Source organism: Pseudomonas sp. GW821-FHT09C10 (assembly GCF_059418085.1).
In genome coordinates, this window is record NZ_JBWKPE010000010.1 from 114,938 (window position 1) to 230,280 (window position 115,343).

100 protein-coding genes, 1 pseudogene and 2 riboswitches (2 of these 103 running past the window's edge) are annotated in these 115,343 nt (G+C 61.8%); of the genes and pseudogenes, 56 read left to right on the plus strand and 45 right to left on the minus strand.

The features are described from left to right. The 8 genes from AC07OT_RS19500 to AC07OT_RS19535 form a co-directional block, all read left to right on the plus strand. A protein-coding gene (locus tag AC07OT_RS19500) for an ABC transporter substrate-binding protein (protein WP_495108817.1) crosses the window boundary here: on the plus strand, positions 1–760 show its 3' portion. The gene continues 551 nt to the left of window position 1, outside the view; only the last 760 of its 1,311 coding nucleotides appear in the window; the start codon falls outside the window, past its left edge; the stop codon is at positions 758–760. 134 nt (positions 761–894) lie between these two features. Beyond that, positions 895–1,785, plus strand: a complete 891-nt coding sequence (locus AC07OT_RS19505; protein WP_051429369.1) for a carbohydrate ABC transporter permease — start codon at positions 895–897, stop codon at positions 1,783–1,785. 10 nt (positions 1,786–1,795) lie between these two features. Next, positions 1,796–2,626 (plus strand): carbohydrate ABC transporter permease, encoded by an 831-nt coding sequence (locus AC07OT_RS19510; protein ID WP_027606403.1) that lies wholly within the window; start codon positions 1,796–1,798, stop codon positions 2,624–2,626. A 23-nt stretch (positions 2,627–2,649) separates the two neighbouring features. After that, positions 2,650–3,753 carry an ABC transporter ATP-binding protein gene (locus AC07OT_RS19515; protein WP_495108818.1) on the plus strand — a complete coding sequence of 368 codons (1,104 nt, stop codon included), beginning with the start codon at positions 2,650–2,652 and terminating at the stop codon, positions 3,751–3,753. Positions 3,754–3,768: 15 nt separating this feature from the next. Beyond that, the gene (locus tag AC07OT_RS19520; RefSeq protein WP_495108819.1) at positions 3,769–5,250 is read left to right on the plus strand and encodes a mannitol dehydrogenase family protein; all 1,482 of its coding nucleotides are present in this window, start codon (positions 3,769–3,771) and stop codon (positions 5,248–5,250) included. A gap of 187 nt (positions 5,251–5,437) precedes the next feature. Beyond that, on the plus strand, positions 5,438–6,919 hold the full coding sequence (gene xylB, locus AC07OT_RS19525; protein WP_495108820.1) for a xylulokinase: 1,482 nt from the start codon (positions 5,438–5,440) through the stop codon (positions 6,917–6,919). A 12-nt stretch (positions 6,920–6,931) separates the two neighbouring features. Continuing rightward, positions 6,932–7,870 (plus strand): carbohydrate kinase family protein, encoded by a 939-nt coding sequence (locus tag AC07OT_RS19530; RefSeq protein ID WP_495108821.1) that lies wholly within the window; start codon positions 6,932–6,934, stop codon positions 7,868–7,870. Positions 7,871–7,954: 84 nt separating this feature from the next. Next, the gene (locus tag AC07OT_RS19535; protein ID WP_495108822.1) at positions 7,955–8,224 is read left to right on the plus strand and encodes a DUF2790 domain-containing protein; all 270 of its coding nucleotides are present in this window, start codon (positions 7,955–7,957) and stop codon (positions 8,222–8,224) included. Between the two features lie 61 nt (positions 8,225–8,285). Here the strand turns inward: AC07OT_RS19535 and AC07OT_RS19540 are convergent, their stop codons facing one another. Together AC07OT_RS19540 and ilvA are read right to left on the minus strand one after the other, a co-directional pair. Then, positions 8,286–8,555 (minus strand): DUF1652 domain-containing protein, encoded by a 270-nt coding sequence (locus AC07OT_RS19540; protein ID WP_027606409.1) that lies wholly within the window; start codon positions 8,553–8,555, stop codon positions 8,286–8,288. A gap of 233 nt (positions 8,556–8,788) precedes the next feature. Next, positions 8,789–9,811 carry a threonine ammonia-lyase, biosynthetic gene (gene ilvA / locus AC07OT_RS19545; protein ID WP_495108823.1) on the minus strand — a complete coding sequence of 341 codons (1,023 nt, stop codon included), beginning with the start codon at positions 9,809–9,811 and terminating at the stop codon, positions 8,789–8,791. 248 nt (positions 9,812–10,059) lie between these two features. On the opposite strand from ilvA, the gene AC07OT_RS19550 reads away from it, so the two are divergent. Then, positions 10,060–10,260: a ParD-like family protein gene (locus AC07OT_RS19550; protein WP_495108824.1), complete on the plus strand. Its 201-nt coding sequence runs from the start codon at positions 10,060–10,062 to the stop codon at positions 10,258–10,260. Then, on the plus strand, positions 10,260–11,015 hold the full coding sequence (map, locus tag AC07OT_RS19555) for a type I methionyl aminopeptidase (RefSeq protein ID WP_495108825.1): 756 nt from the start codon (positions 10,260–10,262) through the stop codon (positions 11,013–11,015). The genes AC07OT_RS19550 and map overlap by 1 nt, the downstream gene beginning before the upstream one ends. Positions 11,016–11,047: 32 nt before the next feature. Here the strand turns inward: map and AC07OT_RS19560 are convergent, their stop codons facing one another. Further along, positions 11,048–12,634: a RimK family ATP-grasp domain-containing protein gene (locus tag AC07OT_RS19560; protein ID WP_495108826.1), complete on the minus strand. Its 1,587-nt coding sequence runs from the start codon at positions 12,632–12,634 to the stop codon at positions 11,048–11,050. Between the two features lie 94 nt (positions 12,635–12,728). Between AC07OT_RS19560 and AC07OT_RS19565 the strand changes: the two are divergent. Then, positions 12,729–13,178, plus strand: a pseudogene (locus AC07OT_RS19565) (GNAT family N-acetyltransferase); the annotation flags it as partial. Here AC07OT_RS19565 and sfnG read toward each other — a convergent pair. After that, positions 13,174–14,259 carry a dimethylsulfone monooxygenase SfnG gene (gene sfnG, locus AC07OT_RS19570; protein ID WP_495108827.1) on the minus strand — a complete coding sequence of 362 codons (1,086 nt, stop codon included), beginning with the start codon at positions 14,257–14,259 and terminating at the stop codon, positions 13,174–13,176. The pseudogene AC07OT_RS19565 and the gene sfnG sit on opposite strands and share 5 nt — an antisense overlap. A 266-nt stretch (positions 14,260–14,525) precedes the next feature. Between sfnG and AC07OT_RS19575 the strand changes: the two genes are divergently transcribed. Beyond that, entirely contained in the window at positions 14,526–15,764 is a 1,239-nt protein-coding gene (locus AC07OT_RS19575) for an acyl-CoA dehydrogenase family protein (protein WP_065941259.1), read from the plus strand. Positions 15,765–16,072: 308 nt separating this feature from the next. Here AC07OT_RS19575 and AC07OT_RS19580 read toward each other — a convergent pair whose 3' ends face one another. The 4 genes from AC07OT_RS19580 to AC07OT_RS19595 form a co-directional block, all read right to left on the minus strand. Next, positions 16,073–16,858, minus strand: coding sequence for a sulfite exporter TauE/SafE family protein (locus AC07OT_RS19580; RefSeq protein ID WP_027606416.1), 786 nt, complete (start codon positions 16,856–16,858; stop codon positions 16,073–16,075). A gap of 91 nt (positions 16,859–16,949) precedes the next feature. Next, the gene (locus AC07OT_RS19585) at positions 16,950–17,720 is read right to left on the minus strand and encodes a class I SAM-dependent methyltransferase (protein WP_495108828.1); all 771 of its coding nucleotides are present in this window, start codon (positions 17,718–17,720) and stop codon (positions 16,950–16,952) included. A gap of 58 nt (positions 17,721–17,778) precedes the next feature. Then, on the minus strand, positions 17,779–19,083 hold the full coding sequence (locus AC07OT_RS19590; RefSeq protein WP_495108829.1) for an ATP-binding protein: 1,305 nt from the start codon (positions 19,081–19,083) through the stop codon (positions 17,779–17,781). A gap of 3 nt (positions 19,084–19,086) precedes the next feature. Beyond that, positions 19,087–19,788 carry a response regulator gene (locus AC07OT_RS19595; protein WP_065906561.1) on the minus strand — a complete coding sequence of 234 codons (702 nt, stop codon included), beginning with the start codon at positions 19,786–19,788 and terminating at the stop codon, positions 19,087–19,089. Positions 19,789–19,959: 171 nt separating this feature from the next. Between AC07OT_RS19595 and AC07OT_RS19600 the strand changes: the two genes are divergently transcribed. The 5 genes from AC07OT_RS19600 to AC07OT_RS19620 all read left to right on the plus strand — a co-directional run bounded on the left by AC07OT_RS19600 (position 19,960) and on the right by AC07OT_RS19620 (position 26,517). Next, the gene (locus AC07OT_RS19600) at positions 19,960–21,117 is read left to right on the plus strand and encodes an efflux RND transporter periplasmic adaptor subunit (protein WP_115486208.1); all 1,158 of its coding nucleotides are present in this window, start codon (positions 19,960–19,962) and stop codon (positions 21,115–21,117) included. Positions 21,118–21,129: 12 nt separating this feature from the next. Continuing rightward, positions 21,130–24,219 (plus strand): multidrug efflux RND transporter permease subunit, encoded by a 3,090-nt coding sequence (locus AC07OT_RS19605; protein WP_495108830.1) that lies wholly within the window; start codon positions 21,130–21,132, stop codon positions 24,217–24,219. A gap of 91 nt (positions 24,220–24,310) precedes the next feature. Beyond that, positions 24,311–24,952, plus strand: a complete 642-nt coding sequence (locus AC07OT_RS19610) for a DUF1345 domain-containing protein (RefSeq protein WP_092488619.1) — start codon at positions 24,311–24,313, stop codon at positions 24,950–24,952. Positions 24,953–25,023: 71 nt separating this feature from the next. Continuing rightward, complete coding sequence (locus AC07OT_RS19615; RefSeq protein WP_495108831.1) at positions 25,024–25,878, plus strand: AraC family transcriptional regulator; 855 nt, start codon at positions 25,024–25,026, stop codon at positions 25,876–25,878. A gap of 39 nt (positions 25,879–25,917) precedes the next feature. Next, positions 25,918–26,517, plus strand: a complete 600-nt coding sequence (locus AC07OT_RS19620) for a LysE family translocator (protein WP_495108832.1) — start codon at positions 25,918–25,920, stop codon at positions 26,515–26,517. A gap of 52 nt (positions 26,518–26,569) precedes the next feature. Here the strand turns inward: AC07OT_RS19620 and AC07OT_RS19625 are convergent, their stop codons facing one another. From AC07OT_RS19625 to AC07OT_RS19635, 3 genes are all read right to left on the minus strand, one after another. Further along, on the minus strand, positions 26,570–28,843 hold the full coding sequence (locus AC07OT_RS19625; RefSeq protein ID WP_495108833.1) for an autotransporter outer membrane beta-barrel domain-containing protein: 2,274 nt from the start codon (positions 28,841–28,843) through the stop codon (positions 26,570–26,572). A gap of 214 nt (positions 28,844–29,057) precedes the next feature. Beyond that, a complete protein-coding gene (locus AC07OT_RS19630) occupies positions 29,058–31,061 on the minus strand; it encodes a carbohydrate-binding protein (RefSeq protein WP_495108834.1) in 2,004 nt (667 codons plus the stop codon). Positions 31,062–31,270: 209 nt separating this feature from the next. Then, on the minus strand, positions 31,271–33,250 hold the full coding sequence (locus AC07OT_RS19635; protein ID WP_495108835.1) for a hypothetical protein: 1,980 nt from the start codon (positions 33,248–33,250) through the stop codon (positions 31,271–31,273). A 235-nt stretch (positions 33,251–33,485) separates the two neighbouring features. On the opposite strand from AC07OT_RS19635, the gene AC07OT_RS19640 reads away from it, so the two are divergent. The 5 genes from AC07OT_RS19640 to AC07OT_RS19660 are packed head-to-tail and all read left to right on the plus strand — an operon-like array spanning position 33,486 to position 38,600. Then, the gene (locus AC07OT_RS19640) at positions 33,486–34,505 is read left to right on the plus strand and encodes a LacI family DNA-binding transcriptional regulator (protein WP_495108836.1); all 1,020 of its coding nucleotides are present in this window, start codon (positions 33,486–33,488) and stop codon (positions 34,503–34,505) included. Positions 34,506–34,565: 60 nt separating this feature from the next. Beyond that, complete coding sequence (locus AC07OT_RS19645) at positions 34,566–35,348, plus strand: sugar phosphate isomerase/epimerase family protein (protein ID WP_065941251.1); 783 nt, start codon at positions 34,566–34,568, stop codon at positions 35,346–35,348. Next, on the plus strand, positions 35,341–36,282 hold the full coding sequence (locus AC07OT_RS19650) for a sugar kinase (protein WP_098479691.1): 942 nt from the start codon (positions 35,341–35,343) through the stop codon (positions 36,280–36,282). The genes AC07OT_RS19645 and AC07OT_RS19650 overlap by 8 nt, the downstream gene beginning before the upstream one ends. Before the next feature lie 45 nt (positions 36,283–36,327). Then, positions 36,328–37,626: an MFS transporter gene (locus AC07OT_RS19655; protein ID WP_495108837.1), complete on the plus strand. Its 1,299-nt coding sequence runs from the start codon at positions 36,328–36,330 to the stop codon at positions 37,624–37,626. Next, positions 37,623–38,600 carry an NAD(P)-dependent oxidoreductase gene (locus AC07OT_RS19660; RefSeq protein WP_495108838.1) on the plus strand — a complete coding sequence of 326 codons (978 nt, stop codon included), beginning with the start codon at positions 37,623–37,625 and terminating at the stop codon, positions 38,598–38,600. The genes AC07OT_RS19655 and AC07OT_RS19660 overlap by 4 nt, the downstream gene beginning before the upstream one ends. Positions 38,601–38,737: 137 nt before the next feature. On the opposite strand, the gene AC07OT_RS19665 is transcribed toward AC07OT_RS19660, so the two are convergent. Then, positions 38,738–40,363 (minus strand): methyl-accepting chemotaxis protein, encoded by a 1,626-nt coding sequence (locus AC07OT_RS19665; protein ID WP_141157544.1) that lies wholly within the window; start codon positions 40,361–40,363, stop codon positions 38,738–38,740. A gap of 233 nt (positions 40,364–40,596) precedes the next feature. On the opposite strand from AC07OT_RS19665, the gene AC07OT_RS19670 reads away from it, so the two are divergent. From AC07OT_RS19670 to AC07OT_RS19680, 3 genes are read left to right on the plus strand one after another with little or no spacing between them, the layout of a single operon-like run. Beyond that, positions 40,597–42,024 (plus strand): nucleobase:cation symporter-2 family protein, encoded by a 1,428-nt coding sequence (locus AC07OT_RS19670; RefSeq protein ID WP_495108839.1) that lies wholly within the window; start codon positions 40,597–40,599, stop codon positions 42,022–42,024. Positions 42,025–42,037: 13 nt separating this feature from the next. Then, positions 42,038–42,499: an LEA/WHy family protein gene (locus AC07OT_RS19675; protein WP_065927877.1), complete on the plus strand. Its 462-nt coding sequence runs from the start codon at positions 42,038–42,040 to the stop codon at positions 42,497–42,499. 7 nt (positions 42,500–42,506) lie between these two features. Then, complete coding sequence (locus AC07OT_RS19680; protein WP_495108840.1) at positions 42,507–43,058, plus strand: GNAT family N-acetyltransferase; 552 nt, start codon at positions 42,507–42,509, stop codon at positions 43,056–43,058. A gap of 27 nt (positions 43,059–43,085) precedes the next feature. Here AC07OT_RS19680 and AC07OT_RS19685 read toward each other — a convergent pair whose 3' ends face one another. Then, entirely contained in the window at positions 43,086–44,012 is a 927-nt protein-coding gene (locus tag AC07OT_RS19685; protein WP_495108841.1) for a carbon-nitrogen hydrolase family protein, read from the minus strand. A 91-nt stretch (positions 44,013–44,103) separates the two neighbouring features. Between AC07OT_RS19685 and AC07OT_RS19690 the strand changes: the two genes are divergently transcribed. Beyond that, positions 44,104–45,024 carry a LysR family transcriptional regulator gene (locus AC07OT_RS19690; RefSeq protein ID WP_495108898.1) on the plus strand — a complete coding sequence of 307 codons (921 nt, stop codon included), beginning with the start codon at positions 44,104–44,106 and terminating at the stop codon, positions 45,022–45,024. Here AC07OT_RS19690 and AC07OT_RS19695 read toward each other — a convergent pair. Next, positions 44,996–45,250, minus strand: coding sequence for a hypothetical protein (locus AC07OT_RS19695; RefSeq protein ID WP_003190904.1), 255 nt, complete (start codon positions 45,248–45,250; stop codon positions 44,996–44,998). The two genes, AC07OT_RS19690 and AC07OT_RS19695, sit on opposite strands and share 29 nt — an antisense overlap. Positions 45,251–45,415: 165 nt before the next feature. Here AC07OT_RS19695 and AC07OT_RS19700 point away from each other — a divergent pair, with 165 nt between their 5' ends. Beyond that, positions 45,416–45,736, plus strand: a complete 321-nt coding sequence (locus AC07OT_RS19700) for an ElaB/YgaM/YqjD family protein (protein WP_032887039.1) — start codon at positions 45,416–45,418, stop codon at positions 45,734–45,736. Positions 45,737–45,776: 40 nt separating this feature from the next. On the opposite strand, the gene AC07OT_RS19705 is transcribed toward AC07OT_RS19700, so the two are convergent. Next, complete coding sequence (locus AC07OT_RS19705; protein WP_253489636.1) at positions 45,777–46,811, minus strand: Ldh family oxidoreductase; 1,035 nt, start codon at positions 46,809–46,811, stop codon at positions 45,777–45,779. Positions 46,812–46,991: 180 nt separating this feature from the next. Here AC07OT_RS19705 and AC07OT_RS19710 point away from each other — a divergent pair, with 180 nt between their 5' ends. Further along, positions 46,992–52,151 (plus strand): dermonecrotic toxin domain-containing protein, encoded by a 5,160-nt coding sequence (locus AC07OT_RS19710; protein WP_495108842.1) that lies wholly within the window; start codon positions 46,992–46,994, stop codon positions 52,149–52,151. A gap of 20 nt (positions 52,152–52,171) precedes the next feature. Here AC07OT_RS19710 and AC07OT_RS19715 read toward each other — a convergent pair whose 3' ends face one another. Continuing rightward, complete coding sequence (locus AC07OT_RS19715; protein ID WP_027606443.1) at positions 52,172–52,441, minus strand: PepSY domain-containing protein; 270 nt, start codon at positions 52,439–52,441, stop codon at positions 52,172–52,174. 142 nt (positions 52,442–52,583) lie between these two features. Here AC07OT_RS19715 and AC07OT_RS19720 point away from each other — a divergent pair, with 142 nt between their 5' ends. The 7 genes from AC07OT_RS19720 to fapF all read left to right on the plus strand — a co-directional run bounded on the left by AC07OT_RS19720 (position 52,584) and on the right by fapF (position 58,599). Beyond that, on the plus strand, positions 52,584–53,579 hold the full coding sequence (locus AC07OT_RS19720) for a FecR family protein (RefSeq protein WP_495108843.1): 996 nt from the start codon (positions 52,584–52,586) through the stop codon (positions 53,577–53,579). 330 nt (positions 53,580–53,909) lie between these two features. After that, a complete protein-coding gene (gene fapA, locus AC07OT_RS19725; protein WP_065927885.1) occupies positions 53,910–54,359 on the plus strand; it encodes a fibril amyloid chaperone protein FapA in 450 nt (149 codons plus the stop codon). Continuing rightward, complete coding sequence (fapB, locus tag AC07OT_RS19730; protein ID WP_495101605.1) at positions 54,359–54,910, plus strand: fibril amyloid subunit FapB; 552 nt, start codon at positions 54,359–54,361, stop codon at positions 54,908–54,910. Before fapA ends, fapB begins: the two co-directional genes overlap by 1 nt. A gap of 67 nt (positions 54,911–54,977) precedes the next feature. Beyond that, positions 54,978–55,721, plus strand: a complete 744-nt coding sequence (fapC, locus tag AC07OT_RS19735; protein WP_495108844.1) for an amyloid-like fimbrin subunit FapC — start codon at positions 54,978–54,980, stop codon at positions 55,719–55,721. Positions 55,722–55,782: 61 nt separating this feature from the next. After that, positions 55,783–56,463, plus strand: a complete 681-nt coding sequence (gene fapD, locus AC07OT_RS19740; protein WP_495108845.1) for a fibril amyloid maturation endopeptidase FapD — start codon at positions 55,783–55,785, stop codon at positions 56,461–56,463. Between the two features lie 38 nt (positions 56,464–56,501). After that, entirely contained in the window at positions 56,502–57,245 is a 744-nt protein-coding gene (gene fapE / locus AC07OT_RS19745; protein WP_065941236.1) for a fibril amyloid subunit FapE, read from the plus strand. Positions 57,246–57,294: 49 nt separating this feature from the next. After that, positions 57,295–58,599 carry a fibril amyloid transporter FapF gene (gene fapF / locus AC07OT_RS19750; protein WP_065941235.1) on the plus strand — a complete coding sequence of 435 codons (1,305 nt, stop codon included), beginning with the start codon at positions 57,295–57,297 and terminating at the stop codon, positions 58,597–58,599. Between the two features lie 81 nt (positions 58,600–58,680). On the opposite strand, the gene AC07OT_RS19755 is transcribed toward fapF, so the two are convergent. After that, complete coding sequence (locus tag AC07OT_RS19755; RefSeq protein WP_065941234.1) at positions 58,681–60,006, minus strand: sigma-54 dependent transcriptional regulator; 1,326 nt, start codon at positions 60,004–60,006, stop codon at positions 58,681–58,683. Between the two features lie 343 nt (positions 60,007–60,349). Between AC07OT_RS19755 and AC07OT_RS19760 the strand changes: the two genes are divergently transcribed. Beyond that, positions 60,350–60,610 (plus strand): hypothetical protein, encoded by a 261-nt coding sequence (locus AC07OT_RS19760; RefSeq protein WP_032887053.1) that lies wholly within the window; start codon positions 60,350–60,352, stop codon positions 60,608–60,610. Positions 60,611–60,675: 65 nt separating this feature from the next. Here AC07OT_RS19760 and AC07OT_RS19765 read toward each other — a convergent pair whose 3' ends face one another. The 3 genes from AC07OT_RS19765 to gnd are packed head-to-tail and all read right to left on the minus strand — an operon-like array spanning position 60,676 to position 64,045. After that, the gene (locus AC07OT_RS19765; protein ID WP_092488641.1) at positions 60,676–61,500 is read right to left on the minus strand and encodes an HAD family hydrolase; all 825 of its coding nucleotides are present in this window, start codon (positions 61,498–61,500) and stop codon (positions 60,676–60,678) included. After that, entirely contained in the window at positions 61,497–63,020 is a 1,524-nt protein-coding gene (gene zwf, locus AC07OT_RS19770; protein ID WP_141157536.1) for a glucose-6-phosphate dehydrogenase, read from the minus strand. Before zwf ends, AC07OT_RS19765 begins: the two co-directional genes overlap by 4 nt. After that, positions 63,017–64,045: a phosphogluconate dehydrogenase (NAD(+)-dependent, decarboxylating) gene (gene gnd / locus AC07OT_RS19775; protein WP_223841635.1), complete on the minus strand. Its 1,029-nt coding sequence runs from the start codon at positions 64,043–64,045 to the stop codon at positions 63,017–63,019. The genes zwf and gnd overlap by 4 nt, the downstream gene beginning before the upstream one ends. 226 nt (positions 64,046–64,271) lie before the next feature. Here gnd and AC07OT_RS19780 point away from each other — a divergent pair, with 226 nt between their 5' ends. The 4 genes from AC07OT_RS19780 to AC07OT_RS19795 all read left to right on the plus strand — a co-directional run bounded on the left by AC07OT_RS19780 (position 64,272) and on the right by AC07OT_RS19795 (position 69,062). Next, positions 64,272–64,451: a DUF6026 family protein gene (locus AC07OT_RS19780; RefSeq protein WP_256097793.1), complete on the plus strand. Its 180-nt coding sequence runs from the start codon at positions 64,272–64,274 to the stop codon at positions 64,449–64,451. A gap of 160 nt (positions 64,452–64,611) precedes the next feature. Beyond that, complete coding sequence (locus AC07OT_RS19785) at positions 64,612–66,369, plus strand: phosphoethanolamine transferase CptA (RefSeq protein WP_115486229.1); 1,758 nt, start codon at positions 64,612–64,614, stop codon at positions 66,367–66,369. A 114-nt stretch (positions 66,370–66,483) separates the two neighbouring features. Then, complete coding sequence (locus AC07OT_RS19790; protein ID WP_495108846.1) at positions 66,484–68,709, plus strand: TonB-dependent siderophore receptor; 2,226 nt, start codon at positions 66,484–66,486, stop codon at positions 68,707–68,709. Between the two features lie 143 nt (positions 68,710–68,852). Next, positions 68,853–69,062 carry a hypothetical protein gene (locus AC07OT_RS19795; protein ID WP_092488644.1) on the plus strand — a complete coding sequence of 70 codons (210 nt, stop codon included), beginning with the start codon at positions 68,853–68,855 and terminating at the stop codon, positions 69,060–69,062. Positions 69,063–69,166: 104 nt separating this feature from the next. Here the strand turns inward: AC07OT_RS19795 and AC07OT_RS19800 are convergent, their stop codons facing one another. The 10 genes from AC07OT_RS19800 to AC07OT_RS19845 all read right to left on the minus strand — a co-directional run bounded on the left by AC07OT_RS19800 (position 69,167) and on the right by AC07OT_RS19845 (position 79,106). Next, on the minus strand, positions 69,167–69,658 hold the full coding sequence (locus AC07OT_RS19800; protein WP_027606459.1) for a GNAT family N-acetyltransferase: 492 nt from the start codon (positions 69,656–69,658) through the stop codon (positions 69,167–69,169). Between the two features lie 173 nt (positions 69,659–69,831). Next, positions 69,832–70,935, minus strand: a complete 1,104-nt coding sequence (zapE, locus tag AC07OT_RS19805) for a cell division protein ZapE (RefSeq protein WP_495108847.1) — start codon at positions 70,933–70,935, stop codon at positions 69,832–69,834. 15 nt (positions 70,936–70,950) lie between these two features. Next, entirely contained in the window at positions 70,951–71,286 is a 336-nt protein-coding gene (locus tag AC07OT_RS19810) for a nuclear transport factor 2 family protein (protein ID WP_065927894.1), read from the minus strand. A gap of 51 nt (positions 71,287–71,337) precedes the next feature. Then, positions 71,338–72,054 (minus strand): helix-turn-helix transcriptional regulator, encoded by a 717-nt coding sequence (locus tag AC07OT_RS19815; protein ID WP_065927895.1) that lies wholly within the window; start codon positions 72,052–72,054, stop codon positions 71,338–71,340. A 551-nt stretch (positions 72,055–72,605) separates the two neighbouring features. Beyond that, positions 72,606–75,263, minus strand: a complete 2,658-nt coding sequence (gene pepN / locus AC07OT_RS19820; protein WP_495108848.1) for an aminopeptidase N — start codon at positions 75,261–75,263, stop codon at positions 72,606–72,608. Between the two features lie 13 nt (positions 75,264–75,276). Then, the gene (locus AC07OT_RS19825) at positions 75,277–76,107 is read right to left on the minus strand and encodes a DUF2797 domain-containing protein (protein WP_065941225.1); all 831 of its coding nucleotides are present in this window, start codon (positions 76,105–76,107) and stop codon (positions 75,277–75,279) included. Beyond that, positions 76,104–76,364, minus strand: coding sequence for a YeaC family protein (locus tag AC07OT_RS19830; protein WP_027606465.1), 261 nt, complete (start codon positions 76,362–76,364; stop codon positions 76,104–76,106). Before AC07OT_RS19830 ends, AC07OT_RS19825 begins: the two co-directional genes overlap by 4 nt. Before the next feature lie 14 nt (positions 76,365–76,378). Further along, positions 76,379–77,248: a rhomboid family intramembrane serine protease gene (locus tag AC07OT_RS19835; protein ID WP_253489596.1), complete on the minus strand. Its 870-nt coding sequence runs from the start codon at positions 77,246–77,248 to the stop codon at positions 76,379–76,381. Beyond that, the gene (locus AC07OT_RS19840) at positions 77,245–78,219 is read right to left on the minus strand and encodes a metallophosphoesterase (RefSeq protein WP_495108899.1); all 975 of its coding nucleotides are present in this window, start codon (positions 78,217–78,219) and stop codon (positions 77,245–77,247) included. The genes AC07OT_RS19835 and AC07OT_RS19840 overlap by 4 nt, the downstream gene beginning before the upstream one ends. Continuing rightward, entirely contained in the window at positions 78,216–79,106 is an 891-nt protein-coding gene (locus AC07OT_RS19845; RefSeq protein ID WP_003217892.1) for an NAD(+) kinase, read from the minus strand. Before AC07OT_RS19845 ends, AC07OT_RS19840 begins: the two co-directional genes overlap by 4 nt. A gap of 146 nt (positions 79,107–79,252) precedes the next feature. On the opposite strand from AC07OT_RS19845, the gene AC07OT_RS19850 reads away from it, so the two are divergent. Next, positions 79,253–80,200: a DUF1853 family protein gene (locus AC07OT_RS19850; protein ID WP_495108849.1), complete on the plus strand. Its 948-nt coding sequence runs from the start codon at positions 79,253–79,255 to the stop codon at positions 80,198–80,200. A 127-nt stretch (positions 80,201–80,327) separates the two neighbouring features. Here AC07OT_RS19850 and AC07OT_RS19855 read toward each other — a convergent pair whose 3' ends face one another. Genes AC07OT_RS19855 through cobW form a run of 4 tightly spaced genes read right to left on the minus strand, consistent with a single transcriptional unit; the run spans position 80,328 to position 86,808 of the window. Further along, positions 80,328–80,930, minus strand: coding sequence for a vWA domain-containing protein (locus AC07OT_RS19855; protein WP_495108900.1), 603 nt, complete (start codon positions 80,928–80,930; stop codon positions 80,328–80,330). 53 nt (positions 80,931–80,983) lie between these two features. After that, positions 80,984–81,982, minus strand: a complete 999-nt coding sequence (locus tag AC07OT_RS19860; RefSeq protein ID WP_495108850.1) for a magnesium chelatase ATPase subunit I — start codon at positions 81,980–81,982, stop codon at positions 80,984–80,986. Beyond that, on the minus strand, positions 81,982–85,743 hold the full coding sequence (gene cobN / locus AC07OT_RS19865; RefSeq protein WP_495108851.1) for a cobaltochelatase subunit CobN: 3,762 nt from the start codon (positions 85,741–85,743) through the stop codon (positions 81,982–81,984). Before cobN ends, AC07OT_RS19860 begins: the two co-directional genes overlap by 1 nt. Positions 85,744–85,746: 3 nt before the next feature. After that, a complete protein-coding gene (gene cobW, locus AC07OT_RS19870; protein WP_065941219.1) occupies positions 85,747–86,808 on the minus strand; it encodes a cobalamin biosynthesis protein CobW in 1,062 nt (353 codons plus the stop codon). Positions 86,809–86,898: 90 nt separating this feature from the next. Then, positions 86,899–87,098: riboswitch (cobalamin riboswitch) on the minus strand. A gap of 331 nt (positions 87,099–87,429) precedes the next feature. Between cobW and AC07OT_RS19875 the strand changes: the two genes are divergently transcribed. From AC07OT_RS19875 to cobM, 5 genes are all read left to right on the plus strand, one after another. Beyond that, on the plus strand, positions 87,430–88,164 hold the full coding sequence (locus tag AC07OT_RS19875; RefSeq protein ID WP_495108852.1) for a hypothetical protein: 735 nt from the start codon (positions 87,430–87,432) through the stop codon (positions 88,162–88,164). 78 nt (positions 88,165–88,242) lie between these two features. Beyond that, positions 88,243–88,447, plus strand: a riboswitch (cobalamin riboswitch). Between the two features lie 97 nt (positions 88,448–88,544). Beyond that, positions 88,545–88,733, plus strand: coding sequence for a CbtB domain-containing protein (locus AC07OT_RS19880; RefSeq protein ID WP_065941218.1), 189 nt, complete (start codon positions 88,545–88,547; stop codon positions 88,731–88,733). Positions 88,734–88,744: 11 nt separating this feature from the next. Next, positions 88,745–89,449, plus strand: a complete 705-nt coding sequence (locus tag AC07OT_RS19885) for a CbtA family protein (protein ID WP_495108853.1) — start codon at positions 88,745–88,747, stop codon at positions 89,447–89,449. Further along, a complete protein-coding gene (locus tag AC07OT_RS19890) occupies positions 89,446–89,838 on the plus strand; it encodes a cobalamin biosynthesis protein (RefSeq protein WP_495108854.1) in 393 nt (130 codons plus the stop codon). Before AC07OT_RS19885 ends, AC07OT_RS19890 begins: the two co-directional genes overlap by 4 nt. Positions 89,839–89,908: 70 nt before the next feature. Then, a complete protein-coding gene (cobM, locus tag AC07OT_RS19895; RefSeq protein WP_495108855.1) occupies positions 89,909–90,655 on the plus strand; it encodes a precorrin-4 C(11)-methyltransferase in 747 nt (248 codons plus the stop codon). 379 nt (positions 90,656–91,034) lie between these two features. Here cobM and nfuA read toward each other — a convergent pair whose 3' ends face one another. Together nfuA and AC07OT_RS19905 are read right to left on the minus strand one after the other, a co-directional pair. Continuing rightward, positions 91,035–91,619: a Fe-S biogenesis protein NfuA gene (gene nfuA / locus AC07OT_RS19900; RefSeq protein WP_027606479.1), complete on the minus strand. Its 585-nt coding sequence runs from the start codon at positions 91,617–91,619 to the stop codon at positions 91,035–91,037. A 93-nt stretch (positions 91,620–91,712) separates the two neighbouring features. Beyond that, positions 91,713–94,004, minus strand: coding sequence for a fatty acid cis/trans isomerase (locus AC07OT_RS19905; protein WP_281114120.1), 2,292 nt, complete (start codon positions 94,002–94,004; stop codon positions 91,713–91,715). A gap of 165 nt (positions 94,005–94,169) precedes the next feature. On the opposite strand from AC07OT_RS19905, the gene metH reads away from it, so the two are divergent. Continuing rightward, on the plus strand, positions 94,170–97,880 hold the full coding sequence (gene metH / locus AC07OT_RS19910; protein WP_495108856.1) for a methionine synthase: 3,711 nt from the start codon (positions 94,170–94,172) through the stop codon (positions 97,878–97,880). 52 nt (positions 97,881–97,932) lie between these two features. Next, positions 97,933–98,151: a DUF2970 domain-containing protein gene (locus AC07OT_RS19915; RefSeq protein WP_027606482.1), complete on the plus strand. Its 219-nt coding sequence runs from the start codon at positions 97,933–97,935 to the stop codon at positions 98,149–98,151. Here AC07OT_RS19915 and AC07OT_RS19920 read toward each other — a convergent pair. Continuing rightward, positions 98,148–99,215 (minus strand): ABC transporter substrate-binding protein, encoded by a 1,068-nt coding sequence (locus tag AC07OT_RS19920; protein WP_495108857.1) that lies wholly within the window; start codon positions 99,213–99,215, stop codon positions 98,148–98,150. The genes AC07OT_RS19915 and AC07OT_RS19920 overlap by 4 nt on opposite strands. Positions 99,216–99,637: 422 nt before the next feature. Between AC07OT_RS19920 and AC07OT_RS19925 the strand changes: the two genes are divergently transcribed. Next, entirely contained in the window at positions 99,638–101,296 is a 1,659-nt protein-coding gene (locus tag AC07OT_RS19925) for a nitrite/sulfite reductase (protein WP_495108858.1), read from the plus strand. After that, the gene (locus tag AC07OT_RS19930) at positions 101,280–101,774 is read left to right on the plus strand and encodes a DUF934 domain-containing protein (RefSeq protein WP_003235539.1); all 495 of its coding nucleotides are present in this window, start codon (positions 101,280–101,282) and stop codon (positions 101,772–101,774) included. The genes AC07OT_RS19925 and AC07OT_RS19930 overlap by 17 nt, the downstream gene beginning before the upstream one ends. Before the next feature lie 40 nt (positions 101,775–101,814). Here AC07OT_RS19930 and AC07OT_RS19935 read toward each other — a convergent pair whose 3' ends face one another. Continuing rightward, on the minus strand, positions 101,815–102,219 hold the full coding sequence (locus tag AC07OT_RS19935) for a MerR family transcriptional regulator (RefSeq protein WP_092488660.1): 405 nt from the start codon (positions 102,217–102,219) through the stop codon (positions 101,815–101,817). Positions 102,220–102,290: 71 nt separating this feature from the next. On the opposite strand from AC07OT_RS19935, the gene AC07OT_RS19940 reads away from it, so the two are divergent. Beyond that, positions 102,291–103,523, plus strand: a complete 1,233-nt coding sequence (locus AC07OT_RS19940) for an NADH:flavin oxidoreductase/NADH oxidase family protein (RefSeq protein ID WP_495108859.1) — start codon at positions 102,291–102,293, stop codon at positions 103,521–103,523. A gap of 77 nt (positions 103,524–103,600) precedes the next feature. Then, positions 103,601–105,325: a ubiquinone-dependent pyruvate dehydrogenase gene (poxB, locus tag AC07OT_RS19945; RefSeq protein WP_495108860.1), complete on the plus strand. Its 1,725-nt coding sequence runs from the start codon at positions 103,601–103,603 to the stop codon at positions 105,323–105,325. Between the two features lie 293 nt (positions 105,326–105,618). On the opposite strand, the gene AC07OT_RS19950 is transcribed toward poxB, so the two are convergent. Continuing rightward, positions 105,619–106,176 (minus strand): NADPH-dependent FMN reductase, encoded by a 558-nt coding sequence (locus AC07OT_RS19950; protein ID WP_495108861.1) that lies wholly within the window; start codon positions 106,174–106,176, stop codon positions 105,619–105,621. A gap of 226 nt (positions 106,177–106,402) precedes the next feature. On the opposite strand from AC07OT_RS19950, the gene AC07OT_RS19955 reads away from it, so the two are divergent. After that, complete coding sequence (locus AC07OT_RS19955; protein ID WP_065927911.1) at positions 106,403–106,639, plus strand: hypothetical protein; 237 nt, start codon at positions 106,403–106,405, stop codon at positions 106,637–106,639. 63 nt (positions 106,640–106,702) lie between these two features. Here the strand turns inward: AC07OT_RS19955 and AC07OT_RS19960 are convergent, their stop codons facing one another. Continuing rightward, positions 106,703–107,047 (minus strand): hypothetical protein, encoded by a 345-nt coding sequence (locus AC07OT_RS19960; RefSeq protein WP_495108862.1) that lies wholly within the window; start codon positions 107,045–107,047, stop codon positions 106,703–106,705. Between the two features lie 181 nt (positions 107,048–107,228). Here AC07OT_RS19960 and AC07OT_RS19965 point away from each other — a divergent pair, with 181 nt between their 5' ends. Continuing rightward, positions 107,229–108,122, plus strand: a complete 894-nt coding sequence (locus tag AC07OT_RS19965) for a LysR substrate-binding domain-containing protein (RefSeq protein ID WP_495108863.1) — start codon at positions 107,229–107,231, stop codon at positions 108,120–108,122. Here the strand turns inward: AC07OT_RS19965 and AC07OT_RS19970 are convergent. From AC07OT_RS19970 to AC07OT_RS19990, 5 genes are all read right to left on the minus strand, one after another. After that, a complete protein-coding gene (locus AC07OT_RS19970) occupies positions 108,119–108,688 on the minus strand; it encodes a GNAT family N-acetyltransferase (protein WP_027606492.1) in 570 nt (189 codons plus the stop codon). The genes AC07OT_RS19965 and AC07OT_RS19970 overlap by 4 nt on opposite strands. Before the next feature lie 20 nt (positions 108,689–108,708). After that, positions 108,709–110,964: an Orn/Lys/Arg family decarboxylase gene (locus tag AC07OT_RS19975; RefSeq protein ID WP_495108864.1), complete on the minus strand. Its 2,256-nt coding sequence runs from the start codon at positions 110,962–110,964 to the stop codon at positions 108,709–108,711. Between the two features lie 201 nt (positions 110,965–111,165). Then, entirely contained in the window at positions 111,166–111,906 is a 741-nt protein-coding gene (dnaQ, locus tag AC07OT_RS19980) for a DNA polymerase III subunit epsilon (protein ID WP_177327732.1), read from the minus strand. Between the two features lie 82 nt (positions 111,907–111,988). Then, a complete protein-coding gene (gene rnhA / locus AC07OT_RS19985; protein WP_003173571.1) occupies positions 111,989–112,441 on the minus strand; it encodes a ribonuclease HI in 453 nt (150 codons plus the stop codon). A gap of 44 nt (positions 112,442–112,485) precedes the next feature. Further along, positions 112,486–113,244 (minus strand): class I SAM-dependent methyltransferase, encoded by a 759-nt coding sequence (locus tag AC07OT_RS19990; RefSeq protein WP_053134936.1) that lies wholly within the window; start codon positions 113,242–113,244, stop codon positions 112,486–112,488. A 65-nt stretch (positions 113,245–113,309) separates the two neighbouring features. On the opposite strand from AC07OT_RS19990, the gene gloB reads away from it, so the two are divergent. Together gloB and AC07OT_RS20000 are read left to right on the plus strand one after the other, a co-directional pair. Continuing rightward, the gene (gene gloB, locus AC07OT_RS19995) at positions 113,310–114,077 is read left to right on the plus strand and encodes a hydroxyacylglutathione hydrolase (protein WP_495108865.1); all 768 of its coding nucleotides are present in this window, start codon (positions 113,310–113,312) and stop codon (positions 114,075–114,077) included. Positions 114,078–114,175: 98 nt separating this feature from the next. Next, positions 114,176–115,343: the 5' portion of a transglycosylase SLT domain-containing protein gene (locus AC07OT_RS20000; RefSeq protein ID WP_495108866.1), read on the plus strand. Its footprint extends 248 nt past the window's final position; 1,168 of the gene's 1,416 nt are visible here — the first part of the coding sequence; the start codon lies at positions 114,176–114,178; the stop codon falls past the right edge of the window.

The following is a 115,343-nucleotide window of genomic DNA, read 5'->3' on the forward strand; positions in this document are numbered from 1 at the left end:
CAAAGCCGGTTGGGGCGAGAACATGGCGCTGATCACCACCCTGGCCAACGGCTACGGTGCGCGCTGGTTCGATGAAAAGTGGCAGCCTGAATTCAACGGCCCCGAGTGGAAGGACGCGCTGAACTTCTACGTCGACAACATGAAGAAATCCGGCCCGCCGGGTGCTTCCAGCAACGGTTTCAACGAAAACCTGGCGCTGTTCAACAGCGGCAAGTGCGCGATCTGGGTCGATGCCAGCGTCGCCGGCTCGTTCGTCACCGACAAGACCCAAAGCAAAGTGGCCGACCATGTGGGCTTCACCTTTGCCCCCCACGAAAAAACCGACAAAGGCACGTCGTGGCTGTACTCCTGGAGCCTGGCGATCCCGACCAGTTCCAAGGCCAAGGACGCCGCCAAGGTGTTCACCAGCTGGGCCACTTCCAAGGAATATGGTGCCTTGGTCGCCAAGACCGACGGTGTTGCCAACGTGCCGCCAGGTACGCGCAAGTCGACCTACAGCGACGAGTACATGAACGCCGCGCCGTTCGCCAAGGTGACCCTGGAATCGCTGAAAGTCGCCGACCCGACCAAACCGACCCTCAAGCCGGTGCCGTATATCGGTATCCAGTTGGTGACCATTCCCGAGTTCCAGGCGATTGGCACCCAGGTCGGCAAGTTCTTCTCGGGTGCGCTGACCGGTCAGCAGACGGTCGATGCGGCATTGACTGCGGCGCAGACCACCACCGAGCGGGAAATGAAGCGGGCCGGTTACCCCAAGTAACCCCCGATCCTGTAGGAGCGAGCTTGCTCGCGAAAAAGGTACATCCGACGCCGCAATGCGCCTGAAATACCTTCGCGAGCAAGCTCGCTCCTACAGGGGTTTTGCGCACCTGTACCTGACTGGCCTTGATTATCATGAATACATCCGCCAAAAACCGCCTGGCCAACCCCGGCTGGTTCCTCGTCACGCCCTCGGTCGCCCTGCTGCTGCTGTGGATGATCGTGCCGCTGGGCATGACCCTGTACTTTTCACTGATCCGCTACAACCTGCTCTACCCCGGCGAGAACCAATTCGTGGGGTTGGAGAACTTCACCTACTTCATCACCGACTCGGGCTTCCTGCCCGGCGCCACCAATACATTGTTGCTGGTGGGCAGCGTGCTGCTGATCAGCGTGGTGTTCGGCGTGTTGATCAGTGCGCTGCTGGAGGCCAGTGAGTTTCTGGGGCGTGGCATCGTCCGGGTGCTGTTGATTTCGCCGTTCTTCATCATGCCCACCGTCGGTGCGCTGATCTGGAAGAACCTGATTTTCCACCCGGTGTCGGGGATTCTCGCCGCCGTGTGGAAGTTCTTCGGCGCCGAGCCGGTGGACTGGCTGGCGCACTATCCGCTGCTGTCGATCATCATCATTGTGTCGTGGCAATGGCTGCCGTTCGCCATCCTGCTGCTGATGACCGCCATGCAGTCCCTCGACCAGGAACAGAAAGAAGCCGCACGCCTGGACGGTGCCGGCGCCATCGCGATTTTCTGGCACTTGACCCTGCCCCACCTGGCCCGCCCGATTGCCGTGGTGGTGATGATCGAAACGATCTTCCTGCTCTCGGTGTTCGCCGAAATCTTCACCACCACCAACGGTGGCCCCGGCTACGCCTCGACCAACCTCGCCTACCTGATCTACAACCAGGCATTGGTGCAGTTCGACGTGGGCATGGCCTCGGCCGGCGGCTTGATCGCCGTGGTCATCGCCAATATCGCGGCGATCATCCTGGTGCGGATGATCGGCAAAAACCTGACTGACAAGCCTTGAGGGCCGCGCCATGACGCTTCAACAATCCCGCCGCCTGCAAAGCCTGTTGCTCGGCACCCTGGCCTGGGCCATCGCGATCCTGATCTTCTTCCCGATCTTCTGGATGGTGCTGACCAGCTTCAAGACCGAAATCGACGCGTTCGCCACGCCGCCGCAGTTCATCTTCACGCCGACCCTGGAGAACTACCTGCACATCAACGAGCGCAGCAACTACTTCAGCTATGCCTGGAACTCGGTGCTGATTTCATTCAGCGCCACCGCCCTGTGCCTGCTGATTTCGGTGCCGGCCGCCTACTCCATGGCGTTCTACGAAACCAAACGCACCAAGAGCACGCTGCTGTGGATGCTCTCCACCAAGATGCTGCCGCCCGTGGGCGTGCTGATGCCGATCTACCTGCTGGCCAAGAGCTTTGGCCTGCTGGACACGCGCATCGCGCTGATCATCATCTACACCCTGATCAACCTGCCGATCGTGGTCTGGATGGTTTACACCTACTTCAAGGACATCCCCAAGGACATCCTCGAAGCCGCGCGCCTGGACGGCGCCACGCTGTGGCAGGAAATGGTCCGGGTGTTGCTGCCGATCGCCAAGGGCGGCCTGGCCTCCACGGTGCTGCTGTCGCTGATCCTGTGCTGGAACGAGGCCTTCTGGTCGTTGAACCTGACCTCGTCCAACGCAGCGCCCCTGACCGCGCTGATCGCCTCCTACTCCAGCCCCGAAGGCTTGTTCTGGGCCAAATTGTCTGCCGTCTCGACCCTGGCCTGCGCGCCGATCCTGATCTTTGGCTGGATCAGCCAGAAACAGCTGGTGCGCGGTTTGTCCTTCGGCGCAGTTAAATAATAATTTCTAGCGGAGGGCCCATCATGGCCAACCTCAAAATCAAGAATCTGCAAAAAGGCTTCGAAGGTTTCTCGATCATCAAAGGCATCGACCTGGAAGTGAACGACAAGGAATTCGTGGTCTTCGTCGGCCCGTCGGGCTGCGGTAAGTCCACCCTGCTGCGCCTGATCGCCGGCCTGGAAGAAGTCACCGAAGGCACCATCGAACTGGATGGCCGCGACATCACCGAAGTGACCCCGGCCAAGCGCGACCTGGCCATGGTGTTCCAGACCTACGCCCTGTACCCGCATATGAGCGTGCGCAAAAACATGTCGTTTGCCCTGGACCTGGCCGGCGTCGACAAGCAGCGGGTGGAGAGCAAGGTCAACGAAGCGGCGCGCATCCTCGAACTGGGCCCGCTGCTGGAGCGCAAGCCCAAGCAACTCTCCGGTGGTCAGCGCCAGCGTGTGGCGATTGGCCGGGCGATTGTGCGCAACCCGAAGATCTTCCTGTTCGACGAACCGCTGTCCAACCTCGACGCCGCCCTGCGCGTGCAGATGCGCCTGGAACTGGCACGCCTGCACAAAGAGCTGCAAGCGACCATGATCTACGTGACCCACGACCAGGTCGAAGCCATGACCCTGGCCGACAAGGTGGTCGTGTTGAACAGCGGGCGTATCGAGCAGGTCGGCTCGCCGCTGGAGCTGTACCACCAGCCGGCCAACCTGTTTGTGGCGGGTTTTCTCGGCACGCCGAAAATGGGCTTCCTCAAGGGCAAGGTCACCCGCGTCGACGGCCAGGGCTGTGAGGTGCAGCTGGACGCCGGCACACTGATCAGCCTGCCGTTGAGCGGCGCCAGCCTGAGCGTGGGCAGTGCGGTGACCCTGGGCATTCGTCCGGAGCACCTGGAAATCGCGTCACCTGGGCAAACCACCCTGACCGTCACCGCCGACGTCGGCGAGCGCCTGGGCAGCGACACCTTCTGCCACGTCATCACCTCGAACGGCGAGCCGCTGACCATGCGGATTCGCGGCGACATGGCCAGCCAGTATGGCGAGACGCTGCACCTGCACCTGGACCCGGCGCACTGCCATCTGTTCGACACCGACGGCGTGGCTGTGGCCCGTCCACTGCGCGCTGCCGCCTGATTTGCGAGATTTGTGATGAAACTGAATAAACAGAACCTCACCCAACTGGCGCCGGAAATCAAACTGCCGGCCTACGCCATTGCGAGTACCTCCCAGGGCATCGCCCATATCGGCGTCGGCGGCTTCCACCGCGCGCACCAAGCGTATTACACCGATGCACTGATGAACACCGGCGAGGGCCTGGACTGGAGCATCTGCGGCGTCGGCCTGCGCAGCGAGGACCGCAAGGCCCGCGATGACCTGGCCGGCCAGGACTACCTGTTCACCCTGTACGAACTGGGCGACACCGACGACACCGAAGTGCGCGTGATCGGCGCGATCAGCGACATGCTGCTGGCCGAAGACGGCGCCCAGGCATTGATCGACAAACTGGCCAGCCCCGCCATTCGCATCGTCTCGCTGACCATCACCGAAGGCGGCTACTGCATCGACGACAGCAACGGCGAATTCATGGCCCACCTGCCGCAGATCCAGCACGACCTGGCTCATCCGTCGTCGCCAAAAACCGTGTTCGGTTTTATCTGCGCGGCATTGACCCAGCGCCGCGCGGCCGGCATCCCGGCGTTTACCGTGATGTCCTGCGATAACCTGCCGCACAACGGCGCCGTCACGCGCAAGGCGCTGCTGGCGTTCGCCGCCCTGCACGATGCCGAGCTGCATGACTGGATCAAGGCCCATGTGAGCTTCCCGAACGCCATGGTCGACCGCATCACGCCGATGACCAGCACCGCCCACCGCCTGCAACTGCACGATGAACACGGCATCGACGATGCCTGGCCGGTGGTCTGCGAGCCCTTTGTGCAATGGGTACTGGAAGACAAATTCGTCAACGGCCGCCCGGCGTGGGAAAAGGTCGGCGTGCAGTTCACCGACGATGTGACGCCCTATGAAGAGATGAAGATCGGCCTGCTCAACGGCAGCCACCTGGCCCTGACCTACCTGGGGTTTCTCAAGGGCTATCGGTTTGTGCACGAGACCATGAACGACCCGCTGTTCGTGGCCTACATGCGCGCCTACATGGACCTCGACGTCACGCCAAATCTGGCGCCGGTACCGGGCATCGACCTGACCGACTACAAGCAGACCCTGGTGGACCGCTTCTCCAACCAGGCGATTGCCGACCAGCTGGAACGGGTGTGTTCGGACGGCTCGTCGAAGTTTCCCAAGTTCACCGTGCCGACCATCAACCGCCTGATTGCCGACGGCCGTGAGACCGAGCGTGCGGCGCTGGTCGTTGCGGCCTGGGCCTTGTATTTGAAGGGCGTGGATGAGAATGGCGTGAGCTATAAAATCCCCGACCCACGTGCGGAATTCTGCCAGGGGCTGGTGAGTGACGAGGCGTCGATCAGCCAGCGACTGCTGGGAGTGGAAGAGATTTTTGGCACGGCTATTCCCAACTCGCCTGAGTTTGTGGCAGCGTTCGAGCGGTGCTATGGGAGCCTGCGTGATAACGGCGTCACCGAAACCCTACAAAACCTCCTGAAGAAACTGGCTTAAATGTGGAGGGGGCTTGCTGTGGTGTGGGCTTGCTGTGGTGAGCGGGCTTGCCCCGCGCCAGGCTGCGAAGCAGCCCACAAATCAGTGGTGAACCCGTCGGGGGACAAGCCCCACTCACCACAGCAAGCCCCCTCCCACACTGGACCGGTTGCCAATCCAAAAAAATAACACTGCTGAGCACACCCTCATGACCCAGCAAAACCTGTTCCTCGGCATCGACTGCGGCACCCAAGGCACCAAGGCCATCGTCCTCGACGCGTCCAGCGGCAAGGTGCTGGGCCTGGGCGCCGCCGCGCACACCCTGATCAGCGGCGCCAATGGCCGTCGCGAGCAGCACACCCAGGAATGGCTGGACGCCTTTACCGAAGCCACCCACCGCGCCTTGCAACAGGCCGGCGTGGACGGCCAGGACATCCTCGGCATCGGCGTATCCGGCCAGCAGCACGGCCTGGTGTTGCTCGATGACAGCGGCCAGGTGCTGCGCCCGGCCAAGCTGTGGTGCGACACCGAAACCGCGCCGGAGAACGAGCGCCTGCTGGCCTACCTGGGCGGCGAAAGCGGCTCGCTGGAACGCCTGGGCGTGGCGATTGCGCCGGGCTACACCGTGTCGAAACTGCTGTGGACCCGCGAGCAGCACCCGGATGTGTTCGCGCGCATCGCCCATGTGCTGCTGCCCCACGACTACCTCAACTACTGGCTCACCGGCCGCGCGGTCGCGGAATACGGCGATGCGTCGGGCACCGGTTACTTCAACGTGTGCACCCGCACCTGGGATATGGCGCTGCTCAAGCACATCGACCCCAGCGGCCGTCTCGAAGCTGCGCTGCCGACATTGATCGAAGCCGATCAAAGCGTAGGCACGATCCTGCCGGCCATCGCCGAACGCCTGGGCATCAACCCCAATGCCAGGGTGTCCAGCGGCGGCGGCGACAACATGATGGGCGCCATCGGCACGGGCAATATCGCCCCCGGCGTGATCACCATGAGCCTGGGCTCATCCGGCACCGTGTATGCCTTCGCCGACCAGCCCAATGTCAGCCCCCAGGCGTCGGTCGCTACCTTCTGCTCGTCCAGCGGCGGTTGGCTGCCGTTGATCTGCACCATGAACCTGACCAACGCTACCGGGGTGATTCGCGAGTTGTTCGAGCTGGACCTCAACGCCTTCAACACACTGGTCGAGCAAGCCCCGATTGGCGCCGATGGCGTCAGCATGCTGCCGTTCCTCAACGGCGAACGCGTACCCGCCCTGCCCCACGCCACCGGCAGCCTGCATGGGCTGACCATGACCAACCTGACCCGTGCCAACCTGTGCCGCGCCGTAGTCGAAGGCACCACCTTCGGCCTGCGCTACGGTCTCGACCTGCTACGCCACACCGGCCTGCAAAGCCAGAGCATCCGCCTGATCGGCGGTGGTTCGAAAAGCCCGGTGTGGCGGCAGATGGTCGCCGATATCATGAATACCGAAGTGATCTGTACCGAACAAAGCGAAGCCGCCGCCCTGGGCGCGGCGATCCAGGCGGCGTGGAGCCAGTCCGGCGAGTCCCTGGCCAGCCTGTGCGACAAATGCGTGAGCGTCGACCTCGCCAGCCGTACCCTACCGGTGGCGGCCAATGTCAGCGCCTACCAACTGGCTTACGAACGCTATCAACAGCACGTGGCAACCCTTTAAGAGCGAACGACTATGTATCTGGTGTGTGGTGAAGCGCTGTTTGATTTTTTCAGCGAGGAAGATGCCAGCGGGCAGGCCTCCAAGGTCACTTACAAGGCAATTGCCGGTGGTTCACCGTTCAACGTCGCGGTGGGTTTACGCCGCCTGGGCGTCGAGGCCGGGCTGTTCGGCGGCCTGTCCAGCGACTTCCTCGGGCGCCGGCTGTTGCAGGTGCTCAGGGATGAAGGCGTCAGCGAGCAGTTCCTGGTGGAGTTCGCCGCGCCGACCACCTTGTCGATGGTCGCCGTGGGCGCCGATGGTTCACCGCAGTACAACTTCCGGGGTGAAGGCTGCGCCGACCGACTGCTGGAAGTCGCCCACCTGCCGGAGCTGGGGCCTGATATTCGCGGCCTGCATATCGGCTCGTTCTCGCTGGTGGTGCAACCGATCGGCGACACTCTGCTGAACCTGGTCCAGCGCGAAAGCGGCAAGCGCCTGATCAGCCTCGACCCCAACGTGCGCCTTAATCCGCAGCCGGATATCCAACTGTGGCGCGACCGTGTCGCCGAGTTGGCCAAGCATGCCGACCTGATCAAGGTCAGCGACGAAGACCTGCACCTGCTCTACCCCGGCCAGTCGCCGGAAAGCGTGCTGCAGGGCTGGCTGCAACACCGTTGCCAGCTGGTGTTCCTCACCCGTGGCGGCGATGGCGCCAGTGTGTTCAGCCGTCAGCATGGCACCTGGTCGCAACCGGCACAGCGCGTGGTGATGGCGGATACCGTGGGTGCCGGGGATACCTTCCAGGCCGCATTGATTGCCTGGCTGACCGAGCACCAATTGGACTCGGTGGAAGGCCTGCAACAACTGACCCGCGCGCAGATCGACGCCATGCTCGGCTTCGCCATCCGCGCGGCGGCACTGACGTGCGGCAAGACCGGGCCGGACTTGCCGTATCGCCAGCAGCTTGGATGAAGGTTTTGTCAGCCAGGGCAAAATTAATCGATGGTTAATCCCGCAAGTCGAGAGTGAAATTCCACTCACTTGCGGAGCACCACCATGAAACTGCACACCTTAATGCTCGGCGGCGCCCTGGCGCTGGCGGCAGTGTCGGGCCTGGCCCAGGCTGACGATCAAACCCAGGCGGTCAAACCCGTGCCTTACCATTACGGCATGCCGATGAACATTGCCAAGGTCCTGGCCATGAACGAAACCCCGACCAACGACTGCAAAGTCATCAAGGCGGATATCAAGTTCCTGGACAAGGCGGGCAAAGTGGAAGACGTGAGCTACCGGAAAATGTCCGAAGCCTGCGACTTCCAGAATTGATGGGCAAATATAAACAGCATTGGGCCTGGCATTTACCAGGCCCACCGTTCATGACCAACGATCAGTAGTAACCGCGCCCTCCAGCCCGCTGCTGGACAGGTGCATGGCTGTGCTTGAGGTCTTCACGCAACCCGGTAATGAGGTTGCAAATAGCTCGACTGCTGTCGAGTTTGTCAGCGTTTATACCTTTGACTTCCAAATCCACCCGGTCACGGTCGCGGTCGTCGTAGACCTTGATCGTCAGCGAAGCATCTTCGGCTTTGGTGCATTCGCACCGTTTAGGCAGGAAACTTCCTTCAATAATGCTGCGAAGTTCTAATTCCGAAAGCATGGCCAACCTCTCCTTTTTTGAGACTTGCCAATCGATTGTTATAAGTCTGCAGGCGCGTGCCTGCCACGTCTCGCCAGCCCTGGAAGACGCTTACCTTTACCAGCCTACTCGGCAAATTCCGTTTTTGTTGTAACTTTTCTTCATAAGCAATGTAGGAATTTATATAGCTTAGATTGTGCCGATTAAATTATCGTCGAACCGCTTCGATTAATCGTTTAACCCCACGCTTCGAATTAAACCGCAGCCTGTGCCGCTACTCTTTCAGCAACATATCGCAAACTATCAAAGTTGATATTTGCGCCTGAATTAACCGCGACCAAGGTCTGCCCGCTCACCCCACGACTGGCCACGTACTTGCGAACCCCCGCCACCGCCAGCGCACCGGAGGGCTCGGTGATGGAACGCGTATCGTCATAGATCAACTTCATTGCGCTGCACAGTTCGTCATTGCTGACGGTGATCACTTCGTCGACCCAGTCGCGACAGATCTCAAAGCCATAGGCGCCGATCTGCGCGACCGCGGCGCCATCGGCGAACCCGTCGACACTCGGCAACACCACCCGCTCCCCGGCCCGCAGTGCGGCGAGCAGGCAACTGGAGCCTTCGGGTTCGACCCCGATGATGCGCACCTCGGGCCGCAGGTATTTGACGTAGGCCGCAATGCCGGCGATCAGGCCACCGCCGCCCACGGGCACGAAGATCGCGTCCAACGGACCTTGTTGCTGGCGCAGGATTTCCATGGCCACCGTGCCCTGGCCGGCGATCACCTCCGGGTCATCGAAGGGCGAAACGAAGGTGCAGCCGGACATCTCGGCCAGCTGCAACGCATGGGCCAGGGCAAACGGAAAGCTTTCGCCGTGCAGCACCGCTTCGGCGCCCCGGGAGCGCACGCCCAGCACCTTCAATTCCGGCGTACTGCACGGCATCACGATCCGCGCCTGGAGCCCCAGCGTCTTCGCCGCCAGCGCCACGCCTTGCGCATGGTTACCCGCCGACGCCGTCACCACACCGCGCGCTTTCTGCGCGCCGGTAAGCTGCACCAGCTTGTTGTAAGCGCCGCGAATCTTGAAGGAAAAGGTCGGTTGCAGGTCTTCACGCTTGAGCAGCACCTGGTTGCCGAGCATTGCCGAGAGTGCCGGTGCGGCTTGCAGGGGCGTACGCACCGCGAGGTCATAGACCGGCGCGGCAAGGATCTTTTTCACATAGTGTTCAAGCAATGCCGTATCAGCGGTCGGCGGGGCGGGGCACGTGCTCATGGGGTGTCTCCTGGTTTTAAAGGCCCTGGAGACGGAACAAACAAAACCCGCCTCTAAGGCGGGTTGGGGTGCAGCCGTGTGCTATCCCGCCAAATGAGGAATGGCGGTAATAATGCTTGGCTGGCTGCAGAAGGCTGGGTAGGTCATGCCTGGAAATTAACCGGCCATCCGGATCAAGTCAACATCATGTTTACTGACGACATACGAAACATATACGATTCGTATATCCAGCCACTACAGTGAACCTCATGGGCATCGTCAAGATCAGCGACCAACTGCACGAACAACTGCGCCTGGCCAGTGCGGCCATGGACCGTTCCATCAACGCCCAGGCCGAGTTCTGGATCAAGGTCGGCCTGCTCGCCGAACTCAACCCCAGCCTGCCCTACCACGACTTGATCAACAAACTGCTGCTGGACAAGCCCGACCTGATCCGGGGGCGTAGCTGATGATCAAGACCGCCGCCCAACTGGCTGTAATGCGCGAGTCCGGACGCCTGCTGGCCCAAGTGTTCGACATGCTCGACGGGTTTGTCGCCGCCGGCCGTTCCACCCTGGAACTGGACAGCGCCGTCGAAGCCTTTATCCGCAACGAATTGAAAGCCCGCCCCGCCAGCCTCGGGCAATACGACTACCCCTTCTCCATCAACACCTCGATCAACGAGGTGGTGTGCCATGGCATGCCCAGCGCCAAGGAAATCCTCAAGGACGGCGACATCGTCAACATCGACATCACCCTGGAGAAAGGCGGTTTTATCGCCGACTCCAGCAAGATGTACATGATCGGCACCGTCGCGCCCAAGGCGCGGTGCCTGGTGAACATGACCTTCGAGGCGATGTGGGCCGGGATCCGCCAGGTCAAGCCCGGCGCGCGCCTGGGTGATATCGGCCATGCGATCCAGAGCCATGCACAGGCCAATGGCTACAGCGTGGTGCGTGAATACTGCGGCCACGGCATCGGCAAGCAGATGCATGAAGAACCGCAGGTCCTCCACTTCGGCCGCCCTGGCACCGGGCTGGAACTGCGTGAAGGGATGGTGTTCACCATCGAACCGATGCTCAACCAGGGCGGCGCCAAGGTGCGCAGCCTGAAAGATGGCTGGACGGTGGTGACCAAGGACAACAGCCTGTCGGCGCAGTGGGAACATACCGTGGCGGTGACGGCGGATGGCTTTGAAGTGCTGACCTTGCAAACCCGCCCTTGATTCACCCACCGCCGTAGATACTGCCTTGAACCTCACCAGACCTGGCCCTGGCGTTTCAACTCCAGGCGTCGCACGAACTCTTCCAGCACCAGGCTGTACAGGTCGTCCTGCAAGTAGGCATCTTCGATGCCGGCATCGAGGTTGGGGTTGTCGTTGACCTCGATCACCACCACCTTGTCGCCGGACTGCTTGAGGTCCACACCGTAGAGGCCGTCGCCGATCAGGTTGGCGGTCTTCACCGCCAGTTCCACCACCGCCCTGGGCGCTTCATGGACGGCCAGGGTGCGGCATTCGCCGTTGATGGCCTGGCCGATGGCCTTGTGGTTATAGATCTGCCAATGGCCCTTGGACATGAAGTACTGGCAGGCAAAGATCGGTTTGCGGTTGAGTACGCCGATGCGCCAGTCGTACTCGGTGTAGAAGAATTCCTGGGCCAGCAGCAGCACCGAATGCTCGAACAACTCGGCGGTGGCCTTGAGCAAGGCTGCCTGGCTCTCGACCTTGATCACGCCACGGGAGAAGCATCCATCGGGAATCTTCAACACCAGCGGAAACCCGAGGCGCTCGCCGACCCGTTCGAAGTCCTGCGGTCGTTCCTTGTAGAGAATCTCGGTGGCAGGCATACCTAACTGATGGCTGTTGAGCAGGTCGGTAAGGTAGACCTTGTTGGTACAACGCAGGATCGACGCCGGGTCGTCCATCACCACCAGGCCTTCGCTTTCGGCTTTCTTCGCGAAGCGGTAGGTATGGTTGTCGACACTGGTGGTCTCGCGGATCAGCAAGGCGTCGTATTCGGCCAGGCGCGCGTAGTCCTTGCGCTCGATCAGTTCCACATCGATGCCCAGGCCCTTGCCGACGCGGATGAAGTTATCCAAAGCCTTGGCATTGGACGGCGGCAATTGCTCCTGGGGATCATGGAGGATCGCCAGGTCATAACGGGCCAGGCGCCGTGAACGGGGTTGGCGCCAGATCCTGCGGCTGAAGTTATCGAGGGCGTGGGCGAATTGATCTTCCTGGTCGTCGCGTAACTTGTGCAATACGCCGGACTTGACCCCTACGATATGCCAACCGTTATGTTTTCTGAACTCAACTAACAAGATCGGACATGGGAATGTTTCAAACAACTGGCGGGCCAATTCCTGCAACGGTTCTATAGTGGTCCTGCCGAAGTAGAGTGTCAGGGTAAACCCTTCGGTATTACTGTAGAGGTGATGATTCAAGGCTTTATCAAGGGTTTTATCCAAGTCATCCAGCGCCAGGCCGTACAGCGACTTTTTAGTCAGCTCACTGATGGTGCGCACCGAAGGAATCACCTTGTGTCCGCGCGCTTCGGCCAGCAACGAGCAGTAGTAGCCGTGCCCCAGGTACTTGTAGCTGCGGCACAGGTTGATCACCTGCACCCGCTTGCCTGACTCGTTCTGCCGGGTTTGCTCCAGGTACTCCTGGGCGGTGACGATGTCTTCGCTGGGAAAGTAGGAGGCCCAATCTTCCTTGCGTTCAACAATGATCACCACTTGACTGTTACTTCGAGGCGGCGCCGAAAAAAAGCCCTTCGATGTTATTGTCGCCGCGACGATTTGCTCGGATACTTCACGCCAATGACCTTGTACCGCCGACATAATATTTGATCCGCTTTAGAGAACTCGACCTTTTCTATTAAGCACGATCTTTTAGAGAAGTCCCGTTTCGTTACGCAACTTTTACGGCGGTTATATGGCTCTTTTCTCTCGCGTTGCATTACCCGGTGATATACCGGCATTAGTCGCATTGGAACACCAGTGTTTCAGCAGCGACCGACTCTCATCGCGCAGTTTTCACTGGATGATCAGCCGCGCCCACGGCCAGTTGCGGGTGGCGGAACAGGATGGGCAGTTGCTCGGTTATGCGCTGGTACTGTTTCGTCGTGGCAGCGCGTTCGCGCGCCTGTATTCCATCGCCATTGCCGAGCACGCACGCGGCCTCGGGCTGGGCAAGCAGTTGCTCAGCCATGTCGAGGCCTGCGCGGTGACGCACGGGTGCGCGCACCTGCGCCTGGAGGTGCGCACCGACAACCCCGGTGCCTTGGCGCTGTATGAGCGCAATGGCTACCGGCGCTTCGCCGTGGTCAACGACTACTACGCAGACCACACCTCTGCCCTGCGCCTGGAAAAAACCTTGATCAGGCCACCTGCTTGATCCCGGCCTTGGCTTCCAGCTCGCGCACCAGCGGCAATACACGTTTGCCGAAGTACTCCACTTCTTCCTGGAAGTGCAGGAAGCCCGCCAGCACCAGGTCCACCCCCACTGCCTTGAGCGCGACGATGCGCTCGGCAATCTGCTGCGGGGTGCCGATCAGGTTGGTCTTGAAGCCATCGTTGTACTGCACCAGGTCTTCAAAGCTGGACTTGGCCCAGTTGCCCTCGCCTTCGGGTGATGCCTTGCCGGCCTGCTTGGCCGCATCGCCAAAGGCATTCACGGCTTCCGGGTCGGCCTTGTCGATGATCTCCGCGAGCACGGCGCGGGCTTCTTCCTCGGTGTCGCGGGCGATGATGAACGCATTCACACCGACCTTGACCGAATGGTTGTTCGCGGCGGCCTTGGCGCGAATGTCATCGACCTGGGCCTTGATGCCTTCCGGGGTGTTGCCGTTGGTGAAATACCAGTCCGACACACGCGCCGCCATGTCCCGCGCGGCCCGCGAGCTGCCGCCCTGGAACACTTCCGGCTGGCCCAGGGGCTTGGGTTTGAGGGTGTAGTTGTTGAAGCGGTAGAAGTCACCCTTGAAGGTAAAGTCGTCCTGGGTCCAGATGCCTTTGAGGGCGCGGATGAATTCTTCGGAACGGCGATAGCGCTCGTCGTGCTCCAGCCAGTGTTCGCCGATGGCCTGGAACTCGCCCTTGAACCAGCCACTGACGATGTTCACCGCAATGCGGCCATTGGTCAGCTGGTCGATGGTCGCCAGTTGCTTGGCCGCCAGCGCCGGTTGCCACGGGCCGGGCAGGATCGCGGCGATAACCTTGAGCTTGGTGGTCGCGGCCAGCAAGGCATGGCTGAACGCCACGGACTCATGCTGGTTCTCGGCGCCGTAGCCGGCGGTGAAGCGGATCTGGGTCAGGCCGTATTCGAAGCCGGCGTCCTCGGCCAATTGCGCCAGTTTGCGGTTGTAGTCGATGCCCCAGTGGGTGCGTTGTTCGATCTTGCTGACCACCAGCCCACCGCTGACGTTGGGCACCCAATAGGCAAATTTCACGGCTTGCTGACTCATCGAACGGTACCTCGCATAAAGGAATGTACCGAGGTATGGAGCAGCAAGCGTGCCAGGCGCGGGCAAACGCCCATGCCACAAGGGTTGCGACACGAATTCGGGGCTGGGAAGCTTGGAATGCCAATGTCAGGGATTGCAACGCTTTGTCGATTTGCTGTTGCCAGGGCAACAGTAAACCGCATGCATCCCCCGTAAACATTGGCCCTGGGACCCGGCACGGACTGTGCAATCACTCCCGGCACCGATCACTGCCCGGAGCCTTGCTCATGACCGAACACCACGTTATCAACCCGCTGTCTGTCGGCGTCGACTACCCCACGCTGGCGGCACGCTTTCGTCCGATTTTCCAGCGCATCGCCGCTGGCGCGGTGGAACGCGAACAAACCCGCGCCCTGCCCCACGAGCCGATCCAGTGGCTCAAGGAGGCCGGCTTCGGCGCGGTGCGGGTGCCGGTGGAATATGGCGGTGGCGGTGCGTCGCTGCCGCAGTTGTTCGAACTGCTGATCGAACTGGCCGAGGCCGACTCCAACGTGCCCCAGGCCCTGCGCGGGCATTTCGCCTTTGCCGAAGACCGCCTGAATGCGCCGCCCAGTGCCGGCCGCGACCTGTGGTTCAAACGCTTTGTCGACGGCGACATCGTCGGCTGCGCCTGGACCGAAATCGGCACCGTGGCCATCGGCGACGTTGTCACCAAGGTCAGCCCGGACGGCGATCGGTGGAAACTCAACGGTGAAAAGTTCTACAGCACCGGCAGTATTTTCTCCGACTGGATCGACGTGTACGCCCAGCGCAGCGACACCGGCGGCGATGTGATCGCCGCCACCCGCGCACGCCAGCCCGGCGTGGAACACAGCGATGACTGGGATGGCTTTGGCCAGCGCACCACCGGCAGCGGCACCTCGCGCTTTACCGATGCGGTGGTGGAGGCGGAAAACGTCATCGACTTTGCGACCCGCTTCAAATACCAGACCGCGTTCTACCAACTTGTCCTGCTGGCCAGCCTCGCCGGTATCGGCCGTGCCGCGTTGCGCGATGTGGCCCACCAGGTGCGCAGCCGCAAGCGCATCTACAGCCATGGCAATGCCCAGCACGTCAGCCAGGATGCCCAGATCCAGCAGGTGGTGGGCGAAGTCGCCGCGTTGGTCTACGCCGCCGAAGCCAGCGCGTTGAAGGCTGCGGTGCCAGCACAACGGGCGTACCTGGCGCGGTTCGGTGGGGATGAAGTCGCCGAGCGCGAAGCCAACGTCGCGGCCGAAATCGAGTCAGCCACCGCGCAAGTGGTGGTGTCGGAGCTGATCCAGCGCGCCACCAGTGAGTTGTTCAACGCCCTGGGGGCGTCGGATGTGCGCCAGGGCAAGTCCCTCGATCGCCATTGGCGCAATGCGCGGACGGTGTCGTCGCACAACCCGGTGATCTACAAGGCGAGGATCGTGGGGGACTGGGTGATCAATGGCACCGAGCCGCCGTTTGTGTGGCAGATCGGCAATGGCCCGGCGAAAGCCTGAGGCTGGGCGGGGTCAAAACTGTGGGAGGGGGGCTATGCCGATCAGTTAAGAGATAGAACGGGCAAACAGTAACCAGTGGTGAGCGGGCTTGCCGAATCGTCGCACCGCCCGCGTTGGGCTGCGCAGCAGCCCCAAAACTCAGCCCCTGACCTGCCTGGCACACAGCAGCGCTCTTATTGGGGCTGCTGCGCAGCCCAACGCGGGGCAAGCCCGCTCACCACAGTTACAGTGTTCCTCCTTAACTGACTGGCATTAGGGCTTGCCCCCTCCCACATTTGGCCCCTGTGTATTTGAATCCTGTGTACGCCTCAAAAGGCCAATTTGTAGCCGATGGTCATCAACATGATCGCCAGGCACGGGCGCAGTACGCCGTCCGGGACCTTGCCGGTCATGTGGCTGCCGAAGTAAATGCCCGGCAGCGACCCCATCAACAGAAAGCCCAGCAGGTGCCAGTCCATATTGCCCATGCCGGCATGGCCCAGGCCCGCCACCAGGGTCAGGGGCACGGCGTGGGCGATCTCGGTGCCGACCAGGCGGCGCGTGGCCAGGAACGGATAGAGGATAAACAACGCGACCGTGCCAAGGGCGCCGGCGCCGATGGAGGTGAGCGCTACCATGGTCCCCAGCACCGCCCCGGTCACCACGGTCAGGGCATTCAGGTTGCGCGGGTTCATATGGTAGTGATCGCCCGCATGGCGCTGGGCGAACGCCAGCAGGCGTTGCTTGAACAGGATCGCCAGGGCGGTGAGCAGCAGCACCACGCCGAGGGCCTGCTTGATCACTGCGTTCATGGCGCTGGGGTCGGTGTGCAGGCTGGCGAGGAACCACAGGGTCAGCAACACCGCAGGCACGCTGCCCAGGGTGAGCCAGCCGGTGATGGTCCAGTCGATGTTCTTGTTCTTACTGTGGACCAGCACGCCACCGGATTTGGTGATGGCCGCGTACAGCAGGTCAGTGCCTACGGCCGTGGCCGGGTTGATGCCGAACCACAACAGGATTGGGGTCATCAGCGAGCCCCCGCCTACACCGGTCATGCCGACGATAAAACCAACGATCAGGCCCGCAATTACAAAACCAAAGTTACCCACTTCCATCAACGCTACCCGCGGCCTTATAAATTTCTGGCCGCAGGATAGCGATTTTTCTTATAACGACTTATATCAATATGATCTGACTTTATGCCTTTTATGGCAGTCGACGGCAGACATACGCCTGGGTCTGATAAGGAAACGCCACCGTGTCGCGGCCCTTCAGGGCCGGATGGCTGGCGATCAAGCCACGCAACTGCTCGCTCACAAGGGCTTTTTCAGCCTCGGGCAACGCAGCAATAAAGCTCACGGAGAGGAAACGATCCATGATCACTTCCTGGGGGCTGCCGACGTGGCTATAGGGGAAACAGGTCATTTCGGGGTCGGAAAAGTACTTGCCGTCGAAGGCTTCACGCCAGCGTCCGGAGTGAAAACGCGGGGTGTCACCCTCATAGGGCGTAATGATCGCAGTGATCGCCGCCACCCAGTCCACCGACTCATCGCGCACATTCCACACCAGCCCGAGGCGCCCTTCGGGCTTGAGCACGCGGTGGATTTCCGCCAGCGCGGCCTGGGTGGAGAACCAGTGAAAGGCTTGCGCGCAGACCACCGCGTCGGCGCTGGCGGTTTCCAGGGGGATGGCTTCGGCGGTGCCGTTGACCAGGCGCACGTCCGGCAACAGCCGGGTCAACTGCGCACCCATGGCCTGCACCGGTTCGACGGCGATCAACGCGGGTGCCAGGGTGCTGAGCAGGCGCGTGAACTTGCCGGTGCCGGCGCCCAGGTCGATCACCCGTGAGTGCCCATCGACGCCGAGAACATCCGTGAGCCAGCCCGTGAGTTGCCTGGGATAATTCGGCCGGCCCTGGGCGTAGGTGGCGGCCTGGGTAGAGAAACCTTGTTGAGCAGACGCGTGAACACCAGTCATTGCCAATCTCTCCTCGGGTAAAGCGGGGGCACAGTGTGCGCCTTCCCCGGGAGATTTTCTAATCGGCAGCCGTGGGCAACCACACCCGGAACCGTGCGCCGCCCAATGGCGAGGCCAGTGCGGTCAGGGTGCCACCTTGGGCCTCGAGGGCTCGCCGGCTGATAGCCAACCCCAGGCCAAAGCCACCGGTGGCGCGGTCGCGGCTGCGGTCGAGGCGGTAAAAAGGCTCGAAGATACGCTCGCGCTGGTCCAGCGGAATGCCGATGCCATCGTCATCCACCCAGATTTCACAGCCTTTGGCGCAGACCTTGACGCCCACCTGAATGCTCTTGTCGCAGTAACGCGTGGCATTGCGCAGCAGGTTCTGCAGGGCACGAGCGGTGAGGCGCGGGTCGAGGCTGAAGCGTTCCACAGCGCAGTCGAGTGCTACATCGATGACGATCTCGGGGTTTTCCAGTTCGTCATCGACACTGCCCAGCACGCTGTCGATAAACTCATCGAGCACCACCTCCACACGCTCCGGCAATTGCGCCGGGTTTTGCAGACGGCTGTAGGACAACAACTCCAGCACCAATTCATCCAGCTCGCGAATATGCGCAACCAGGCCATGCAAGCGCTCGCGACTGGCCTCCGGCAAGTCTTCCGACAGCGCCAGGGCCAGGCCGAAATCCAGGCGCGTAAGGGGCGTACGCAGTTCGTGGGAGACCGCGTTGAGCAGGTCGCGCTGTTGGTTGAGCAGGTGTTCGATGTCGTCGGCCATGGTGTCGAACACCGCCGCCAGGCTGCCGATATTGGAGCTGGGCGGAATGTGCGTGCGCTCGGCCAGGTTGCCCCTGCCCAGTTGCGTGGCGGTGCTTTTCAGGCGTTCGAGATCGCGCCAGTGCGGGCGCAGCCAGAACAGCAGACAGGCCAGCAACGCCGCACCGATCAGCACATTCATCGACCAGTACAACAGGTTCATGTCCAGCGGGTCCGGGGGAACGGTGAGCTTGACCACGAACTGCTCGTTGAGCGGCGAGCTGATGTCCTCCATCCAGCCCCACTCCCCCAGGTGAATCACGGGTTTACCCTGCTCCAGCAGTTTGGCTTCCTGTGCACTGTAGCTGGCGTCCTGGCGCAACAGCAATTGCACTTTGAGGGGGGCGAAGTCACGTCCCAGTTGCTCGGTCACCTGGGACCAGCGCTCCACCGGCGCACGCAGGTACTGCTTGACGATCAGCTTCTGCATGCCCCGGGACTGCTCGACGTTGTAGTCCAGGTAGCGGTGTTCGAACAGTTGGATCACCAGCTTGGGAATCAGGAAGATCGCCGCGCTGTAGGTGATGATGGTGATCAGGTAAAGGCGTAGCAGTACACGAAACATCGGTCAGCATTCCCACTCGGAACGGCTGAACAGGTAGCCTTTGCCCCATACGGTCTTGATCTTGCGCGCTTCACCGGCGTGGTCGTCGAACTTGCGCCGCAGCTTGGAAATGGCCACGTCCACCGAGCGGTCGGTACCGTTGAACTCGATACCGCGCAGGCGTTGCAGGATCTGGTCGCGGCTGAGCACCTCGCCGGCATGCCGGGCCAGTACCACCAGCAGGTTGTATTCGCCGCTGGACAACTCCACCGCCTGCTCGCGCCAGGTCACGGTGCGTTCCGACAGGTCGATGCACAGGTTGCCCATCAGGATCTGGTCATTGGCCACCTGGGGCTCGGACAGACTGCTGCGCCGCAGCAAGGTGCGCACCCGCGCCAGCAGTACACGGGGCTCGCAGGGTTTGGTCACGTAATCGTCGGCGCCCATTTCCAGGCCCAGCACCTGGTCGTGGCTGTCGTCGCGGGCGGTGAGCATCAGGATCGGCAGGCCCGCCGAATCGGCGCGCAGCAGGCGGCACACTTGCAGGCCGTCAAGGCCGGGCAGCATCAGGTCGAGGATCACCAGGTCCGGGGGGTTGAGGCGCGCGCGCTCGCGGACGTGGTCGCCACGGCTGAGCACACTGACGTGGTAGCCGTTGCGTTCCAGGTAGCTGGCAATCAGCTCGGAGAGTGCGGCGTCGTCTTCCACCAGGAGGATGTTGGGCATGGTGTTTCCAAATAATGCGGTTTGTTGGTGTGTTGCAGGATTGTGCAAGGATATACGCCCTCGGCGCCCCGCGCGCCGCACCTTACATTTCTTCACAGACGACCTACACAGCTTCACAGCACCACGGCGCAGGTGCCCTTAGGATGCGCCAGTCAATATTGGGATAAGAGCATGTCGAAGAATCTGTTTGCGCCATTTTGCCTGTTGGCCCTGACGCTGGCCCTGAGTGCCTGTGACCAATCGGCCGACGAAGCGCCGCAAATGCCCCTGGCCAAAGTGCGTATCGAAACCCTTGAGGCCAAGCCCCTCTCCATCACCAGCGAATTGAGCGGACGCATCGCCGCGCCACGCATCGCCGAAGTGCGCGCACGGGTGGCCGGGGTGGTGATGCAACGGGTGTTCAAGGAAGGCCATGACGTCAAACAGGGCGACGTGTTGTTTCGCATCGATCCGGCACCGTTCAAGGCTGACCTGGACAGCGCCCAGGCCAACCTGAGCAAGGCCGAGGCCAATGCGTTCCAGGCGCGCCTGCAGGAGCAGCGCTACAGCCAACTGGTGGAAGGCAATGCCATCAGCGGCCAGGACTACGACAACGCCCGCGCCAACCTGCGCCAGACCAACGCCGAAGTCGCCGCCAACAAGGCCGCCGTTGAGCGCGCCAGGTTGAACCTGGGCTATGCCACCGTGACCGCGCCGATTTCCGGGCGCATCGGCCGCGCCCTGGTGACCGAAGGGGCACTGGTGGGCCAGAACGAGGCCACGCCCCTGGCGATCATCCAGCAACTGGACCCGATCCACGCCGACCTCACCCAGTCCACCCGCGAGCTCAACGACCTGCGCCGCGCCTTCCGCGCCGGCAGCTTGAAGCAGGTCGGCCAGGACCAGGCCAAGGCCACGTTGATCCAGGACGATGGCAGCCTCTACCCGTTGCCGGGCAAGTTGCTGTTCGCCGAGATCAGCGTCGACCCGGGCACCGGGCAGATCATCCTGCGCAGCGAGTTCCCCAACCCGGACCTCGACCTGTTGCCTGGCAGCTTCGTGCGGGTCCGCCTGGAGCAGGCCGTCGACAAACAGGGCATCAGCGTGCCGCAACGCGCCATCACCCGCGACAGCGCCGGCATCCCCATGGTGCTGCTGCTCGACGCCGAGCAGACCGTCAGCCAGCAGCCGGTGGAACTGGGTGCGGTGATCGCTGACCGCTGGGTGGTCAGCCATGGCCTCAAGCCCGGCGACCGTATCGTCGTCGAAGGCCTGCAACACGCGCGCCCCGGTGAAAAAGTCGAGGTCGATGACAGCCCCACACCCGTTGCCCAGGCTTCCGGCCAATAAGGATCTTTGACAATGCCGCAGTTCTTTATTGACCGCCCGATCTTCGCCTGGGTGGTCGCCCTGTTTATCCTGCTGGCCGGCTTGCTGGCCATCCCGCAGTTGCCGGTGGCCCAGTACCCCAACGTCGCGCCGCCGAAGGTGGAAATCTACGCGGTGTACCCGGGCGCCTCGGCCCAGACCCTGGATGAAAGCGTGGTCAGCCTGATCGAGCAGGAGCTCAACGGCGCCGATCACCTGCTGTATTTCGAATCCCAGAGCAGCCTGGGCTCGGCAACGATTACCGCCACGTTCCAGCCCGGCACCAACCCGGAAATGGCCCAGGTCGATGTGCAAAACCGCCTCAAGGCGGTGGAGCCGCGCCTGCCCCAGGCCGTGACCCAGCAGGGTTTGCAGGTGGAGAAAGTCTCCGCCGGGTTCCTGCTGCTGGTGACCCTCACCTCCAACGACGGCAAGCTCGACGACGTGGCGCTCAGCGATTACCTGGCGCGCAACGTGATGAACGAGCTCAAGCGCCTGGACGGGGTCGGCAAGGCCCAGCTGTATGGTGCCGAACGCGCCATGCGCATCTGGATCGACCCGCAGAAACTGATCGGCTTCAACCTCACGCCGGCCGACGTGAATGTCGCGATCAGCGCACAGAACGCCCAGGTCTCGGCCGGTAGCATCGGCGATCTGCCGGGTACCAGGACCCAGGAAATCACCGCCGCGATCCTGGTCAAGGGCCAGCTGTCCACGCCGGCGGAATTCGCCGATATCGTGCTCAAGGCCAACCCGGACGGCTCCACCGTGCGCATCGGCGATGTGGCGCGGGTAGAAGTGGGCAGTCAGGAATACCAGTTTTCCACGCGCCTGAACGGCAAGCCGTCCACCGCCGTCAGCGTGCAACTGGCGCCGGGGGCCAATGCGCTGAACACCGCGACCCTGGTGCGGGCGAAGATGGACGAGCTGTCGCGCTATTTCCCGGCCAACGTGGAATACAAGATCCCGTACGACACCTCGCCGTTCGTCAAGGTCTCGATCACCAAGGTGGTCTATACCCTGCTCGAAGCCATGGCCCTGGTGTTCGCGGTGATGTTCCTGTTCCTGCAGAACGTGCGCTACACCCTGATCCCGACGCTGGTGGTGCCGATCGCGCTGATGGGCACCTTCGCCACCATGCTGTTGCTGGGCTTCTCGATCAACGTGCTGACCATGTTCGGCATGGTGCTGGCCATCGGCATCCTGGTGGATGACGCCATCGTGGTGGTGGAGAACGTCGAGCGGATCATGGCCACCGAGGGCCTGTCGCCCAAGGACGCGACGAAGAAAGCCATGGGCCAGATCACGGGCGCCATCGTCGGCATTACCCTGGTGCTGGTGGCGGTGTTCCTGCCGATGGCGTTCATGGCCGGCTCGGTGGGGGTGATCTACCAGCAGTTCTCGCTGTCGATGGCCACCTCGATCCTGTTCTCGGCCTTCCTCGCCCTGACCCTGACCCCAGCCCTGTGCGCCACGCTGCTCAAACCGATTGCCAAGGGCGAGCACCATGCCAAGGGCGGGTTCTTCGGCTGGTTCAACAAGCGCTTCGAGCAGCTCACCGACCGTTACGAAGGCTGGGTCGCCTATGCCCTCAAGCGCAGCGGCCGTTACCTGCTGATCTACCTGGTGCTGCTGGTGGGCCTGGGGTTGATGTTCAGCCGCCTGCCCTCCTCGTTCCTGCCGGTGGAAGACCAGGGCTATACCATCACCGATATCCAGCTGCCGCCGGGTGCGAGCAAGAACCGCACGGTGCAGGTGGCCGAACAGATCGAGGCGCACAACGCCGGCGAGCCTGGGGTGGGCGATACCACCATGATCATGGGTTTCAGCTTCTCCGGCTCCGGGCAAAACGCCGCGCTGGCGTTTACTACGCTCAAGGATTGGTCGGAACGCGGCAGCGATGACTCCGCCGCCTCGATTGCCGACCGCGCCAACATGGCCTTCAGCGAACTCAAGGACGCGATTGCCTATGCGATCCTGCCGCCCCCGGTGGACGGCCTGGGCACCTCCAGCGGTTTCGAGTTCCGCTTGCAGGACCGCGGCGGTGTAGGCCATGCAGCCTTGATGGCGGCGCGTACCGAATTGCTCGACGCCGCCGGAAAAAGCCCGATCCTGGCCAACGTGCGCGAAAGCGCCCTGGCCGAGGCGCCGCAAGTGCAGCTGGAAGTCGACCGCAAGCAGGCCAACGCGCTGGGCGTCTCGTTTGCGGATGTGGGCAATGTGCTGTCTTCGGCCATCGGTTCGGCCTATGTCAACGACTTCCCCAACCAGGGCCGCATGCAGCGCGTGGTGGTGCAGGCCGAAGGCGACCAGCGCAGCCAGGTGGCGGATTTGATGAAGATCCACGTGCGCAACAAGGCGGGCGCGATGGTGCCGCTGTCGGCGTTTGTCGTCGCCAAATGGACCCAGGGCCCGGCGCAACTGACGCGCTATAACGGCTACCCTGCCATCGCCATTTCCGGCGAGGCCGCACCCGGCCACAGCACCGGCGAGGCGATGGAGGAAATCCAGCGCCTGGTCAGCCAATTGCCGGCAGGCCTGGGCCAGGAGTGGACCGGGTTGTCGCTGCAGGAACGTTTGTCCGGCTCACAGGCGCCCATACTGTTGGGGCTGTCGCTGCTGATCGTGTTCCTGTGCCTGGCGGCGCTGTATGAAAGCTGGTCGATCCCGACGTCGGTGCTGCTGGTGGTGCCGCTGGGCGTGCTCGGCGCAGTGCTGGCGGTGACCTTGCGGGGCATGCCCAACGATGTGTTTTTCAAGGTCGGCCTCATCACCATCATCGGTTTGTCGGCGAAGAACGCGATCCTGATCATCGAGTTCGCCAAGGACCTGTATGACCAGGGCGAAGACCTGATCGACGCCACCCTGAAAGCCGCACGACTCCGGTTGCGCCCGATCATCATGACCTCGCTGGCGTTTATCCTCGGCGTGGTGCCGCTGGCGATTGCCACCGGTGCCAGTTCGGCGAGCCAGCAGGCGATTGGTACCGGGGTAATCGGCGGGATGATCACCGCGACCCTGGCGGTGGTGTTTGTGCCGGTGTTCTTTGTGGTGGTCATGAAGCTGGTGCGCAAAAAGCGCTAAGGCTTTTGGGGGGACACTGTAACGGTGGCGAGCCCGCTTGCCACAACAAAAATGCGCTAAGGTGCTCACAGGTAACCATCTGTGAGCTGCCATGCCTTTTCTAGCCCGTACCCACCCTCGCCTCTCCGCCGCCGCCGTGCTCGGCCTTGCCGTCGGCATCCTGGCGCCGGCCGACACCCTCGCCAGCAAAATCCTCATCGGCTGGAACGCCGGGGTCTGGACCTACCTGGTGCTGATGCTGTGGCTGACCAGCCGTGCCAAGGCCGACGACGTAAAGCGCATCGCCGAAATCGAGGACGAAAACGCCGGGCTGGTGCTGTTCACCGTGTGCATCGCCGCGATCGCGAGCCTGGCCACCATCACCTTCGAACTGGTGGGCAGTAAAGACCTGGCCACTTCCGAGCGCCTGTTGCACTACGGGTTTACCGGGCTGACGGTCATCGGTTCATGGCTGTTGATCGGGGTGATTTTCAGCGTGCATTACGCCCGCCTGTATTACACCTGGAATGGCAAGGAGCCGGCGTTGCGGTTTGCCGAAGGGCTGTTGACGCCGAACTACTGGGACTTCCTGTATTTCTCCTTCACCATCGGCGTGGCGGTGCAAACCTCTGACGTCGGCGTCGCCACGCGCGGCATGCGCAAGGTGGTGCTGGGGCAGTCGCTGATCGGCTTTTTGTTCAATACGGCGATCCTGGGGTTCTCGATCAACATCGCCGCCGGGCTGTTCGGCTAGGCTGCACAAACCTTCTAGACGCCCTGGTGCCGGTGGGCGCTAATACCCTTACACATGCATGCTGGTGTTTTATGGCCGCGCACAATTGGATCGACTTGTCCCAGGACGCCGACACCGGCATCGAGACCCTGCGCGCGCATTTCGAGGGTCACGCCTACGACCCCCACTGGCATGACAGCTACCTGGTCGGCGTCACCGAACAAGGGGTGCAGCAATTCAACTGCCGCCGCACCCGGCACAATAGCGTGCCCGGCCAGGTGTTCCTGGTGGAGCCCGGTGAATTGCATGACGGCGACGCCCCCACCGCTGACGGCTTTACCTACCATATGCTGTACCTCGACCCGCAGTGGCTGGCGCGGGAAGTGAGTGCAGTGTTCGAAGAGGCGCCCCTCAACAGTCAACTGGGGTTTACCAGCACCTTGACCAGCGACCCGCGCCTGGCCCTGGCCACCAGCCGTGCGTTCCAGACCCTGCACAGCGGCGAACTGCGCATCGTGCGCCAGCGCGCCATGGACCAATTGCTGGAGTGCCTTACCGCCCAACTCCAATGGCGCACCCGCTACCGTGAAGACCCGCGCTTGCCGCGGGTGGCCTATAGGGCGCGGGACTATCTGCATGCCCACCTGCAGCAAGACGTGGGCATGGACGAACTGGCCTTGACGTGCGGCGTCGACCGCTTTCGCCTGACCCGCGCCTTCAAGAGCGCCTTCGGCCTGCCGCCCCACGCCTACCTGGTGCAACTGCGCCTGGCCCGCGCCCGGTATTTGCTGGCCAAGGGCGAACAACCGGCAGACGTGGCGATTGCCCTGGGCTTCGCCGACCAGAGCCACCTGGGCCGCTGGTTCATCCGCGCCTACGGCCTCACGCCCGCCGCGTACCGCAAGCGCTGCTCAAACCTTCCAGACACGCAAGGCGCCGGCTTGTAAAGATCGACTCCATCGATTGATTTACCGGAGTCCCCCGCCATGCTGTCCAACTTGCTGCCATTCATGCTGTTCGCCTTCGTCGCCTCCATCACACCCGGCCCGACTAACATCCTGGTGCTGAGCAACAGCGCCCGCTACGGTCTCAAGGCCGCCATGCCGATCATTCTAGGCGCCTGCTCCGGGGCGGCGGGACTCGTGCTGCTGGTGGGGTCAGGCGTTGGACAATCCCTGGTGCAATGGCCCGGCGTGCAAACGGCGATGCGGTGGGTTGGGGTCGCCTGGTTGAGCTGCCTGGCGTGGCAGATTTTCAGCGCACCGGCACAGGTGGTCGATGCGCAATCGACGCAAAAACGCCTGGGCTTGACCGGTGCCGCCAGCCTGCAACTGATCAACCCGAAAACCTGGATGATGGCCGTGGCGGTGGTCAGCGTGTTTGCCGGCAATGGCACCGAACGCCAGAGCCAGGTCCTCACGCTGTCCCTGGTATTTTTTCTGATATCGCTGCCTTGTCTCGGCGCCTGGGCTGTGCTGGGCGCGGGATCCAGCCGGGTCTTGCGCTCGGCGCAGGCCATGCAACGCGTCAACCGGTGCATGGCCTTGCTCTTGCTGGGGTCGACCTGGCTGGGCGCACTGATCTGAAGGCGAAAAAAAGGGGAAGCCGAAGCTTCCCCTGTTCAAGTGAGTGCGTGCCTTAGAAGTCGTAACGCAGGCCGAAGTTGACACCCCACGGCTGATCGATCTTCTTGCCTTTGCTGGTTTCAACGTCGGCATGCAGCTTGACGTTTTTCGATACAGACATCGCCACGCCAGCCGCCAGCTCGATCCGCGAGCCCGACAGATCATTGTTGAAGCTCTGATCGTTGACGAACACCTTGTTGCTTTGGTCGAACTCATGGGCGAGCGCGGTGCGCAGGTACGGCTGCAACACACTGCCGCTTTCCAGCTGAATGTTCTTGCCAGCCGTCACGCCCACCTTACCGACCACGGAGCTGGAGCGATCACCTTTGGCCTGCAGGCCGTTGGACAACTCGTAGCTCTGTGCCTGGGTGATGGTTGCCGACAACTGGCCGTAAGGCTCGACGAAGAAATCCTCATCCAGCTGGATATGGCGACCGAATTCCGCCGACACGCCCACCGCGTTTTGCGTGTAGTTGCCCTTGGCTTTCTTGCCGTCGCTCATGGTCACATTGACGTCGTTGTGCAAACGGTTGAGCTTGGCGACACCATCGAAATACAGACCGCTTTCATCATCCAGCCACGTGGCATAGGCGCCCAGGTAGTAGCTCTTGACCTCGCCTTTACTGCCGCGGTTCAGACTCAGGTCCGAGGTGCTGTGGCCGGCCATCACACCCGCCAGCCACTGGCCATCGCCGCTGGACAACGGCGCATCGGCGCCAATAGTGAAGCCCTTCTGGGTTTGCGCATACCCGGCACCGTTCTTGTTGGCGGCGACCTCATATTTGTTGCCGTAGCTGCGCATCCACAGGCCATTGTCCTTGCCATCGCTGAAACGCAATTCCCCCATCCGCGTACGCAGGAGGGACGACTCACCGTACAGAACGGTCGGCGCACTGTTGAACAAGGCCAGTACCGAATGGGCGCTGGTACTGGTGCCGCGACGCGTCGGGTCGAGCAGCCAGTCGGTGCCATCCTTCTGCAGGCCATAGGCGTAGGCGCCGATGTCCACGGTGTCGCCCACCAGGGAGAAGTGGGCATCGCCGCCTTCGGTGTGCACCACCTTGATCGGCTGGCCGCTGGCCAGTTCCGAACCGGTGGCGTCCAGCAACAGGCTATGGTTACCCTCAGCCTTGCCCTCCACGTTCAGGAAGTCGGTCTGGTGGGTGGAGAAGTCGGTGTGCATGACAAAGGTGCCATTGCCTTCCAGGCTCTTCACGTCCAACTGGTAGAACTCATCCGGCCCACCAAAGTGTACGGTGCCGCCGCCCATCTTCAAGGCGTCGACATTGCTGTCGCCCACCAGCATCCAGTTGGACGCGGTGTTCACGCTCAACTCGGCCACGTTCTTCAACTGGCCGGTCAGCCAGGAGCCATTGTTGAGCTGCACCTTCGCGCTGCTGCCGTCTTCGACCACGATGTCACCCACCAGGAGGCTGCGGTCAACGTTCATGTTGGCGGAGGAACCGCCGGTGACTTCCAGGATATTGCCGTTGCCACCGCTCAAGGTCGAACCGTTGAGGACATGGATGTCCGCGTCGGTCGCACCGTATGCATCGCCCTCCACCAACAGTGCCGCGCCATTGCGGCCCTCAACATGAGAGCCGTTCAATACCAGGCTGCTGTTGTTCAAGTCCGCACTTTCATAACTCAGGCGTACACCATTCTCGCCACCGGTAATGAAGCTGCCGACAGCGTTCGCAGCCCCGCCCAGCAATAACACGCCGATGCCATTTTCATCAGTAGCAATGACATCCGAGTCAAAGAAGTTGAGTTGGCTGAACGCAGTGGCCCGCGCACCTTCAGTGGAGCCGATGATCGTGCTGTCGAAAACAGTGGCTGTCGACCCCTCATCCGTGAGGAAGTTACGTGCAGCCACAAGGCCGACACCATTGTTATTGATGACCTGGCTGCCCCTGATGTGGGCGCTGCTGCCTTGCAGGTTGATGGCAAAGGCGGCAGAGCTGCGGGCCTCTACCGTGGCACCATCGAGGTTGATTTGCGCACCCTGGGTCGCGTAAATGTCCTGCGCCTTGGTACCGGCATTGAGGGTCAGCGTACCGGCAGACACTCGGGATTGACGCAGTTCGGCACCGTTGGATGTCAGGTGCGCATTCTCGCTGATGACCCAGTCATCAACACGCGCACCCGCCTCAATGGTGCGGTCCATGCCCGGATGTAATGTCGTGGTGGCATGGGTGAATGTGGCACCCAGCAACAGGAAGCCGACAGCAGGCGCCTGGAGCGCCAGCGCCAAAGGATGTTTTTTGAACTGTGCATCGATAGTCATTGCATGTATACCCGTGAAGAACCTTCCCGAAAGGGAACGAATTGACCGGCACCAAGCGAGATAGGCCCAGGTCATGACGGGGCGCAGATTAGTGAGGAGGAGGGAACGGGTATGTAGGATTTTTCTTTGATTGCCAGGTGAGTTGCCCGACGTTTCGGCAGGCAATAAAAAAGAGGAGCCAGGCTCCTCTTTTCCAGTACCACCACGCCAGCGCTCAGCTGGAACCTGGCCAAGGTGAACCATCACAGTAGACCGGACCTGGCCGCACGCCTCTCACCAACAGGATGGCTTCGGCGGAAACGACGGGGGACGGGACACCGATGACGGGTACGCTGTAGGTGATATGGACCGACCCCATATCCAACGCCGCCGCATTGATGGATTTCACGTAGGTCGCATAGGGCCTGACGGGGACCGTGAAGCCCACTCGAGTCTGCTCGAAGTTCAGCGGACCGAACGGAAACGGCCCGGTCGCACCCGGAATGGGAACCGCGCCATCATTGTCACTGCAGCCCGTCCAATTCACCGTGACAATCATCCCCTCCGCCAACTGTGAATGAGGGGGCACAAATACATGCACCTCACGGTTCGGCCCTTGCAATGTATTGCACACGATTTCTGCCGGCGCAACACCTGGAATCTCGGGCAAAGCCCCTGTGACCCTGGGTGCAGGGAACGCAATCACGTTGGCATTGGCGTTGATGTCCTGGTGCGGTGATGAAACCCGGTTGTGGGTAGCCGCGATCGCGATTTCATAGCGCAATGGGATTAGGTTATTGGAATGCTTAAGGATATATGGCCACGGTACGACCATATGGATCTCATCACCTGGCATGGCCGTCGACGGGTCCACCGGCCTGCGATCGACCTGTTCGTTCTGGTAGTACAGCACGATATCGAACGCTTGTGCCGAAGGCAGCGGAGCAGCACTCCACAGGCGAACCACGACGTCGGCATCCATCTGTGAGTCGCGCTCATCCAATTCGTTGGTCAGTCCGGAACCGCGCCCCGTCAGGATCGGCAGTGGCAGGTTGGGGTTGATCAACTCCGGCTCCCAAGGGTTGATCGGGCCGCCCACCTCCAGTTCGAGCTCGATATTGGTCGGCGTGGGTACCATATAAGTCACCCCCCCTCGCACCACCGCATATTCCACTCTCAAGTTGATGCTACCGGTACTCGTACCGTACAAGGCGACCAGCGTCGGAAAGTCCACGTGGAAGTTGTAAGGCAGTGGGGATCCACCCAGCGCGTAGGGCCCCACGTCCCGAGTGCCATGGGTGGTGGTGAGACGCACCAGAAGCTGGTCCAGCGTACGGTCAGCGTCGTAACTCGGAATAATCACAAACATACCGGCGGAGGTTGCGGTATCGCGACGATCAATCAGGCGGTCACCCACGCCCGTCAAGGAGACGGCATCCCTCACACCTGCCGGCTCGAGTACTGGCGCAGGCCGCAACGCCACAGTGATAGGCAGCTCGAACGAAGGATCGCTGATATTGCCGGCGACATCGAGCAAGCGGTACACCAACTTACGCGGGCCATCCGCCGCATCGGCCAGAGCCTGGGTGAAGCGCACCACCCTGTCAGGGAACACCGGCCCCTCAGCAATCACCGCCATTGAGTCGCCGTAGTACAGGCGCCATCTGTCACCTGGATCAGCCCCCTCTGCGGCATACGCCGGAATGCCGAAGGGCACGCCCGTGGGGTTTGCATCCAGAAGCGCCTGTGTGACGCTGCCTGTCCAGCCAGGCGGCAGGGTCAAACGGCGAGGCCCGTCGGGAATGCTGTCGTAGGGAGCGGTTCGATCAATGTGCAGTGGCGCTTCAAAGGAGCCTGAGTCATTCAGGGAGGCCTGGATTACCCTGTAGCTGAGAGTGTGGACGCCTTCAGTGAGGAATCGCCGCGGAATATTGACTGTATAAGTCAGCGGAATGGGCGCCGTGAAAAATATCGGTTCACTGCTGATGCGCCCAGTCTGGAAATCACCGATATCGTCCAAATGAACATCCAGGGTATCGGGCCTGACGGGGTTGGTCGAAGCGGGAGACCACACTGGAATATCCACTTCAAGAAAGTTTCTATCGGCGGCTTCTCTGGACACCAGACCCGGGTACTCGTCCGGGTCAACAAGCCCGTCAATCATCGGTGCAGGGAGCACAATGGGAACCGCTGCCGGCCCCACACCTGTTTCTTTCGACTTGGGAACTATTTTTTTCATGCGAGCTACTCTCTTTTGTATAAAAGATTACTCTGCGGAGCGTCCGACGACGCTCATAGAGCCACACAACACGTGCAACTTTTTATTCTTTACTCCACCCCTCACTTACTAAAAAAAGTTCAAGTAATGCCACAACCGAAGAGTGCCGACGGCTGGGTAATGGATACAGGTTCACTCAAATAATCCCGTTGATTTCACCTTCCCGGCAATCATCCATGACTGTCCGGATACTCGTCGTCCAGTGAATCACAAAAGCCGACGTCGCCCGGCTGGCAAATCCTTCCACTGCCGGAGATCCCGCGATCAATACGCACGAGCCCCGGGGCAGACTGGCCGATCAGCGCCCCGCGTCGAATCACAAAGAACTCGGCGGTTGCCGATGCATAGATACGCATCGGTTCAATCTTCGTGTCCCACGGCCACACCCTGACCGCTTGACCGTTCGCGACATAATTGACAGTCACGCTGAAGTCAGTGTCGGGAATGGGGTTTTCCCAGTTATTACTTGAATAGCCCTGCCAAAAAAACCGGATTTCATCCCCCGGTTGAAATCGGCTGTCATCGCGTATAAACCAATACACGCCGTGACAAATAGCAGGTCGAGACTCACAAGTAAGATAGTTACCACCGCCATGCAGGGTATGTTGTATCAATGGCGCATCGAACTTAATTAACGGTGCGGCATGAACATTGATGGGTGTAGCGTCTGACTGTTGTTTGTTCACTCCGTTACTGGTGGTGTAATACACCGGCAAGTCCGGGAAGTTACCACCTTCGACAATCACCCTGCCGGGCACATCCGTGAACTGCACCGGCTGATCGAACACATCCCCTGGCTGCACATCATAGTGAGCCACTGGCCCCGTACCGTTCCAATACAGCTCCAGCCGCTCTCCAGCCACCGGGTTCTGATAGAGACGAACCCACACCTCAGCGCCTGCAGTCGCATCACGAAAATCGAGTTCATTGTGCAATCCGGAGCCTTTGCCGAACACATCCACCAGCGCCAGCGTGGTATTGAGCAGCGCCGGCGCGTTAGGGTGGTCCTGTCCGGCAATAGTCAGGTCTACCCAGAAAAAACTCGGCGGCGACGGCATTGGCGGGCGCCCCGCACGATGAATCTCATACCTGACTTGCACCTCGGTGCGTGCCAGAGGGTCGGGGCCGCGCAGGATAGTCCAGGGTATCTCGACCGCAAATGGGAACCCGGTGATGGGTATTGCCGGCAGAACAGGGCGACCGTCCCAGACCATCACGACACTGTCGCCCGCTGCAAAATCATCGTATTCACGGGGAATCCGCACTGCGACAATCGCACGTGCATCATCACGCTTGATCAGAAAATCAAGATAGGCCGGCGGACGAATATCAGGCGCAGGCAAGTTGCTCGGATCAGCAATGAGGTTGACCGTAAAATCCAACGGCGCACTGAACGTCAACGTAAAGTTTCCGGCGCGATCATATAAGCGGTAGTGCAAATAGCCGATCCCGTTACGGAGGACGCGAAAGTGTTCGGCGGGAATCCTGAGAATCAGTGGGTCGGTGATCAGGGGGAATTCCGGCCTGCCGTTCTGGATAGGCGGAAACGGTGGGGTGGTGTTGCTCAGGTAATACCCGATGCTGTCACGACCTGCACGGCCGATGTAGGGCGGCACCTCGACTTCGATGAATGGATTGGCGGCCAGCACAGCTTCAGTGATTCCGGATGCTTCTATGGCTGGGTCAACAAAACGTGCCTTGTCGTCCGGATCCTGAAACCTCGGCGGGTTGTTATCCACCGTCAACGTCAACGGGAACGATGGCGTCGCGGTACCGCCCTCATCTGTCACCGTGTAAAAAGCTTCCACCACCGCATCGATTTCCCGCATGAAATCGACAGGGACATACAACGAGTACGGGAAAAGCGCCGGATCCAGCGGCCCGGTGAACGGCTGCGAGTCAGCTTCGACTTCCACACCGCGCACACGCCACCATAGCGTGAGGGTATGGGTCCTACCGACTGAAGGACCTGGCACCCACTGGGGAATACGGCACTCCAGGGGTTGCAATGAAACCGGCAGAGGAATCAGCCCTTCCGGGTCGGCGGGATCGACCCCCACCACCTCGTCGAAAGGCGGTAATACCCTGGCCTGCCCCCCCGGAGTAGAGAGTACTCTGGGTTGGGCGACTGCTTTGAGTGAGCTGGGCATTTTCTCTTCCCTCCTAAGAATCCTGGAGAGAATTAAGCGCTCAAACACCCGCAACGGATACTGTCAAAAGTAACAGGTACCCCTTGCCACTCGTCGGATTCGATCACGACGAAGGGCAAGACAATTGCCACGTGCTCTTGACGGGACAGCCTTGGATGGTGTCTGCTGAAACCGGTTTCAGGACCTGTCTCACGGTCGCTGGATCCCTTGACTCCAATAAAAAGGTCCAACCGTCGTGACTCCATTTTCCGCCGCCCAGCGCAGCCGCGTCACCATGCTCGACGTCGCCCAACACGCCGGCGTCTCCAAGGCCAGCGTGTCGCGCTTTATCGGCGAAGACCGCGCCCTGCTCTCCGATGCCATCGCCCTGCGCATCGAACAGGCCATCGAACAGCTCGGCTACCGCCCCAACCAGATGGCCCGCGGGTTGAAACGTGGCCGCACGCGCCTGATCGGCATGCTGGTGGCCGATATCCGCAACCCCTACTCCATTGCCGTGATGCACGGCGTCGAAACCGCCTGCCGCCGGCACGGCTACAGCCTGGTGGTGTGCAACACCGACCGCGATGACGAGCAGGAACGCCAGCATTTGGCGGCGCTGCGCTCGTACAACATCGAAGGGCTGATCGTGAACACCCTCGGCCATCACCTCGACCAATTGCTGGAACTGCAACGGGAAATGCCCCTGGTGCTGGTGGACCGCAAGGTCGAGCCGCTGCACAGCGACCTGGTGGGGCTGGATAACCCGGCGGCGGTGCGCATGGCAGTGGAACACCTGGAACAGCAGGGTTACCGCGATGTATTGCTGGTGAGCGAAGCCTGCGATGGCACCAGTTCACGGCAGGAACGCCTGGACAGCTTCAAGCACGAAATTGCCCGGCACCCGGCGCTGACCGGCGCGGTGCTGGCGCTCGATGACGGGCTGGAACAACGCCTGCAAACCTTTCTCGCCAAACCCGGCCCCAAGGCGGTGTTCTGTGCCAACGGCGTCGCCACACTGGCCTGCACCCGTGCGCTCAAGGCGCTGGACTGCAAGCTGTTCGACGACGTGGGGCTGATCGCCCTGGATGACCTGGACTGGTACCCGCTGGTGGGCAACGGCATCACCGCCCTCGCCCAACCCACCGAAGCGATTGGCGCCAGTGCGTTCGACTGCCTGCTCAAGCGCTTGCGCGGTGACACCGAACCGACCCGCACCCTGGACTTTTTGCCCCAGTTGATCATTCGAGGTTCGACCCAGCGTCCTTACACGTAGCAGAGTCGATTCAACCTTTATAACGTGAAAAAATGAAACCGGTTTCAGAGGTAAACAACAATGCACAAATACCCCGTTTCCATCAGCCTTTCCAGCTACGGCGCCGACCTGGTCCGCCAGCAAGGCCAATTGAGTTTTGTCGAATTGCTGGCCGCCGCCGGTGCCCGGCGCATCGAGTGGCGCGAAGAACTGCTGACCAGCGAGCAACCTGCACAACTGGCCCAGGCTGCCGCCGAGCAAGGCCTGGAGTGTGTGTTCTCATCGCCCCTGGAATTGTGGGTGGCCGGCCGCGCCCAGCCGAATGCCGACCTCAACGCAACCCTGGACCGTGCCCAGGCCTTTGGTGCGCGCTGGCTGAAAGTCTCCCTCGGTTATTTCACCGATACCAACGACCTGGAAAGCCTGCACGCCCTGCTCGCCCGCCATCCGGTCAAGCTCCTGGTGGAAAACGACCAGACCCTGCACGGCGGGCGCATCGAGCCGATGCAGCGCTTCTTCACCGAGGTTGAACGCCTGGGGCTGCCGGTAAAGATGACCTTCGATATCGGCAACTGGCAATGGCAGGACCAATCCGCCCTGACCGCCGCGCGCCTGCTCGGCCGGCACGTCGACTACCTGCACTGCAAGGCCGTGGCCCGTCGCGCGGACGGCAAGCTGGTGGCGCTGCCGCCCGGCGCCACCGACCTGCATCTGTGGGAACAACTGCTCACGCACATGACTCAAGGCATTACACGGGCGGTGGAATTCCCGTTGCAGGGCGATGACCTGGTCGACGTCACCGCGCAACAGGTGGCTGCCCTCGCTCTCCTTGGCCAACCCCGTGGGGAGAATGCCCATGTCTGAGATCGATATCCTCTCGTTTGGCGAAACCATGGCGATGTTTGTCGCCGAGCAGACCGGCGACCTGGCCCAGGTGGCACAGTTTCACAAACGCATTGCCGGCGCCGACAGCAATGTCGCCATCGGCCTGTCGCGCCTGGGCTTCAACGTCGCCTGGCTGAGCCGGGTAGGCAATGATTCCCTCGGGCGTTTTGTGGTCGACACGCTGAAAAAAGAAGGCCTGGATTGCCGGCACGTGGCGGTCGACCCGTTGCACCCCACCGGCTTTCAGCTCAAGTCCCGCGAAGAAGCCGGCGATGACCCGCAGGTGGAGTACTTCCGCAAGGGCTCGGCCGCCAGCCATCTGTCCATCGACGCCATCAGCCCGGCGCTGCTGCAAGCCCGCCATCTGCACGCCACGGGTATTCCGCCGGCGTTGTCCGAGGCCACCCGCGAGCTGTCCGTAGAGCTGATGACGCAGATGCGCAAAGCCGGTGGCAGCGTGTCGTTCGACCCAAACCTGCGTCCGTCGCTGTGGACCAGCCAGGAGCAGATGATCCGCGAAATCAACGCCCTCGCCGGCCTCGCCGACTGGGTCCTGCCGGGCCTGGGCGAAGGCCGTTTGCTCACCGGTTTCGACGACCCGGCGGATATTGCCGCCTTCTACCTCGACCAGGGCGCCGAAGCCGTGGCGATCAAGCTCGGCCCGGACGGCGCCTACTTCCGCACCCAGCTGGACCAGGGCTTTGTCGCCGCCGTGCGCGTGGACAAAGTGGTGGACACCGTGGGCGCCGGCGATGGCTTTGCCGTGGGCATGATCAGCGCCCTGCTGGAAAACCTCAGCTTCCCCGAGGCGGTACAACGCGGCAACTGGATCGGCAGCCGCGCCGTGCAAAGCCGCGGCGATATGGAAGGCTTGCCCACCCGCTCTGAATTACCCACCCGATCCGTCGCTTGACCCACACCCTGTTGCCACAACTACAACAAGCTCAGGAGCAACCTTATGGACACCGTGAAACTCGCCACCCGCCGTTGGTGGTACATCATGCCCATCGTCTTTATCACCTACAGCCTGGCGTACCTGGACCGCGCCAACTATGGCTTTGCCGCCGCCTCCGGGATGGCCGAGGACCTGATGATCACCCCCGGCATGTCGTCATTGCTGGGTGCACTGTTTTTCCTTGGCTACTTCTTCTTCCAGGTGCCGGGTGCGATCTACGCGCAAAAGCGCAGCGTCAAGAAGCTGATTTTCGTCAGCCTGATCCTCTGGGGCGGCCTGGCCACCCTGACCGGCGTGGTGTCCAACGCCTACATGCTGATCGTCATTCGCTTCATGCTCGGCGTGGTCGAGGCTGCCGTGATGCCGGCCATGCTGGTGTACCTGTGCCACTGGTTCACCCGTGCCGAGCGCTCGCGGGCCAATACCTTCCTGATCCTCGGCAACCCGGTGACCATGCTGTGGATGTCGGTGGTGTCCGGCTACCTGGTGCAGCATTTCAGCTGGCGCTGGATGTTTATCATCGAAGGCCTGCCGGCGGTGCTGTGGGCATTTATCTGGTGGAAGCTGGCGGATGAAAAACCCGCAGACGCCAAGTGGCTGAGCGAGCAGCACAAAAAAGACCTCGAAAGCGCGCTGGCCGCCGAACAGGTCGGCATCAAGGCGGTGAAAAATTACGCCGAAGCGTTCCGCTCGCCCAAGGTGATCATCCTGGCGCTGCAGTTTTTCTGCTGGAGCATCGGCGTGTACGGCTTCGTATTGTGGCTGCCGTCGATCCTCAAGAAAGGCCTGCAGATGGACATGGTCGAAGCCGGCTGGCTCTCGGCCCTGCCCTATCTCGCCGCCGTGATCGCCATGCTGGTGGTGTCCTGGGGCTCGGACAAACTGCAAAAGCGCAAGCGCTTCGTGTGGCCGCCGCTGCTGATTGCCTCCATCGCCTTCTACGCGTCCTACGCGTTGGGCGCCGAACACTTCTGGTGGTCCTACACCCTGTTGGTGATTGCCGGGGCCTGCATGTACGCGCCTTACGGGCCATTTTTTGCCATCGTCCCGGAGATCCTGCCTGCCAACGTGGCCGGTGGCGCCATGGCGCTGATCAACAGCATGGGCGCCCTCGGCTCGTTCGGCGGCTCCTACCTGGTGGGCTACCTCAATAGCAGCACCGGCTCGCCCGGCGCCTCGTACCTGCTGATGAGCGGCGCGCTGATGCTGTCGGTGGTGCTGACGTTTTTCCTCAAGCCCGGCGCCAGTGACCGTGAACGCGCGCCCATCTCGACCCTCGAATTGAAGGTAAAAACCCCATGAAAAAGTCTGTGGTTCTGTACAAGAAGCTCTCCGCACCGTTGATGGCGCGCCTGCATGAACAGTGCGACGTCACCCTGATCGACGCACTGGACGAGACCGGCCTGGCCAAGCTGCGCGATGCACTGCCTACCGCCCACGGCCTGCTGGGTGCCAGCCTGCGCCTGGATGCCGGGTTGCTCGACCTCGCACCGCAACTGGAAGCCGTGGCCAGCGTGTCCGTGGGGGTCGACAACTACGCTATCGACTACCTGACCCAACGCGGCATCCTGCTCAGCAACACCCCGGACGTGCTCACCGAAACCACCGCCGACACCGGCTTCGCGCTGATCCTGGCCACTGCCCGGCGTGTGGTGGAGCTGGCCGACATGGTGCGCGCCGGTCAGTGGAGCAAGAATATCGGCCCGTCACACTTCGGCAGCGATGTGCATGGCAAGACCCTGGGCATCATCGGCATGGGCCGCATTGGCGAAGCCTTGGCCCAGCGCGGGCATTTCGGTTTTGGCATGCCGGTGATCTACCACAGCCATTCGCCCAAGCCGGCGGTGGAACAGCGCTTTGGCGCGCAGTACCGCAGCCTCGACGACTTGCTGCAACAGGCCGATTTTGTCTGCCTGACCTTGCCGCTCACGGCTGAAACCGAAAAGCTGATCGGCGCCGAGCAGTTTGCTCTGATGGGTCCGGAGACGATCTTTATCAATATCTCGCGGGGCAAGGTGGTGGACGAGGCGGCGTTGGTCGAGGCCTTGCAGCAACGTACGATTCGGGCGGCGGGGTTGGATGTGTTCGAAAAGGAACCGCTTGATCACGGCTCACCGTTGCTGCGTCTGAACAACGTGGTGGCGACGCCGCATATCGGCTCGGCGACCCATGAGACGCGGGAGGCGATGGCCAAGTGTGCGGTGGACAATCTGTTGCAGGCGTTGGCGGGTGAAAAACCCAAGAATCTGGTGAACCCAGGGGCCTGGAAGCAATAGCTTCTGACATCACACAGAACACATGTGGGAGGGGGCTTGCCCCCGATAGCGGTGGATCAGTTATAGATAAGTTGACTGTCACTCCGCCATCGGGGGGCAAGCCCCCTCCCATATTTGATTGCATTGCAAAAAGTGGGTCAGATAACGAACCTCGCCACCATCCCATTCAAATCCACCGCCAGACGCGACAGCTCGTGGCTGGCCGCGCTGGTCTGGTTGGCCCCCGCCGCCGACTGGGTCGCCAGGTCGCGGATGTTGACCAGGTTGCGGTCCACTTCGCGGGAGACCTGGGCCTGTTCTTCCGACGCGCTGGCGATCACCAGGTTGCGTTCGTTGATCAGGCTGATGGACTGGGTGATCTGCTCCAGGGCCACGCCGGCGGCGCGGGCCATTTCCAGGGTGTCCTGGGTGCGCTGGTTGCTCTGTTGCATCGACTGCACCGCTTCCCCGGTACCGTTCTGGATGCCGGCGACCATCTTCTCGATTTCCTGGGTCGACTGCGCCGTGCGATGGGCCAGCGCCCGCACCTCATCGGCTACCACCGCAAAGCCGCGTCCGGCTTCACCGGCGCGGGCCGCTTCGATGGCGGCGTTGAGCGCCAGCAGGTTGGTCTGTTCGGCAATCGCGCGGATCACGTCCAGCACCTTGCCGATGTCACGGCCCTGGGTGGCCAGGCCTTCGATCATCGCGGCAGTGTTTTGGACGTCCTGGGTCATGGTCTGGATCGCGCCGACGGTTTCCATCACCCGGTCGCGACCCGACCGCGCGGCCTGGTTGGACTGGTTGGAGGCCTCGGAGGTGGACACCGCATTGCGCGCCACTTCTTCCACCGCCGCGGTCATCTCGTTGACCGCCGTGGCGGCCTGGTCGATTTCATTGTTCTGTTGCTGCAGGCCCCGGGACGCTTCCTCGGTCACGGCGCTCAACTCTGTCGCCGCCGAAGCCAACTGCGTGGCCGAACCGGCAATGTGCTGGATAGTCTGGCGCAGGTTGGTTTGCATGGTCGACAGGGCGTTGATCAGGCGCGCGGGTTCATCGTTGCCATTATCTTCAACGACGCTGGTCAGGTTGCCACCGGCGATGGTTTCAGCCACCTGAACGGCTTTGCGCAACGGCGTGACAATGCTGCGGGTCAGCAGCCAGGCCAGCAGCACCGTGAGCAGTGCAGCGCTGACCGAAACCACGATAATCCCGGTGATGGCACTGGTGTAACTGTGCCCTGCTGCGTCGCTGGCTTGCTTGGCGTTGGCGGCATTGATCGCAATCAGCTTGTTCAACTGCTCGCCCATCTGATCGGTGCCTTCCTTGATCCGGGTATTGATCAGGGTGCGCATCTGCTCGACGTCGCCTTGCTTGGACAGCGCCAGCATGTCCGCCTGGGCCTTGAAGTAGTTATCCAGGGTGCTGACAAACGTCTTGTACAACGCCGCTTCTTCCGTACCGGCGGGTAATGCCGCGTAGCCGGCCTGGGCCGTCTTGACCTTGTCGACCAACACGCCAATGCGGGTTTCGGCTTCCTGCAGGCCGGCCGGCTCGCGGTTGACCAGCACCCGAAATGACAGGATACGCATGCGCAGGACGTTCTCCGTCATCTGGCCCAGGTACGTCACGCTGGGCAGCTGGTTGCTGCTCATGTCCACCGAGGCCTGGCGGATCAACGTCATGCGGTTGGCCGCAAACCCGCCCAACACCACCACTAACAGGGCGATGAAGGCGAAACCGAGGGAAGCGCGAGGGGCGATATTCAGGTGACGGAGCGACATAAGGGCGATCTCGATATGGAGTGGCGGCGCGCGTCCATGCCACGAAACGATCAGCCAGCGTCAACGCACTGCCTGACACCGGCCATCACTGTTGTTTTTGATAGATGGGCCTATAAGCAGTATCGGCAGGAATCAGGGTTTTATGCAGGGTCTTTATAAATATTTTTTTACACTTCTGACGCTGGGCCGTTTCTGGCATCCTGCGCCTCCATTTTCTGACCCGAGCCCTCATTTTGTCTGACGCTCAAGCCCCCCGCCCCCGCTATAAATCCGACCTGATCTACGGCCTGGAGGACCGCCCGCATTTCAGTGCGGCGATATTTGCCGCGCTGCAGCACGTGCTGGCCAGTTTTGTCGGCATCATCACCCCCACCCTGATCGTCGGGGGTGTGCTCGGGCTGGAAAGCGAAGTGCCCTACCTGGTGAGCATGGCGCTGTTTGTGTCGGGGCTCGGCACCTTTGTGCAGGCGCGCACGTTCGGCCCTATCGGCTCAGGGCTGCTGTGCCTGCAAGGCACCAGTTTCTCGTTTATCAGCGTGATTCTCAGCGCAGGGTTCATGGTCAAGGCCCGGGGCGGCGGCACCGATGAGATCCTCTCGACGATCTTTGGCATTTGCTTTTTCGCGGCGTTTATCGAAGTGGTGCTCAGCCAGTTCATCGGCAAGTTGCGCAAACTGATCACCCCGGTGGTGACCGGCACCATCATTACCCTGATGGGCCTGTCGCTGATCAAGGTGGCCGTTACCGACATGGCCGGCGGCTTTGGCGCCAGCGACCTGGGCGCGGCGAGCAACATGGGCCTGGCGGCCCTGGTGCTGCTGACCATCGTGGTGCTCAACCGCTTCAATAACCCGTTCCTGCGCCTGGGTTCGATCGTGATCGGCCTGGCCCTGGGCTTTGTGGTGGCCTGGTACCTGGGCCGCGTCGATATGGCGGCATTGCCCCAGGTGCCGCTGATCAGCGTGCCGGTGCCGTTCAAGTACGGTTTCTCGTTCGACTGGGTGGCGTTTATCCCGGTGGCGGTGATCTTCCTGATTTCGCCCCTGGAAGCGGCCGGTGACCTGACGGCCAACTCGATGATTTCCCAACAGCCGGTCAAGGGCCCGCTGTACATCAAGCGCATCAAGTCGGGCCTGCTGGCCGACGGCCTCAACTCGGCAATGGCCGCGACGTTCAACAGTCTGCCGATGGTGACGTTCGCCCAGAACAACGGCGTGATCCAGTTGACCGGCGTGGCCAGCCGCTACGTGGCGTACTTCATCGCCGGCCTGCTGGTGCTGCTGGGGCTGTTCCCGATGATCGGCGCGGTGCTGCAACTGATGCCCAAGCCGGTGCTGGGCGGCGCGACCCTGATCATGTTCGGCACCGTCGCCGTGGCCGGCATCAAGATCCTCGCCGAAGCCGGGCTGCATCGCCGTAATGTGCTGATCGTGGCGATCTCCCTCGGCATGGGCCTGGGCGTGGCCGCCGTACCGGAAGTGTTACGCGAGTTGCCCAAGGCGCTGCACAACATCTTCGAGTCGCCGATCACCGTGGGCGCGTTCTGTGCAATCCTGCTGAACATTTTCCTGCCGGAAGCGTTCATAGAGCTGGAAGAAGATGAATTTGATCCGGAGTCCTCTACCCTCAAAGTGATGCAGGACCCGGACGTCACGAAATAGGAGCACCCTTTGCATGCGCAAGCTCATGGTTCTATCGCTGCTACTGCTGAGCCTGAGCGCCTGTGCGCTGTTCCCCAACCGCGACCCGGTGAATATCAATGTGGTGGGCATCGAGCCGCTGCAAAGCCAGGACCTGGAAGTGCGCTTCGCCGTGAAACTGCGGGTGCAGAACCCCAATGAAACGGCGATCGACTACAACGGCGTGGCCCTCGACCTGGAGGTCAACGGTCGGCCGCTGGCGTCGGGGGTGAGTGACCAGCGCGGCAGCATCCCGCGTTTTTCCGAGACCGTGCTGATGGTGCCGGTGAGTGTTTCGGCGTTTTCCGTACTGCGCCAGACCTTGGGCCTGAGCCAGACCCAGAGCTTGAACAACCTGCCCTACGTGCTGCGGGGCAAACTGGCGGGCGGGCTGTTCGGCACGATGCGCTTTGTGGACCGTGGCACGCTGGACTTGCCGAATACCGCGACCTGGTAATGACACCATGCAACCGACACTCTTTACCGAACGCCTGATCCTGCGCCCGCTGACCCTGGACGATGCCGAAGGGATCCAGCAGCAATTCGCGCATTGGGACGTGGTGCGTTACCTCAACGCCCTGGTGCCGTGGCCCTACCCGGCTGACGGCGCGCGCACCTACCTGGAGCACATCGCCCTGCCCGCCATGGCCCGTGGCGAGGAATGGCACTGGTCGCTGCGCCTGAAAAGCGCGCCTGGACAGTTGATTGGTAACGTCAGCTTGATGGACGAGCAGGATAACAACCGCGGGTTCTGGCTGGGGCCGCAATGGCAGGGGCAAGGGTTGATGGCCGAAGCCAGCGCGGCGGTGACCGACTACTGGTTCGGCGTGCTCAAGCGCCCTGTGTTGCGGGCGCCCAAGGCCGCACCCAACCTGGGCTCACGGCGGATTTCCGAGCATACGGGCATGCGTTTGATCAGGACGGATGAAGGTGAGTTTGTGGCAGGCACTTTCCCACGGGATATCTGGGAAATGACCCGCGAGGAATGGCTGGAAAACCAATCCTCTAAACGCTGAGGGGCCCTGCCACATTTCCACCGGCTTTCAGTCGGTGATATAGCGCACACCTGGCTTGGCGCGCTCATCCACCACCAGCTCGAACACATCCGGGCGGGCGTAATGCCCCACCACGTCATAGTCGTACCGCGCTCGCACCAGGTCATCGGTGTTGATCTGCGCCGTCAGCAGCCCGGCCTCCCCCACCAGTGGCCCGGCGAGGATGTCGCCCATGGGGCCGACAATCACGCTGCCGCCGGCGATCAACGGGCGTTCTGCAGGCCAGTTGGCGACCTCGATGCCCAGTGCCTGGGGCGAGGCCTGCACCTGGCACGCGCTGACCACAAAGCAACGCCCTTCATGCGCCACATGACGCATGCTCACCTGCCACATCTCGCGCTCATCCACCGTCGGCGCGCACCATACCTCGACGCCCTTGGCGTACATCGCGGTGCGCAGCAGCGGCATCATGTTTTCCCAGCACACCGCACCGCCGATGCGTCCTACCGCCGCGTCGATCACCGGCAAGGTCGAGCCGTCGCCCTTGCCCCAGATCAGCCGCTCGGTGCCGGTGGGCATCAGTTTGCGGTGCTTGGCCACCAGGCCGCCGGTGGGTTCGACATACAACACCGTGCAATACAAACTGCTGCCACTGCGCTCGATCACACCCAGCACCAGGCTGGCGCCGGTACGTGCCGACAGGCCGGCCAGGGCCTCGGTCTCGGCGCCCGGCACATCGATGGCGTTGGCAAAGTAGCGGGCAAAGGCTTCGCGGCCTTCGGGCAGGCGATAGCCCAATTGGGTGCCGAATCCTTCACCTTTGGGATAGCCACCGAGCAGCGCTTCGGGCATCACCACCAATTGCGCGCCGCTGCGCAGGATCTCGTCTTCATAGGCGAGGATTTGCGCCAGGGTGTCGGCCTTGCCGCCAGGCAGGGAACCGATTTGCAGGGCCGCCACAGTAGAAACGGGCATCACGATCACTCCAGATAAGGGGGGTTGCCCATTTTCTCGCCAGGCTCGATCATGAATAAAGCCCACCTCAGTGCTGAATGATATGAGCCAGATGAATATCGCCCAGGTCGACCTGAACCTGCTGAAAACCTTCGAAGCCCTCCACGATGAGTCCAGCGCCAGCCGCGCGGCGTTGCGCCTGGGTGTCACGCAGTCGGCCATCAGTGCAGGCCTGCGACGTCTGCGCGACGTCTATGGCGACCAACTGTTTGTGCGTACCGGCCGTGGCCTGGCGCCGACGCTGCGGGCCAACCAATTGAAACCGGTGATCAGCGAGGCGCTGGAGCGCTGTCGGCAAAGCCTGGCGATGGTCAATCCGAACAACCCGAACTATCAAGGCCGCTCGGTGGTGGTGGGCCTGTCCGACGACTTCGAGATTGCCTATGGCCGCCGCTTGATGGACGCCATCGCACAGCGCTTGCCGAAGCTGCGGGTGATCTTTCGCCAGACCCATAGCCAGATCGTCGCCGGCGCCCTGCTCGATCGCACCCTGGACCTGGCAATCACTGCGGGCGGCTTTGCGCAAAGCCGGTTGAGTCGGCAGGTAGTGGGAGAGGGGGATTATCGCTGCGTCGTGGACCCACGCAGCCTGGCGCCGGGCCAGGGCAGCCTCAGCCTGGATGAATTTGTCACCCGCGAGCATGTGCTGGTGTCGTCAGGCGGGTTCATCGGCATCACCGACGAAGGGCTGGCGGCCCAGGGCCTGAGCCGCCAGGTGTGCGCCTCGACCAGTCATTTTGCCGCACTGCCGTTTCTGCTCAAGGGCAGCCAGGCGGTGGCGACCATTCCCGGGCATGCGGCGCAGGCCATCGCCGAGATGACCGGCCTGCGGGTATTGCCCTGCCCGCTGGCGCTGCCGCGCTACCCGGTGGAACTGGGTTGGCGCACCCAGGCCCAGCTTGATCCGATGTTGCTTAAAGTACGCGAAGCGATTGCCGCCGGTTTTACTTCGCCGCCGCCATCAACTTGTTGACTTCGCTGCGCACCATGTTGGAAAACTCCGGCGGCGACATGCCGTCCAGTTCGGCGCGGACCCATTCGGCCCACTTGCCCTTGCGCTTGGCGCGCTCACCGAACAACCGCGCGGCTTCGCCCTTGGCCTTGCCCAGGTTGGTTTGCCACAGGTCGTAGAGGCGGGACTTTTCATCTTCCAGCTCGGCGCGCTCGGCGAGGGTTTTGTTGGCGAGATTGAAGCTCATGTTGAAATTCCTGCTGCACAAATAGTCGACATCTTACACTGTAGGCCGAATTTTCCGGATTCGGATTTCGTTCGCCAGTGCCGACCCGGCAAAAAAACTGCAACTTTTGCCACCGCCCGGCACTCCATTGTTCACTGTCACATTCACCTGCAAGGAGTCACACCCATGGCCCGCAAAACTGCCGCCCAAGCTGTTGAAGATCAAATCAAGGATCAAGCATTCAGTGAACTGACGGCCCTGATCGAAGAATCGGACAAGCTGCTCAAAAGCAGCGCTGCCCTGGTGGGCGAAGAAGGCGAAACCCTGCGCGAACAGGTCGCCATCAAACTCAAGCAGGCACTGGACTCGGTATCCAACGTGCGCGAGCGCAGCAAGCCGGTGGTCGATGCCACCGAAACCTACATCGGTGGCCATCCATGGCAGACCGTGGCCATCTCCGCGGGCTTTGGCCTGGTGGTTGGCCTGCTGCTGGGTCGCCGTAACTGACCGACACATGCCCGTAGCAGCTGACGAGCCTCGTCAACTGCTACGTAGCCCAGTCCCGCAGTTGGTTCAGCGCTTCCAGATCCACCACCACGCCCTCCTCCAACGACTTCGCCCGTGTGCGATGACGTCGATCCCCCGGCAAGCGCCGCAATCCCGCCGCATGCATCTGCCGCACCAGTTCCTGGCTGCGCTCGGCGAAGCTTTGCCCGGCGGTTTTGCTCGGATCGATCACAATCAGCAATTGCCCGGTCCAGGGCGTACGTGCGCCGGGGTGATCGGCCCAGTTGAACTCGAAGGAAAAGTTACCTCCCGTCAGGGCCGCCGCCAGCAATTCGACCATCATCGACAACGCCGAGCCCTTGTGCCCGCCAAAGGGCAACAACGCGCCGCCTTCCAGCACAGCCTTGGGGTCGGTGGTGGGCTGGCCGAGGCTGTCGACCCCCATGCCCGGCGGCAAGCGCTCACCCTTGCGCGCGGCAATCTGCACGTCGCCGTGGGCGATGGCGCTGGTGGCCAGGTCGAACACAATCGGCAAGCCGTCGGCACGCGGCGCGGCAAAGGCGATGGGGTTGGTGCCGAACAGCGGCCGGTCGGCGCCATGGGGCACCACGCAGGTCATGCTGTTGACCACGCTCAGCGCCACCAATCCTTGCTCGGCGAAGGGTTCGACATCCGGCCACAAGGCCGCGAAGTGATGGGAATTGTGGATCGCCAGCAGTGCGATACCGGCACTGCGAGCCTTATCCACCAGCAGCGCGCGCGCCGCTTCAAGGGCCGGCTGGGCAAATCCGTTGCCGGCGTCCACCCGTACAAAGCCGGACGCCACGTCGGTGACCACCGGCACCGCCTTGCCATTGACCCAGCCACTGGCCAACGTGCTGAGGTAACCGGGGATGCGGAAAATGCCGTGGCTATGGGCGCCGTCGCGCTCGGCACTGGCGCAATTGCGCGCCAGGATTTCGGCCACTTCCGGCGCGGTGCCGTGCTTCACGAATACCGCACTCAGCAACCTCACCAGGTCGTTGAAACCGATGAGGGTTGTGGCGTTGTCGACTATCGGGGACTGGGCAGGCATCTGTAGCTCCGATTTTATAATTGGAAGAGACAACAAGAATCCAGGCCGATGATTAAACAACGCCTGCCGTGCCTGCTGTCAACGGGCGCTTGCGATCTGCACCAGTTATCTACCGCCCTCCACGTGATGCCTGCACCTACTTTGGAGCCTCCTACGCGCCATACAGATGGAGAGTGCAGCATGGCAAACGTCACCCCGCCCTATTTCTTCGAAGAGCTGTTGCGCCCGGACCGACGCAAGGAGCCGACGGAACGGGAGCGTGCGCTCGGGTTCACCGTCAAGGACCTTGATTGGCTGAACACGCTGTATTACGCCACTGACGCGATACGCATGGCACCGACGGAAAACGGCTATCCCATGCGGGTGGAAAGGCTGCTGGTGGGCCTCGCCGGCCAACCTGCCATCCCATTGGCCGGCGCCTTCATGATGAGCCCGACACCTGACGAGGCCAAGGCCGTACTCTATACGCCCTATGCCGGCCTGGAGCTGTTCGCGAGCCACGCCGGCCTGCTCGATGCACTCGGCGACCGGCTGGCGCAACCGCAGCACCGCGCCGATCTGCTGGGGTTCCTGTCGATCGGCGAACGTGATGCGCTGCCGGCACACACCCGACTGACAGTCACCACCGCCGTGATCCAGGGCGCAGTGATGGAGGACCAGGAACGCGTGATCCTCGCGGCCCAGCAGAAAAATGTGCTGGCGATGTTCGCCGAGCTGCGCAAACTCCCCAGCCTGCGCGAGATGCTCGACACCTTGCTCGGCATCATGGCCCGCACCTATTTTCCAGGGGTGAACCAGAGCAACACCCGGGTGAACTTCTTCCGCCGTGCGGCCACGGCCGAGGACATGCACTGGGTCGCCTCCGAGCCGTTGCGGGATGCGCTGTTGCGCTTCTATGTGCAGCAGGCCTGGCCCACGGACCAGACCCACACGTATTTCAACATCGGGCATGACACCCGTGCCTTCAGCGCCGAGCAACTGGCCCAGGAGCAACAGCGCTGGGACAGCGTGGTCGAACAAACCGCCAGCATTCTTTCGAAGTTATTGAACAGCCTGCTGCAAACCTACTGGAACGAAGACTTCAAGGATGGCCAGTCGCGCGTGCGCTTCTTCAGCCGGGTCATGGCTGACAAGTTTCGCGCCGACCGGTTGTTCAAACACCAGGCAACGATCCTCAGCAGCGCTGAAAGCCTGCGGCTGCGCACGGTATTCCTTCCGGACCAGGCCGCGCGCAAAGCCGTTGACAGCCAGCTGAACATCGAAAAAGTGCGGGTGCATGCGCCTTTTCAGCATGACGTCGAGCTGGCCAGCACCCTGATGATCAGCACTACCCACGCGTACCTCTACACCCAATCCCGTGGCTTGCAGGTACTCGCCGACCTCAAGGACCTCAACGACACCCTGCTGGCCATGCTCAAGACCGCGGGGCACGAAGACGAACTGCTCAATTTCCTGTCCATGGATGAGCGCAGCGTGTTCGTCGGCATGGATCAAATCCAGGTGACCGGAACACCTGTCGCCGGCGATGTGTTCCAGGAAACGGTCGAAGACATCGTCGCCAAACAGCTCGGCAACCTTGAGCATGCGCTGGGGCTTTATCGACGCAGCGCAGGCAACGTCGATCTGGCCGCCCTGCTCGACAGCGCCCTGGACATACGCAGCATGCTCGACACTCGGTTGCTGGAGCAGGAAAGCGACGGGCGCTGGTCCGTCCATCCGATTAGCAGCGGCAATGGCCGCCCCTCCACCGTCCAGGCAGAAAAAGCCAGGCTGCACCTGCAACGCCTGCAGGCGGTCGAAGCGGCAATGGCACGGGAGCGCAGCCAACTCCCAACCCTGCGCACCCTGGCCGCCCATGCCCTGCAGCTGGAGTTGAGCAGACGAAACCTGGACCTGCAGCCCGAAGACGTCTACATCAATACCTACCCCACCCAGGCCCAGGAGCGCGAAGAGCGCTTGCCCCAGGCGTCTTCGAGCATGGTCGAGCACTTTATCGCCCGCCTGGCCAGGCAAGCCGATGCCCTGCCCGCGTCCTACCTCACCTGGTTCTACGGCAAGCGCAGCGCCGGTGCCGCCTACAAACTGAACAACCTGACCCTCACGACCTTCAACGCGATCATCGACCAAGTGTTGAGCACGTTTGCCCGCAACGACCTGCGCAGCTTGCCGAACGTGCTGCTGGAAAATAACCAGGCGCACCTGAGCCAGGGCATGCTGCAAGGCCTGAACGGCGAAGCGCAACTGCGGGCGCTGAACAAGAGCCTGTCGCCCGCCGGCCTGGCGTTGCTGGACTGCACGCTCCAGGCCGACAGCATGACCCGCCTCACCCGCCATGGCTTGAACGGCTTTATCCCGGATGCGTTCGGCCTGACTGTCCGCATCGGCTCGGATGCCACGCCCCATGCCCTGGCCAATTGTTTTGTATTGACCGAACGTGGCGGCCTGGACGACGTGCATTCAGGCATGGCGCTGTTGTGGACGCCCCATGGCGGCTATGAAGCCTTTACATCGATCAAGGCCCTGCGCGATGACCTGGAGCAACGCCTGCAGGATCCCCGGCGGCGACTGCCCCTGATGGAAAACCTGCGCGTCTCCAAGCGCGTGCCCCATCAGGCCTGTCAGCTCGGCCCACTGCAACGTATCGACGATCACCTGCTGCATAACCGGCAACAGACCTACAGCGACTTCACCCGTGACGAGATCGATCATGTGTTCTCGATGGGACTGAAGGCCGCGCGTTTCCAGACCTGCCTGGACAACCTGATCCGCCGCGCGCCACCGAGCAACCTGCCCAGGGCCATCGCCATTGCGCACGCGCTGGTCCGCCAGCAGGCGCTACCGGTAGGGCTGGGCATGGCGCCACCCCATGAGCAAATCCTCCACGCCGAACTGCTGGAGCAATACCGCATCAGCGCACCGGACGCACGTGACTACCTGCACAGCATCACGCCGATGCGCAATGAAGCCCGGCGAGTGCTTGCGGAACTGCTCCATGCGCGTTTTCCGGGGCAAGTGGTCAATCCGGATAACGTATTGATACCTGGCCGTATCGACCTGAAAGGCAACACCCAGACCCTCACGGACTTTGCCTTGCGGCACTTGCCCGAACTCAGTGGCGACGCCATACGGCCACATTCGCGTACCGCCACGCCGTTGCCGGCGGCATTGGACGGCAACGCCATCGTGCAACTGGTACGCCAACTGGATTTGAAACGCCTCTACCAGGCCCGGCTTTCCCCCCTTCTCAAGGGCCAGACCGAAGAGGCCCGCGAGCGTCGTAGATTGTTCTGCCGGCAATTGCCCTGGCAATTGCTGCAATACGCCCATGGGCAAACCCTCGATGAGCGGCTGTCCGCCTCGGCCTGGAGCTTTATCCAGCAAGCCTTCGACATGCCCGATGCGGTGGCGCGGGCCGCCGTGCGTGGCGCGACCGCGATCGTTCGTCCGCTTGAGTTGATCGCCACCGAGGGCGCGGCGCGGGTCAAGGCGCTGGGCTGCTACCTGATCGGGCCGGCAGCCGGCGCCCGCGGCCCACTGGTCCTGTACGCGCCCTACAGTCCCAGGCATCTATTGCGCGAATACGCGGATGAAGCCGCACTGCTCCATGACTTCACCACCCCGGGCGCATTGCAGGATTGGATAGTCGGGCAGTTGGACGCGCCCCATCAAGCGACTTACCGCAACTTGCTGGGCGAGCATTGGAGCCATGGATTGTCCGAGATTCGTCTTGGCGTATCGCCCATCGGCGGCAACCTGCTGAACCAGTTGTTCGATGACAATAGCGAGATGCTGCTGCGGATGCTGGCCCGCCAATTCGAGCGATTGGGCAGCACCCAATGGGACGCGATCACCAGCTTGTTCAGCGAGGAAATCCCCAAGGGCCTGCAATTGCTCGCCGGCAAGCTCGCCTATCCGCTGGTGGTGTGGCGCAGCTATGAATTGTTCAAGGCCTCCGCTGAAGACCTGCAGCAACATCGCTGGCAACACGCGCTCAAGACCTTTGCCGCCGGGGTGGCCGAGCTGGCCTCCTTGCGCAGGGACATGGACAAGGCCTTTGCGCCGCCCTCACCCGCCAGGCCGGCCGACCTGGAGCAATGGCTGCAGGCTGCGCCGCCTGCCCCAGGCACTTTGGCCGACCTGGACCTGACCGCTCCCGGGCGTACCCATCTGCAAGCGTTTGAAAACCATGGGGTGGCCTTGGCTGATTTGAAGCAAGTTTCACCCAACAGCCCCTATCGAGATGAGACCGGCACCCGCGATTTTGTCGCGGTGGCAGGCAAGGTCTACCCGGTGAAAAAAGCCGGGCAACGCTGGCGCCTGAGCAACGGCGAGTTGCACGGCCCGTATGTACAACACCATGCCCAGGGCGGCTGGACACTGGACCTGGATCGACATCATCCACGCTACGGAAAAACCTTGAGTCGCTACACCGGCAGGGTGCAAACACGGGCGGCCGAGCGCGATGCCATCAATATCGAAGCGGCGGGCATGCGGGAAATTGCGGCGTTGTCGAGTTGGAAAGCCCAGTGCATCGATGAAGCGCTCAATGTCGCGACGTACTATGCGGTCAACTGCAAGCGCAACCTCCTGCACTTTGCCACGCACCTGGACCCCAACAGTCGCGCGGGGCGGTTTTTCAGTGAGTTGTTCGGCGTGATCACGCTGACCTCCGATCAAGTGCAAAGAGTCGAGCGACGCGTCGACGAACTGCTCGATGAGTTGACCAATCACACCCTGATCGGTCCCGACTCACAGCGTTTTGTCGCCGGCACCCATCGCTATAGCCCACACGACACGTTTGCCTTCGTGCTGCCCAATGACACGGAGCAGAAAATCTATTTGCTCGATCGCTTCTTCGACCCGCACATGGATATCTACCAAAACCGTCTGAACACGCCCTTCAACCTCTCTGCCCATGCACGGGCAACGGTGCTGATTCACGAAATCACCCACATCAAATCCTTGACCGAAGACCTGGCCTACCTGGACAGCATGCGGCCGTTCCACGACCTGATCAATGTCAGCATCCGCGGCGCCAGGCCGATGCAGACCGACCTGGCCGACCTGCGCGAGACCGCCTTGTCCACCCTCACGCCCGCCGCCCTGCTGTTCAAGACCTGGGACGATTTTTCCCAGGCATGGGAAGACTTCGGCAGCAATCGCGGGACCACACCGGCCAAGGACAAGGTGCTGAGCACCACCGGCACTCGCACCCTCAGTGATGCCCGTGCCATCTTCATGAGCGACGCCGATAAACGTATCGATACCATTCTGGCGAATGCCGACTCGGTGACCTACATGATCAGCCAACTCGGCCGGGAACTGGATGCGGGAGCCTGAACAGGCTCCCGGCGGGTCTATCAGTCTTTCTGGTCACGCAGGATATTGCCCGAAGCGCCATCGATGCGCGCTTCATACACGGTGCCGTCTGACTTGCGGCCCTTGACTTCCCAATAGCCGTTGTCATCGGCTTCGGCCGCGTAGACTTCGATGTAGCCGGCCTTGGTCTTGGCCACTTCAATCGCCTTTTCGATGGTGATCCAGCCCGCACCGGGCTTATCGGCCATAGCGGCGCCAGCACTGAGCAGCGCGGTGGTTGCACACAGGGCGGCTAAGGTTTTCTTCAGCATATTCGTACTCCATTGTGGGAATGTCCTGAATTTTTTAGGTCCTGGCAAATAAGAATAAGTTCCAATTGATGTGCAATCGCCATGACGCCTGTTCTCGCGGTCCACCTCGGGAGGTTAGAATGTGCGAAATCAGGATGAGTTAATGAGCGAAAAGTCCGTTTCAGAAGCCGAATATGACGCCATCACCGACGCTGCCGCGCATTGGTGCATGCGCCTGCACGCCAGTGATTGCACCGCGGATGAACGTCAGGCTTTTGCGCAATGGCATGACTCCCATCCACTGCACGCCTTTGAATACGCGGCCATGCTGGAAATCTGGGACGTCGCCGACCACCTGCCCCGCCACGAAATCCCGTCGGTGGTGGTGCCGTTCAAGCCGCGCAGCCGGCTGCGCACCTACGCGGTAGCGGCGGCGATCTGCCTGGTCGCCTTGCCCCTGGCCGCCTTCACTGGCTGGGAAGCCGGCTGGCTGCCGAGTTCCTATGAGCGCTTCCAGGCCGCCAATGGCTTGCGCCAAGTCACCCTGGGCGACGGCAGCGAGGTGGAACTCAACCTGGGCACCGAGCTGGTCTACAGCAACTACAAGGATCAGCGCCGCGTCACGTTGAACAAGGGCGAGGCGTTCTTCAAAGTCAGCCATGACAGCGCCCATCCGTTTATCGTGCACGCAGGCGAAGGCCAGGTGCGCGTCACGGGCACCCAGTTCAACGTCTGGAAGTATGAAGACCAGGTGCGGGTGATGTTGCTCGAAGGCTCGGTGCAGATTACCAGCGACCGGATTCACGGCAGCGTACCCCTGACGCCGGGAATGCAGGCCAGCTACCAACAGGGCGATGCAACGCCGCGCGTACAGGCAATCACCGCCAATGACCGTGCCCTGGCCTGGCGCCAGGGCAAGCTGGTGCTCGACAACCTGGCGCTGGTGGATGCGTTGCCGTTGATCAACCGCTACCTGAACAAACCGGTGATGCTGGCAGACGCCAACACCGGCACAATTCGCATCGGCGGCATCTACAACATCACCGAGGTCAATAACCTCATCCCCTCCTTGCCCAAGGTTTTGCCGGTCTACCTGACCCAGAACCAGGATGGCAACCCCGTACTCAATTCCATCCCGCGTAAATCCCCCAAAGGCTGAGCTTGCCCCCCCCCGGCTCGGGCGTCGTTGCGCCTGAAGTGTCCATTTTTGAAACACTCGACGCCTCTGGACCGCCCGTGCCGTGCGGATTCATCGTTTTGTCATACGCGGTGTTACAGCGCTGATACAGCGGGGGTGAATCGTTTGTGGTACGGCGCTGTGTGTATACCTGGGCAGCAGGTGTCTCAGCGCTGAAACAGCACTGACATCACTTTGCCCACAAATAACTCCAACCTATTGAATAACAACAATAAATAAAAAGCGGCACGGCTTCTGCTCTATCCCTTACAGCGCTGTTTAGGGTCAGCGCGACGAATAAGGAATGCCGCCATGGCCACACTCACTCAAGGTTCGATGAACGTGCTGCTGATCAGCTGTGTACTCAGCGTCGGCATCAGTGTTCCCAGCTTTGCAGAGGATGGTGTGATTGTGACAGGGCGCAACGTGCAGGCTCATATGTACGGCCGCGCCGCCTTCGGTAAAGACCCCTACCCCACCACCGCCAACGCCAACCCCAGCCGGGACATCATCGGTGCCACCGGCGAGCTCAGTGATATGGATATCGGCGGCATCAGCAGCGGCTCAAGCATTGTCCGCGCAGTTCAGACCAACGGCACCTTGACCGGCCTGCACGCCACACAGAACAGCATGTCCACCCTGGGGGCCGGCTCCGCCGCGGGCCACGGTGCGGGCAGCAGCATGGGCGGGCAGATCAGCGACTCGGTCCAGCGCGGCATGGCGCCGTTGAACAACATCGGCAGCATGCTGGGGGGCAAGTGATGAATCGTTCCCTGCTCGTTCTCGCCCTGCTGACCAGCGCCCCGGCATTCGCCGACGACACGGCGGTGATCCACAACAGCGGCCAACAATACCAAGGTGTCGTGTCGATCAACCAGGCGGCCGGCAACCAGCAACAAATGTCCAACAGCCGCGCCATCGCGCTCGGTGGCCAGGCCACCAACGTCAACATCCAGCGCCTCGACGGCAAGGTCGACCCGTCCCTGAACGCCAAGGCGGCGATCCAGGGCAGCTCATTTACCAACGGCAACGGTGTACTGGGCATCAACCAGTCCGCCGGGGCCAATAACCAAACGATCAATGCCGTGCGGATCAGCATCAACCCTGGCCCGCAAAGCATCGATGACAGCGTCCTGTTGCAACAGAACACCACGACGCTGGCAACCGACTCAGGGCTCACCCCCACCACTGGCAGCCGCCTTGTCGTTACAAGCGACCAGGCCTTCACAGGCAGCCGAGGAGTGATTCAGGTGAACCAGAGTGCCGGGGTGGGGAACCGAGTGGCTAACACCCTGGGCATCACTATCAAGTAAACGCTTGGTAGCCCTCGTTAGACCGTACCAACACTTAACCAACTAATTAGAAGCAAGGAGAAACACCATGAAACCTCAAATGGCTCTGAAACCACTGGTTTTCGCTCTGGCCGCACTCATGGCTGCTGCTGCTCAAGCAGGTGGTGGCTGGCACCCTGCGCCTCAACCCACCGGTGTGGTTGCCTCTGTGGTGACCGATGTACAAAACAGCGGCGGCAACAAGTTCGATGACACCAAGACCGAAAACAATGCCTCTGCCGATAACTCGGTCAATGGCAACAGCGGTAACACTGGGGTCAACGTTCAGTCAGGCAGTGGTAACCAAGCCGACAACTCCGGCGCCATCTCCAGTGCCAAAGGTGACTTTGCAACGGTATTCGCGGTTGTCGATGTCAATCAAAACAGCGCGCTGAACAACTTCGTCAACAAAGGCACCCAGAACAACGCCTCTGCGGATAACTCCCTTAACGGTAACTCCGGCAACCTGGGTTACAACGGCCAGGCCGGTCAAGGCAACCAGGGTAAAAACAACCTGGCAATCACCACCGCTGATGGCAAAAACATTGCTGCGGCCGCCAACACCGAGCAAAACTCGCTCGCCAACAACTACCTCAATGCCGCGGCTACCGGGTATGGCCACCATGGCGGCAAACCACAATACGTGTCGAACAACTCCAGCCTCGACAACTCGGTTAACCGCAACTCCGGCAACGTGGGTGTGAACCTGCAATCCGGCTCGGGCAACCAAGGCAGCAACAGCCTGTCGATCGGTCAAGGTTGCAGCGTCTGCGCCAGCGGCGTGCGCTTCTGATCCAACGGGGCCTTGGCAACAAGGCCCTTTTTTATTCCAGTGTCCAGCAGGTCACATGATCATGCGCCTCGCGACCCTCACCCTCCTGATGCTGCTCACCGGCCCGACCTGGGCAGGCACCATGGCGATCTCCGCCCTGCCTGGCGGTGCAGTGATCTACAAGAAGGTCGAGAGTATTCGTGAACGCCGGTTCGCCAACCTGGTGGAACAGAAAACCGATTTCAGCTGCGGCGCCGCGGCACTCGCTACCATTCTGCGCCAGGGTTATTGGCTGGATGTAGACGAAGATCACGTCATCAAAGGCATGCTGGTCAATGCCGACCAGGACCTGGTGCGCACCCAGGGCTTTTCCATGCTGGACATGAAGCGCTACCTCGAAAGCATCGGCATGCGCGCCCGGGGCTACAAAATCGCGCCAGACACACTGGTCACCGTAAAGATCCCCGTGGTGGTCCTGCTGGAAATTCGTGGCTACAAGCACTTCGTGGTGATGCAGCGGGCCGACAAGGACTGGGTCTATATCGGCGACCCGGTACTGGGCCATAAGCGCTATTCCCATGATGACTTCGTCAAGGGCTGGAACGGCATCGTGTTCGCCGTGCTGGGTGAAGGTTATGACAAGGCCAATGCCCTGCTCGACCCACCCACACCACTGACCGCCAAGAACCAGTTGAACCAGTTCAGGCCCGTAGGCGATGCCGAGTTGATGGATTTCGGTTTTATCCAGAGCGACTTCTTCTAAGAAGCGCAATAAGGGGCAGGACGCTCCAGGAGCAAAAGATGAACACTTCCCGTTGGCTGACGGTCTTGTGTCTGGCAGCCTCAATGCCCGCTTATGCTTCGTCGGGGTTCAAACCCATCGAGCTCAAGGATTCGGAAATGGCCGACCTGCGCGGTCGTTACGTGATGCCGGGGCGAATCATCAGCTTCGGCATTGTCATGAGCAGCACCTGGACCAACGCCGTGGGTGACAGCATCACCGGCAAGGCCAGTATGCAGATCGATTCGTCGACCGTTACCCCGCAATTCTATGTACAAACCACCGGCTCGACCGGCAACGGCACGAATCCGAATACCGGCACCGGCACGGTTACCGGCGGGGCAGGCCTGGGCAGCGGCCAGGGTGTGACACAAAGCGTGCGCACCGCCGGCGATGGCAACACCGCCTACAACAATGTGGGCATCACCGTCGAGAACGGCTTTGCGCCCTCCAACATCGTGCAATCAGGGCAAGTGCTGGTCGCCGGCGGTACGGTGACCGGTGACAGCGCGGCAGGCCGCGTAAGCGTGTCGGCCAACAACGGTGGCTTGCAGATGGCGATCCAGGCCAACCACAACCAGGGCAACAGCCTGCAGCAAATCGGCGGCGGGAATGTGCTGCAAGGCACGGTGCTGACCGGCAACACTAACTTCGTCAACAACATGACCCAACTTAACGTAGTAATGAATAACAACGGTTTGAACAACGGTGCATTGAACTGCAATCTGGATCAACTCAAAGCCCTACGCACGCTCGGTTATTGAACTACGCTGACCGTCGACACTTACGCATTAGAAAAGGACGGCTTATTTCATGCATCGATCGTTATCGCTCCGTGCTGTGATCTGTTTAAGTACGCTCTTGCCCGCATCCGTTCTGTATGCAGCGCCAGATAGCGACATCGAAACCCTCAAGCAGGAACTTCTGGAACTCAAGCAGCGGTACGAAGTGCAGCAAAAAGCGCTGGCCGTGCTGGAGCAGCGCGTGCGTCAGGTCGAAGACCAACCGGCCACCCCGGCCCCCAAACGCTTGGCCAAGTCGCCAGCAGACTTTCAAAAAGCCAACGGCACCACCGTCGCGGGCACGGGGGCCGCAGCGGCTTCCGGTGGTGCGGGGGGCGGCGGCAGTTCCTACGGCCAGTCTCTCAAGGATGATTCGGCCCCGGCGCAAAGCGTCAGTAACCTCTATAACGAAGCCAGCGGCTTTTTCGGCAACGGCAAGTTCAGCTTCGAAACCGGCGTTACCTATGCCCGTTACGACGCCCGTCAGTTGACCCTCAACGGGTTCCTGGCGCTGGACTCGATTTTCCTCGGCAATATCAACCTGGACCGGATCAAGTCCGATAACTGGACCCTGGACCTGACCGGGCGCTACAACGTCGATAACCGTTGGCAGTTCGACGTGAACGTGCCGGTGGTGTACCGCGAGTCGACTTACCAGTCTGCCGGTGCCGGCAACAACGGCACCGCCACATCGGAACAGTCGGTCACCCGCGACCCGACCATCGGCGACGTCAACTTCGGCGTGGCCTACAAGTTCCTCGACGAAACCCCCACCCTGCCGGACGCCGTGGTGTCGGTGCGGGTCAAGGCGCCCACCGGCAAAGAACCGTTTGGTATCAAGCTGATCAATACACCCGGCAACGACAACCTGTTCGTGCCGGAAAGCCTGCCTACGGGCAATGGCGTGTGGTCGATCACACCGGGCATTTCCCTGGTCAAGACCTTCGATCCTGCGGTGTTATTCGGCTCGCTGTCCTACACCCATAACTTCGAAGAATCCTTCGATGACATCAGCAGTGACGTCAACCAGAAGGTCGGCGGCAAGGTCAGCCTGGGCGACAGCTTCCAGTTCGGGGTCGGCGTGGCCTTTGCCCTCAACGAGAAGATGAGTATGTCGTTCTCGGTGTCCGACCTGGTGCAGCGCAAGAGCAGGCTCAAGCCCAACGGCGGCGACTGGCAATCGGTGGTTTCCAGCGATGCCAACGCCGGTTATTTCAACGTGGGGATGACCATTGCCGCGTCGGATAACCTGACCATCGTGCCGAACCTGGCAATCGGCATGACAGACGATGCGCCGGACTTTACGTTCAGCCTGAAATTCCCGTATTACTTCTAACCCGACCGCTACAGAATCCGGTGCACAAGGAAAAGCCCCGCAACGATAAGGGTCGTTGCGGGGCTTTTCGGTTTATCCGCCCTAGCGGATCTGGTGTTTGTGCAGCAACCGGTAGAACGTCGGCCGGGAAATCCCCAGCACACGGGCCGCGACACTCAAGTTGTCGCTGTGCCGGTTGAGCACATCGCACAGCGCCTGGCGTTCAGCACGGTGCTTATAGTCTTCCAGTGTAGCCATGGGTGGCGAAATTGCCTGTTCGCCCAGCAATCCCAGATCGGCGGCTTCGATCTGGCGCCCTTCGGCGAGTACCAGGCCGCGGCGCACGCGGTTGGCCAGTTCGCGCACATTACCCGGCCACGGGTGCTGCCCCATGGCCACCAGGGCGTCATCGCTGAAGCTGCGGGGGCGGCGACCGGTTTCCTGGCTGTAGAAGCGTGAAAAGTGGTTGGCCAGCATCGCCACATCACCATGGCGCTCGCGCAAGGGCGCGGTGATCACCTGCAGCACATTGAGCCGGTAGTACAAGTCTTCGCGGAAAGCGCCCTTGGCGACGGCCGCTTCAAGGTCGACGTGGGTGGCCGCCAACACCCGCACGTCCACCGGAATCGGCTGGCTGCCGCCGACCCGCTCGACCTGCTTTTCCTGAAGAAAGCGCAGCAGGTTGGCTTGCAGTTCCATGGGCAAATCGCCGATTTCATCAAGGAACAGGGTGCCGCCATGGGCCGCTTCGATGCGCCCGACCTTGCGTTGATGGGCACCGGTAAACGCGCCCTTCTCATGGCCGAACAGTTCGGATTGGATCAGGTGTTCGGGAATGGCGCCGCAGTTGATCGCGACAAAGGGCCTCGCATGGCGCTGGGATTGGCGGTGCAGGGTCTTGGCCACCAGCTCCTTGCCGGTGCCGCTGTCGCCACGGATCAGCACCGGGGACTCCGTGGGCGCCAGCTTGGACAACAACTTGCGCAATTCGCGAATCGGGCGGCTGTCACCGAGCAACTCATGCTCGGGCTCATCGACCGGAGTGTGCCCCTTGCCACGCAGGCGCGCCATGCCGAATGCCCGGCCCAAGGTGACCTGGACCCGAGACACATCGAAAGGCAAGGTATGAAAATCGAAAAACCACTCGCAGACAAAGTCACCGACATTTTGCAAGCGCAGTACATCCTGGCTGAGCACGGCAATCCATTCGGTGCCGCTACGGCCAATCAGTTCCTTGACCGCTTCCGGACGCTCCAGATGGTAAGGCTGTAGCCGCAGCAAGCCGACATCACAGGATCGGTCACCTACCGCCTCCAGGGCACAGCTGTCGACCTCCCAGCCTGCCGTGCGCAAACCGGGTAATAAGCCATGGCAGTCGTCACAAGGGTCAACCACGAGTAAGCGGCGCTGCACGGGTGTAACAACCATGACTATTCCTTGGCGTCAAAATTGTTAAAGTTATTTAGAAACAATGTGTTGTGACGACCAGCGCTAACACTAGCAAGATCTTGACGCAGGCCTTGTACCATTTCGCTATAACAGCGGGTAAAAAGCCATCAAACAATGCATTGAGCTAAAAAGTTGCGCCGCGCTAAAACTTTCATTCAGCTTTCAAAACAGCCGCTTACATGACATCAATCAGGAAAAGTTGAAATTTGTTGCTCTAACATGTGACCCGCCCCCCGTCATCGCGCATCAGTACAAGTAACCCGCCGCACGGTCAGCCCAACCGCCGGTACTCACTTGAATGGGCATTTAGAGAGAGACCCACATGAACGCCCCGCTCCGCATCAACGAAGCTCTTTTGATCGCAGACCGTGCTTTCCAGCCCTTTCAATGCGTGGCCTGGCACGACGGCAACGGCGCCCTGAGCCTGAGTGTGATCGACCGCACCAATACCCGTATCGGCAGCAAACAATTGTCGTCGAACACCTATAGCGACCCGGCGCAATTGGAAGACTTGCTGTTGCAAGCCCGCGCCGAGCTCGACAAAGATGGCTACCAGTTGCAGTCCTGGGCCATGCCGAAGTAAATCGCGGCTAACTTGCGATCACTGCAAAACAGTGGTCGCAAGTTGCGCAGTACAACGTTAGAGGTTTATCGAGCCGTGAGAATAAACCGCTCGATTGCTTCGGCAGCGCCCTCCTCGACATTACTGCCGGTGACCACGCTGGCCTGACGCTTGACGGCTTCTTCCGCCTGCCCCATGGCAATCGACAACCCCGCCACCTGAAACATCGCCGGGTCATTGCCCCCATCCCCGATGGCCGCCGTCTGCTCCAGAGGCACCCCAAGGTGCGCCGCCAGCGTCTTCAACGCCTCGCCCTTGTTGGCCAGCATGGCCGTCACATCCAAATAAATCGGCTGCGAACGCGACACCTGGGCCAAGCCCTGGACCTTGGGCTGCAATTGCGCTTCCAACGTCACCAGCAATGGGGTGTTGTTGCTCGCGGCGACGATCTTGTCGATACGCTCCAAGTAGGGCTCGAAACTCTCCACCACTACCGGCCCGTACCCCAGGCCATGGGCTTCGCGTGGTTCCACCGGCCCTGGCGGACCACGGCGCAGCCAGTCACCGTCGGCAAACACCCACACTTCCACATCCGGCTCGGCCGAGAACAGCGCCAAGGTCACCAGCGCCGCCTCTGCCGGCAGATGGTGGGCAACCAGGATGCTGCCATCCGGGTTGATCAAGGTGCCACCGTTGAAGCCTGCGACCGGCACATCGATCCCGAATGTCTCGATCAGGTGCAGCATGGCCTTGGGTGGTCGTCCACTGGCCAGGCTGAAAAACACCCCGGCCGCGCGCAGGGCGCTCACCGCATCGGCGGTGCGCTGGCTCAGGCTGTGATCCGGATGCAGCAAGGTGCCGTCCACGTCGCTGAGGATAAAACGGATGGGATGAATCGCTGCATCACTCATCCGAGCGAGTGCCAGGTGCGGCCATCGCGCGCCAGCAATTCGTCAGCCGCTGCAGGCCCGTCTTCACCGGCCCTGTAGGTCTGGATCCCGTCGTCCTCCTTCCACGCATCGAGGAACGGTTGCACTGCACGCCAGCCGTTTTCGATGTTGTCGGCGCGCTGGAACAAGGTCTGGTCGCCGGTCATGCAGTCGTAGATCAGGGTTTCGTACCCGGTCGACGGTTGCATCTCGAAGAAGTCCTTGTAGGCAAAGCCCAGCTGGATGTTGGCCATGTCGAGGGTCGGCCCGGGCTTTTTCGCCAGCAGGTCGAACCACATGCCTTCGTTGGGCTGGATCTGGATCTTCAAGTAGGTGGGCTTAACCTCGTCCACCTCGGTGTCACGGAATTGCGCATAGGGCGCCGGCTTGAAGCAGATCACGATCTCGGTATCGCGCACGCTCATGCGCTTGCCGGTGCGCAGGTAGAACGGCACGCCGACCCAGCGCCAGTTGTCGATCATCACCTTGAGGGCGACGAAGGTCTCGGTGCTGCTGTCGGGAGCGACATTGGCTTCTTCGCGGTAACCGGGCAGGGGCTTGCCGGCGATTTCGCCCGCGGTGTATTGCCCGCGCACCGAGTTGGCGCGCGCGTCTTCTAGGGACCACGGGCGTACCGCACCGATGACCTTGGCCTTTTCACCACGCACCGCATCGGCACCAAAGGCAGCCGGGGGCTCCATGGCCACCATCGCCAGCAGCTGGAACAGGTGGTTGGGCACCATGTCGCGCAGGGTGCCGGTTTTTTCGAAGAAATTGCCTCGCGTCTCCACGCCGACGGTTTCGGCGGCGGTGATTTGCACGTGGTCGATGTAATGGTTGTTCCAGAACGCTTCGAACAGCACGTTGGAGAAACGGCTGATGAGGATGTTCTGGACCGTTTCCTTACCCAGGTAATGGTCGATGCGATAGATCTGCTTCTCGCTCATCACCTTGAGCAGGCTGGCGTTCAGCGCTTCGGCGGTGGCCAGGTCGGAGCCGAAGGGCTTCTCGATCACCACGCGCCGGAAACTGTCATCGGTTTCCGTCAACAGGCCGGCACTGCCCAGGCGCTGCACCACGTCACTGAAGAAGCGTGGTGCGGTGGCCAGGTAGAACACCGCGTTGCCGGTGCCGCTGCCGGCGATCTTCTTGCCGATGTCGGCGTAGGTGCTGTCATCGAGGAAATCGCCCTCGACGTAGCTGATGCCTTTGGCCAGTTGCGCCCACAATGCCGGATCGAGGGCGTTATCCCCATTGCCCTTGACCTTGCTTGCGGCCTCGGTGCGGATAAAGTCCTCGAGTTTCTTGGCGAAGTCGGCATCACTGATGGCGTTGTGATCAACGCCAACGATACGCAGGCCATCGCCCAGCAAGCCATCACGACTGAGGTTGTACAGCGCCGGCATGAGCAGGCGCTTGACCAGGTCGCCATGGGCGCCAAACAGAAACAGGGTGGTGGGTGGAGCAGGTTCGGCCTTAAGTTTCTTGCCGTTGGCGGTCATTTTTTGGAAGTCTCCACGTGGCCGCCAAAGCCAAAGCGCATGGCAGACAGCATCTTGTCACCGTAGGTGCTCTGCTGGCGCGAGCGGAACCGCGCGAACAACGACGTGGACAATACCGGCACCGGCACGGCTTGTTCCATGGCGGCTTCGATGGTCCAGCGGCCTTCGCCACTGTCGGCCACGGAACCGGAGTAACCGTCCAGCTTGGGGTCGGTGGCCAGGGCGTCGGCGGTCAGGTCCAGCAACCAGGACGAGACCACGCTGCCACGGCGCCAGACTTCGGCGATATCGGCAACGTTGAGGTCGAAGCGCTGGTCTTCTGGCAGGTTTTCCGAGTTCTTGGTCTTGAGGATGTCAAAACCTTCGGCAAACGCCTGCATCATCCCGTACTCGATGCCGTTGTGGATCATCTTGACGAAATGCCCGGAGCCCGCCGGGCCGGCGTGGATGTAGCCCTGCTCGGCACGCTTGTCAGCCGACGCGGAACGGTCCTTGGTGCGCGGGATGTTGCCCAGGCCCGGCGCCAGGCTGGCGAAGATCGGGTCGAGGCGCTGCACCGTCTCGGTGTCGCCGCCGATCATCATGCAGTAGCCACGCTCCAGGCCCCAGACGCCGCCGGAAGTACCGACATCGACATAGTGCAGGCCCTTTTGCGCCAGGGCCTTGCCGCGACGTACGTCATCCTTATAGTTGGTGTTGCCGCCGTCGATGATCACGTCACCGTCTTCCAGCAGCTCACTGAGTTCATTGATGGTGTTTTCGGTGGGGTCGCCTGCCGGCAACATCACCCAGACGGCACGCGGTTTCTGCAGCCCGGCCACCAGGGCCTTCAAGTCGGCAACGCCGGTGGCGCCCTCTTCGCTCAAACCTTTGACAAATGCTTCGTTACGGTCGTAAACAACGGTGGTATGCCCATTGAGCATCAGGCGCCGTGCAATATTCCCGCCCATGCGGCCTAGTCCGATAATCCCCAGTTGCATGTGCTGATGCTCCCAACTACTGAATAAATGTGTGACATAGTTTATAGCGCAATGAGGCTAATGAGGGTTAGTCCAGGGCAGATCCGTGTAGTTTCATGGGAAAAAGTTGCCATCGTTTCACCATCACGCCCCCGAAAGTCACACGACCACCAAAAATAAAAAAGTTCCATTGAGGTGAAAAAGAATTCAGAATTGCTTCCGACTGTTGCCGAGAACCTCGACTCAAGCGTTCTGGCACACCGCGACACACCGGCTATTTGCGAGGCAAGCAATGAGCACAGCACAGATGACCCGTCCTCCACAGACCCTCTACGTCACACTCCGTCGCGATGAATTGCGCCAGTTGAAAGACGAACGCGATCAGTTGCAGCTTGAGGTCATGCGCCTGCGTGCCCATATCATTCAAGCCCAGCTGGACCAGCCTTCCGGTGCGCAGCCCGCGCTCTGCTGAGCCCGTCATCACTTTGTAAGATAACGGCTACATAAATCTCACAAAGTTTTCACATGCCCTTCCCGATACTCCCGCCCCCAAGGGCCATCCCATGCAAGGGTGGCCTCTGTTGCGTGCAGCCCTGCGCGTCGACTGAAAAATTACCGGGTTGGAGCGCTGGATGGCGATGTTCGAACGCAGCAGCAAGTCTGCGAAAGGCTTTGATTGGGCCGGTCTTGCCTGGCTATTCGTGTTTTTCTGGTACTTCTCCGGCATTACCCAACTGCTGATCCAACTCAGCGGCACTTCCGGCTTCAGTGGTTTTCGCCAAGCCTTCTTCATGAGTGCGATATGGCTCGCACCCCTGCTGGTATTCCCCCGCCGGACGCGCTTGCTTGCTGCCCTGATCGGCGTGGTGCTGTGGGCCTGTTCCATGGCCAGCCTGGGTTATTTCTTCATCTACCAGCAGGAATTTTCCCAAAGCGTCATCTTCATCATGTTCGAATCGAACATCTCCGAAGCCGGCGAGTACGCCACCCAATACTTCGCCTGGTGGATCGTGCTGGCGTTCATTGCCCACACCGCCGTGGCTATTTTCCTGTGGACCCGGGTACGCCCGGTGTATTTGCCGCGCGGCCAGGCCCTGGTGGCGGCAACGGCGATCCTGGTGGCGATCATCGGTTACCCGCTGGTCAAGCAGATAGCCCGCAGCGACACCCTGGACGACGCCATCGACCGCTTCGAATCGCGCATCGAACCGGCCGTGCCCTGGCAGATGATCGTTGCCTACCGCCGCTACACCGAACAACTGGACAACATGCAAGGCATGCTCGACAGCGCCAGCCAGATCGCGCCCTTGACCAACCTCAAGGACACCATGGCCGGCCAGCCGTCGACCCTGGTGCTGGTGATCGGTGAGTCCACCAACCGTCAGCGCATGAGCCTCTACGGCTATCCGCGCAACACCACGCCGGAGCTGGACAAGCTGCGCGACCAACTGGCGGTGTTCGACAACGTCATCACACCGCGCCCCTATACCATCGAAGCCCTGCAACAGGTACTGACGTTCGCCGACGAGGAGAACCCCGACCTTTACCTCAAGACACCGTCGATCGTCAGCGTGATGAAACAGGCCGGGTACAAGACCTACTGGATCACCAACCAGCAGACCATGACCAAGCGCAACACCATGCTCACCACCTTTTCCGAACAGGCCGACGAGCAGGTGTACCTGAACAACAACCGCAACCAGAACGCCCGCCAATACGACGGCGATGTATTGGAGCCATTCTCCAAGGCCCTGGCCGACCCGGCCGAGCGCAAGTTCATCGTGGTGCACCTGCTCGGCACCCACATGAGCTACCAGTACCGCTATCCGCCGACCTTCGACAAATTCACCGACCGCCAGGGGGTACCTGCCGGGATCAGTGACGATCAACTGCCCACCTACAACAGCTACGACAATGCGGTGCTGTACAACGATTTCGTGGTGTCGAGCCTGATCAAGGACTACGCCAAGACCGATCCCAACGGCTTTTTGCTGTACCTGTCGGACCACGGCGAAGACGTGTTCGATTCCGCCGGCCACGCCACCCTGGGGCGTAACGAAGGCAAGCCGACGGCACCGATGTACACCATTCCGTTCATGGCCTACGCCTCACCGAAATGGCGTGAAACCCACGACTGGAGTTTCGCCGGCGACCTGCAACGCCCTTACACCAGCTCGCAGTTGATCCACACCTGGGCCGACTTGGCCGGGCTCAGTTTCAACGAGCTCGACCGCAGCAAAAGCCTGGTGAGCGACAGCTTCAAACCCCGCCCGCAACTGATCGGCAACCCCTATATGCGCCAGCAGAAGGCGTTGATCGACTTCAGCCTGATCAAGCCGAAAAAGGCCAATCCGACCGATGTGGTCCTGCAGGAACCGCCGGCCTTGTAACAGAAAGATAACAATCATTCTCGTTTAGCCCTAAAGTTCCCCCGCTCCTTTCGTCTTTGAGCCAAGGCCTTCCCTTTCCGGGGTGGCCGCAAAGACGACAAGGAGTCTTCCGCGATGTTCGCGCCTTTTACCCGCTCCATGACCCTCACGCTCGGCCTGTGCGGCGCCGCCCTGAGCCCGGACCTGCTGGCTGAAACCGACCCCGAACACACCCCGCTCGAACTCGGCGCGACCAACATCTCCGCCGAAGGCCTGGGCGCCACCACCGAACACACCGGTGCCTACACCACCGGCTCGATGAGCACCGCCACCCGCCTGAACCTGTCGGTCAAGGAAACCCCACAATCGATCTCGGTGATCACTCGCCAGCAGATGGATGATTTCAATCTCAACACGCTGACCGACGTGCTGCGCCAGACCACCGGGATCAACGTCCAGCACAACGACTCCGACCGCGTGTCCTATTCCTCCCGCGGCTACGGCATCACCAACTTCCAGATTGACGGGATGCTCAATACCTTCGGCTACATGAAGTCCGACGCCGATACCATCATCTATGACCACATCGAGGTGGTACGCGGTGCCACGGGCTTGACCACCGGCGCCGGCGACCCCTCGGCCACCATCAATATGGTGCGCAAGCGCCCGACGGCCCAATGGCAGGCGAAAACCGGCGTCAGCGCCGGCAGCCATGACAACTATTACAGCTACGTGGACGTGGGCGGCCCGCTGGCGTTCGACGGCAAGCTGCGCGGACGCACGGTGCTGGCCTACCGTGACAGCCAATCGTTCCGCGACAACTATGGCCTGCAGCGGGCGGTCGGCTACGGCATCCTGGAAGGCGATCTTTCCGACGATACCGTGCTGGCCGTAGGTTTCGATTACCAGAACAAGCAGGTCCAGGGCACCTCCTGGGGCACCGTGCCGTACTGGAACAGTGAGGGCGGCAAGGCCGGACTGTCGCGCGCCACCAATATGGCGGCGCACTGGAGTTCCTGGCCGCTGACGGACAAGACCACCTTCGCAACCCTCGACCATCGGCTGGGCGGCGACTGGCACGTGAAGGCCGCCTACACCCATCGCCAGAGCGACACGGACGGCAAGGTGTACTACGGCGGTGCGGGGTTCCCCAACGATGACCGCAGCGGCATGACCGCCTGGGCCAGCCACATGCGCGGCACATCGAGAATGGAGGCCGTCGACCTCAACCTCGCCGGCAGCTATGCACTGCTGGGCCGCGAACATGCACTGATGATGGGCTATGGCGAGGCCACGCAGCGGGACGTCTCCCCCGTGATGCGCAGCAACCTACCCGCCAGCTACTACACCATCGAAGACTGGAAATACATGGGCGGGATCGCCAAGTTCGGCGACACCGTCACCGACCTCAAGGGCGAGCACAGCAGCAAGCAACAGAAGGCTGGCTACCTAGCCACGCGACTGAGCCTCACCGACCGCTTGCATGCGGTGCTGGGCAGCCGCTATGGCAGTTGGGAACTGAAAAGCGCGGCCCCCGAATACAACGCCAACGACCAATTGACGGCCGCCAACAATACCTCCCAGACCCACAACGATATGTGGACGCCCTACGCCGGCCTGCTCTACGACCTGACACCGGAGTACACGGTCTACGCGAGCTATACCGACATTTTCAAACCCCAGAGCCTGCGCGATGCCAACAAGAAGTACCTGGAGCCCGTGGTCGGCAGCAACTACGAGGTGGGTCTCAAGGGCAGTGTGTTGGAGGAGCGTCTGAACCTGGCGGCGGCGTATTTCTGGAGCACTCAGGACAACGTCGCCGAGCGGGACGATTCGGTGCCACCAAACCCCATCACCGGCGAGGAGTACTACAAGTCCGGCGGCAAAGGTAACAAGGTCAACGGCTTCGAATTGGAAGCTGCCGGAGAAATCATGCCCGATTGGAACCTGACGGCCGGCTACACCTACACCCATTCGGTCAACGGCTCGGGCAAACGCAACAACACCGGGCAGCCGCTGAACCTGCTGAAAGTCTCCAGCGCCTACCGGTTGCCGGGGGCGTGGCGCAACCTCACGGTCGGCGGTGCGGTGAACTGGCAGAGCGACATTTACGATTGGAGCAATCGGCCTACAGGGGTACGCGTCGGCAACACGCCGGTAACCGAACGGGCGAAGATCACACAACAGGCCTACACCGTGGTCAACCTGATGTCCCGCTATCAATTCGACGAGCACGTCTCAGCGTCGCTTAACGTCAACAACCTATTCGATAAAAAGTATTACGAGCGCGTTGGCTTTTATAACGGCGTGTATTGGGGCGACCCACGCGCCATTACGCTGGCCTTGGACTGGAAGCTTTAAGCCCGCCATCCGAAGTTAACGATATTGTTAACTTCGGATGTTTCTCGCGTTAATTCCCACTTAATAAGATCACACCAGAATCGCCCCACGATTCTGATCAAGGACAGAGCAGATAACCGATCACACTTAATGAGTAAACACAGATGAAACTCTCGACCTTGATGCTTGCCAGCCTGATGACCCTGGGCTCCGCCGCCGCGTTTGCCGAAGGCGGCTCGGAGCGCTCGAAGGAGTTCTACAACAACTTCACCTTCACGCAGCAAACGCTTCACGGCACGACTGAACAAACGGCGTCCGCCGACGGCAAGACACCGAACACCAATACGACCGAACAGGAACAACCCAAGAGTTAAGTTAATCGTTAGTTAATCCGCAACACCCTGGGCCATACCGCTCCGTTGGCAAAGGTTTATTGGGCGCCCTCTGCTGGCGCCCTTTTTTTTTCGCCGGTTATTTATTAAAGCGGCTTGTTCCAGAACAACATGCGCCCATGGGCCGGATCAAACTTCGCATCATCAAAACCAAACTTGCGATACGCCGACTGGGCGACGGCATTACCTTCCAGCACCTCCAAGGTGATCTTGCAGCAACCACGCTGGCGGGCGATGTCCTCGACCTTCAGCAGCATCTTCTGACTCAGCCCCAAGCCGCGAAACTCATTCATCACCACCACGTCGTGAACGTTGACCAAGGGGCGGCAGGCAAAGGTGGAAAACCCTTCAAAGCAATTCACCAGACCCGCCGGCTCACCGCCGACAAACGCCAGCACACTGAACGCATGGGGGCGCTTGGCCAACTCGGCCGGCAGTTGCTCCAGCAGGTCGGCTGGCAGGCTATGGCCGCCGCCCATGGGGTCTTCGGCGTAATGGTTAAGCACCTTGGCAATGGCTTCGGCATGTACAGGATTGGTGTAGCTGGCTTGCAGCACCAGGATATCTGGGGTGTCCATTTCCGTCCTCGATCACGACTACAAGGGAATCTGTTCCCTTTGAGGGGCACGATTGTAAGCGTGGAGTCAGCACCAGATGAAGGAGATTAACTACAAATGTGCGCCCGAAAGCGCGAAGGCTTTGGCACTAAAAAAACCCAAAGTGCCCATCCAGGGCTTTTTTCGTACAGGCCTCAGCCGAAGCGCTGCAGCTGCATTTCTTGCAAGCGGCTCAAGGTGCGACGGAAAGGAAACGCTAGGTAACCGTCGGTATACAGGCGCTCCAGTGGCACCTGGGCGTCGATGAACAATGGCACCTTGCGGTCATAGCACTCGTCCACCAAGGCGATGAAGCGACGCACACTGTCGTCGTGCACCGACAACTGCGGTAACTCGCGATCACCGGCCACCACGCGCTCGACCCCATCCTCGGTGCCGCGGGCAATCCGGCCTGGGCGCTGTTGCGCACTCAGGTTAGGCACCTCCCCCAGCAGGATCGCCTTGAAGCGATCGCACAGCAGGATGAAATCCATTGCCGCCAGGGGTTGTTCGCAGAGGTCGGCATAGCGGCACCACAGCACGCTGTCACTGGCCTGCACGCACACGATGGAACGATGGCCGACGGTGACCGGGCCACCACTCACCGCCTGGCCTTCGGCCAATTGTGCGAACACGTTCGCCAGCGCTTCAGGCTGGTTCACCCAGTAGCGCTGCCGGTCCACACCTGGATGCAAGCGATGATCCTCGCCACCGTCGACCGCCACCACGTGCATATGCCGCTCAATCGCCGCAATGCCCGGCAGGAAGCGCTCCCGATTGAAGCCATCGGCATACAGCTGGGCCGGTGGTTGATTGGAGGTGCAGACCATCACCACACCTTCCTCGAACATGACCTGGAACAGCCGGCCGAGGATGATCGCGTCACCGATGTCATTGACGAACAGTTCGTCGAAACACAACACCCGCACCTCCCGGCTCAGCTCCCGCGCCAGGGCCTGCAACGGGTCATGGGTGCCGGTGAGCTGGAACAGACGCTGATGCACCCAGCCCATGAAGTGGTGAAAATGCTGACGCCGCGCGGGCACCCGCAGGCTTTGGTAGAACTGATCCATCAACCAGGTCTTGCCGCGGCCCACCGGCCCCCACAGGTAAACGCCAGTCACGGGCGAACGGCCCTGATGCAAGGCCGCATGGCAGGCTTGCAGGGCATCCACCGCCCGGCGCTGGGCGTCGTCGGCAACGAAACCCTGTTGGGTAATGGCGTGTTGGTAAGCAGCGAGGGGCGAGTCGAAAGTCATGCCCGCGATTATGACCTACAGGGAGATGTCCAGCCGTGAAATCTTGCCCTGCGCGTCCAGGCGAAAGGTGTAGCGCAACTCCAGCGGGCTGCCGGGAAAATTGCCGGAGACCACATTGCTGACCAGCACCTTGCCGGTACGGTGCTGCACCTTGAGCACCTCGACACGCGGCTGGTAGCGGCGCCCGGTGTCTTCCATCCAGCGTGCAATGGCGGCGGTGCCCACCTGGTGCTGGCCTTCATCGAACACATTGGCATCGTCGGCAAAACACTGGGCAATGACCGAGGTGTCGCGGGTATTGGTCGCCGCGATATAGGCGGCGATGGCGGGGGCCAATTCAGGCTGGGACATGGCAAAGCTCCTTTTCAGGTGGTTGTAGCAGCATGCTAAGCCAGGGGTGTGTCAGTTTTTGTCAGGAGTGAAGGGCCCGGATTCATTCTGCTCCATCAGCTTGCGCCAGGCCCGCAGCCAGTCGCTGCGCCGCCCCGGATAACGCTCGCCGACGACCTCGGCACTCGCCACACGGTCGGTGCGAAAGGTGCGATACGCGCCGCGCAGCTCACACCAGGCCACGATCACCCGCACTTCATTGAGAAACCCCAGGGCCAAGGGCCAGATCAGGCGCTGACTCTGGGTCTGGCTGGCATCCGCGTAGTCGATATGCAGCTTGTCCTGATGTCGAATCGCTTCGCGAAATACATCCAGCGGCACGCGGTTTTCCGGGTAGCCAAACCCTGGCGGGCCGGGCAGCAACGTCGGGTTGCGCAAGGCTTCCTGCGCCGCCGGGTCGAGCACATCTGCGATTTTCGCCAAGGCGTTGGCGGCGGCACGGCTGAGCACGTCATCGCCGCGCTGGTCCACATAACGCAAGCCCAGCACGATCGCTTCGGTTTCTTCGGCGTTGAGCATCAAGGGCGGCAAAAACAGGCCGCTGCGCAGCACATACCCTACCCCGGCCTCGCCGAAAATCGGCGCGCCCAGGGCGGTCAACTCGGCAATGTCGCGGTACAGCGTGCGCTCGGACACCTCCAATTGCGCCGCCAGCACGGCGGCGGTCACCGGGCGTTTCTTGCCCCGCAGGGCCTGCAACAACGTCAGTAAACGAGTGGTACGCGACACGTTGATCCTGCCGAAAAACAAAAGAGCTGCAGATTAGCAGAGCACCCTGTCAGAAAATGTCAGCAGGAAAACAGACCCGATCAGACGAGCCCCCTCATTTAAGGAAGAACACTGCACTTGTGGCGAGGGAGGTGCCACTACCTCTTCGACGTAGCGCTGTCGCGCAGCAAACTGGGACCTCTGTGGCGAGCGGGCTTGTCCCGCGCGGGGGTGCGAAGCGCCCCTGATGGAGACAAATGTGGTGTATCAGACACTCCTCTGCGCCTGGTTTTGGGGCTGCTGCGCAGCCCAACGCGGGCGGTGCGACGATTCGACAAGCCCGCTCACCACAAGAATGCGCTCGCCTGAAATTATTTATGCAGGACTCAAGACTTCAGTGTGAAATTTTATCCCTTTAAAATCAGTTAGTTATTTTAAGCTTGATAAGAGCTTGCTCCCGTCGGGGTCGCGAAGCGCCCCCAAAAGAGGGGACTGCTACCCAGTCCAACGGGAGCAAGCTCCCTCGCCACAGGTTACCCGTTGCACGTTCTATCGCTTACCTGGCCGGCGCTTTAAGCAAGACTCTTGCTCACCACCTCGAACACATCGCTGGACAACTCACCCGACCCACGAATGCGCTCCAGCTCCGCCTTCATCAACGCCTGGCGCGCGCTGTCGTATTTACGCCAGCGGGTCAGCGGCGCCAACTGGCGCGAAGCGATCTGCGGGTTGAACGCATTCAACTGGATCACCAGGTCCGCCAGGAAGCGGTAGCCCGAACCGTCGGCGGCGTGGAAGTTGATCAGGTTCTGCCCGGCAAACGCGCCGATCAGAGCACGCACCTTGTTCGGGTTCTTGAGCGTGAACGCCGGGTGCTCCATCAACGCTTTGACCCGCTCCAGCCCGCCCGGCAACGGGCTGCCGGCCTGCACGCTGAACCACTGGTCCATGACCAACGGGTTGTCCTTGAAGTTCTCGGCAAATACCGCCAGCGCCTGGGCCTTCTCCGCTTCGAACGGCGAGTTCACCAGCACCGCCAGCGCGGTCAGGCGCTCGGTCATGTTGTCGCTGGTGTCGAACTGCTCAAGGGTCGCCGCCAGCACTTCGGGCTTGCCGCTGAGCATCAGGTACGACAGCGCGATGTTCTGCAAGGCACGCCGGGCGAAGTGCTCGGCCGCCGCCACATAAGGCGTCTGCTTGGACAGTTCGCGGTTGGCCTGGTAACGCAACCACAGCGGCTCATGCAGGTTGTCAGCCAGTTGCCTGCGCGCAAACTCACGCGCGGCGTGGATGGCATCCACGTCCGCGACGTCGCTGATTTCCGTCAGGTACGCTTCGCCCGGCAACGACAGCATTTCCGCAACCATGGCCTGATCCAGGCTTTCGTCGCTCAACACACTGCGCAAGGCCGTGATCAGGCGCTGGTCCATCTGCAACGCCTGGCCCTGCTGATGCTGGCCGATCAGTTCCTGCAACACCTGCACCGACAGCTGCTGGCCCGCATCCCAGCGGTTGAAGCCGTCGCTGTCGTGCTGCATCAGGAACATCAGTTGGTCGCGGTTGTACGGGAAGCTCAGTTTCACCGGCGCCGAGAAGCCGCGCAGCAGCGACGGCAACGGCTGTTCGGCGATGTCGACGAAGGTGAAGGTCTGCTCGGCTTCGGTCACCGAGATTACGCGGGACGTGGCGCCGGCAGTGGTTTCACCGGCCAGGCGCAAGGCCATGCCCGCGCCCTGCCCGTCCAGCAGGCCCAGCTCGACCGGGATCACGAACGGCAGTTTCTCGACCTTGTCCGGGGTTTCCGGGCAGCTCTGGCGGAAGGTCAGGCTGTAGGTCTTGGCCGCAGCGTCGTAGGACTCGCTCACCGCCAGGCGTGGCGTGCCGGCCTGGCTGTACCAGCGCTTGAACTGGCTGAGGTCGGCACCGTTGGCGTCTTCCATGGCCTTGATAAAGTCGTCGCAGGTCACGGCCTGGCCGTCATGGCGCTCGAAGTACAGGTCGCTGCCTTTACGGAAGCCTTCGGCGCCAAGCAAGGTATGGATCATGCCGACCACTTCCGAGCCTTTTTCGTACACGGTCAGGGTGTAGAAGTTGGATATCTCGATAAAGCTGTCGGGGCGTACCGCATGGGCCATGGGGCCGGCGTCTTCGGCGAACTGGTGGGTACGCAGGTAGGCCACGTCCTGGATGCGCTTGACCGTGGCGGAGTTCATGTCGGCGGAGAAGCCCGAATCACGGAACACGGTAAAGCCTTCCTTCAGCGACAGCTGGAACCAGTCGCGGCAGGTCACGCGGTTGCCCGACCAGTTGTGGAAGTATTCGTGGGCAACGATCGCCTCGACCCGCTGGTGCGCGGCGTCGGTGGCGGTTTCGGCGCGGGCCAGCACGGCGCTGGAGTTGAAGATATTGAGGCCCTTGTTCTCCATGGCGCCCATGTTGAAATCGTTGACCGCCACGATCATGAAGATGTCGAGGTCGTACTCGCGGCCGTAGGTTTCTTCGTCCCAGCGCATGGATTTTTTCAGGCTGGTCATGGCGTGCTGGCACTTGTCGATATTTTCCGGCTCGACATAGATGCGCAGTGCCACTTCACGCTGGGTCATGGTGGTAAAGCTGTCTTCGACACACCACAAGTCACCGGCCACCAGCGCGAACAGGTAGGCGGGTTTCTTGAACGGGTCTTCCCAGGTTGCCCAGTGACGGCCGTCTTCACCAGGACCGCTGGCAATCGGGTTGCCGTTGGAGAGCAGCACCGGGTAGCGGTGTTGCTCGGCGATCACCGTGGTGGTGAAGGTGCTCATCACGTCGGGGCGGTCGAGGTAGTAAGTGATCTTGCGGAAACCCTCGGCCTCGCACTGGGTGCAGAACATGCTGCCGGATTTGTACAGGCCTTCCAGGGCGGTGTTGGTTTCCGGGTGGATGCGCACGCTGGTGTCGACCGAGAAGGTCTCGCGGGTCGGATGCAGGGTCAGGTGGCTGTCCGTCAGCTGGTAGTCAGCCTCGCTCAGTTCCTGGTCGCCGAGGTTGACGGTCAGCAACTCCAGCTGCTGGCCGTCGAGTACCAGCGGCGGCAGGCCGGCGCCACGCTCAGGGTTACGGCGCATTACCAGCTGCGCGTGGACCAGGCTGTGGTCCTCGAACAACTCGAAGGTCAGGTGCGTCTCTTCGATCAGGTAGTCCGGCGCCTGATAGTCCTTCAGGTAAATCATCTTCGGTTGTTCGGTGCGCATGGGTGGCATCCTTCTACTGATGCACGGCGAGCTGGTAGGCCGTGTACTTACGAATATTGATAACGCCGGTGTCGAAGATCAGGTATTGGCCCTTGATCCCCAGCAGCGTGCCTTCGGCAATCGGGTTCTTGTCCAGGTTGAAGCTGACGATCTTGGCTGGATACTGCTCCACCGGGTAGCGGATTTCCAACGGTTCGAGGTCGGTTACCGGTTGGATGGCCTGCAGGCCGAAGCGTTCCTGCAATTGCAGCAGGCCATCGGCACAGGAGGCGAACAACTCGTCGCGCACCTGCTTGAGGTCCACCGCCGCCGCGTCGCCCTTGAGCAACGCACGCCAGTTGGTCTTGTCCGCCACCTGGCTGCGCAATACATCCTCGACAAACCCGGATTGCTGGCGTGTCGCCACGCGCATGATCGGCAGCGCCTGGCTGGCGCCCTGGTCCAGCCAACGCGTCGGCAATTGCGTTGCACGGGTGATGCCGACCTTGATGCCCGACGAATTGGCCAGGTACACCACGTGGTCGGTCATGCAGAATGTCTCGCCCCAGCCTGGATCACGGCAGGTGCCGGCGTCGTAATGGCAACGCTCGGGGCTCATGATGCACAGGTCACACTGGGCCAGCTTGGTCATGCACGGGTAGCAATAGCCCTGGCTGAAGCTGGTCTTGGTCTTGCGGCCGCAATGGCTGCAATGGATGGCACCGAGGTATTCCAGGCGCACATGGGTGCCGATCAGGGGGTTGACCGGCACCTCGGTATCGCCCAGGCGAAACGCATATTGAACGGTCGGCTCACCGAGTTGCGCCGACATTTTGCTGACTGCACCGCGACCAATTTCAATCAATGGATCGCATCCGACTTGAACAGGATGTTCGGCACGGTGGTCGATTTCGACTGGCATTCCTGCGGGCCCATGTAGCCGGTGCGCTGGTCTTCCGGCAGGTTCTGGATCTCCCAGGCGATCATGGCCTGCAGGGACAGCTCGCGCTGCTCGGCACTGAGCTTGCGGCCATCGGACCACTTGCCGATTTCCACGGCGAGCTTGAGGCTCGCGTAGATGTCCGGGGTGATGTTTTCGATCATTTCAGCAAAAGAGGACATAAGGCTCTTCCTTATCAAAGAGAGGATTTGCGACGGTTATACAAACCGCCGAGCAAACCGGTAAGGCAACCGATAACCAGGCCGCCGACATGGGCAGCGTTGGCGATTTCGCCGAAGCCGATCATCGACACCAGCCCCGACAGGCACAACACCAGCCACACCAGCATCATCACCAGCACCCCACGGGGCAAGCGATAGGCCGGGTTGGGCGAGAGCAGTTGAAAGATCCAGCAATGCCCGAGCAGGCCATACAGCACCCCGGACAAGCCACCGAACAGGCCGGGGCCACCGTAGGCATATTGCGCGTAGTTGGAGACCAGGCTGAACAACAGGGTCAGGCCCAGCAGGTTGATGCTGCCCTGGCGCACTTCGATACGCCGGCCCAGCTCCCAGTACCACATGCCGTTCATGGCCAGGTGCAGGATGCCGAAGTGGATCAGCATCGGCGTGAACAGCCGCCACCATTGGCCGGAAGCCAACATGTCGGCGAACGGCGTGAACTGGATGTACTCGCCCATCACCCGGAACGGCAGGAAGGTCAGCCAGCTCATGGCCTGCAGGTTTTCCCCGAGCAAGGTCACGGCGCCGACGATGATGCTCGCCAGCAGCACCAGCGCCGTGACCGGGCTATGGCGCACCTGCTGGGCAAAGCCGGGACGCGTGACCGGCGCCTGTTCGGGAATATCCAGTTGCCGGTCCGGATCACCGGCCGGAAAGCGCTGGTACAGCACGCGCACGTCGTCACTGAGGGTCTCGGGCACCCACAACACCTGCTCGCCGGCTTCCTCGCTGACGCGATGGGGCACTTGCATGCGTTGCAGCAGTTTCACGAAACCGCCCAGGTCGACGCTCAACGGCAAGCGCAATACGGGCACGGCACTCATACAATCACCTCGGGCCGCTCAACGTCGACCCATACGAATTTACGCGGATCCAGGCGGGTTTCCTGGTCCAGGCGGTACGCCACCAGCTTGCCGTACAGCACTGCGCTGTAGTCCAGGCACGCCAGGTTCGGGCGGATCGGCGCCGGTTTGCCGCTGCGCCAGTAATGGCCGACGAACAGCAAGGGTTCGTCGGCGCCGTAGCGCAGCAGGGAGTTTTTTTCATGGGGCGACAATGGCGTGCGCGCCACCGGCTCCGGCAGTGCGTCGGGCTGGAATACGATGTCGCCGTAGGTCTTCGGGTCGTCTTCCCAGAACTTGGTGCGGAAGAACGAGCGCGTCAGGCCATCGCCACCGGTCAGCGTCAGGCCATCCGGCAGGCGCATATCGGTGCCGCGCAACAGGCGGTCGAAGGCGTTGCAGGCAAAACTGCCGGGCACGGCGGCGGCCTGCAGGAAGTGCCGGTCGATGCAGCCATCCGGGAACGTCGCGCGCAGCGGCTGGATAAAGCCGTCGTCCCAGCACGCATGCACCACGCGGAAACGCCCGGCATCGACAAACAGCGGCATGTCGTAGAACCAGGCGAGGAAGTCGTGCCAGTCGGCCGGGTGCTGCTCGAACTGGGTCAGGGTCTCGTGGATCAGCCGCTCATGCCGTGGGGTGTGCTCACGCACGAACTGCCTGCCACTGCCCGGCGGCGCCGGTGTGGCCCAACCCAGGGCATTGAACTCGTGGTTGCCCATGATGCACAGCGCCTGGCTGGCCTCGGCCATGTCGTGGACGATATGCAGCGCCTCGCGAATGCGTGGGCCACGGTCGATGATATCGCCGAGGAACACCGCCATGCGCGAAGGATGGCGCCAGGTGCCGCCCTGCTTGTGGTAACCCATCTGGTCGAGCAAGTGCTCAAGGGTATGAGCGCAACCGTGCACGTCACCAATCAGGTCGTAGCTACGCGCGGGATCGAGCATCAGTCGCCTCCACCCCCCAAGCGGCTGCCCCAGCCCAACTTGGTGCGGCACACTTCGTAGTAGTTGTGATCCAGCGGGTGGATCAAGCGCAACTTCTGCGCCTTCTTGCTCACGGTGATGGTGTCACCGGGGGCGCAGGTGAAATGGTTCTGCCCGTCGCAGGAGACTTGCGGGTAGATCTGCATGTCTTTGGACACCACGATTTTCAGCTCACTGTTGCCATCGACCACAATCGGTCGGCTGGACAACATATGGGGGTACATCGGCACGATCACAATGGCATCGAGCTTGGGATGCATGATCGGGCCACCGGCCGACAGCGCGTAGGCGGTGGAGCCGGTGGGTGTGGCGACGATCAGGCCGTCGGCCTTCTGGCTGCACACGAACTGGCCGTCGATATACAGCTCGAATTCGATCATCCGCGTGGATTTGCCGGGGTGCAGCACCACGTCATTGAGCGCATCGCCCTGGCCGATGGCTTCGCCGTGGCGGCGTACTTCGGCCTGCAGCAGGAAGCGATTTTCCACCAGGTAATGGCCATCGAGCACCTTGGCCACTTCGACTTCCAGCTCATCGGGGCGGATATCGGTGAGAAACCCCAGGCTGCCACGGTTGATCCCCAGCACCGGCACGTTATGCCGCGCCAGGGCCCGGGCCGCGCCGAGCAGGCTGCCGTCGCCGCCGACCACGATGACCATGTCGCAGACTTCGCCGAGCATCTTGCGCGAGGAGGTTTGCAGGCCGTGGCCGGGGAGGATTTCGGCGATGGTGTCTTCGAGGATCACATGCAGGTGGCGTTCCAGCAGGAATTTTTTCAGCCGGCGGACGGTGTCCAACACCTGGGTACTGCCCAGGCGACCGATAATGCCGATATTGCGAAATTGCTCCATGGGGCTCCTGCGGGATTGGGGGTGGGGCAAAAAAGAAACGATTATGGGCGAAAGGCTGGCTCAGGCAAAATCCTTTGTCGCCGTGAAGCCTTGATGACAACGGTTCTCAGCCCCCTGCGCAACGGTTAAAAGGCTATGCTCGGACCATGACTGTGTTCCCGGATTTGCACAACCTGCCCCGCCAGCTGCGCCACCCCGAGGTGCGCGACCTGGCGTGGGTGATGCTCGCCCCGCCGATGCTCGCGCAGACGCCGTGGCCACAGCGCCACCCGCTGGCGGGCAGCGACTGGGTGCAGGCGCCCGACCGTCTTGAACACTGGCTACGCGCACTCGACCAGGACAGCCGCGCCTTGCAGCACTGGTTGAGCCTGTCACGCACACGGCGCCTGGGCCTGTACTACGAACGCCTGTGGCAGTTCGCCGTGCAGCATGCGCCGGGGGTGGAACTGCTCGCCGCCAACCTGCCGATCCGCCGCGCCGGGCACACCCTGGGCGAACTGGACATGCTGCTGCGCGACCGCGATGGCGTGCATCACCTGGAATTGGCGATCAAACTCTACCTGGGCCCGCAGGACGGCAATGGCCAGGACACCGCGCAGTGGTTGGGCCCAGGCTGCCATGATCGGCTGGACCGCAAGCTGGCGCACCTGGCCCAGCATCAATTGCCGATCTCGGCGCGGGCAGAAAGCCGCGAGGTGTTGGCGGCCCTGGATATTCAGCAGTTTGATGCGCACCTGTGGCTCGGCGGGTATTTGCTCTATCCCTGGCCTGGGCTGGCCGAACCGCCCCACGGCGCCCATCCGCAGCATTTGCGCGGGCGCTGGTTGCATCAGCGGGACTGGCGGGATTTTGTCAGCGCCAGTGCGCCAGGCCGCTGGCAACCGTTGCCCCGGCATGCGTGGCTGGCGCCGGCGCATTACCCGGCGGATGAGGTGTGGAGCGAAGAACAGATGCAGGCCTGGCTGGCAGACCTTGATCCGATGGCGCCTGCGCAGTTGCTGGTGCGCATGGTGCAGAACGGCGAGGATTGGGAGGAAGCCGAGCGCTTGTTCCTGGTGGCGGATCTTTGGCCGAATGTGCCGGGGGCTGGCTGATGGAGTGTGTGGTGTATGTGAGGGCCTCATCGGGGGCAAGCCCCCCTCCCACACTGACCGCATTCCAAATGGGTGTACTCGATCAAATGTGGGAGGGGGCTTGCCCCCGATGGCGGTGGTACCGCCACTACACCTCATCGATATGCCGATAATCCAACTGCAACCCCACCGCCAGTTCCTGGGCCCGCCCCAACCTGATCGGTCCGCGCTCGATATCCACCAGCACCCCCGCACACGCCAGTAACGGCAACCCGCCGACATCCTTGAGGCGCCCATCCGTAATCACCAGTACACGCTGCTGCTCGGCCGGACAACGCTTGCGCCGCGCCACCAGCCAATGCGCGGCCTCGGTCAGCGCCGCCAGCAACGGCGTACCACCGCCCGCGCCCAACTGATCCAGCCAGCCCGCCAGGCCTTTCGCTGCTTTCAAACCCTGTACCTGCCACTTCGGTGCCTGGCCGCTGGCGGTCAACAACGCCATGCGCGCCCGTTGCCGGTAGGCGTCGTCAAACAGCTGGGCGAGCAAGCCCTTGGCGTCGGTTAATGCACGATGCCGCCGCGTGGACGCCGACGCATCCACGATCACCAGCCACAACTCATGGGCCGAGCGGCTGCGCAGGTGGTAGCGCAGGTCTCCACGGGAGTGCGGCCGGCCGCCGAGCAAGGTGCCCGGCCAGTTGATCGAACCCTGCTGTGCGCTGCGTGCCTTGCCCTGCCTGCCGTTGTCCAGTCGCCCCGCCTTGGGCCGGGCATCCGCCCCCGCGTCAGGTCGGGGGCGAATGCCTAGGGCTTTTTTGGCCAGGCAGGCACGTCTCGGCGCGTGCCAGTGGGCAGGGCCGGTGCGGGCATATCGCCCCATTGGCCTTGGCCGGGCGAGGTGTCCGAGGGTGTCGGCGCCTGCCCTGGCTTGGGTGGGCTGGCCGGTGGGGATTGCACCTGGCGACGGTGGCGCAAGGCAAATTCCGCCACTGCTTCGATGTCTTCTTCGGCAATGGTATCCGCGCCCCGCCACGCCGCGTGGGCCCGGGCGCCCCGCAGCCAGACCAGGTCGGCGCGCAAGCCGTCGACACCGGCAGCAAAGCAACGCTCGGTGATCTGCGCCAGGGCCTGATCATCCAGCTCGATACTGTCCAGCCGCGCCCGCGCCTGGGTGCAGCGCTGGCGCAGCGCCGCCTGCTGTTCGGCCCACTGGGTGCAGAACGCGGCGGGGTCGCTGTCAAAATCCAGGCGCCGCCGGATGATCTGCCCGCGCTCGGCCGGCAGCGTCTGCCCGCTCAGCGCCACGTTGAAACCGAAGCGGTCCAGCAACTGCGGGCGCAACTCACCCTCCTCCGGGTTCATGGTGCCGATCAGCACAAAGCGCGCCGAGTGGCGATGGGAAATGCCGTCGCGTTCGATCAGGTTGGTGCCGCTGGCGGCGACGTCGAGCAACAGGTCCACCAGGTGATCGGGCAGCAGGTTGACTTCATCCACATACAGCACACCGCCGTCGGCCTTGGCCAACACCCCAGGGGAAAACTGCGCGCGGCCTTCGCCCAGCGCGACATCCAGGTCCAGGGTACCCACCAGGCGCTCTTCGGTGGCGCCCAACGGCAAGGTGACGAATTGGCCGCTGGCCAGCAGATCCGCCAAACCACGGGCCAAGGTGGATTTGGCCATGCCACGCGGGCCTTCGATCAGCACGCCGCCGATCTTCGGGTCGATGGCGGTCAGGCACAGCGCCAGTTTCAGGTCGTCGGCGCCGACCACGGCGGACAGTGGGAAATGCGGAGTATCAGTCATCAGCTGTCTTCTTCTATATCCAGCAACAGGTTTTCCAACGCCTCGCGGTACGCCCCCGGCTCCTGCCACAGGCCACGCTGCTGGGCTTCGAGCATGCGCTCGGTCATTTCGCGCAGCGCTGCGGGGTTGTGCTGCTGCACAAAGGCCCGGGTGTCAGGGTCCAGCAGGTAGGCGTCAGCGAGCAACGCATATTGATGATCGTCGATCAGCGCAGTGGTGGCATCGAAGGCGAACAGATTGTCCACGGTCGCGGCCATTTCAAACGCACCTTTATAGCCATGGCGCTTCACGCCGTCGATCCACTTGGGGTTGGCGGCGCGGGAACGGATCACCCGGTTCAGCTCTTCCTTCAAGGTGCGAATCCTCGGCAGGTCCGGCTGGCTATGGTCGCCGTGATAGCTGGCGGCCTTGTCGCCGCTCAGGGTTTCCACGGCGGCGAGCATGCCGCCCTGGAATTGGTAGTAGTCGTTGGAGTCGAGCAAGTCGTGCTCGCGGTTATCCTGGTTCTGCAACACCGCCTGCACCTGGCTCAGGCGCTGGGCAAACTGTGCGCGGGCAGCGGTGCCTTCGTCGGAGCCGCCATAGGCGTAGCCGCCCCAATTCAGGTAGACCTCGGCCAGGTCCTCGCGGCTTTGCCACAGGCGCCCGTCAATGGCGCCCTGCACGCCCGCGCCATAGGCACCGGGCTTGGCCCCGAAGATGCGCCAGCCGGCCTGTTTCGCCGCCGCCTCCGCATCCAGGCCGGAGGCGAGCAACGCCGCGCGCTCACTGCGCACCTTGGCGGCCAGCGGGTTCATGTCGTCCGGCTCATCCAGGGCCGCCACCGCCTGTACCGCCGCGTCGAACAGGCGGATCAGGTTGGCGAAGGCATCGCGGAAAAACCCGGACACGCGCAAGGTGACGTCCACGCGCGGGCGGTCCAACAGGCTGATCGGCAGGATTTCAAAATCATCCACCCGCTGACTGCCGGTGGCCCACACCGGCCGCACGCCCATCAGCGCCATGGCCTGGGCGATGTCGTCGCCACCGGTGCGCATGGTGGCCGTGCCCCACACCGACAGGCCGAGCTGGCGCAGGTGGTCGCCGTGGTCCTGCAGGTGCCGTTCAAGTATCAGGTTGGCCGACTGGAAGCCGATGCGCCACGCGGTGGTGGTGGGCAGGTTGCGCACATCGACGGTGAAGAAATTGCGCCCGGTAGGCAGCACATCCAGGCGCCCACGGCTTGGCGCACCGCTCGGGCCGGCCGGCACAAAGCGCCCGCCGAGGGCCTCCAGCAAGCCGTGCATTTCCGCCGGGCCGCAGGCATCCAGGCGTGGCGCCACGACGATGCGCAGACTTTCGATCACCGCCTTCACCTCTTCCCAGCCAGGCTCTTCCAGCTGTTCCAGCGGCCCTTCCAACGCCTGCTCGATCAGTCGCGCAGCGTACAGTTCCAGGCGCTCGCGGGTATCCCCGGCGGTGCGCCACTGCTGCCCATCGATCTTCTGCAACACTGCCGGGCGTCGCCCGGTCCAGGGCTCGGCCAGGGCGCAGTCCAGGGGGTCAAAACCCAGCGCGAAGGCCTTGGCCAACACGCGCAGCAGGCTCGATTGCGGGCCACGGCCGTCGCCACGCGGGATGCGCAGCAAGGCCAGCAAGGTGTCGATGCGCAAGCGGCCCACGGGGGATTCGCCAAAGATGTGCAGGCCGTCGCGGATCTGCGACTCCTTCAAGTCGCACAGGTAGGTATCGAGGCGCGGCAGCCAGATTGCGGCATCGGCGTCGCCATCCAGCTCAAGCTCCTGGTCGATGCGGGTTTCGCGCACCAGCTTGAGGATGTCTTTTTGCAGCTCGCGGGCCCGGCGTGGGTCGAGCAGTTGGGCTTCGTAATATTCGTCCGCCAACAGCTCAAGGTCCCGCAGCGGCCCGTAGGTTTCAGCACGGGTCAGCGGCGGCATCAGGTGGTCGATGATCACCGCCTGGGTACGCCGCTTGGCCTGGGCGCCCTCGCCCGGGTCGTTGACGATAAACGGGTAGATATTCGGCAGCGGCCCCAGCAGCGCATCCGGCCAGCAGTTTTCCGAGAGCCCCACGCCCTTGCCCGGCAGCCATTCGAGGTTGCCGTGCTTGCCCACATGGATCACGCCATGGGCGCCATAGGTGTGGCGCAACCAGAAGTAGAACGCCAGGTAGCCATGGGGCGGCACCAGGTCCGGGTCGTGGTACACCGCGCTGGCATCCACCTGGTAACCGCGCGCAGGCTGGATACCGACGAAGGTCTGGCCCAGGCGCAGGCCGGCGATCATCAGGCGGCCGTCGCGGAACATTGGATCGTTGTGCGGCGCGCCCCATCGCTCCAGCACCGCCTGGCGGTTGGGTTCAGGCAAGCGCTTGAACATCGCCTCGTAGTCGTCCATGCCCAGGCTTTGATGACAGGGGCGCAGGTCGAGGCTGTCGAGGTCGTTGGTGACGCCGCCGAGCAGGTCATGGATCAGCGCAGTGCCGCTCTCAGGCAGTTGATCCGGCACCGGATAGCCTTCGGCCTGCAGGGCACGCAGGATATTCAGCGCGGCAGCCGGGGTGTCCAGGCCCACGCCATTGCCGATACGGCCGTCGCGGGTCGGGTAGTTGGCAAGGATCAGGGCGATGCGTTTATCCCCATTCGGCACCCGTGCCAGCTCGACCCAACGGCGCGCCAGCTCGGCGACGAAATCCATGCGTTCGGGCGCTGCGCGGTAGCACACCACGTCCGACTGGCTGCGCTCGCTGCGCCAGGCCAGATCCTTGAAGCTGATCGGCCGGCTGATAATCCGTCCGTCCAGCTCCGGCAAGGCAATGTGCATCGCCAGGTCGCGCGGGCCCAGGCCTTGCTCGCTGGCCTGCCAGCCCGGCTGGTTATCCTGGGCGCAGATCGCCTGGATCACCGGGATATTGCGGCGAAATGGCCGCAGATGCGGGGCTTCGGGGCTGGATTGGGCAAAACCGGTGGTGTTCAGGATCACCGCCGCGCCGACCTCATCCAGCAGGTCCTCGACCACCGCCAGGCAGCCGGGCTCTTTCAAACTGGCCACCGCCATCGGCAACGGGTTAAGGCCCGCCGCCTGCAAACGCTGGCAGAACACATCGATAAAACCGGTATTGGCCGCCTGCAAGTGGGAGCGGTAGAACAGCACCGCCGCCACGGGCCAATCCGCGTGCCAATCGGTCTGCCAGTCATTGAGGCGAGGGTTGGCTTTGTGCGGGTGATAGATCGCGGTGCGCGGCAAGGTCTGCGGCTCGGCCCACGGGTAATCGCGGTCCAAGTAGCCGCTGGCCAGGCAGCGGAAAAAATCCAGCGCGTTAGCGAGCCCGCCCTGGCGCAGGAAGTGCCACAGGCGGTCGCGCTGTTCGACACTCACCGTGCTCAGGCCGCTGAGTTCCGGGTCCGGGCGGTCATCCCCCGGCACCAGGATCAGCGTAATGCCGCGCTCGGCCAGCTCCACCAGGCGCTCGATGCCGTAGCGCCAATAACCGATGCCGCCGTGCAGGGAAATCAGGATGACCTTGGCGTGGCGCAGCACCTCATCGACATACAAATCGACCGAGGCGTGGTTCTGCACCTGCATAGGGTTGGCCAGGCGCAGGCTGGGGTAATCCTCGGGCAACTGCTGGGCAGCTTCGGCCAGCAGCGCCAGGCTGGAATCGCCGCTGCACAGGATCACCAGTTCGGCGGGCGTTTGGCCAAGGTCGGCAATATTGTCGTCCGCGACGAAACCACCGGGCTGAGTCCTGAGCAGGTGCATGGGTTAAACGCTGAGGGCGGCGCGTAGTTGCGCTTCGAGGCCCGCCGCGTCCAGCTCCTGGCCGATCAGCACCAGCCGCGTGATGCGCGCTTCGTCGGCGCCCCAGGCACGGTCGAAGTGCTTGTCGAAACGCGTACCCACACCCTGGATCAGCAGGCGCATCGGCTTGTTCGGGATGGCGGCGAAGCCCTTGACCCGCAGGATGCCGTGCTGAACCACCAATTGGTTCAGGGCGTCGAGCAGCAGCGCTTCGTCGGCTTGGGGCAGGTCGATGGAGATGGAATCGAAGGCGTCGTGATCGTGATCTTCCTCACCTTCGTGGTGATGATCGTGGTGGCTATGGCGAGCGTCGATATGTTCTTCGGACCCCGCGCCCAGGCCGATCAATACGTCCAACGGCAGGCGACCGCTGCTGGCTTCGATGATCTTCACCGCCGGCGGCAGTTCTTCGGCGACTTCCAGGCGCACACGGGCCAGGTCTTCGGCGCTGATCAGGTCGGATTTGTTGAGGATTACCAGGTCGGCGCTGGCCAACTGGTCGGCAAACAGCTCGTGCAGCGGCGATTCATGGTCCAGGTTCGGGTCGAGCTTGCGCTGGGCGTCGACCTGATCCGGGAACGCGGCAAAGGTGCCGGCGGCCACGGCCGGGCTGTCGACCACGGTGATGACCGCATCAACCGTGCAGGCGCTGCGGATTTCCGGCCACTGGAAGGCCTGTACCAAGGGTTTTGGCAGGGCCAGGCCCGAGGTTTCGATGAGGATATGGTCGAGGTCGCCGCGACGGGCAACCAGTTCGCGCATCACCGGGAAGAACTCTTCCTGCACGGTGCAGCACAGGCAGCCGTTGGCCAGCTCGTACACGCGGCCGTTGGCCTCTTCTTCGGTGCAACCGATGGAGCACTGCTTGAGGATCTCACCGTCGATGCCCAGTTCGCCGAATTCGTTGACGATCACCGCAATGCGACGGCCCTGGGCGTTGTCGAGCATATGGCGCAGCAAGGTGGTCTTGCCCGAGCCAAGGAAGCCGGTAACGATGGTGACGGGGAGTTTGGCCAGTGTTTTCATCGGATGCCCTTTGGGGCGGGCATACGGGACGATGGGCCCTGCGGCGCGCAGAAGCGGATTTCGTCACCGGATCACCCCGCCCGGTTGAATTGGAAAATCGGTGGCGAGGCAGGTCTCCTGGCTTGGGGCTTGCGGGTCTTGCGACCGGCGCCGACTGCGCCTTCCCGCCGCAGTGGCAGTGGCGTGGCAGTCAGATAAACCCTTCACAGTTGCGGGGGCAGCCGCGGCTTGAACCGCGTTCCCTTCTTAGCTTCGGCCTGGGCCGAAGAACCTCGAGGGTGCAAGGCTACGCAGTGAGTACGAGCGGGTCAATGTCGAAACGGCCTGACCGCCCGCCTGAACACTATCCAGGGGTTGAAAACGGACGCCCATCATTAGGCGTTTGGTTCAGAACCTTTGATATCAGTGCAGACGGCAATAGTGCGCAACTTATGTAAAAGCTCGCCTTGAAGCCAGACTAATTATTTAGTCCATACGAATTAAAGAAGCGCTGCAACTTAACGTAATCAGTTCCCAAATGAGTACAGGGAACAGAAACATCGAAAAACACCACCCATCCCCGGAGCAGCTTTGCCAATAGACGAAGTTTAACGCAGCATAGCCAACTCGGATAAAAACACTATGGAATTTTCAATACGCACTCAAACTACTGCGCCCCTCCCTTCGGCATCGATCGAAGTGACTGGCAACGTACACCCCAAAACTGATTCTCTGCCCCTCGCAGCGGCACAAAAAAAACCATCAGACATTACCTTTTTCGAGAACCACAGCAACCCGTTGCTGGCCAAAGAACTGTTGGACCATTTCCGTGATCTGGAAGGCCCGAACGGTAAGGCACGCAACAGCTTTCGCCTGACCGACCTAAAAAAGATGGCGGCAGGCAAACTACACGACGGACGAGATGCCAAACAAGAGCAAATAGAGCTTGCGAAGGAGGTCATCAGCCGCCCAGACCTAATGACGTCACTCTTTTCACACATCCGTGGAGAGCCCTACGGCGAGGCAACCTGGAACAATGTCGCTATTATCGCTGAAGACTTCAAAAGTCTTAGCGATGGGTCTTTGCTGGGGCAAGTCAGAGTTTATTTTCGCGAGTTCGCCGAAGGTGCTAACGATGAATATGTAAACTTTAACGAACTGCGAGAGGCCGCACGGGAAATACGGAGCACCCGAGACTTCTCCTACAATGCAACAGCCGTTGCCAGAGAGCTTCTTAATAGGCCTAGCCTGCTTCGTCAGTTGGATATAACGCGTGGCGCGTTCTTGCATTCAACCAAACCAGACGACAGGTTTAATTTGTCCAATATTACGTACGCACGCATGGAGGCCTCTTACTCGCCCCATCGCCCTGCCTGATCAACATCCACTGGAACGCCTGCCGTAAACCGCGGGGCGTCAGTCGTCTATTTGACGCCCGCCCACTGCCCATGCTCTCCTACACATCTTGTTTCGGGTGCCCTTCACAGGGTGAAACGGGAAACCGGTGAGTCATGGCGTCATGACGAGTCCGGTGCTGCCCCCGCAACGGTAAGCGAGTGAAGCGTCAGATCCACTGTGCCTGTACGGCATGGGAAGGCGACGTTTTGTAGACCCAGTGTCCCTCGCAAGCCCGGAGACCGGCCCGAATAACCTCGAATAACAAACCCGCGGTGGGCGGGCGCTGTTAAAACCCTGCGTGCCTGGCTCGCGGGGTTTGCATGCGCTCGTGTCACCCTGACACCTGAAAGGGACGCGCCATGTCGATCGTCAGCAGCACCTCGCACACCGCCAGCAGCTCCGCCACCCTCAGCCAACGCCTGACCGCCGCCATCGGTGCGTCGATCCTCGGCGCGTGCCTGGTGTATTTCGCCGGTTTCTCGCACATCGAGGCGGTGCACAACGCTGCCCACGATACCCGCCACAGCGCCGCGTTCCCGTGCCACTGAGGCCTGCCGACATGATCAAGCGTATTGCGCAAACCGCAGGGTTCACCGGCTTGCTGGCCGCCCTGCTGCTGACCCTGCTGCAAAGCTTCTGGGTCGCTCCGCTGATTCTGCAGGCGGAAACCTTTGAAAAGGCCCCGGCCGCGACTGAAGTGGCCCATGAGCATGCTGCTGGCGCCGCCGCACACACCCACGACGCCGAAGCCTGGGAGCCCGAAGACGGCTGGCAGCGTGTGCTGTCGACCACCGGCGGCAACCTGGTGGTGGCCGTCGGCTTCGCCTTGATGCTCGCCGGCCTCTATACCCTGCACGCACCGACCCGCACGGCCCAAGGCTTGCTGTGGGGCCTGGCCGGCTACGCGACCTTTGTGCTGGCGCCCACCCTGGGCCTGCCACCGGAGCTGCCGGGCACTGCCGCCGCCGACCTGGCACAACGGCAGATCTGGTGGATCGGCACCGCTGCGTCGACGGCTGTGGGTATTGCCCTGATCGTGTTTGGTCGCAACTGGCTGCTGAAAGTCCTGGGCGTGGCGATCCTGGTGGTGCCGCATGTGATCGGTGCACCGCAGCCGGAAACCCATTCGATGCTGGCGCCGGAAGCCCTCGAAGCGCAGTTCAAGATCGCTTCGCAGTTGACCAACGTGGCGTTCTGGCTGGCCCTTGGCCTGATCAGTGCCTGGTTGTTCCGCCGCAACCGCGACGATCAATACTCGGCATGACCCTGGTGGTCGGCCTGGGTTGCCAGCGGGGTTGTGATGTCGACACCCTGCTGGGCCTGTTGGACAGCGCCCTGGCCGAGGGCGGGATCGAGCGCCAGCGTGTCACGGCACTGGCCAGCATCGACCGTAAACAGGACGAGCCAGGGTTACTCGCCCTGGCCCGACTGCTCGACCTGCCCTTGCAATGCTTCAACGCCGGGCAACTGGCCGTTTACGAAGACCGGCTGAGCCACAAATCGGCGGTCGCGTTTGCCAATACCGGCTGTTACGGCGTCGCCGAAAGTGCCGCCCTGGCCCTGGCCGAACAGCTCTGCGGCGGCCCTGCCCGCTTGTTGATCACCCGCCAGAAAACCGCCCAGGCCACCTTTGCATTGGCCTGCGCCGGCTAAAATCCCGATAATCGTCAGTCCCGATCATGAGCAATCTTCATGCTCGCCCGTTTTTCCACAGGAATTCTCCATGACCGTCTACTTCATCGGCGCCGGCCCCGGCGATCCGGAATTGATCACCGTCAAAGGCCAACGCCTGATCCGCAGTTGCCCGGTGATCATCTATGCCGGCTCGCTGGTGCCGGCGGCGGTGCTGGAGGGTCATCAGGCGCAGCAGGTGGTCAACAGCGCCGAACTGCACCTGGAACAGATCATCGAACTGTTCAAGGCTGCCCACGCCAACGGCCAGGATGTGGCCCGCGTGCACTCCGGCGACCCGAGCCTGTATGGCGCGATTGGCGAGCAGATCCGTTACCTGCGCGAGTGGGGCATCCCCTTCCAGATCATTCCCGGCGTCACCGCGGTGGCCGCCTGCGCAGCGTTGCTGGAGACCGAACTGACCTTGCCGGACATCGCCCAAAGCGTGATCCTGACCCGCTACGCCGATAAAACCCGCATGCCGGCCGGCGAAGACTTCAACAGCCTGGCCCGCCATGGCACCACCATGGCGATTCATCTGGGGGTCAACCATTTGGAGAAGATTGTCGCCGAACTGCTGCCGCACTACGGAGCAGACTGCCCGATTGCCGTGGTTCACCGGGCGACATGGCCGGATCAGGATTGGGCCGTGGGCACCCTCAGCGATATTGCCGACAAAGTCGCCGCCAAGGGCTTTCGGCGTACGGCGTTGATTGTGGTAGGTCGGGTACTGGCGAGTGATAGTTTCAGTGACTCGTCGTTGTATCGGGCCGGGCATGCGCACCTTTATCGGCCTTGATTATTTACTTCACTAAAAACCAATAACACGTTGATTCAACTGAATAAATACAATAAAAAAGTGGGAGGGGGCTTGCCCCCGATGACGGTGTGTCAGCCTGCTCATGAGTCGACTGAGGCACCGCTATCGGGGGCAAGCCCCCTCCCACATTTGACCTTCCTTGTCAGGGAGATAGAGTCAACATTCGAAATTGATTTTTTAATTCACAAATCATCAACAACACACTGATTTAACTGAATAAATGCAAAAAATGTGGGAGGGGGCTTGACCCCTTCCACACTTAATCCTACTTGTTAGATAGATGGCATAACTGCTTGAATTTTAATAATAAAAAACGGCGCTCACGGGCGCCGTTTTTTGTTCGCAGTGAACGCCTTACTCAGTAGTAGGCGTTTTCTTTCTGCGTGTGGTCCGTCACATCACGGACGCCCTTGAGCTCCGGAATACGCTCCAGCAGGGTCCGTTCGATGCCTTCACGCAAGGTCACGTCCGCCTGGCCGCAGCCCTGGCAGCCGCCGCCGAACTTCAATACGGCAATGCCGTCATCGACAACGTCGATCAGGCTCACCTGGCCGCCGTGGCTCGCGAGCCCCGGGTTGATCTCGGTTTGCAGGTAGTAGTTGATGCGCTCGTTGACCGGGCTGTCGGCATTGACATTAGGCACCTTGGCGTTGGGCGCCTTGATGGTCAATTGGCCGCCCATGCGGTCGGTGGCGTAGTCGACCACGGCATCGTCCAGGAAGGCTTCGCTGAAGTTGTCGATATACGCGGTGAAGCTTTTCAGCCCCAGGGCGGTGTCTTCAGGTTTCTCTTCACCGGGCTTGCAGTAGGCGATGCACGTCTCGGCGTACTGGGTGCCAGGCTGGGTGATAAAGACGCGGATGCCGATTCCCGGGGTGTTCTGCTTGGACAGCAGGTCAGCCAGGTAATCGTGGGCGGCGTCGGTAATGGTTATGGCAGTCATGGAAACTCCTCACAGGCTTGCCGGCAGTTTACGCCAAAATATTACGCAGGTACAAAGTCCGAGTAATTTTGTCGGAAAAGACGTTCGCCTCTGTCAGAGGTTTTCATAACGGTTCATATCCAGCACCCCTTCTTCCACCGGCGTCGTCTCGCGGATGTACTGGGACAAATCGTGGAAATACTGCCAGAACAGCGGGTGGCTGCGGCGCACGCCCCAGCGGTCGACAATTTTCTCAAAGCGATTGGCGTCCTTGGCCCGCTCCATTTCGGCGACGAATTCGGGCACCTCCTGGGCAGGGATGTTGAACATGAAGTTCGGGTAACTGCTGAGCACTCCAGGGTAAAGGGTCAGTGTGTCCAGGCCAGGCTGATAGCGATAAGCCTCACCCAGCAGAAATGCCACGTTACTGTGGGCGCGATTGCGCAGCAGGCTGTAGACCACGCGCTTACCGCTGGCGGTTTCGACGCGCAGCATCGTCGCTTCAGGTAACTGGTCAATCACCTTGAGCCCCGCCGCCGGGCGTGAAGTCAGGCGGCTGAGCGCCTGTTCGGCGTCCTGCAGCGCCGGGTCGATACCGTCGCGCGAACAAAACGCGCCCCCGCAACGATTGATCGGATCCGGGCTGGCATTCAGGTCACCGTAGCGGGCAAGCAACTGGTTGGCGAAGTCGCGCTTGGGGTCCTTCTTATCCAGGTGCAAGGCGGTAGGCGTGTCGTCGTCGATGGCTTCGTAATCCAGCCACAGCTTGATCTTGCCGCTGTTCTGGTACCAATCATCCATAAAGGCATCGCGGCTATCGGCCGGCATCAGGCGCAGGAAGTTCTGCTCGGCACCGTTGCGGATCAGGTCGAAGTACAGCCGGGTCTGGGCCTGGTGCGATACGTTGCCGAACACATCGAAATTGACCACCAGTTGGTAATAGGTGCGTTCGAGCAACGGATAGTCGAACAACCACAGTGTCTGCGGGACTTCACCGATCAGGCCCTTATTGACCGAGGCGCTGTCGAAGTGGCGGAAGATGCTTAACAGGGCATTGTCATTGCCGGCCCACAGGGTCGACCAACTGGGCGCCGGCAACTCGGCATAGCTGTCTCGCCGCAGGGCTTCGTACTGGTTGCGCTTATCGCGGTATTCGAGCCACAGGCTGAGCACACTGCCCACGTCATCATTCTGCCCTGGCATCGCCAGCAACGGCGTGGCCTGCCCGCGATAGCGGGCATCGGTGATGTACAGGTCGTGGTCGGGCGCCTGGAACAACGCCCAGAAATTGTCGCGGATCACATCCGTGGCAATTTGCCCGCGGCACACCGGCCCGCGAATAAACGTGCGCACAAAGTATTCGGCGTTATCCAGCATGAACTGGTAACGCGCCTGGGCCGGAATCGCCTCGAACGTCTCGAAAGGGTTGGCCCGCCGGCCGGGACCGTAGCCGGGCAAGGCACTGACCTGCCAGTCGCCGCTGTAGAACAGGGCTTTGACCCGCGCCATTTTTTCCGCGCTGAGGGGGTAGGTGATGTGGGTCTTGTGGACGATCACCCCTTCCACGGGCCACAGGCGGTAGTACACGCGGGTGCCGGGATCGTCATTGGGGCGACGGGTATTGATCAGGTCAATCGGCTGGCCGCTGGGGGTACGCGAGCGCACCCACTGGAAGAAATGCCCAGGCTCACCGTCTTCGAAATACAGATGCGCAATGAACAGGTGCTCGAACAACCAGCGGGCCACCAGGCTTTCCCGCGCGCCGGGGGCGTTGAGCAGGTTTTCCCATTGCAGCACTTGCGCGGCTTCCCGGGCGCTGGGGGCCACGCCTTGCTGGTCAATCGGTGCACCGGAGGCCAGCCAGCGTTGCAGGGTCTGGTACTGCTGGTCACTCAGGCCGGTGACCGCCAACGGCATGCCTTCCTTGGGATGGGCACCGGCATAGGCGTTGAACTCGCCCGGGGTGGCGCACATGTTTTCGCGGTTCAGGCCCAATACGATCTCTTCGGGCAACCTGGCATTGGGCTTCAGCGCTGCGGTATGCCCCAGCTCCAGCATGCGCGCCATCAACGCGGCCTGGCTGCCCTGGGCGTCGAGTACCGAATAAAAGCCCTTCTGCTGCCAGGCCTGCTTGCCGAAGGCGTCATAGAACAAGCGCGTGGTGGGTGTGGCCTGGCTGCGCTCGCCGTCGTAGACCGGCACTTTGGTCGCACCGCGCGCCGCACCCTCGGCACTGCCCAGGTTGAGCTGGCACGCGGAGTCATAGCACGCATGGCAGGCCACGCATTTCTCGGTGAAGATCGGCTGGATGTCGCGGGTATACGAGATCGCCGGAGCGGGACCTTCTGCCAGAGCGCTGCTGGCTATCAATGCCAGGACGGCGCTGACGATAAGACGAAGTGACATGTATCCGGTCCCGATTCAATGCGTGCGGTTTAAAGTGGCGGTGATTCTACCGGGCCATGCCCCCGCTCAACATGAGCGATATTCATGCAAAAGCCCGGCATGCCGCAAATCCGCACAGGTTTGTTATGATCCACGCCCTCCGTAATGCCTGACCAGAGTAGTCCCATGTCCGATCGTAGCGCTCGTCTGCAAGCCCTTCACCACGCCCTCAAGGAACGCATCCTGATCCTCGACGGCGGCATGGGCACGATGATCCAGAGCTATAAACTGGAAGAACACGACTACCGCGGCAAACGCTTCGCCGACTGGCCGAGCGACGTCAAGGGCAACAACGACCTGCTGGTGCTCACCCGCCCGGACGTGATCGGCGGAATCGAGAAGGCCTACCTGGATGCCGGTGCGGACATCCTCGAAACCAACACCTTCAACGCCACCCGCATCTCCATGGCCGACTACGGCATGGAAGAACTGGCCTATGAACTGAACGTCGAAGGCGCACGCCTGGCGCGCAGGATCGCCGATGCCAAGACCGCCGAGAACCCGGCCAAGCCGCGTTTCGTCGCCGGCGTCCTCGGCCCGACCAGCCGCACCTGCTCGCTGTCGCCCGATGTGAACAACCCCGGCTACCGCAACGTTACCTTCGATGAACTGGTGGAGAACTACACCGAGGCCACCCAAGGCCTGATCGAAGGCGGCGCCGACCTGATCCTGATCGAGACCATCTTCGACACCCTCAACGCCAAGGCCGCGATCTTCGCCGTGCAGGGTGTGTTCGAAACGCTCGGTATCGAATTGCCGATCATGATCTCCGGCACCATCACCGACGCCTCCGGCCGCACCCTGTCGGGCCAGACCACCGAAGCCTTCTGGAACTCCGTGGCCCACGCCAAGCCGATTTCCGTGGGCCTGAACTGCGCCCTCGGCGCCAGCGAGCTGCGCCCGTACCTGGAAGAGCTGTCCAACAAAGCCAACACCCATGTGTCCGCGCACCCCAACGCCGGGCTGCCCAATGAATTCGGCGAGTACGACGAACTGCCGTCGGAAACCGCCAAGGTCATCGAAGAGTTCGCCCAGAGCGGCTTCCTCAATATCGTCGGCGGCTGCTGCGGCACCACCCCGGGCCATATCGAAGCCATCGCCAAGGCCGTGGCCGGCTACGCGCCGCGCATCATCCCGGACATCCCCAAGGCCTGTCGCCTGTCGGGCCTGGAGCCGTTCACCATTGATCGCAGCTCATTGTTCGTCAACGTCGGCGAGCGCACCAATATCACCGGTTCTGCGCGTTTCGCCCGCCTGATCCGCGAGGACAACTACACCGAAGCCCTGGAAGTCGCCCTGCAACAGGTGGAAGCCGGCGCCCAGGTGATCGACATCAACATGGACGAGGGCATGCTCGATTCGAAGAAGGCCATGGTGACCTTCCTCAATCTGATTGCCGGCGAGCCGGACATCTCCCGCGTACCGATCATGATCGACTCCTCCAAGTGGGAAGTGATCGAAGCCGGCCTCAAGTGCATCCAGGGCAAGGGCATCGTCAACTCCATCAGCATGAAGGAAGGCGTCGAGCAGTTCATTCACCACGCCAAGCTGTGCAAACGCTACGGCGCCGCCGTGGTGGTGATGGCCTTCGACGAGGCCGGCCAGGCCGACACCGAAGCGCGCAAGAAGGAAATCTGCAAGCGCTCCTACGACATCCTGGTGGATGAAGTCGGCTTCCCACCCGAAGACATCATCTTCGACCCGAACATCTTCGCGGTCGCCACCGGCATCGAAGAGCACAACAACTACGCCGTCGATTTCATCAACGCCTGCGCCTATATCCGCGACGAGCTGCCGTATGCGCTGACCTCCGGTGGCGTGTCCAACGTGTCGTTCTCGTTCCGCGGCAACAACCCGGTGCGGGAGGCGATCCACTCGGTGTTCCTGCTGTATGCGATCCGCAACGGCCTGACCATGGGTATCGTCAACGCCGGCCAGCTGGAGATCTACGACCAGATCCCGGCCGAGCTGCGCGATGCCGTGGAAGACGTGGTGCTCAACCGCACCCCGGAAGGCACCGACGCCCTCCTCGCCATCGCCGACAAGTACAAGGGCGACGGCAGCGTAAAAGAAGCCGAGACCGAAGAGTGGCGCGGCTGGCCGGTCAACAAGCGCCTGGAACACGCGCTGGTCAAGGGCATCACCACCCATATCGTCGAAGACACCGAAGAATCGCGGCTGTCGTTCGCCCGCCCTATCGAGGTGATCGAAGGCCCGCTGATGTCCGGCATGAACATCGTTGGCGACCTGTTCGGCGCCGGCAAGATGTTCCTGCCTCAGGTGGTGAAATCCGCCCGCGTGATGAAGCAGGCCGTGGCCCACTTGATCCCGTTCATCGAGCTGGAAAAAGGCGACAAGCCGGAAGCCAAGGGCAAGATCCTGATGGCCACGGTGAAGGGCGACGTGCATGACATCGGCAAGAACATCGTCGGCGTGGTACTCGGCTGCAACGGCTATGACATCGTCGACCTCGGCGTGATGGTGCCGGCCGAGAAGATCCTGCAGGTGGCCAAGGAGCAGAAGTGCGACATTATCGGGCTGTCCGGCCTGATCACGCCGTCCCTGGACGAGATGGTGCATGTGGCCCGCGAGATGCAGCGCCAGGACTTCCACCTGCCGCTGATGATCGGCGGCGCGACCACCTCCAAGGCGCACACGGCGGTGAAGATCGAGCCCAAGTACAGCAACGACGCGGTGATCTACGTCACCGACGCCTCCCGTGCGGTGGGCGTGGCCACGCAGCTGCTGTCCAAGGAATTGAAGGCCGGCTTCGTCGAGAAGACCCGCCTGGAATACATCGACGTGCGTGAACGCACCTCCAACCGCAGCGCGCGCACCGAACGCCTGAGCTACCCGGCGGCCATCGCCAAGAAGCCGCAGTTCGACTGGAGCACCTACACGCCGGTCAAGCCAACCTTCACCGGCTCAAGGGTGTTGGACAATATCGACCTCAACGCCCTGGCCGAGTACATCGACTGGACCCCGTTCTTTATCTCCTGGGACCTGGCCGGCAAGTTCCCGCGCATCCTGACCGATGAAGTGGTGGGTGAAGCCGCCACCGCGCTGTACGCCGACGCCCAGGAAATGCTCAGGAAGCTGATCGACGAAAAACTCATCAGCGCCCGCGCGGTATTCGGTTTCTGGCCGACCAACCAGGTGCAGGACGATGACCTCGAAGTCTACGGCGAAGACGGCCAGCCGATTGCCAGGCTGCACCACCTGCGCCAGCAGATCATCAAGACCGACGGCAAGCCGAACTTCTCCCTGGCCGACTTCGTCGCGCCCAAGGACAGCGGCGTGACCGACTACATCGGTGGCTTCATCACCACCGCCGGCATCGGTGCCGAAGACGTGGCCAAGGCTTACCAGGACGCGGGCGACGACTACAACTCGATCATGGTCAAGGCCCTGGCCGACCGCCTGGCCGAGGCCTGTGCCGAGTGGCTGCACCAGCAGGTGCGCAAGGAACACTGGGGCTACGCCAAGGACGAGCAACTGGACAACGAGGCGCTGATCAAGGAGCAGTACAGCGGCATCCGCCCTGCCCCCGGTTACCCGGCGTGCCCGGACCACACCGAGAAAGCCCAGTTGTTCCAACTGCTCGACCCCGAGGCCCGCGAAATGCACGCTGGGCGCAGCGGCGTGTTCCTCACCGAGCACTACGCGATGTTCCCGGCGGCGGCAGTCAGCGGCTGGTACTTCGCCCACCCGCAGGCGCAGTACTTTGCCGTCGGTAAGGTCGACAAGGACCAGGTGACCAGCTACACCGCGCGCAAGGGCCAGGACCTGGCCGTGACCGAGCGCTGGCTGGCGCCGAACCTGGGCTACGACAACTAAGCCGGCCTGGATTGTCTATGCTGTCCCTCACACACCTTGTGTCGAGGGATGTATGGACGATCCAGTCAACAACAAGCCGCCGACCTTCTGGCAGATGCTCCACAGCGTCATGGCCGCCGCCTTTGGCGTGCAGAGCGGCAAGAATCGCGCCCGCGACTTCACCCACGGCAAACCCAGCCACTTCGTGATCCTGGGCATTCTGTTCACAGCAGTATTCGCCTTGACGCTGTTCGGCATCGTCAAGCTGGTGCTGCACCTGGCCGGCGTCTAGCGCAGCAGCAGGTGCAGGCTGAACGGGTAACGATAGGACAGGGGCTTGTCCTGGGCGGACAACGCGCGGAAATTCACCGAGGGTGTCGGCCCCAACAAGCGCTGCGCCTGGCTGGCATCGATCAATTGGAACAACGCCAACTGCCGGTCGCGTCCGCCATAGGCGCCAATGTCCAGGCCCTTGGCATCGTCATGGACCAACACCATGGCCCAGCCGCCCACGGTGAAATGCCCGGCGACCAGGGACGACAAGCGTCCATCCAGGCGCGCCTGCAGGATCTCCGGCGAGCTGTTGACCGCGCTGAACAGCACGTCCCTGCCCGGTAACCGCCCACTGCCCTGCAGCGCCTGCATGGCGCCCAGCGCCATCTGATCGTTGGCCGACCACACCAGCGCCGTCTGCGGGTAGCGTTTGAACAGTTGCGTCGCTTGTTCGAAGGCGCGTTCGCGGTTCCATTCGCCGTAGACCAACTGACGCAGGCGCACCTCGGGATGTTCGGCCAGCGCCCGACGCATGCCGCGCTCACGCAATTGCGCAACCGGCGTGGTCTTGACGCCGGAAAAGGCCAGCAGATCGAGGGATTGGCCGGGGGCAACCGGACCGTGCTGGCGCAACAGGTCGCGGAGCATCAGGTAGCCAGCCTGTTCATCGTCAGCCACCAGGCTGCCGATCAGACGGATGCCACGGCGGGTTCCCAGCAATTGCACCTGATCGGAGGTCAGCGCGCTGTTCACCACCAGCAGCTTGACGCCACTGCCCTCGGCCATGCGCAGGATCTGCGGTGCAACGTACTGCTCATTCACCAGCACCAGGTAATCAGGCCGCTGACTGCCTTGCAGCACCTCACGCGCCTGGGCTAGCGTGTTGTCGGCATCACGCTCGCCATAACGCACGCGCAAGTCCAGGCCGAGGTCCTTGGCGGCGGCCTGCATGAATTGCGCGTAGCTGACCCAGAAGGTTTCCGTCGACATGCCCGGGTTGAGAAACACCACCGACGTTGCATGAGCCATCGCCCCACACGTCGATCCCAGCAACCAGACACACGTAATCAACACCTTCAACATGGATGCTTGAGCCTCGAAAATAGGCCGCCATGATAGTGGCAATGCCTGAACCAATCGAGGCTCAATCAACGTCCTTTATTGGTGGCTGACCCAGAAAACGGCCGTTCCCACCACCAGAATGATCAGGAACAGAATGGCCCAGGCATCAACGGTACTGTCAGGTTTACGGGCTTTGGTCGGATTGCTCATTGCATCGCCTCTTGTCGGTTTTATAGGTGATTGCACTCAAACACGCTCACAGTAAAGTTCACGATTGCCCGCATGACAAATGTGGGTATCACGATAACCCTTCTCATTAGTCATTTTGGTTATGTGCATATACTCAAACATCACTTTTGCGCATAAACGCAAACTGGTATCGTGCGCCGGCTCCGTTGGGAGTGCGCGGCCGTGCGCGCAGATTTGCCGAGAACAGGACCTATATGTACGTATACGACGAATACGATCAGCGCATCATCGAGGACCGCGTCAAGCAGTTCCGTGATCAGACCCGACGCTACCTAGCAGGTGAACTGAGCGAAGAAGAGTTCCGCCCTCTGCGCCTGCAAAATGGCCTTTATGTTCAGCGCTTTGCGCCGATGCTGCGGGTGGCCGTGCCGTATGGCCAACTGACTTCGCGCCAGACCCGCATGATGGCCAAGATTGCCCGCGACTTCGACAAAGGCTATGCCCACATCAGTACCCGCCAGAACGTGCAGTTCAACTGGCCGGCGCTGGAAGATGTGCCGGACATCCTGGCTGAACTGGCCACCGTGCAGATGCACGCCATTCAGACCAGTGGTAACTGCCTGCGCAACGTGACCACCGACCAATTCGCCGGGGTTGCCGCCGACGAGCTGATCGACCCACGCCCGTGGTGTGAAATCGTCCGTCAATGGACCACCTTCCACCCCGAATTCGCCTACCTGCCGCGCAAGTTCAAGATCGCCATCAATGGCTCGACCTCGGACCGTGCCGCCATCGAAGTGCACGATATCGGCCTGGAGCCGGTGTACAACGCGGCCGACGAGCTGGGTTTCCGTGTCCTGGTGGGTGGCGGCCTGGGCCGTACCCCGGTGGTGGGTGCGTTCATCAACGAGTTCCTGCCGTGGCAGGACCTGTTGAGCTACCTCGACGCCATCCTGCGGGTCTACAACCGCTACGGCCGTCGTGACAACAAATACAAGGCGCGGATCAAGATCCTCGTCAAGGCGCTGACCCCTGAGGTGTTCGCCCAGAAAGTCGAGGCCGAGATGGAGCACCTGCGCGGCGGCCAGACCACCCTGACCGACGCCGAAGTGCACCGTGTGGCCAAGCACTTCGTCGATCCTGAGTACAAGGCCCTGAGCAATCAGGATGCCGAGCTCGCAGCGCTCGACCAGCAGCACCCGGGCTTTGCGCGCTGGCGCACCCGCAACACCCTGGCGCACAAAAAGCCGGGCTATGTGGCCGTGACCCTGTCGCTGAAACCGACCGGTGTTGCACCGGGCGACATCACCGACAAGCAGCTGGACGCCGTCGCCGACCTGGCCGAGCGCTACAGCTTCGGCCAGCTGCGCACCTCCCACGAGCAGAACATCATCCTCGCGGACGTTGAGCAGAGCCAACTGTTCACCCTGTGGGGCGAACTGCGCGAAGGCGGTTTCGCCACGCCGAACATCGGCCTGCTGACCGACATCATCTGCTGCCCAGGGGGCGATTTCTGCTCCCTGGCCAACGCCAAGTCGATCCCGATCGCCGAATCGATCCAGCGCCGTTTCGACGACCTGGACTACCTGTTCGACATCGGCGAGCTGGACCTGAACATCTCCGGTTGCATGAACGCCTGTGGTCACCACCACGTCGGCCACATCGGCATCCTGGGCGTGGACAAGAAAGGCGAAGAATTCTACCAAGTGTCCCTGGGTGGCAGCGCCAGCCGCGATGCGAGCCTGGGCAAGATCCTCGGCCCGTCCTTCGCCCAGGAAGCCATGCCCGAGGTGATCGGCAAGCTGATCGACGTGTACATCGAACAGCGCACCGAAGATGAGCGTTTCATCGACACCTACCAGCGCATCGGCATTGACCTGTTCAAGGAGCGCGTCTATGCAGCGAATCATTAAGAACAACGAAGTACTCGACGAAACCTGGCACCTGCTGCCCAAGGACGCGAGCTTCGACGGCATCTCCAACTGCGACGACCTGATCGTGCCGCTGGCCCTGTGGCGCGAACACGGCCACGCCCTCAAGGCCCGCGACGGCGGCCTGGGTGTGTGGCTGGACGCCGATGAAGAAGCCGAAGAGATCGGCGCTGACGTGGAACACTTCCAGGTCATCGCCCTGAACTTCCCGGCCTTCACCGACGGTCGCAACTATTCCAACGCACGCCTGTTGCGTGACCGCTACGGTTACAAAGGCGAGCTGCGGGCCATTGGCGACGTGCTGCGCGACCAGCTGTTCTACCTGCGCCGTTGCGGGTTCGATGCCTTCGCCTTGCGCGCCGACAAAGACCCGTACGAAGCGCTGGAAAGCCTCAAGGACTTCTCGGTGACGTACCAGGCTGCAACGGATGAACCGCTGCCGCTGTTCCGTCGTCGCTGAGTCTGTACAAATGAAAAAGCCCTGGCATGCCAGGGCTTTTTTATGAGTTGAGTTTGATCGACGCCAGCACCTGCTTCTGCCCCATCGAACACGGCACACCTTCCGGTTGCGCGCGTACCGCGTCGATCACCCCGACTAACTGCGCCTTGCTGTGCGCCAGTTGCGCCTGCATCGCTTCAATCTGCTCGACCTTGCGCTCGAGCGCCTCGATCAGCTCGTCGCGCTTGTGCTCGCCGGGGGCCGGCATCAGCGCCTTGAGTTCCTGCAAGGTGAAACCGGCCTGCTGCGCGCTCTGAATCAAGCGCAGCGTCTGCAAGGCCTCCGGTGCATAGCGGCGATAGCCATTGGCCTGGCGCCCCACCTGGCTGATCAGCCCTTCGGCTTCATAGAAACGGATACGCGACGCCGCCAGCCCGCTCTGTTTTGCCAGCTCTCCAATATTCATCAACACGCCTGCTTGACATTAAAGTTAACTTTAAGCTTAGCCTGAGGCCTCCCGTGCTCAGGAGTCAACCCATGTCACCCTTTGAACCCTTGCAACTGCCCAATGGCCAAGTTCTCGCCAACCGTATCGCCAAGGCGGCGATGGAAGAAAACATGGCGGATGCGCAACAGGCGCCCTCCCGCGAATTGAAGCAGTTGTACAAGACCTGGGCGGACGGCGAGCCCGGCCTGCTGCTGACCGGCAATGTGATGATCGACCGCCGCGCCATGACCGGTCCCGGCGGCGTTGCCCTCGAAGACGAACAGCACCTGGGCAGCTTTCGCGAGTGGGCCGCCGTGGCCCGCGACAAGGGCGTGCACTTTTGGGTACAGCTCAGCCATCCGGGGCGCCAGACCATGGCCAACCTCGGCCAGCAGGCCCTGGCGCCCTCCGCGATTGCACTGGACCTCGGCAGCTTTTCGAAGATGTTCGCCAAGCCCAGGGCCATGACCGAAGACGACATTCAAGACGTGATCAAACGCTTCGCCACCAGCGCACGCCTGGCCGAGAAAGCCGGGTTCACCGGGGTGCAGATCCACGGCGCGCACGGCTACCTGCTCAGCCAGTTTCTCTCCCCACTCAGCAACCAACGCACTGACCGTTGGGGCGGCCCCCTGGAAAACCGCGCACGCCTGCTGCTGGAAGTGATCCACGCCGTGCGTGCCAGCGTCAGTCCTTCATTCTGTGTGGCGGTCAAACTCAATTCGGCCGACTTCCAGCGCGGCGGCTTCGACGCCAACGACGCGCGCGCCGTGGTCGAGATGCTCAACCCGCTGCCCATCGACCTGCTGGAATTATCCGGCGGCAGCTACGAAGCCCCGGCCATGCAAGGCGAAGCGCGGGACGGCCGCACCCTGGCCCGCGAAGCGTATTTCCTGGAGTTCGCCAAGGAACTGGCGACCATCGCCAAGATGCCGCTGATGGTCACCGGCGGCATTCGTCGCCTGCCCATCGTGCAACAAGTGCTGGACAGCGGCATCGCCATGGCCGGCATCGCTACCGCCCTGACCCTGGAACCGCAACTGATCAAGCACTGGCACGAGGGGCGCGACCTCAACCCGCAACTCAAGCCGATCAGTTGGAAACGCAAACCCTTGGCCGCCCTCGCCACCCTGGCCGTGGTGCGGGACCAGATGCGCCGCCTGAGTCGCGGTCGTCTGCCTAAACCCAATGTCGTGCCATGGCTGGCGCTGGCGTGTGACCAATGGTTTATCGCCCGGCGCACCCGGCAATACCGCGCAACCATGACGCAATCTTCACATTAAAGACGGAGCATTCGCCGTGATCGAACTGTCCCCTATTGATCAGCAGCTTTTAACCTCACTGACGATTGGAGTTCTTCATGGCGAAAATCAACCTGGCCCAGCAATTGGCGACCACCCTTGAACAGGCGGGGATCAAGCGCATCTGGGGCCTGACCGGCGACAGCCTCAACGGCCTCACCGACGCCCTGCGCACCATGGACAGCATCGAGTGGATGCACGTGCGCCACGAAGAAGTCGCCGCCTTCGCCGCCGGTGCCGAAGCGGCGGCCACGGGTGAACTGACGGTGTGCGCCGGCAGCTGCGGGCCGGGCAACCTGCACTTGATCAATGGCCTGTTCGATTGCCATCGCAACCATGTGCCGGTGCTGGCGATTGCCGCACAAATCCCCTCCTCCGAGATCGGCCTGAATTACTTCCAGGAGACTCATCCCCAGGAACTGTTCAAGGAGTGCAGCCACTTTATCGAGCTGGTCACCAACCCCGAGCAGATGCCACACGTGCTGCACCGTGCCATGCGTTCGGCGATCCTCAACCGCGGCGTGGCGGTGGTGGTGATTCCGGGGGACGTATCGTTGCTGGAAGTCGAAGACACGCTCAAGCCCTGGCCGGCCCTGCACGCACCGCGTACCCTGCCGGCGGAACAGGACCTGCAGCGCCTGACCGAGATCCTTGAAAGCAGCAAGAAAGTCACCCTGCTGTGCGGCAGTGGCTGTGCCGGTGCCCATGATCAGGTGGTGGCCCTGGCCGACACGCTGGGGGCACCGGTGGTGCACGCCCTGCGCGGCAAGGAGCATGTGGAATGGGACAACCCATTTGATGTGGGCATGACCGGCCTGATCGGCTTCAGCTCCGGCTACCACGCCATGCTCGACTGCGACACGCTGATCATGCTCGGCACTGACTTCCCGTACCGCCAGTTCTACCCTACCGCTGCCAAAATCATCCAGGTCGACCGCAACCCCCAGGCCCTGGGCCGTCGCGCCACGCTGGACCTGGGCATCGCTGCCGATGTGAGCGAGACCATCGGCGCCCTGCTGCCGCGCCTGACCCGCAAGACCGACCGCAACTTCCTCGAGACCTCGCTGAAGCACTACGAAAAAGCCCGCCAAGGCCTGGACGACCTGGCGCAACCGTCAAAGGCCAACCGGCCGATCCACCCGCAATACGTGGCGCGTTTGCTCTGCGAACTGGCGGACGACGATGCGATCTTCACCGCCGACGTGGGCTCGCCGACCGTGTGGGCCGCGCGCTACCTGAAAATGAATGGCAAGCGCCGCCTGATCGGCTCGTTCAACCATGGCTCGATGGCCAACGCCATGCCCCAGGCGATTGGCGCGCAGGCGGCCTTCCCGGGACGCCAGGTGATCTCGATGTCCGGCGACGGCGGTTTTGCCATGCTGATGGGGGATTTCATTTCACTGGCGCAGCTGAAATTGCCTGTAAAAGTGATCGTGTTCGATAACTCGTCCCTGGGCTTTGTCGCCATGGAAATGAAGGCCGCAGGTTATCTGGATGCCGGCACCGAGCTGAAAAACCCGGACTTCGCCGCCATGTCCAACGCCATGGGCATCCTCGGCATTCGCGTGGAGCAATCGGAAGACCTGGAACCGGCATTGCGCCGCGCCCTGGCCCATGATGGCCCGGTGCTGGTGGATGTGGTGACGGCCACCCAGGAACTGGTGATGCCGCCGAGCATCAAGCTGGAACAGGCCAAGGGCTTCAGCCTGTACATGCTCAAGGCGGTGATGAGTGGGCGTGGAGATGAAGTGATCGAATTGGCGCGGACTAACTGGTTGCGCTGATCCAACACGGCGGGAGCGGGCTTGCCCTAACGCCGATCAGCTAAGAGATAGAACCGGCAAACAGTAACCTGTAGTGAGCGGGCTTGCCCCGCGCTGGGCTGCGCAGCAGCCCCAATAAGAGCGCTGCAGTGTGCCAGGCAGGTCCTGGACTGTGTTTTAGGGCTGCTACGCAGCCCAGCGCGGGGCAAGCCCGCTCACCACATTTACAGTGTTCATCCTTGACTGACCGGCGTCAGGCTTAACTGACTGGCGTCAGGGCTTGCCCTCTCCCACAGTGGACAATGGGCGCCGATTCAAGCTGTCTGTTTTTCTACCCATTTGCCGTAGGCATCAATAAATGCCTGCAGGAACGGCCTGGTCTTTTCCGACACCTTGCCGGCGTCATCGAACACGCTGCCCGCTCCGCCCAGGTAGGCTTCCGGCTGCTGCATGCATGCCACATCGAGGAACACCAGGGACTGGCGCAGATGGTGGTTGGCGCCAAAACCGCCAACGGCGCCCGGCGATACGCTGATGATCGCCCCCGGCTTGCCGCTCCAGGCGCTTTGGCCATAAGGACGGGAGCCGACGTCAATCGCATTCTTCAACGGCGCGGGGACGGAGCGGTTGTACTCCGGTGTCACAAACAACACCGCGTCGGATGAACGTACCTGCTGACGGAAAGTACTGTAGGCTGCGGGCGGTGATGCCCCGTCGATGTCCTCGTTGTAGAGCGGCAAATCGCCAATTTCCACAATGTTCAACTTCAGGTTGGCGGGGGCCAGTTCGGCCAGTGCCAGGGCGACCTTGCGGTTGATCGAGTCTTTTCTCAGGCTGCCAACCAGGACGGCAATCGTATAGACCTTGCTCATTGGGTTTCTCGACGTCTGACTAAGGGAGCTTGTAGTTATAAAGGCTTCGCAGTGCGTTCACCAGAAGGTTTTGATAATCCTCCAGACGTTTGGCCCGCGATTTGATGCGTAGGAACAGTCTGAAAATGTCAGCGAATAGTATTTTTTTTCAATAGGTAAACTCCCCCTCTTTATGACGGTCTACAGCACCGCGAATTGAGTGTTTATCTCCAGAGGTTCTAAACAGATGGCAGCAGTACTAGTCGGACAGTTTCATGCCAGAGACGCAGAAGGACGCGTGTATTCGGTGCATGAGTTCCAGGAATCCAACCCGGCGCAAGGCGACCTGGCTGGCTCGGCACCCACCACCACCTACAAGCTGGCCATTGGCGACCGGGTAGAAAAACTCGAAGGCGATGAGTTCAAGCTGATTCAGTCGGGGACCATTATCGTCCGCGAATCGCAGACCGTCCTCGCCTCATAAGCTTGATCGCCCAGGCGTACCTGCTCAGTCCCGGCCGTTGACGGCATCGACTGGGCCGGGCGGTCACGGGTTGCGAATTTCCGTCACTTCAAGCCCCGACTCACCGTCCACTTGCTTGAGCGTCACCATCAACCGGCCCCGCTCGCCTTCCACCGCGTACATCACCCGCCTGTAGCCCGGCGAGTTGTACCCCGGATACGCCACCACCTGCTTGACCTGCGTCATGCCCAGCACCGTGCCGACCTGCGCGGCGACTTGCTCCTGGGCACGGATAAATGCCTCAAGCGTGAGGTTTTCCGGGGCTGATTCTTCGTGATTGCTGAAGAGATAAGCAGCCACGCACCCTACGGTCACCAGGACCAGCAGTTGCTTGACCGTTACCCCGAGAAATGTCGAGGGCAGAGGCATATGAGACCAGACCTGTTTTTGTTGTATGTGCCGGTAATCGGCATTGGTCGTTGATGATCAGACTCGCCATTCTAGTGAGGTCCTGGCTGAACGCCAGCGATGTACACGACCCACACCGTCTTTTTTGCGCACGACGGCATGCACCATTGAATCCCCACGGCGCTGCACATAGACTCCGGCCATGCGTTTACGTCATATCGAAGTGATTCAGGCCATCCTGCAGACCGGACACCTCGGCACCGCCGCCGAATGGCTGCAACTTCCCGTGGGCGATGTCGACGCGGCCCTCAAGGAGGCCGAGCGGCAATTGGGCTTCATGCTGTTTGCCAGTGTGCGCGGGCGTTTGCAGGCGACACGGGAAACCCTGGAGTTGCAGGCAGAAATCGCCCATGTGTACGAAGCCCTGGAACCGGTGCAACGCCTGGCCAGCCGCTTGAAACACCATCACGCCCCCACCCTGCGCGCCTTGTGCACGCCGCCCCTGGCCAATCAACTGCTGCCCCAGAGCATCGCGCTGCTGCGCCGACGCTTCCAGGACACGCCGTGCAACCTGTCGAGCCAGCCAACCCGGGAAATCGTGCGCAGCCTGTTGCTGCACGAGGCCGAGGTGGGCCTGAGCCTGCATGACCCGGAACACCCGCAAATCCACAGCACGGTGCTGGCCCAAGGCAAATTGCAATTGCTGGCGCCCCACGGCTGGCTCAAGCCCAAGCAGAAGTACATTGCGCTGCAGGACCTGGCCGGGCAAGCGATGATCGGGCTCGAAGGACACGACCCGCTCAGCCGCCTGTTGGACGCCAAGCTGCAAGCCTTGCGCCCGGTGCCGGTGGTGCAGACGCGGGTGCAGACCTATCAGATGATGCGCAGCATGGTGGAAGCCGGCGAAGGCCTGGCGATTGTCGACCCGTTCACTGCGTTTGGTGCACGCGAGGCGGGCCTGGATACATGCCCGGTGTCGCCGCCGATCCTGGTCAGCCTGTATGCGCTGACACTCAAGGATGGCGTGACCTCGCCTGCGCTGAATGCGTTGCTGGAGATCGTCACGCAAAAGGCCCAGGGCCTGCTGGAAAGTTAACGCCGCTCGGCGTCGGTCTTGAACAACCGATACCAGAAAATCGCCACTTCACGGGTTTGCGGGTCGATGCCGCGATAGCGCAGGTGGTCGATCCCGCCCATCACGTAGCCGCAACGCTCATACAGACGGCAGGCACCCAGGTTGTTGTTCTGGGTCTCCAGCATCATGCCCGGCAGGTTTTTCTTGCGGCTCCAGAACTGCGCCACATCCAGCAGCGCCTTGGCCACCCCGTGCCGACGGGCAGGCAAGGCCACCGCCAGTTCGTCAACGTGGGCAAAGCCGTTCCAATTGGTGCTGACCACGATATGCCCGACCGCACGATCATCCAGGTAGGCCATGAAGATCGCACTGTCCGGCGCATCGCGAAAACTGGCGAATTCTTCCGGGTCGATGCCATAGCACTTGCGGTACGGCACGATGCGCTCCACGGGCCATTGATCGACCCGCCTGCCCATCTCCGGCACGCCATAGGCACTGACCTCAAAGCTGAAATCATTGCCCCACACGTAGGCGTCGAAGCCCTCGTCGGCGACCCGCACACTGAGCCCTGGATACTTCGGGTTCATTACAGCTTGCATAAACATCCTTAACCCTTGATGCAATCGACGGTGTAACAACGACCACTGCCGTCGTCTTCGTGTTGTAACCCGTGAACATCGGCAACAAAACCGGGAAAACTGCTATCGAACGTCCGGGCAAACGCCAGGTAGTCAATGATCGACCGGGTCGACTCGGTAAAGCGCTCGCCCGGCATGATCAACGGAATGCCCGGTGGATAAGGCACCAGCATCACGGCTGCAATGCGTCCTGGCAAGGCATCAATGGACACGGCCTCCACTTCGCCCCTTACCAATTGGTCGTAGGCATCGGCGGGTTTCATCGCGATTTCCGGCAACACCGTGTACATGCGCTTGAGGTGCCTGGCGGTGGCGTTGCTGCGGTAACAGCCGTGCAATTGATCGCACAGGTCGCGCAAACCCAGGCCTTGATAACGCGCCGGACCCTGGGCAAACACCGATGGCAAACAACTGGCGAGGCTGACATTCGCGTCGTAACTGCGCTTGAACTCCAGCAACTCGGTGAGCAAGGTACTCCATTTGCCCTTGGTGATGCCCATGGAAAACAACACGAGGAACGAATACAGCCCGGTCTTTTCCACCACCAGCCCACGCTCCCAGAGGAATTTGCTGACCACCGCGGCGGGAATCCCATGCTCGCTCAAGGCACCGCCTGCCGTGAGGCCGGGCATCACCAGGGTCACTTTGATCGGGTCCAGCAGCACGTAGTCTTCGACCACGTCACCAAAGCCGTGCCAGTCATCCTGCGGCTGCAACAGCCAATCCGCGGTGGCCACGCGGTCGATGCCCGCCACCGACGGCGGCTGCCAGATGGAGAACCACCAGTCTTCGGCGGCAATGTGTTGACGCAGGTTGGCCAGGGCGCGGCGAAAACTCAGGGCCTCGTCGAACATTTCCTGCAGCAGCGAGCGCCCGGCCGGGCCCTCCATCATCGCCGAGGCGACGTCCAGGGAGGCGATGATGCTGTACTGCGGCGACGTGGAGATGTGCATCATGAAGGCTTCATTGAAACGGTCGCGGTCCAGTTGGCGCGCGCCGCCGTCCTGCACATGGATCATCGAGGCCTGGCTGAACGCCGCCAGCAGCTTGTGGGTGGAGTGGGTGGTGAACACCAGCGGGCTGTCCGGGGTACGGGAGGTGCCCATGCCGTAACGGCCGGCAAAGAACTCGTGGAACGCCGCGTAGGCATACCAGGCTTCGTCGAAGTGCAGCACCTCGACACTGCTGCCCAATTGCTGCTTGATCAGCTCGGCGTTGTAGCACAGGCCGTCGTAGGTGGAGTTGGTGACCACGGCCAGCTTCACCTTGGGGGGGCGGCCGCAGGTCAAGGGACTGGCATCGATCTTGGCGCGGATCGATTCCGGGCTGAACTCGCTCAGGGGGATCGGACCGATGATGCCCAGTTCGTTGCGCTCCGGGCACAGGTACAGCGGGATGGCACCGGTCATGATGATCGAATGCAACACCGACTTGTGGCAGTTGCGGTCCACCAGCACCAGGTCATCGCGCCCGACCATGGAGTGCCAGACGATCTTGTTGGCGGTGGACGTGCCGTTGATCACGAAAAAGGTATGGTCGGCGCCGAAGTTGCGCGCGGCACGGGCTTCGGCTTCGGCCAGGGGCCCGGTGTGATCCAGCAGCGAGCCCAGCTCGGGCACCGAGACCGACAAGTCCGAGCGCAGGGTGTTCTCCCCGAAGAACTGATGAAACGCCTGCCCCACCGGACTTTTGCGATAGGCCACGCCACCGCCATGGCCGGGGGTGTGCCAGGAATAGTTGGAGTCGGCGGTGTGTTGCACCAGCGCCTTGAAGAATGGCGGCAGCAGGCCATCCAGGTAAGTGCGGGCAGCACGGGCCACCTGGCGGGCGAGAAACGGTACGGTGTCTTCAAACAGGTAGAGAATGCCGCGCAGCTGGTTGAGTTCGCTCATGGCATCGGCCGGGGCGTTTTCCAGGGTGACCTGCTCGCCCAGGGCAAAGATCGGCAGGTTCGGCGCTCGCAGGCGCGCCAGGCGGATCAGCTCGACCATGTTTTGCAGCAGGTGGGTATTCTCACCGGCGCCTTCGGCCGCGATCAGCATGCACGCCAGGCCGTGATGGGTCGACGCCACCAGCCGGCCTTCGGCGTAGTCCACGGCGGAAAAGATACTGAAGCCCTCTTGTTCCAACTCCCGGGCGATGCCCCGAACCCGGTCGCCGGCAACGGTGTCGGCCTTGATGTCGCGGTGCACGATAAGCACGGGGAACTTCAGGTCTTTGTACATGAGGGCGTGTAGTCCTGAGGGCTATGCACTCAAGGGTAGAAGCTCGGGGACGATGACGCGAATGAAGATTCTGAAAGCAATGGAGGTCAACCCTGGGAGGGGGCTTGCTCCCGATGACGGTATGCCAGCTCATATTTGATTGGCTGATACACCGCTTCGGGGGCAAGCCCCCTCCCACATTTTGATCATACCTACGCAGGGCTATTGTTGTGTTAACTGGGTCCACAACGCCGGCGCACCCGCCGACTTGGCAATAGCCTCCAACCGCGCCGCATGCTCGGCCAGATCCTGCTCGCTGGCGCGAATGATAGTGGTGGGCTTGCGATCGGCCGGCAGGCGGCGGATTTCCGAAGGGCGGTTGCCCGAGCCTTCCGCCGAGCCACTGCCGTCGGAGGCGTTGCCGGCCAGGGACAGGCTGGTCTGCCCGCCGGTCATGGTCAGGTAAACGTCGGCGAGAATCTCGGAGTCGAGCAAGGCGCCGTGGAGTTCACGGCCGGAGTTGTCGACGCCATAACGCTTGCACAAGGCATCGAGGCTGTTGCGCTGGCCCGGGTGACGCTCACGGGCCATCATCAGGGTGTCGAGGATCGAGCAGTGCTGGGAAATGTCCGCGCGATCCATCTGCCCCATCAGGGCAAATTCGTTATTGATGAAGCCGACGTCGAACGCCGCGTTATGGATGATCAACTGGGCGCCGTTGATGAACTCGAAGAACTCATCGGCCACTTCGGCGAAACGCGGCTTGCCCTTGAGAAACTCGTCGGTGATGCCGTGGACGCCGATGGCGCCTTCGTCACTGTCGCGGTCCGGTTGCAGGTAGACGTGGAAGTGACGACCGGTGAGGCGCCGACCCATGAGTTCGACACAGCCGATTTCAATGATCCGGTGGCCGTCGGTCACCGGCATGCCGGTGGTTTCGGTATCGAGTACAACAGATCGGATCGCCATCAGGGTTCAGCTCTCAACGGTGTGGTGTGCAGTGTGGTGTGGGTCAAGGAGCGCGATGTTAACACGTCAGCCAGCATCAGCTCTGCTTGTAGCCCCGCACTTCGTCCACACCTCTATTGGCAAGCTGGTCGGCGCGCTCGTTACCCGGATGGCCGATGTGCCCGCGCACCCATTTCCAGGTGATGTCATGGCGGTTGCATTGCTCATCGAGCAATTGCCACAGGTCGGCGTTCTTGACCGGCTCCTTGGCCGCGGTCTTCCAGCCGCGCTTCTTCCAGTTGACCATCCACTCGTTGATGCCTTTCATCACGTATTGCGAGTCGGTGACCAGCAGCACGTTGCAGCGGCGCTTGAGTTCTTCCAGGCCGCGAATGGCGCCCATCAGCTCCATGCGGTTGTTGGTGGTGTTGGCTTCGCCGCCCCACAACTCCTTCTCTACGCCCTTGCACACCAGCAAGGCGCCCCAGCCGCCGGGGCCGGGGTTGCCCTTGCAGGCGCCATCGGTGAAGAGTTCTACGCTATCGGTCATCGGTTACATCCATCAAAACGGGCAGGTCTGAAATCAAAAAAGTGCTACGGTTCGCTTTGCTTGCGGTTGACCTTGGCCATCGGCATCGGCACCAGTTTGCCCATGGGCTGGCGCAACACCTGGCGCACTGGCCGCAGCCCGACCACGATCTTGCGCGCCACCAATAAATAGAAGCCGCCACCCGACAGTTGCCAGGCGCCCGCGCGACGTTCCCAACCGGCCAGGCGGCCTTGCCACTTGGCCGAGGCAAGCGGCGGACGATAGCACCCGAAGCGGCGTTTCTCCAGCGCGAAGCCCAGCAGGTTGAGCCAGTCCCCGACCCGTGATGGCGAGATGCAGCGCGCCTGGCGCAGGCCATCATGGGCGAACACATGGCGCAGGCCCCAACTGCTCCAAGGGTTGATGCCGATAATCAGCAAATGGCCACCAGGGCGCACGCTGCTGGCCGCTTCACGCAGCAGACCGTGGGGCGACAGGCAGAAATCCAGGCCATGCTGCAACACCACCACATCGGCGGCGTGCTCGCTCAATGGCCAGGCCTGTTCTTCGCAGACAATCTCCACCCCCGGCAACGGCGCGCCCAGGCGCACATTGCGTTGCACCTGGGGCGCCGCGGGCGGGGTCTGGGCCGACGGACCGTAATGCACCAGGTAGCCGCCAAAGAAACGACCCAACTCGTCTTCGAGCATGCGCCGCTCTTCATCCAGCAGAAATTGCCCGATGGGCCCGGACAGCCATTCACGGGCTGCGCCGATCAGGGCCAGCCACTCAGGATCGGCCTGGGCGAACGCTTTATCAGTCATTGCATTCTCCAACTCGCCTAGACGTTCTAAGATGCACCAATGTGTTCAGCTTGGCGAATCGAAGAATGATACAGATCAGTGCCCTGCCCGCCTTCACCGATAACTACATCTGGTTGTTGCAGGACCCGCAGACCCAACGTTGTGCCGTGGTCGATCCCGGCGATGCCGCGCCGGTACTGGCCTGGCTCAAGCAAAACCCGACGTGGACCCTCAGCGACATCCTGATTACCCACCATCACCACGACCATGTCGGCGGTGTCGAGCAACTCAAGGGTGTGAGCGACGCCAAGGTGTATGGTCCGGCCAACGAGACGATCCCGGCGCGGGAAATCGCGCTGCAGGATAACGACCGCATCAACGTGCTGGGCTGGGACTTCGACGTCTATGCCGTGCCCGGCCACACCCTGGGCCATATCGCCTTCTACCACCAGGGCGTGCTGTTCTGTGGCGACACCCTGTTCGCCGCCGGTTGTGGCCGCCTGTTCGAAGGCACGCCGGAACAGATGCACACCTCCCTCGAGCGCCTGGCCGCCCTGCCCGCCGATACCTTGGTGTACTGCACCCACGAATACACACAAAGTAATCTCAAGTTTGCCCAGGCGGTGGAACCGCAGAATGCCGACATCTCCGAACGGGTGGAAAACGTCCGGCAGCTGCGGGCCCGCGGCGAGATGACGCTGCCGTCCAACCTGGCCCTGGAAAAGCGCACCAACCCCTTCCTGCGTACCTCTGAAACATCCGTTAAACAAAAAGCGGACGAACGGAATGGCCGTGACAACCGCTCTGGGGCCGAGGTATTTGCTAGCTTGAGGGCGTGGAAAGATAAGTTCTAAAGGGACGCAATCTGATACGTAATTTCTGAATGGTTGACCGGAACCAAAGTGCTTTCTAGAATCGCCCGACATTTTTGCCCGGAACTTACTTCCAGCCAATGTCGTCATCTATTCGTAAAGCCAACCATTCAGACGCATTGACCCGCCTGGCTCAAGCTGTGGCGGTGGCTGTGTCCGCCACGCTGGCGGGCTGCCAATCGACAAATTTCGCCGCACAATCCACCGTGCAACCCAAGCCTAACCTTACCGCCAAGATCAAGCAGAAACCCGTCATCTGGCTTTCAGAGAAACCTGCTCCAGAAGTCCCCCAGGACGTGTGGGAACGCATGCGCCGGGGCTTTCAATTGCAGGACAACGTGGGCGTCAACCCGCGCATCGAGCAACAGCGCCTGTGGTTCGCCAGCAACCCGTCCTTCCTGGAGAACGCCGGTGAACGCGGCAGCCTCTACATTCATTACATCGTCGAACGCCTTGAAGAACGCAACATGCCCCTGGAGCTGGCGCTGCTGCCGGTGATTGAAAGTGCCTACAACCCGATGGCGTATTCGCGCAGCGATGCCGTCGGCCTGTGGCAGTTCATCCCCTCCACCGGGCGCTACTTCAACCTGCGCCAGACCCGCGCCTACGACGGCCGCCGCGACATCACCGCCTCCACCACCGCCGCCCTGGACTACCTGACCCGTCTGCACGATATGTTCAACGGCGACTGGCTGCTGGCCCTGGCCGCCTATAACGCCGGCGAAGGCACGGTGAGCCGGGCCATCGAGCGCAACGAGAAGCTCGGCCTGCCCACCGACTACTGGAACCTGCCCCTGCCCCAGGAAACCAAGGACTATGTGCCCAAGTTCCTGGCGCTGTCCCAGGTGGTGCTGGCCCCCGAGGCCTATGGCGTCAACCTGAACCCGATTGCCAACACACCGTACTTCGAAGTGGTCGAAGTCAAGCAAAGCATGGACCTGTCGCGGGTTGCCGCGCTGGCCGAGATCGACGAAGACGAACTGTTCCAGCTCAACCCGGCGCTCAAGCAACGCACCACCCTGGATGGCCCGCAGCACCTGCTGGTGCCGAGCTCCAAGGCACAATTGCTCACCAGCACCCTTTCGACGATGAAGCCGGAAGAATTGCTGGCGATGCGCCCGAAAAAGCAGGTGTTCGACGAAGTCGAGACCGCCCGGGTGGCCGGCCGCACCCGCAGCTACAAGGTGCGCAGTGGCGACAACCTCACGCTGATCGCCAAGGCGAACAAGGTCGATGTGCATGACCTGC

Coding starts and splice junctions, on each gene's coding strand:
- gloB (WP_495108865.1), top strand. CDS start 113,310: ATGATACAGATCAGTGCCCTGCCCGCCTTCACCGATAACTACATCTGG.
- fapE (WP_065941236.1), top strand. CDS start 56,502: ATGAACACTTCCCGTTGGCTGACGGTCTTGTGTCTGGCAGCCTCAATG.
- AC07OT_RS19935 (WP_092488660.1), bottom strand. CDS start 102,219: ATGAATATTGGAGAGCTGGCAAAACAGAGCGGGCTGGCGGCGTCGCGT.
- AC07OT_RS19550 (WP_495108824.1), top strand. CDS start 10,060: ATGGGCATCGTCAAGATCAGCGACCAACTGCACGAACAACTGCGCCTG.
- AC07OT_RS19715 (WP_027606443.1), bottom strand. CDS start 52,441: ATGCTGAAGAAAACCTTAGCCGCCCTGTGTGCAACCACCGCGCTGCTC.
- AC07OT_RS19885 (WP_495108853.1), top strand. CDS start 88,745: ATGATCAAGCGTATTGCGCAAACCGCAGGGTTCACCGGCTTGCTGGCC.
- AC07OT_RS19680 (WP_495108840.1), top strand. CDS start 42,507: ATGCAACCGACACTCTTTACCGAACGCCTGATCCTGCGCCCGCTGACC.
- cobN (WP_495108851.1), bottom strand. CDS start 85,743: ATGCACCTGCTCAGGACTCAGCCCGGTGGTTTCGTCGCGGACGACAAT.
- AC07OT_RS19930 (WP_003235539.1), top strand. CDS start 101,280: ATGCAGCGAATCATTAAGAACAACGAAGTACTCGACGAAACCTGGCAC.
- pepN (WP_495108848.1), bottom strand. CDS start 75,263: ATGCGCACCGAACAACCGAAGATGATTTACCTGAAGGACTATCAGGCG.
- fapC (WP_495108844.1), top strand. CDS start 54,978: ATGAAACCTCAAATGGCTCTGAAACCACTGGTTTTCGCTCTGGCCGCA.
- AC07OT_RS19785 (WP_115486229.1), top strand. CDS start 64,612: ATGGCGATGTTCGAACGCAGCAGCAAGTCTGCGAAAGGCTTTGATTGG.
- AC07OT_RS19645 (WP_065941251.1), top strand. CDS start 34,566: ATGCACAAATACCCCGTTTCCATCAGCCTTTCCAGCTACGGCGCCGAC.
- AC07OT_RS19950 (WP_495108861.1), bottom strand. CDS start 106,176: ATGAGCAAGGTCTATACGATTGCCGTCCTGGTTGGCAGCCTGAGAAAA.
- AC07OT_RS19710 (WP_495108842.1), top strand. CDS start 46,992: ATGGCAAACGTCACCCCGCCCTATTTCTTCGAAGAGCTGTTGCGCCCG.
- AC07OT_RS19675 (WP_065927877.1), top strand. CDS start 42,038: ATGCGCAAGCTCATGGTTCTATCGCTGCTACTGCTGAGCCTGAGCGCC.
- zapE (WP_495108847.1), bottom strand. CDS start 70,935: ATGACTTTCGACTCGCCCCTCGCTGCTTACCAACACGCCATTACCCAA.
- AC07OT_RS19720 (WP_495108843.1), top strand. CDS start 52,584: ATGAGCGAAAAGTCCGTTTCAGAAGCCGAATATGACGCCATCACCGAC.
- AC07OT_RS19940 (WP_495108859.1), top strand. CDS start 102,291: ATGTCACCCTTTGAACCCTTGCAACTGCCCAATGGCCAAGTTCTCGCC.
- fapD (WP_495108845.1), top strand. CDS start 55,783: ATGCGCCTCGCGACCCTCACCCTCCTGATGCTGCTCACCGGCCCGACC.
- AC07OT_RS19960 (WP_495108862.1), bottom strand. CDS start 107,047: ATGCCTCTGCCCTCGACATTTCTCGGGGTAACGGTCAAGCAACTGCTG.
- AC07OT_RS19650 (WP_098479691.1), top strand. CDS start 35,341: ATGTCTGAGATCGATATCCTCTCGTTTGGCGAAACCATGGCGATGTTT.
- AC07OT_RS19850 (WP_495108849.1), top strand. CDS start 79,253: ATGACTGTGTTCCCGGATTTGCACAACCTGCCCCGCCAGCTGCGCCAC.
- AC07OT_RS19610 (WP_092488619.1), top strand. CDS start 24,311: ATGCCTTTTCTAGCCCGTACCCACCCTCGCCTCTCCGCCGCCGCCGTG.
- AC07OT_RS19700 (WP_032887039.1), top strand. CDS start 45,416: ATGGCCCGCAAAACTGCCGCCCAAGCTGTTGAAGATCAAATCAAGGAT.
- AC07OT_RS19925 (WP_495108858.1), top strand. CDS start 99,638: ATGTACGTATACGACGAATACGATCAGCGCATCATCGAGGACCGCGTC.
- AC07OT_RS19970 (WP_027606492.1), bottom strand. CDS start 108,688: ATGAACCCGAAGTATCCAGGGCTCAGTGTGCGGGTCGCCGACGAGGGC.
- AC07OT_RS19635 (WP_495108835.1), bottom strand. CDS start 33,250: ATGCCCAGCTCACTCAAAGCAGTCGCCCAACCCAGAGTACTCTCTACT.
- AC07OT_RS19530 (WP_495108821.1), top strand. CDS start 6,932: ATGTATCTGGTGTGTGGTGAAGCGCTGTTTGATTTTTTCAGCGAGGAA.
- fapF (WP_065941235.1), top strand. CDS start 57,295: ATGCATCGATCGTTATCGCTCCGTGCTGTGATCTGTTTAAGTACGCTC.
- AC07OT_RS19875 (WP_495108852.1), top strand. CDS start 87,430: ATGGAATTTTCAATACGCACTCAAACTACTGCGCCCCTCCCTTCGGCA.
- AC07OT_RS19955 (WP_065927911.1), top strand. CDS start 106,403: ATGGCAGCAGTACTAGTCGGACAGTTTCATGCCAGAGACGCAGAAGGA.
- nfuA (WP_027606479.1), bottom strand. CDS start 91,619: ATGACTGCCATAACCATTACCGACGCCGCCCACGATTACCTGGCTGAC.
- AC07OT_RS19625 (WP_495108833.1), bottom strand. CDS start 28,843: ATGACTATCGATGCACAGTTCAAAAAACATCCTTTGGCGCTGGCGCTC.
- AC07OT_RS19830 (WP_027606465.1), bottom strand. CDS start 76,364: ATGTCCTCTTTTGCTGAAATGATCGAAAACATCACCCCGGACATCTAC.
- AC07OT_RS19705 (WP_253489636.1), bottom strand. CDS start 46,811: ATGCCTGCCCAGTCCCCGATAGTCGACAACGCCACAACCCTCATCGGT.
- AC07OT_RS19920 (WP_495108857.1), bottom strand. CDS start 99,215: ATGTTGAAGGTGTTGATTACGTGTGTCTGGTTGCTGGGATCGACGTGT.
- AC07OT_RS19505 (WP_051429369.1), top strand. CDS start 895: ATGAATACATCCGCCAAAAACCGCCTGGCCAACCCCGGCTGGTTCCTC.
- AC07OT_RS19795 (WP_092488644.1), top strand. CDS start 68,853: ATGAAACTCTCGACCTTGATGCTTGCCAGCCTGATGACCCTGGGCTCC.
- AC07OT_RS19760 (WP_032887053.1), top strand. CDS start 60,350: ATGAACGCCCCGCTCCGCATCAACGAAGCTCTTTTGATCGCAGACCGT.
- rnhA (WP_003173571.1), bottom strand. CDS start 112,441: ATGACCGATAGCGTAGAACTCTTCACCGATGGCGCCTGCAAGGGCAAC.
- AC07OT_RS19810 (WP_065927894.1), bottom strand. CDS start 71,286: ATGTCCCAGCCTGAATTGGCCCCCGCCATCGCCGCCTATATCGCGGCG.
- AC07OT_RS19575 (WP_065941259.1), top strand. CDS start 14,526: ATGACCGAACACCACGTTATCAACCCGCTGTCTGTCGGCGTCGACTAC.
- AC07OT_RS19510 (WP_027606403.1), top strand. CDS start 1,796: ATGACGCTTCAACAATCCCGCCGCCTGCAAAGCCTGTTGCTCGGCACC.
- AC07OT_RS19890 (WP_495108854.1), top strand. CDS start 89,446: ATGACCCTGGTGGTCGGCCTGGGTTGCCAGCGGGGTTGTGATGTCGAC.
- AC07OT_RS19835 (WP_253489596.1), bottom strand. CDS start 77,248: ATGAGTGCCGTGCCCGTATTGCGCTTGCCGTTGAGCGTCGACCTGGGC.
- AC07OT_RS19790 (WP_495108846.1), top strand. CDS start 66,484: ATGTTCGCGCCTTTTACCCGCTCCATGACCCTCACGCTCGGCCTGTGC.
- AC07OT_RS19880 (WP_065941218.1), top strand. CDS start 88,545: ATGTCGATCGTCAGCAGCACCTCGCACACCGCCAGCAGCTCCGCCACC.
- AC07OT_RS19685 (WP_495108841.1), bottom strand. CDS start 44,012: ATGCCCGTTTCTACTGTGGCGGCCCTGCAAATCGGTTCCCTGCCTGGC.
- map (WP_495108825.1), top strand. CDS start 10,260: ATGATCAAGACCGCCGCCCAACTGGCTGTAATGCGCGAGTCCGGACGC.
- AC07OT_RS19665 (WP_141157544.1), bottom strand. CDS start 40,363: ATGTCGCTCCGTCACCTGAATATCGCCCCTCGCGCTTCCCTCGGTTTC.
- AC07OT_RS19595 (WP_065906561.1), bottom strand. CDS start 19,788: ATGCCCAACATCCTCCTGGTGGAAGACGACGCCGCACTCTCCGAGCTG.
- AC07OT_RS19860 (WP_495108850.1), bottom strand. CDS start 81,982: ATGACTGATACTCCGCATTTCCCACTGTCCGCCGTGGTCGGCGCCGAC.
- zwf (WP_141157536.1), bottom strand. CDS start 63,020: ATGACCGCCAACGGCAAGAAACTTAAGGCCGAACCTGCTCCACCCACC.
- AC07OT_RS19520 (WP_495108819.1), top strand. CDS start 3,769: ATGAAACTGAATAAACAGAACCTCACCCAACTGGCGCCGGAAATCAAA.
- AC07OT_RS19630 (WP_495108834.1), bottom strand. CDS start 31,061: ATGAAAAAAATAGTTCCCAAGTCGAAAGAAACAGGTGTGGGGCCGGCA.
- AC07OT_RS19755 (WP_065941234.1), bottom strand. CDS start 60,006: ATGGTTGTTACACCCGTGCAGCGCCGCTTACTCGTGGTTGACCCTTGT.
- AC07OT_RS19660 (WP_495108838.1), top strand. CDS start 37,623: ATGAAAAAGTCTGTGGTTCTGTACAAGAAGCTCTCCGCACCGTTGATG.
- AC07OT_RS19590 (WP_495108829.1), bottom strand. CDS start 19,083: ATGTTTCGTGTACTGCTACGCCTTTACCTGATCACCATCATCACCTAC.
- AC07OT_RS19965 (WP_495108863.1), top strand. CDS start 107,229: ATGCGTTTACGTCATATCGAAGTGATTCAGGCCATCCTGCAGACCGGA.
- fapA (WP_065927885.1), top strand. CDS start 53,910: ATGGCCACACTCACTCAAGGTTCGATGAACGTGCTGCTGATCAGCTGT.
- AC07OT_RS19780 (WP_256097793.1), top strand. CDS start 64,272: ATGAGCACAGCACAGATGACCCGTCCTCCACAGACCCTCTACGTCACA.
- fapB (WP_495101605.1), top strand. CDS start 54,359: ATGAATCGTTCCCTGCTCGTTCTCGCCCTGCTGACCAGCGCCCCGGCA.
- ilvA (WP_495108823.1), bottom strand. CDS start 9,811: ATGAGCACGTGCCCCGCCCCGCCGACCGCTGATACGGCATTGCTTGAA.
- AC07OT_RS19765 (WP_092488641.1), bottom strand. CDS start 61,500: ATGAGTGATGCAGCGATTCATCCCATCCGTTTTATCCTCAGCGACGTG.
- AC07OT_RS19800 (WP_027606459.1), bottom strand. CDS start 69,658: ATGGACACCCCAGATATCCTGGTGCTGCAAGCCAGCTACACCAATCCT.
- AC07OT_RS19560 (WP_495108826.1), bottom strand. CDS start 12,634: ATGTCGGCGGTACAAGGTCATTGGCGTGAAGTATCCGAGCAAATCGTC.
- AC07OT_RS19620 (WP_495108832.1), top strand. CDS start 25,918: ATGCTGTCCAACTTGCTGCCATTCATGCTGTTCGCCTTCGTCGCCTCC.
- cobW (WP_065941219.1), bottom strand. CDS start 86,808: ATGAAAACACTGGCCAAACTCCCCGTCACCATCGTTACCGGCTTCCTT.
- AC07OT_RS19975 (WP_495108864.1), bottom strand. CDS start 110,964: ATGTACAAAGACCTGAAGTTCCCCGTGCTTATCGTGCACCGCGACATC.
- AC07OT_RS19990 (WP_053134936.1), bottom strand. CDS start 113,244: ATGACTGATAAAGCGTTCGCCCAGGCCGATCCTGAGTGGCTGGCCCTG.
- AC07OT_RS19605 (WP_495108830.1), top strand. CDS start 21,130: ATGCCGCAGTTCTTTATTGACCGCCCGATCTTCGCCTGGGTGGTCGCC.
- xylB (WP_495108820.1), top strand. CDS start 5,438: ATGACCCAGCAAAACCTGTTCCTCGGCATCGACTGCGGCACCCAAGGC.
- poxB (WP_495108860.1), top strand. CDS start 103,601: ATGGCGAAAATCAACCTGGCCCAGCAATTGGCGACCACCCTTGAACAG.
- AC07OT_RS19600 (WP_115486208.1), top strand. CDS start 19,960: ATGTCGAAGAATCTGTTTGCGCCATTTTGCCTGTTGGCCCTGACGCTG.
- AC07OT_RS19580 (WP_027606416.1), bottom strand. CDS start 16,858: ATGGAAGTGGGTAACTTTGGTTTTGTAATTGCGGGCCTGATCGTTGGT.
- AC07OT_RS19905 (WP_281114120.1), bottom strand. CDS start 94,004: ATGTCACTTCGTCTTATCGTCAGCGCCGTCCTGGCATTGATAGCCAGC.
- AC07OT_RS19615 (WP_495108831.1), top strand. CDS start 25,024: ATGGCCGCGCACAATTGGATCGACTTGTCCCAGGACGCCGACACCGGC.
- AC07OT_RS19915 (WP_027606482.1), top strand. CDS start 97,933: ATGGACGATCCAGTCAACAACAAGCCGCCGACCTTCTGGCAGATGCTC.
- metH (WP_495108856.1), top strand. CDS start 94,170: ATGTCCGATCGTAGCGCTCGTCTGCAAGCCCTTCACCACGCCCTCAAG.
- cobM (WP_495108855.1), top strand. CDS start 89,909: ATGACCGTCTACTTCATCGGCGCCGGCCCCGGCGATCCGGAATTGATC.
- AC07OT_RS19535 (WP_495108822.1), top strand. CDS start 7,955: ATGAAACTGCACACCTTAATGCTCGGCGGCGCCCTGGCGCTGGCGGCA.
- AC07OT_RS19540 (WP_027606409.1), bottom strand. CDS start 8,555: ATGCTTTCGGAATTAGAACTTCGCAGCATTATTGAAGGAAGTTTCCTG.
- AC07OT_RS19845 (WP_003217892.1), bottom strand. CDS start 79,106: ATGGAGCAATTTCGCAATATCGGCATTATCGGTCGCCTGGGCAGTACC.
- AC07OT_RS19655 (WP_495108837.1), top strand. CDS start 36,328: ATGGACACCGTGAAACTCGCCACCCGCCGTTGGTGGTACATCATGCCC.
- AC07OT_RS19585 (WP_495108828.1), bottom strand. CDS start 17,720: ATGACTGGTGTTCACGCGTCTGCTCAACAAGGTTTCTCTACCCAGGCC.
- AC07OT_RS19515 (WP_495108818.1), top strand. CDS start 2,650: ATGGCCAACCTCAAAATCAAGAATCTGCAAAAAGGCTTCGAAGGTTTC.
- AC07OT_RS19690 (WP_495108898.1), top strand. CDS start 44,104: ATGAATATCGCCCAGGTCGACCTGAACCTGCTGAAAACCTTCGAAGCC.
- sfnG (WP_495108827.1), bottom strand. CDS start 14,259: ATGAGTCAGCAAGCCGTGAAATTTGCCTATTGGGTGCCCAACGTCAGC.
- AC07OT_RS19695 (WP_003190904.1), bottom strand. CDS start 45,250: ATGAGCTTCAATCTCGCCAACAAAACCCTCGCCGAGCGCGCCGAGCTG.